General features: G+C 66.9%; 101 protein-coding genes, 2 tRNA genes and 4 pseudogenes (2 of these 107 only partly in view). 66 read left to right on the top strand and 41 right to left on the bottom strand.

The genetic code is table 11. The annotated features are described in order from the left end of the window. The 5 genes in view from AWC03_RS03755 to AWC03_RS03735 are tightly spaced (at most 22 nt apart) and all read left to right on the top strand, a layout consistent with a single transcriptional unit that may run on beyond the window. Positions 1 to 945 carry the 3' portion of an amidohydrolase family protein gene (locus AWC03_RS03755; protein ID WP_085239245.1) on the top strand. 258 nt of this gene lie to the left of the window's left edge, so 945 of the gene's 1203 nt are visible here — the last part of the coding sequence; its start codon lies beyond the left edge, outside the window; the stop codon is at positions 943 to 945. A gap of 11 nt (positions 946 to 956) precedes the next feature. Further along, positions 957 to 2624 carry an acyl-CoA synthetase gene (locus AWC03_RS03750; RefSeq protein WP_085239172.1) on the top strand — a complete coding sequence of 556 codons (1668 nt, stop codon included), beginning with the start codon at positions 957 to 959 and terminating at the stop codon, positions 2622 to 2624. Continuing rightward, complete coding sequence (locus AWC03_RS03745) at positions 2605 to 3435, top strand: amidohydrolase family protein (protein WP_085239171.1); 831 nt, start codon at positions 2605 to 2607, stop codon at positions 3433 to 3435. Before AWC03_RS03750 ends, AWC03_RS03745 begins: the two co-directional genes overlap by 20 nt. A gap of 22 nt (positions 3436 to 3457) precedes the next feature. Further along, a complete protein-coding gene (locus AWC03_RS03740) occupies positions 3458 to 4516 on the top strand; it encodes an acyl-CoA dehydrogenase family protein (protein WP_085239170.1) in 1059 nt (352 codons plus the stop codon). A gap of 14 nt (positions 4517 to 4530) precedes the next feature. Then, entirely contained in the window at positions 4531 to 5730 is a 1200-nt protein-coding gene (locus tag AWC03_RS03735) for an acyl-CoA dehydrogenase family protein (protein WP_085239169.1), read from the top strand. Positions 5731 to 5772: 42 nt separating this feature from the next. On the opposite strand, the gene AWC03_RS27235 is transcribed toward AWC03_RS03735, so the two are convergent. Together AWC03_RS27235 and AWC03_RS03730 are read right to left on the bottom strand one after the other, a co-directional pair. Next, the gene (locus AWC03_RS27235; RefSeq protein WP_158089947.1) at positions 5773 to 5946 is read right to left on the bottom strand and encodes a hypothetical protein; all 174 of its coding nucleotides are present in this window, start codon (positions 5944 to 5946) and stop codon (positions 5773 to 5775) included. Positions 5947 to 5957: 11 nt separating this feature from the next. Then, positions 5958 to 7415, bottom strand: a complete 1458-nt coding sequence (locus AWC03_RS03730) for an NAD(P)/FAD-dependent oxidoreductase (protein ID WP_085239244.1) — start codon at positions 7413 to 7415, stop codon at positions 5958 to 5960. Between the two features lie 204 nt (positions 7416 to 7619). On the opposite strand from AWC03_RS03730, the gene AWC03_RS03725 reads away from it, so the two are divergent. After that, positions 7620 to 8000 carry a carboxymuconolactone decarboxylase family protein gene (locus AWC03_RS03725; protein ID WP_085239168.1) on the top strand — a complete coding sequence of 127 codons (381 nt, stop codon included), beginning with the start codon at positions 7620 to 7622 and terminating at the stop codon, positions 7998 to 8000. A 55-nt stretch (positions 8001 to 8055) separates the two neighbouring features. Next, positions 8056 to 8430 (top strand): thioredoxin, encoded by a 375-nt coding sequence (trxA, locus tag AWC03_RS03720; protein ID WP_085239167.1) that lies wholly within the window; start codon positions 8056 to 8058, stop codon positions 8428 to 8430. A 207-nt stretch (positions 8431 to 8637) separates the two neighbouring features. Here the strand turns inward: trxA and AWC03_RS03715 are convergent, their stop codons facing one another. The 7 genes from AWC03_RS03715 to AWC03_RS03685 all read right to left on the bottom strand — a co-directional run bounded on the left by AWC03_RS03715 (position 8638) and on the right by AWC03_RS03685 (position 16239). Next, positions 8638 to 9783: a thiolase family protein gene (locus AWC03_RS03715; RefSeq protein WP_085239166.1), complete on the bottom strand. Its 1146-nt coding sequence runs from the start codon at positions 9781 to 9783 to the stop codon at positions 8638 to 8640. Continuing rightward, the gene (locus AWC03_RS03710; RefSeq protein WP_085239243.1) at positions 9780 to 10991 is read right to left on the bottom strand and encodes a CaiB/BaiF CoA transferase family protein; all 1212 of its coding nucleotides are present in this window, start codon (positions 10989 to 10991) and stop codon (positions 9780 to 9782) included. The genes AWC03_RS03715 and AWC03_RS03710 overlap by 4 nt, the downstream gene beginning before the upstream one ends. Positions 10992 to 11024: 33 nt before the next feature. Beyond that, positions 11025 to 12233 carry a cytochrome P450 gene (locus AWC03_RS03705; RefSeq protein ID WP_085239165.1) on the bottom strand — a complete coding sequence of 403 codons (1209 nt, stop codon included), beginning with the start codon at positions 12231 to 12233 and terminating at the stop codon, positions 11025 to 11027. A gap of 97 nt (positions 12234 to 12330) precedes the next feature. After that, positions 12331 to 13983, bottom strand: a complete 1653-nt coding sequence (locus AWC03_RS03700; RefSeq protein WP_085239242.1) for an acyl-CoA synthetase — start codon at positions 13981 to 13983, stop codon at positions 12331 to 12333. 8 nt (positions 13984 to 13991) lie between these two features. Further along, a complete protein-coding gene (locus AWC03_RS03695; RefSeq protein WP_085239164.1) occupies positions 13992 to 14612 on the bottom strand; it encodes a PaaI family thioesterase in 621 nt (206 codons plus the stop codon). Then, positions 14609 to 15250: a cysteine hydrolase family protein gene (locus AWC03_RS03690; RefSeq protein ID WP_085239163.1), complete on the bottom strand. Its 642-nt coding sequence runs from the start codon at positions 15248 to 15250 to the stop codon at positions 14609 to 14611. Before AWC03_RS03690 ends, AWC03_RS03695 begins: the two co-directional genes overlap by 4 nt. Beyond that, positions 15247 to 16239, bottom strand: a complete 993-nt coding sequence (locus tag AWC03_RS03685) for a Rieske 2Fe-2S domain-containing protein (protein WP_085239162.1) — start codon at positions 16237 to 16239, stop codon at positions 15247 to 15249. Before AWC03_RS03685 ends, AWC03_RS03690 begins: the two co-directional genes overlap by 4 nt. A 92-nt stretch (positions 16240 to 16331) precedes the next feature. Between AWC03_RS03685 and AWC03_RS27380 the strand changes: the two are divergent. From AWC03_RS27380 to AWC03_RS03670, 4 genes and pseudogenes are all read left to right on the top strand, one after another. Next, positions 16332 to 16505, top strand: a pseudogene (locus tag AWC03_RS27380) (cyclohexanone monooxygenase); the annotation flags it as partial. Positions 16506 to 16517: 12 nt separating this feature from the next. Continuing rightward, a complete protein-coding gene (locus AWC03_RS03680; RefSeq protein ID WP_085239241.1) occupies positions 16518 to 17636 on the top strand; it encodes an alpha/beta hydrolase family protein in 1119 nt (372 codons plus the stop codon). Next, on the top strand, positions 17636 to 18016 hold the full coding sequence (locus AWC03_RS03675) for a nuclear transport factor 2 family protein (protein ID WP_085239161.1): 381 nt from the start codon (positions 17636 to 17638) through the stop codon (positions 18014 to 18016). Before AWC03_RS03680 ends, AWC03_RS03675 begins: the two co-directional genes overlap by 1 nt. Continuing rightward, the gene (locus AWC03_RS03670) at positions 18013 to 19056 is read left to right on the top strand and encodes a TIGR03857 family LLM class F420-dependent oxidoreductase (protein ID WP_085239240.1); all 1044 of its coding nucleotides are present in this window, start codon (positions 18013 to 18015) and stop codon (positions 19054 to 19056) included. The genes AWC03_RS03675 and AWC03_RS03670 overlap by 4 nt, the downstream gene beginning before the upstream one ends. 6 nt (positions 19057 to 19062) lie before the next feature. On the opposite strand, the gene AWC03_RS03665 is transcribed toward AWC03_RS03670, so the two are convergent. After that, a complete protein-coding gene (locus tag AWC03_RS03665) occupies positions 19063 to 20559 on the bottom strand; it encodes an acyl-CoA carboxylase subunit beta (protein WP_085239160.1) in 1497 nt (498 codons plus the stop codon). A gap of 192 nt (positions 20560 to 20751) precedes the next feature. Between AWC03_RS03665 and AWC03_RS03660 the strand changes: the two genes are divergently transcribed. From AWC03_RS03660 to AWC03_RS03625, 8 genes are all read left to right on the top strand, one after another. After that, positions 20752 to 21774 carry an LLM class F420-dependent oxidoreductase gene (locus AWC03_RS03660; RefSeq protein WP_085239159.1) on the top strand — a complete coding sequence of 341 codons (1023 nt, stop codon included), beginning with the start codon at positions 20752 to 20754 and terminating at the stop codon, positions 21772 to 21774. A gap of 11 nt (positions 21775 to 21785) precedes the next feature. Beyond that, positions 21786 to 23006 carry a cytochrome P450 gene (locus AWC03_RS03655; protein WP_085239158.1) on the top strand — a complete coding sequence of 407 codons (1221 nt, stop codon included), beginning with the start codon at positions 21786 to 21788 and terminating at the stop codon, positions 23004 to 23006. Positions 23007 to 23086: 80 nt separating this feature from the next. Continuing rightward, positions 23087 to 23908 carry an SDR family NAD(P)-dependent oxidoreductase gene (locus tag AWC03_RS03650; RefSeq protein ID WP_085239157.1) on the top strand — a complete coding sequence of 274 codons (822 nt, stop codon included), beginning with the start codon at positions 23087 to 23089 and terminating at the stop codon, positions 23906 to 23908. A gap of 81 nt (positions 23909 to 23989) precedes the next feature. Further along, positions 23990 to 24646: a TetR/AcrR family transcriptional regulator gene (locus AWC03_RS03645; RefSeq protein ID WP_085239156.1), complete on the top strand. Its 657-nt coding sequence runs from the start codon at positions 23990 to 23992 to the stop codon at positions 24644 to 24646. After that, positions 24633 to 25310 (top strand): hypothetical protein, encoded by a 678-nt coding sequence (locus tag AWC03_RS03640; protein WP_085239155.1) that lies wholly within the window; start codon positions 24633 to 24635, stop codon positions 25308 to 25310. Before AWC03_RS03645 ends, AWC03_RS03640 begins: the two co-directional genes overlap by 14 nt. A gap of 2 nt (positions 25311 to 25312) precedes the next feature. Next, on the top strand, positions 25313 to 27217 hold the full coding sequence (locus AWC03_RS03635) for a YhgE/Pip domain-containing protein (protein WP_085239154.1): 1905 nt from the start codon (positions 25313 to 25315) through the stop codon (positions 27215 to 27217). A gap of 67 nt (positions 27218 to 27284) precedes the next feature. Next, on the top strand, positions 27285 to 27725 hold the full coding sequence (locus tag AWC03_RS03630) for a VOC family protein (RefSeq protein WP_085239153.1): 441 nt from the start codon (positions 27285 to 27287) through the stop codon (positions 27723 to 27725). Then, positions 27722 to 28459, top strand: a complete 738-nt coding sequence (locus AWC03_RS03625; RefSeq protein ID WP_085239152.1) for an SDR family NAD(P)-dependent oxidoreductase — start codon at positions 27722 to 27724, stop codon at positions 28457 to 28459. Before AWC03_RS03630 ends, AWC03_RS03625 begins: the two co-directional genes overlap by 4 nt. On the opposite strand, the gene AWC03_RS03620 is transcribed toward AWC03_RS03625, so the two are convergent. Further along, on the bottom strand, positions 28452 to 29609 hold the full coding sequence (locus tag AWC03_RS03620; RefSeq protein WP_085239151.1) for a Zn-dependent alcohol dehydrogenase: 1158 nt from the start codon (positions 29607 to 29609) through the stop codon (positions 28452 to 28454). The genes AWC03_RS03625 and AWC03_RS03620 overlap by 8 nt on opposite strands. After that, complete coding sequence (locus tag AWC03_RS03615) at positions 29606 to 30832, bottom strand: cytochrome P450 (RefSeq protein ID WP_085239150.1); 1227 nt, start codon at positions 30830 to 30832, stop codon at positions 29606 to 29608. Before AWC03_RS03615 ends, AWC03_RS03620 begins: the two co-directional genes overlap by 4 nt. Before the next feature lie 151 nt (positions 30833 to 30983). Here AWC03_RS03615 and AWC03_RS03610 point away from each other — a divergent pair, with 151 nt between their 5' ends. The 6 genes from AWC03_RS03610 to AWC03_RS03585 all read left to right on the top strand — a co-directional run bounded on the left by AWC03_RS03610 (position 30984) and on the right by AWC03_RS03585 (position 37131). Beyond that, positions 30984 to 31343 (top strand): Rieske (2Fe-2S) protein, encoded by a 360-nt coding sequence (locus tag AWC03_RS03610; protein WP_085239149.1) that lies wholly within the window; start codon positions 30984 to 30986, stop codon positions 31341 to 31343. Then, entirely contained in the window at positions 31340 to 32386 is a 1047-nt protein-coding gene (locus tag AWC03_RS03605) for an amidohydrolase family protein (protein ID WP_085239148.1), read from the top strand. The genes AWC03_RS03610 and AWC03_RS03605 overlap by 4 nt, the downstream gene beginning before the upstream one ends. Further along, positions 32383 to 33540: an amidohydrolase family protein gene (locus AWC03_RS03600; protein ID WP_085239147.1), complete on the top strand. Its 1158-nt coding sequence runs from the start codon at positions 32383 to 32385 to the stop codon at positions 33538 to 33540. The genes AWC03_RS03605 and AWC03_RS03600 overlap by 4 nt, the downstream gene beginning before the upstream one ends. A gap of 138 nt (positions 33541 to 33678) precedes the next feature. Continuing rightward, entirely contained in the window at positions 33679 to 34650 is a 972-nt protein-coding gene (locus AWC03_RS03595) for an alpha/beta hydrolase (RefSeq protein ID WP_085239146.1), read from the top strand. A 97-nt stretch (positions 34651 to 34747) separates the two neighbouring features. Then, entirely contained in the window at positions 34748 to 35890 is a 1143-nt protein-coding gene (locus AWC03_RS03590; RefSeq protein ID WP_085239145.1) for an acyl-CoA dehydrogenase family protein, read from the top strand. After that, positions 35887 to 37131: an acyl-CoA dehydrogenase family protein gene (locus AWC03_RS03585; RefSeq protein WP_085239144.1), complete on the top strand. Its 1245-nt coding sequence runs from the start codon at positions 35887 to 35889 to the stop codon at positions 37129 to 37131. The genes AWC03_RS03590 and AWC03_RS03585 overlap by 4 nt, the downstream gene beginning before the upstream one ends. Here AWC03_RS03585 and AWC03_RS03580 read toward each other — a convergent pair. Then, positions 37128 to 39095, bottom strand: coding sequence for a SpoIIE family protein phosphatase (locus AWC03_RS03580; RefSeq protein WP_085239143.1), 1968 nt, complete (start codon positions 39093 to 39095; stop codon positions 37128 to 37130). The genes AWC03_RS03585 and AWC03_RS03580 overlap by 4 nt on opposite strands. A gap of 220 nt (positions 39096 to 39315) precedes the next feature. Here AWC03_RS03580 and AWC03_RS03575 point away from each other — a divergent pair, with 220 nt between their 5' ends. Genes AWC03_RS03575 through AWC03_RS03565 form a run of 3 tightly spaced genes read left to right on the top strand, consistent with a single transcriptional unit; the run spans position 39316 to position 41654 of the window. Then, on the top strand, positions 39316 to 39816 hold the full coding sequence (locus AWC03_RS03575; RefSeq protein WP_085239142.1) for an oxidoreductase: 501 nt from the start codon (positions 39316 to 39318) through the stop codon (positions 39814 to 39816). A gap of 13 nt (positions 39817 to 39829) precedes the next feature. Next, positions 39830 to 41320 (top strand): molybdopterin-dependent oxidoreductase, encoded by a 1491-nt coding sequence (locus AWC03_RS03570; RefSeq protein ID WP_085239141.1) that lies wholly within the window; start codon positions 39830 to 39832, stop codon positions 41318 to 41320. 10 nt (positions 41321 to 41330) lie between these two features. Beyond that, the gene (locus AWC03_RS03565; RefSeq protein ID WP_085239239.1) at positions 41331 to 41654 is read left to right on the top strand and encodes a hypothetical protein; all 324 of its coding nucleotides are present in this window, start codon (positions 41331 to 41333) and stop codon (positions 41652 to 41654) included. A 6-nt stretch (positions 41655 to 41660) separates the two neighbouring features. Here AWC03_RS03565 and AWC03_RS03560 read toward each other — a convergent pair whose 3' ends face one another. Then, the gene (locus AWC03_RS03560; protein WP_085239140.1) at positions 41661 to 42047 is read right to left on the bottom strand and encodes a hypothetical protein; all 387 of its coding nucleotides are present in this window, start codon (positions 42045 to 42047) and stop codon (positions 41661 to 41663) included. Positions 42048 to 42319: 272 nt separating this feature from the next. Between AWC03_RS03560 and AWC03_RS03555 the strand changes: the two genes are divergently transcribed. From AWC03_RS03555 to AWC03_RS03545, 3 genes are all read left to right on the top strand, one after another. Further along, on the top strand, positions 42320 to 43528 hold the full coding sequence (locus AWC03_RS03555) for a PPE family protein (RefSeq protein ID WP_085239139.1): 1209 nt from the start codon (positions 42320 to 42322) through the stop codon (positions 43526 to 43528). Between the two features lie 73 nt (positions 43529 to 43601). Further along, positions 43602 to 44981, top strand: coding sequence for a PPE family protein (locus AWC03_RS03550; protein WP_085239138.1), 1380 nt, complete (start codon positions 43602 to 43604; stop codon positions 44979 to 44981). 221 nt (positions 44982 to 45202) lie between these two features. Then, a complete protein-coding gene (locus tag AWC03_RS03545; RefSeq protein ID WP_085239137.1) occupies positions 45203 to 45706 on the top strand; it encodes a DUF421 domain-containing protein in 504 nt (167 codons plus the stop codon). 222 nt (positions 45707 to 45928) lie between these two features. On the opposite strand, the gene AWC03_RS03540 is transcribed toward AWC03_RS03545, so the two are convergent. The 3 genes from AWC03_RS03540 to AWC03_RS03530 form a co-directional block, all read right to left on the bottom strand. After that, a complete protein-coding gene (locus tag AWC03_RS03540; protein ID WP_085239136.1) occupies positions 45929 to 47134 on the bottom strand; it encodes an amidohydrolase family protein in 1206 nt (401 codons plus the stop codon). Between the two features lie 83 nt (positions 47135 to 47217). After that, entirely contained in the window at positions 47218 to 48249 is a 1032-nt protein-coding gene (locus AWC03_RS03535) for a hotdog fold thioesterase (RefSeq protein ID WP_085239135.1), read from the bottom strand. Positions 48250 to 48369: 120 nt separating this feature from the next. Further along, positions 48370 to 49815 carry an aldehyde dehydrogenase gene (locus tag AWC03_RS03530; protein WP_085239134.1) on the bottom strand — a complete coding sequence of 482 codons (1446 nt, stop codon included), beginning with the start codon at positions 49813 to 49815 and terminating at the stop codon, positions 48370 to 48372. A 161-nt stretch (positions 49816 to 49976) separates the two neighbouring features. Between AWC03_RS03530 and AWC03_RS03525 the strand changes: the two genes are divergently transcribed. The 10 genes and pseudogenes from AWC03_RS03525 to AWC03_RS03480 all read left to right on the top strand — a co-directional run bounded on the left by AWC03_RS03525 (position 49977) and on the right by AWC03_RS03480 (position 57405). After that, positions 49977 to 51245 carry an aromatic ring-hydroxylating oxygenase subunit alpha gene (locus AWC03_RS03525; RefSeq protein WP_085239133.1) on the top strand — a complete coding sequence of 423 codons (1269 nt, stop codon included), beginning with the start codon at positions 49977 to 49979 and terminating at the stop codon, positions 51243 to 51245. Between the two features lie 14 nt (positions 51246 to 51259). After that, positions 51260 to 51580 carry a hypothetical protein gene (locus tag AWC03_RS03520; RefSeq protein ID WP_090421598.1) on the top strand — a complete coding sequence of 107 codons (321 nt, stop codon included), beginning with the start codon at positions 51260 to 51262 and terminating at the stop codon, positions 51578 to 51580. After that, complete coding sequence (locus tag AWC03_RS03515) at positions 51577 to 52839, top strand: metal-dependent hydrolase family protein (RefSeq protein ID WP_085239132.1); 1263 nt, start codon at positions 51577 to 51579, stop codon at positions 52837 to 52839. The genes AWC03_RS03520 and AWC03_RS03515 overlap by 4 nt, the downstream gene beginning before the upstream one ends. Further along, positions 52823 to 53275, top strand: a complete 453-nt coding sequence (locus AWC03_RS03510; protein WP_085239131.1) for a MarR family winged helix-turn-helix transcriptional regulator — start codon at positions 52823 to 52825, stop codon at positions 53273 to 53275. Before AWC03_RS03515 ends, AWC03_RS03510 begins: the two co-directional genes overlap by 17 nt. Positions 53276 to 53391: 116 nt before the next feature. Then, positions 53392 to 53658: pseudogene (locus AWC03_RS03505) on the top strand (2Fe-2S iron-sulfur cluster-binding protein); the annotation flags it as partial. Between the two features lie 2 nt (positions 53659 to 53660). Next, positions 53661 to 54437: an SDR family NAD(P)-dependent oxidoreductase gene (locus AWC03_RS03500; protein ID WP_211279204.1), complete on the top strand. Its 777-nt coding sequence runs from the start codon at positions 53661 to 53663 to the stop codon at positions 54435 to 54437. A 19-nt stretch (positions 54438 to 54456) separates the two neighbouring features. Further along, positions 54457 to 55725, top strand: a complete 1269-nt coding sequence (locus AWC03_RS03495) for an aromatic ring-hydroxylating oxygenase subunit alpha (protein ID WP_085239129.1) — start codon at positions 54457 to 54459, stop codon at positions 55723 to 55725. Positions 55726 to 55729: 4 nt separating this feature from the next. Further along, entirely contained in the window at positions 55730 to 56065 is a 336-nt protein-coding gene (locus AWC03_RS03490) for a hypothetical protein (protein ID WP_085239128.1), read from the top strand. Between the two features lie 37 nt (positions 56066 to 56102). Next, positions 56103 to 56948: a TauD/TfdA dioxygenase family protein gene (locus tag AWC03_RS03485; protein WP_085239127.1), complete on the top strand. Its 846-nt coding sequence runs from the start codon at positions 56103 to 56105 to the stop codon at positions 56946 to 56948. Further along, positions 56932 to 57405 carry a hypothetical protein gene (locus AWC03_RS03480; RefSeq protein WP_249025819.1) on the top strand — a complete coding sequence of 158 codons (474 nt, stop codon included), beginning with the start codon at positions 56932 to 56934 and terminating at the stop codon, positions 57403 to 57405. Before AWC03_RS03485 ends, AWC03_RS03480 begins: the two co-directional genes overlap by 17 nt. A gap of 36 nt (positions 57406 to 57441) precedes the next feature. Here the strand turns inward: AWC03_RS03480 and AWC03_RS03475 are convergent, their stop codons facing one another. The 8 genes from AWC03_RS03475 to AWC03_RS03445 all read right to left on the bottom strand — a co-directional run bounded on the left by AWC03_RS03475 (position 57442) and on the right by AWC03_RS03445 (position 65902). Further along, complete coding sequence (locus AWC03_RS03475) at positions 57442 to 58170, bottom strand: DUF4396 domain-containing protein (protein ID WP_244275200.1); 729 nt, start codon at positions 58168 to 58170, stop codon at positions 57442 to 57444. Between the two features lie 92 nt (positions 58171 to 58262). Next, the gene (locus AWC03_RS03470; RefSeq protein ID WP_085239125.1) at positions 58263 to 59378 is read right to left on the bottom strand and encodes an FAD-dependent oxidoreductase; all 1116 of its coding nucleotides are present in this window, start codon (positions 59376 to 59378) and stop codon (positions 58263 to 58265) included. Between the two features lie 182 nt (positions 59379 to 59560). After that, positions 59561 to 59977: a putative copper homeostasis (lipo)protein LpqS gene (gene lpqS / locus AWC03_RS26730; protein ID WP_141659194.1), complete on the bottom strand. Its 417-nt coding sequence runs from the start codon at positions 59975 to 59977 to the stop codon at positions 59561 to 59563. 184 nt (positions 59978 to 60161) lie between these two features. Next, positions 60162 to 61658 (bottom strand): class I adenylate-forming enzyme family protein, encoded by a 1497-nt coding sequence (locus AWC03_RS03465; RefSeq protein WP_085239124.1) that lies wholly within the window; start codon positions 61656 to 61658, stop codon positions 60162 to 60164. Continuing rightward, the gene (locus AWC03_RS03460) at positions 61655 to 62590 is read right to left on the bottom strand and encodes an acyl-CoA dehydrogenase family protein (protein WP_085239123.1); all 936 of its coding nucleotides are present in this window, start codon (positions 62588 to 62590) and stop codon (positions 61655 to 61657) included. The genes AWC03_RS03465 and AWC03_RS03460 overlap by 4 nt, the downstream gene beginning before the upstream one ends. After that, positions 62587 to 63744 carry an acyl-CoA dehydrogenase family protein gene (locus AWC03_RS03455; RefSeq protein ID WP_208859349.1) on the bottom strand — a complete coding sequence of 386 codons (1158 nt, stop codon included), beginning with the start codon at positions 63742 to 63744 and terminating at the stop codon, positions 62587 to 62589. Before AWC03_RS03455 ends, AWC03_RS03460 begins: the two co-directional genes overlap by 4 nt. Beyond that, complete coding sequence (locus AWC03_RS03450) at positions 63741 to 64838, bottom strand: acyl-CoA dehydrogenase family protein (protein ID WP_085239122.1); 1098 nt, start codon at positions 64836 to 64838, stop codon at positions 63741 to 63743. The genes AWC03_RS03455 and AWC03_RS03450 overlap by 4 nt, the downstream gene beginning before the upstream one ends. After that, positions 64835 to 65902: an acyl-CoA dehydrogenase family protein gene (locus AWC03_RS03445; RefSeq protein WP_085239121.1), complete on the bottom strand. Its 1068-nt coding sequence runs from the start codon at positions 65900 to 65902 to the stop codon at positions 64835 to 64837. The genes AWC03_RS03450 and AWC03_RS03445 overlap by 4 nt, the downstream gene beginning before the upstream one ends. Positions 65903 to 65980: 78 nt before the next feature. Here AWC03_RS03445 and AWC03_RS03440 point away from each other — a divergent pair, with 78 nt between their 5' ends. Continuing rightward, positions 65981 to 66853, top strand: a complete 873-nt coding sequence (locus AWC03_RS03440) for an LLM class flavin-dependent oxidoreductase (protein ID WP_085239120.1) — start codon at positions 65981 to 65983, stop codon at positions 66851 to 66853. Here the strand turns inward: AWC03_RS03440 and AWC03_RS03435 are convergent. Both AWC03_RS03435 and AWC03_RS03430 read right to left on the bottom strand, forming a co-directional pair. Continuing rightward, on the bottom strand, positions 66816 to 67535 hold the full coding sequence (locus AWC03_RS03435; protein ID WP_085239119.1) for an SDR family oxidoreductase: 720 nt from the start codon (positions 67533 to 67535) through the stop codon (positions 66816 to 66818). The two genes, AWC03_RS03440 and AWC03_RS03435, sit on opposite strands and share 38 nt — an antisense overlap. Positions 67536 to 67545: 10 nt before the next feature. Beyond that, the gene (locus AWC03_RS03430) at positions 67546 to 68367 is read right to left on the bottom strand and encodes a FadR/GntR family transcriptional regulator (protein ID WP_085239118.1); all 822 of its coding nucleotides are present in this window, start codon (positions 68365 to 68367) and stop codon (positions 67546 to 67548) included. A 99-nt stretch (positions 68368 to 68466) separates the two neighbouring features. Here AWC03_RS03430 and AWC03_RS03425 point away from each other — a divergent pair, with 99 nt between their 5' ends. The 3 genes from AWC03_RS03425 (at position 68467) to AWC03_RS03415 (ending at position 71623) form a co-directional block, all read left to right on the top strand. Next, positions 68467 to 70851 carry a CaiB/BaiF CoA-transferase family protein gene (locus AWC03_RS03425; protein ID WP_211279203.1) on the top strand — a complete coding sequence of 795 codons (2385 nt, stop codon included), beginning with the start codon at positions 68467 to 68469 and terminating at the stop codon, positions 70849 to 70851. Between the two features lie 17 nt (positions 70852 to 70868). Beyond that, positions 70869 to 71060: a ferredoxin gene (locus AWC03_RS03420; RefSeq protein WP_085239116.1), complete on the top strand. Its 192-nt coding sequence runs from the start codon at positions 70869 to 70871 to the stop codon at positions 71058 to 71060. A 122-nt stretch (positions 71061 to 71182) separates the two neighbouring features. Next, the gene (locus AWC03_RS03415) at positions 71183 to 71623 is read left to right on the top strand and encodes a nuclear transport factor 2 family protein (RefSeq protein ID WP_085239115.1); all 441 of its coding nucleotides are present in this window, start codon (positions 71183 to 71185) and stop codon (positions 71621 to 71623) included. Between the two features lies 1 nt (position 71624). Here the strand turns inward: AWC03_RS03415 and AWC03_RS03410 are convergent, their stop codons facing one another. Then, positions 71625 to 72863 (bottom strand): cytochrome P450, encoded by a 1239-nt coding sequence (locus tag AWC03_RS03410; protein ID WP_085239234.1) that lies wholly within the window; start codon positions 72861 to 72863, stop codon positions 71625 to 71627. A gap of 152 nt (positions 72864 to 73015) precedes the next feature. Here AWC03_RS03410 and AWC03_RS03405 point away from each other — a divergent pair, with 152 nt between their 5' ends. The 5 genes from AWC03_RS03405 (at position 73016) to AWC03_RS03385 (ending at position 77265) form a co-directional block, all read left to right on the top strand. After that, complete coding sequence (locus AWC03_RS03405; protein ID WP_090420820.1) at positions 73016 to 74143, top strand: aromatic ring-hydroxylating oxygenase subunit alpha; 1128 nt, start codon at positions 73016 to 73018, stop codon at positions 74141 to 74143. Between the two features lie 20 nt (positions 74144 to 74163). Continuing rightward, on the top strand, positions 74164 to 75750 hold the full coding sequence (locus tag AWC03_RS03400) for an AMP-binding protein (protein WP_085239113.1): 1587 nt from the start codon (positions 74164 to 74166) through the stop codon (positions 75748 to 75750). 95 nt (positions 75751 to 75845) lie between these two features. Then, a complete protein-coding gene (locus AWC03_RS03395; protein ID WP_085239112.1) occupies positions 75846 to 76271 on the top strand; it encodes a nuclear transport factor 2 family protein in 426 nt (141 codons plus the stop codon). A 62-nt stretch (positions 76272 to 76333) separates the two neighbouring features. Next, positions 76334 to 76807 (top strand): MaoC family dehydratase, encoded by a 474-nt coding sequence (locus AWC03_RS03390; protein WP_208859392.1) that lies wholly within the window; start codon positions 76334 to 76336, stop codon positions 76805 to 76807. After that, positions 76804 to 77265 carry a MaoC family dehydratase gene (locus tag AWC03_RS03385; RefSeq protein ID WP_085239111.1) on the top strand — a complete coding sequence of 154 codons (462 nt, stop codon included), beginning with the start codon at positions 76804 to 76806 and terminating at the stop codon, positions 77263 to 77265. Before AWC03_RS03390 ends, AWC03_RS03385 begins: the two co-directional genes overlap by 4 nt. Before the next feature lie 88 nt (positions 77266 to 77353). On the opposite strand, the gene AWC03_RS03380 is transcribed toward AWC03_RS03385, so the two are convergent. After that, the gene (locus AWC03_RS03380; RefSeq protein WP_085239110.1) at positions 77354 to 78820 is read right to left on the bottom strand and encodes an aldehyde dehydrogenase; all 1467 of its coding nucleotides are present in this window, start codon (positions 78818 to 78820) and stop codon (positions 77354 to 77356) included. A gap of 91 nt (positions 78821 to 78911) precedes the next feature. Here AWC03_RS03380 and AWC03_RS03375 point away from each other — a divergent pair, with 91 nt between their 5' ends. Then, entirely contained in the window at positions 78912 to 80273 is a 1362-nt protein-coding gene (locus AWC03_RS03375) for a lipocalin-like domain-containing protein (protein WP_085239109.1), read from the top strand. Here the strand turns inward: AWC03_RS03375 and AWC03_RS03370 are convergent. After that, entirely contained in the window at positions 80256 to 81407 is a 1152-nt protein-coding gene (locus AWC03_RS03370) for an aromatic ring-hydroxylating oxygenase subunit alpha (protein ID WP_085239108.1), read from the bottom strand. The genes AWC03_RS03375 and AWC03_RS03370 overlap by 18 nt on opposite strands. A gap of 40 nt (positions 81408 to 81447) precedes the next feature. Here AWC03_RS03370 and AWC03_RS03365 point away from each other — a divergent pair, with 40 nt between their 5' ends. The 5 genes from AWC03_RS03365 to AWC03_RS03340 all read left to right on the top strand — a co-directional run bounded on the left by AWC03_RS03365 (position 81448) and on the right by AWC03_RS03340 (position 94760). Continuing rightward, positions 81448 to 82362 (top strand): MerR family transcriptional regulator, encoded by a 915-nt coding sequence (locus tag AWC03_RS03365; RefSeq protein ID WP_085239107.1) that lies wholly within the window; start codon positions 81448 to 81450, stop codon positions 82360 to 82362. Positions 82363 to 82422: 60 nt separating this feature from the next. Then, positions 82423 to 83145: a glycoside hydrolase domain-containing protein gene (locus tag AWC03_RS03360; protein WP_085239106.1), complete on the top strand. Its 723-nt coding sequence runs from the start codon at positions 82423 to 82425 to the stop codon at positions 83143 to 83145. A 526-nt stretch (positions 83146 to 83671) separates the two neighbouring features. Then, positions 83672 to 92908, top strand: coding sequence for a type I polyketide synthase (locus tag AWC03_RS03350; RefSeq protein WP_085239105.1), 9237 nt, complete (start codon positions 83672 to 83674; stop codon positions 92906 to 92908). Between the two features lie 31 nt (positions 92909 to 92939). Next, positions 92940 to 93332, top strand: coding sequence for a holo-ACP synthase AcpS (gene acpS, locus AWC03_RS03345; RefSeq protein WP_065444533.1), 393 nt, complete (start codon positions 92940 to 92942; stop codon positions 93330 to 93332). A gap of 99 nt (positions 93333 to 93431) precedes the next feature. After that, positions 93432 to 94760: a dipeptidase gene (locus tag AWC03_RS03340; protein WP_085239104.1), complete on the top strand. Its 1329-nt coding sequence runs from the start codon at positions 93432 to 93434 to the stop codon at positions 94758 to 94760. Between the two features lie 102 nt (positions 94761 to 94862). Here the strand turns inward: AWC03_RS03340 and bcp are convergent, their stop codons facing one another. After that, positions 94863 to 95336: a thioredoxin-dependent thiol peroxidase gene (gene bcp / locus AWC03_RS03335; protein WP_085239103.1), complete on the bottom strand. Its 474-nt coding sequence runs from the start codon at positions 95334 to 95336 to the stop codon at positions 94863 to 94865. 98 nt (positions 95337 to 95434) lie between these two features. Between bcp and AWC03_RS03330 the strand changes: the two genes are divergently transcribed. After that, the gene (locus AWC03_RS03330; RefSeq protein WP_067947172.1) at positions 95435 to 95662 is read left to right on the top strand and encodes a DUF3618 domain-containing protein; all 228 of its coding nucleotides are present in this window, start codon (positions 95435 to 95437) and stop codon (positions 95660 to 95662) included. A gap of 4 nt (positions 95663 to 95666) precedes the next feature. On the opposite strand, the pseudogene AWC03_RS28275 reads toward AWC03_RS03330, so the two are convergent. After that, positions 95667 to 96145, bottom strand: a pseudogene (locus AWC03_RS28275) (DUF3556 domain-containing protein); the annotation flags it as partial. Between the two features lie 439 nt (positions 96146 to 96584). Here AWC03_RS28275 and AWC03_RS26725 point away from each other — a divergent pair. The 4 genes and pseudogenes from AWC03_RS26725 to AWC03_RS28270 all read left to right on the top strand — a co-directional run bounded on the left by AWC03_RS26725 (position 96585) and on the right by AWC03_RS28270 (position 100365). Beyond that, positions 96585 to 97046, top strand: a complete 462-nt coding sequence (locus AWC03_RS26725) for a DUF4190 domain-containing protein (RefSeq protein ID WP_141659193.1) — start codon at positions 96585 to 96587, stop codon at positions 97044 to 97046. A gap of 91 nt (positions 97047 to 97137) precedes the next feature. Continuing rightward, positions 97138 to 97539: pseudogene (locus AWC03_RS03315) on the top strand (integrase core domain-containing protein); the annotation flags it as partial. 245 nt (positions 97540 to 97784) lie between these two features. Beyond that, positions 97785 to 98231, top strand: coding sequence for a hypothetical protein (locus AWC03_RS26720; RefSeq protein ID WP_090420795.1), 447 nt, complete (start codon positions 97785 to 97787; stop codon positions 98229 to 98231). Between the two features lie 1378 nt (positions 98232 to 99609). Further along, a complete protein-coding gene (locus AWC03_RS28270; RefSeq protein WP_142278314.1) occupies positions 99610 to 100365 on the top strand; it encodes a DUF2510 domain-containing protein in 756 nt (251 codons plus the stop codon). Positions 100366 to 100392: 27 nt separating this feature from the next. On the opposite strand, the gene AWC03_RS26710 is transcribed toward AWC03_RS28270, so the two are convergent. From AWC03_RS26710 to AWC03_RS03295, 6 genes are all read right to left on the bottom strand, one after another. Continuing rightward, positions 100393 to 101025 (bottom strand): hypothetical protein, encoded by a 633-nt coding sequence (locus AWC03_RS26710; protein WP_141659189.1) that lies wholly within the window; start codon positions 101023 to 101025, stop codon positions 100393 to 100395. Next, complete coding sequence (locus tag AWC03_RS03310; RefSeq protein WP_085239101.1) at positions 101012 to 101275, bottom strand: hypothetical protein; 264 nt, start codon at positions 101273 to 101275, stop codon at positions 101012 to 101014. The genes AWC03_RS26710 and AWC03_RS03310 overlap by 14 nt, the downstream gene beginning before the upstream one ends. Before the next feature lie 255 nt (positions 101276 to 101530). Continuing rightward, positions 101531 to 102058 carry a hypothetical protein gene (locus AWC03_RS26705; protein ID WP_141659187.1) on the bottom strand — a complete coding sequence of 176 codons (528 nt, stop codon included), beginning with the start codon at positions 102056 to 102058 and terminating at the stop codon, positions 101531 to 101533. Positions 102059 to 102074: 16 nt separating this feature from the next. Then, entirely contained in the window at positions 102075 to 102350 is a 276-nt protein-coding gene (locus AWC03_RS03305) for a hypothetical protein (RefSeq protein ID WP_085239100.1), read from the bottom strand. A gap of 174 nt (positions 102351 to 102524) precedes the next feature. Continuing rightward, positions 102525 to 102600 (bottom strand) — tRNA-Lys (locus tag AWC03_RS03300). Positions 102601 to 102786: 186 nt separating this feature from the next. Next, positions 102787 to 104025 carry a GNAT family N-acetyltransferase gene (locus tag AWC03_RS03295; RefSeq protein WP_085239099.1) on the bottom strand — a complete coding sequence of 413 codons (1239 nt, stop codon included), beginning with the start codon at positions 104023 to 104025 and terminating at the stop codon, positions 102787 to 102789. Between the two features lie 196 nt (positions 104026 to 104221). Between AWC03_RS03295 and AWC03_RS03290 the strand changes: the two genes are divergently transcribed. The 3 genes from AWC03_RS03290 (at position 104222) to AWC03_RS03280 (ending at position 108876) form a co-directional block, all read left to right on the top strand. Beyond that, the gene (locus AWC03_RS03290) at positions 104222 to 106579 is read left to right on the top strand and encodes an MMPL family transporter (protein ID WP_085239098.1); all 2358 of its coding nucleotides are present in this window, start codon (positions 104222 to 104224) and stop codon (positions 106577 to 106579) included. Between the two features lie 66 nt (positions 106580 to 106645). Beyond that, the gene (locus AWC03_RS03285) at positions 106646 to 107548 is read left to right on the top strand and encodes a DMT family transporter (protein WP_085239232.1); all 903 of its coding nucleotides are present in this window, start codon (positions 106646 to 106648) and stop codon (positions 107546 to 107548) included. Between the two features lie 131 nt (positions 107549 to 107679). Next, complete coding sequence (locus tag AWC03_RS03280) at positions 107680 to 108876, top strand: L,D-transpeptidase (protein ID WP_085239097.1); 1197 nt, start codon at positions 107680 to 107682, stop codon at positions 108874 to 108876. Positions 108877 to 108907: 31 nt separating this feature from the next. Here AWC03_RS03280 and AWC03_RS03275 read toward each other — a convergent pair. Next, positions 108908 to 108983, bottom strand: a tRNA-His gene (locus AWC03_RS03275). Positions 108984 to 109029: 46 nt separating this feature from the next. Next, the gene (gene orn, locus AWC03_RS03270; RefSeq protein WP_085239096.1) at positions 109030 to 109677 is read right to left on the bottom strand and encodes an oligoribonuclease; all 648 of its coding nucleotides are present in this window, start codon (positions 109675 to 109677) and stop codon (positions 109030 to 109032) included. Positions 109678 to 109797: 120 nt separating this feature from the next. Here orn and AWC03_RS03265 point away from each other — a divergent pair, with 120 nt between their 5' ends. After that, positions 109798 to 111369 carry a helicase HerA-like domain-containing protein gene (locus tag AWC03_RS03265; RefSeq protein ID WP_085239095.1) on the top strand — a complete coding sequence of 524 codons (1572 nt, stop codon included), beginning with the start codon at positions 109798 to 109800 and terminating at the stop codon, positions 111367 to 111369. A 3-nt stretch (positions 111370 to 111372) separates the two neighbouring features. On the opposite strand, the gene cmrA is transcribed toward AWC03_RS03265, so the two are convergent. After that, positions 111373 to 112179, bottom strand: coding sequence for a mycolate reductase (cmrA, locus tag AWC03_RS03260; RefSeq protein ID WP_085239094.1), 807 nt, complete (start codon positions 112177 to 112179; stop codon positions 111373 to 111375). Positions 112180 to 112309: 130 nt separating this feature from the next. On the opposite strand from cmrA, the gene AWC03_RS03255 reads away from it, so the two are divergent. Continuing rightward, positions 112310 to 113614, top strand: partial view of an MFS transporter gene (locus AWC03_RS03255; protein ID WP_085239093.1) — the 5' portion only. It continues 36 nt past the right edge of the window; only the first 1305 of its 1341 coding nucleotides appear in the window; the start codon lies at positions 112310 to 112312; the stop codon falls past the right edge of the window.

Below are 113614 nucleotides of genomic sequence, written 5' to 3'. Positions count from 1 at the left end.
CTGATGAAGGTCGAGCGGCTGGCCAGCCACCCCGAGTACCAGAACCGTGACGCGCGCGTTGCGGTGATGGACACCCAGGACATCGAAACGGTGTTCATGCTGCCGACTTTCGCGTGCGGCGTCGAGGAGGCGCTCAAGCACGACATCGAGGCCACGATGGCTTCGGTGCACGCGTTCAACCTGTGGCTCGACGACGATTGGGGCTTCGACCGGCCCGATCACCGAATCATCGCCGCGCCCATCATCTCGCTGGCCGACCCGGCCAAGGCGGTAGAAGAGGTTGAGTTCGTGCTGGCGCGAGGCGCCAAGCTGGTGCTGGTGCGGCCCGCGCCGGTGCCCGGTGTGGTGAAGCCGAGATCGCTGGGCGATCCGAGTCACGACCCGGTGTGGGCCCGGCTTGCCGAGGCGGGTGTGCCGGTGGGCTTTCACCTCAGCGACAGCGGGTATCTGCACATCGCGGCGCAGTGGGGCGGCAAGGCGACCTTCGAAGGATTCGGGGACAAGGATCCATTGGATCAGGTTCTCCTCGACGACCGTGCCATCCACGACACGATGGCCTCGATGATCGTGCACGGCGTGTTCACCCGCCACCCCAAGCTCAGGGCGGTCAGCATCGAAAACGGGTCCTACTTCGTGCATCGGCTGATCAAGCGGCTGAAGAAGGTCGCCAACAACTACCCGCGGCATTTCCCCGAGGACCCGGTGGAGCAATTACGCAACAACGTGTGGATCGCTCCCTACTACGAGGACGATCTGCCCGAACTGGCCAACGTCATCGGCATCGACAAGATCCTGTTCGGGTCGGACTGGCCGCACGGCGAAGGCCTCGAGACACCGGTCTCGTTCGTCGCGGAACTCAATGGCTTCAACGAAGCCGACGTCCGAAAAGTGATGCGCGACAATGCGCTCGACCTGCTTGGCGTCCCGATCCCGTCGGCCGCTTAGCAGCCCGCGCCATGAGTGAATGGACTGTGGGCGCGGTTCTGGACGCCATCGCCGACGCCGTGCCCGACAGGCTGATGACCGTGTGCGGCGACCGCAAGAGCACGTTCTCCGATTCCGCGGTCCGCACCAACCGATTGGCGAACTACCTCGAGGAGAAGGGTTTCGGCGTCTACGCGGCCCGCGAGGACTTGCGGCGCTGGGAGTGCGGCCAGGATCGCATCGCGCTGCTCATGTACAACGACCTGTACCCCGACATGGTCATCGGGTGCCTGAAGGCGCGCACCGTCCCGGTGAACGTGAACCACCACTACTCGGCCAGGGAGATCCGCGACCTGCTCGACTACGTCCGCCCCCGGGGCATCATCTACCACCGCTCGCTCGGTGCGCGGTTCGCCGACGTCTTGCCGCCGATCGGGACGGAGTTGTTGATCTCCATCGACGACGGCAGCGCGGTTCCCCAACTGCCGAAAGCGATCTCGCTCGACGACGCCCTGGCGTCCGTCAGCCTCCACCGCGAGGACACCGGGTCTCCCGACGACCTCATCATGATGTGCACCGGCGGGACGACGGGGCGCCCGAAGGGGGTGCTGTGGAGACAGAGCGACATGTACGTGTCGTCGATGGTGGGCGCCGATCATGCCAGCGTCACCGAGATCCACGACAAGGTCGCCGCGGGCGGGCAGCCGTGGTTCGCCGTCTCGCCGCTCATGCATGCCGCCGGCATGTGGACCGCCTTCTCCGCGCTGTGCGCCGGCCTGCCCGTGGTGCTCTACGACGACCGCAACAGGCTGGACGTGCGTTCGGTGTGGGAAACCGCGGAGCGCGAGCAGGTGGGCATGATGACCATGGTGGGCGACGCGTACGCCGGCCCGCTGATCGCCGAGCTGCGCGCGGGTTCCTACGACTTGTCCTCGCTGCACGCGATCGGCACCGGAGGCGCCGCGACGAACGCGAAACACAAACGCGCGCTGATGGAATGTCTGCCGCACATCACCATCATCGAGGGCTACGGGTCGTCGGAAAGCGGCAACATGGCGTTCGGGCACAGCCGCGAGGGAACCGCCAGCGAGACCTTTCAACCCAGGGCCGGGGCCACCGTGGTGTCGGCCGACCGCAGCCGGTTCCTGCAGCCCGGTGAGCGAGAAGTCGGCTGGGCCGCCCGGACCGGCCGCATTCCGCTCGGCTACTTCGGTGACGCCGAGGCGACCCAACGGACCTTCCCCGAGATCGAGGGCCGGCGGGTGGTGATACCCGGCGACCGGGCATCGCTCGAGAAGGACGGCACCATCCGCCTGCTGGGCCGTGATTCGCTGGTCGTCAACACCGGCGGCGAAAAGGTTTTCGTCGAGGAGGTCGAAGAAGTGCTGCGCGCGCAGCCGGGTGTCGTCGACGCCCTGGTCGTGGGGCGGCCAAGCGAGCGATGGGGCCAAGAGGTAGTCGCGCTGGTCGCGACGCAACCCGACGCGCGGCTCACCCAGGACACCCTCTACCGCGCGTGTACGGCACAACTGGCCCATTTCAAGGCGCCCAAGGCCGTCATCTTCGTCGAGCAGATCGAACGCCTCGGCAACGGCAAGCCCAACTACCGTTGGGCCAAAGAGCAAGCCACTCAACACGTTCCGGTGGCCACGCCGGTAGGGTACGAACCCGAAGGAAGTCATGAACACCAAAGCGATTGACTGCCTGGTGAACGTCCACTTCGGGGAGGCCGAATCTCAGCCGACGTGGATGCTCAAAGTCAGGGACGACTACTTCAAGGGCCCCGAGTCGATGTTCGCCCCGGTCGACCTCTCCGAGTTGCTCGCCGAGATGGACGAACAGGGCGTGCAGAAGGCGATCCTGATGGACTCGCTCGCCAACCCGTCCACGACCGCGCGCAAATTCGCCGAAGCCAAACCGGATCGGTTCGCGTTGGCCATGGGAGGGGTCAACCTGCTGCGCCCGGTGCCGTCGCTGCGCCTGCTCGCCGCGATCGTAGGTGACCTGCCCGTCGCGTATACCGTGGTGGGGCCGAGCTTTTGGGGCGACGGCCAATACCCGCCCAGCGACGCCGTGTACTACCCGCTCTACGCCAAATGCGCGGAACTGGACCTTCCGCTCTGTATCAACACCGGGATCCCGGGACCGCCCATACCCGGCGAGGTCCAGCACCCCATGCATCTGGATCGGGTGTGCGTCCGATTCCCCGAACTGCGGCTGTGCATGATCCACGGCGCCGACCCGTGGTGGGACGTCGCGATCCGCTTGCTGCTGAAGTACGCGAATCTGCGCCTCATGACGTCGGCGTGGTCGCCCAAGCGGCTGCCGGAGAGCCTGCTGCATTACATGCGCACGCGCGGTCGCGACAAGGTGATCTACGCGTCCGACTGGCCGGTGCTGCCCATGCGGCGGGTCATCCCCGAGGCCCGTGCCCTTGATCTGCCGGCCGACGTGCTGGATAACTACCTTTACAACAACGCGCAGGACTTTTTCTTCGGCGACCGCGCCTGACCGAGAACGGGAGCACTTGACGATGGACCGCTTCGAACTACGCCGACTGGACTACAGCCTGTCCGACGACCATGTGGCCCTGCAGAATGCCTACGGGCAGTTCTTCAAGGCGCACTGCTCCATCGAAACTGTGCGTGCCGCAGAGCCATCGGGTTTCGACAAGAACCTGTGGGAGAGGTTGTGTGCGATGGGCGCGACCACGATGGCATTGCCGGAGTCCTGCGGCGGTGACGGCGCGACCCTGGTCGACCTCACCCTGGTGGCCGAGGAGATCGGCCGGTCTCTGGCGCCGGTTCCGTGGATCGACCATGTCTGCACCGCGCGGCTGCTGGGGCGACTCGGCGCGCTGGGTGAGGGCGCAGCCGGGGTGGCCGACGGCGAACAGCTTGCCGCGCTGGACCCGCGCATCGACGCCGGGCGCGGCCCGCGGTTGATTCCCTCGGGGTCGATCGCCGACCACATCGTCGTCCGCGAGGGCGACGAAGTCGTGCGCCTCACCTTCGCCACCCGCCCGGCGAAGGTCGACAACATCGGCCGCCTGCCGATGGTCTGGGTCGATCCGGCGGCGGCCGACACCCGTGAGGTCGTCGCCTCAGGCCCCGATGCCCTGGCGAGTTACCGGCTGGCACTGGACGAATGGCGGCTGCTGACCGCGGCGGCGCTGGTCGGGCTGGTGGAGGAGACCATGACCATCGCGGCCGAATTCGCCAAGACGCGATACACGCTGGGCGTGCCGATCTCCACGCTGCAGGCCATCTCGCATCCGCTGGCGAATATGGCCATCACCGTTCAGGGCGGACGCAATCTGGCTCGCCGCGCCGCCTGGTTCCTGGACAACGAACCCGGCGAACGCCCCGAATTGGCGCCCTCCGCCTTCGTTTTCATGGCCGAGGAGGCAGCCAGGGCGGCGACCATGGCGGTCCATATCCAAGGCGGCCTCGGGGTCTCGGCCGAGGCCGCGGCGACGGCGTATCTGGTGCGTGCCCGAGGATGGCCACTGGCCGGAGGCGATCCGGGGGCCACGGCCCAGCGGGTGGCCGAGATCGTGGCCGCCCGCGAGAGCGCGGCGCAGCCGGCGTAGGAAGGGGCAACATCATGGATTTCTCTCGCGTCGAGCTGTCTCAAGCGGACGAGGCATTCCGCAACGAAGCGCGCACCTTTCTGGCCACGCACATGACCGAAGAGGTCAGGCGTCGGGACAGGGAAACCGGCGACAATTTCGACGAGAGCTTGCACCTGAAGCTCGGCGCCGCAGGTTATTTGGCGGCGGAGTGGAAGCCGGAATCAGACGGCGGTTTTCCCCGGGTGCGGCGCCGCATCTGGGAGCTGGAGAAGCGGCGGGCACACGTGCCATGGGTGACCTGGGGGACGACCGCGATGGTGGCCCGTTCGGTGGACAAGTTCGGGTCACCGCAACTGCGCGACGAAGTGCTACCGAAGGTCTTCAGCGGCGAGGTGCGGTTGTGCCTCGGCTACACCGAACCCGAAGGTGGCTCCGATGTCGCCACCTGCAAGACCCGCGCGGTACGGGAGGCGGACGGATCGAGCTGGGTCATCAATGGCTCCAAGATGTTCACCACCGGCGCCCATAACTGCCAATACGTCTTCCTGATCACCAACACCGCCCCGGATGCGCCGAAACACAAAAGCCTCACCATGTTCCTGGTACCGCTGGATTCGCCCGGCATCGAAATCCAGGGCATCCGCACGGTGGATGGCGATCGGACCAATATCGTCTACTACAGCGAGGTCCGTGTGGACGACAAGTATCGGCTGGGGGAGGTGAACGGCGGCTGGACGGTGCTGCGCGAACCGCTCAACGTCGAGCACGGCGCCGTCGCCGCCGCCCCGGACGGTCTGCAGGACACGTCGATCATGATGCATCAGGCCGGCTTTCTGTCCGAGGCGGTGGACAAGGCGGCGGCAGGCATGGCGCGGGCCGACGGCGACGGGCGCCGCCTCATCGACGACGCGTCGGTCGCGTATCGGCTGGGCCGCTGCGTTGCCCGACTGGAGACGGCGTTGGCCACCCCGAGCATCTTCGGCCGGGTCGCCATCGCACAAACGATGCGCGACATCTCCCCGGACCTGATGGACATTCAAGGCGCCGCGTCGGCGCTGCCGTACGGAACCGAGGCGGCCGCAGACGACGGTAGTGCCGAATACGCATACCGGTTCGCCCCACTGGTGGGAATCTACGGCGGCACGCTGGAGGTCTTCCGCAACATGATCGCCCAATACATGCTCGGGCTCGGTAAGCCCGCGTACGCGCCGCCGGTCAAGAAGGTCTCCTGACCCGACGCCGCCGGGTCGCTGCCTGGCGAACCCGGCCGGCCGTCAGCCGTGCCCGTAGATGATCCGCAGCATCTTGAGATTGATCCGGATGAAACGCCCGAACTGCACGAAGAGGTTCTGCCGCATCCGCAGTCTTGCCGGAGTCGGCAGCGGTGCGTCGGCGATGCGCTCGGCCGTCAGTGCGTTCACGTCCGCGTAGGATGTTTCGTCGTCCATCGAAGTGCCTTTCACTCGGGGATCAGCCACCAGAATGGGCGGGCTTTCGCCTTGTAGATGAAGAGATAGTGCAGCAGCAGCTTGATCCAGTGGCCGGCCAGGCCGAGCTCACCGGAGGTGCCGGCAATGTCACGACCCGTTTGCGGGTACTTCACCGGATCGGGTACCACCGGGAACATCGTCATGGCGGCGGCCGAGCCTTCCCGCAGACCGGTGCCCGCCGAGGCGACGCATGCGGCGCCCATGGTCGACATCGAGGCGCGGTGCGCAGCCGCGGTCGTTCCCTTGGTGATTCGATCGCGGATGGTCTCGGCAACTGTCTTGGCCATGATGCCCGACGGCATGCCGGTGCGCGGCGGGCTGGGCGTGATGACGGTCCCGTTGGGACTCGTGCGCGGCCGGGAGATGGGATGCGGGGGTGCAAACGCGATGCCCGGGGCGAAGATGTTCGGATAGGCCGTCGACTCGTAGGTGTGGGGCCAGTCCGCCGCGGACCATTCGTCATACGGTTTGCCCGAGTAGTCCGCGTCCACCTTCATGAAGCCTGACGGCGCGAACAGGACGGAACTGATGTCGTTGCCGTCCTTGTCGTATGCCGTCAGCGCGGCTCCCTTGAACGGCGGTAGGAGCATGGCGAAGTCGAAGTCCAACTCGTGCTCTTTGCCGTCGAGTTGCTCGTAGCGCAGCTTGCCGTCCATCACCTCGTGGACGCCGGCTTGGGTGATGGCTTTGACGCCGCGCTCACGGAACAGCGATTCCGTCCACAACCGGCTGGACTGCACGAAGCCCTGATCGACGAAGCTCATGCCACCGACGCCGAAGTCGCCCAGTTCGTACTCGTTCGTGAGGTAGACGACCTCGGCCAGGTCTCGCACGCCGGCGGCGCGCAACGTGTGCTCGACGTTGAAGGCGTACTCGAAGGCCGCGCCCTCGCAGGTGCAGGTGCCGTGTCCGACGCCGATGACCAGGCGCTGCCTCTCGCCGGCCTTCAGCCTGGCGATGACCCGGTCGAGCGCCTCGGCCGCCTCGACGGCGTGGGCCGCGGTGCACACCGAGTATGAGTGGCCGCCGGGGCCGAGCCCGGGCGTGGCCGCGAAGTTCAGGCGCGGTCCGGTGGCATTGATGAGGTAGTCGTACGTCATGGTGCCGCTCTGACCGTCGTGTTCCTCGTCGGTGTAGGTGAAGTCCACCGATGGCGCCGGCTGCTCTTTGGTGCCTTCCGGATGGATCGCGGTGGCAAACGCTTGATGAAATACGATGCCCTTGCGGCGATAGATGGGTCTGAGCGGGATGAGGACCTTGGCCGGATCCATGCGGCCCACCCCGACCCAGATGTTGGACGGGATCCAGTTCCAGTCGGCATTGGGCGAAATCACGACGACTTCGTGACTGCGGCCCAGCCATCGGCGAAGGTGTAGCGCGGCGGTATGCCCGGCGATGCCGGCGCCGAGGATGACGACTCGTGCCATGATGCTCCTCTGTTCCATACGCCGGCATCGACGCGCGGCGCGATTACCGCGCGTGGGAACGCCGGGCGCTCCGAGGCCAGATTGCGCGCCGCGGGGACGCGTTTCTAGGGCCGATGGACTCTATTGGCCGAGGTATATGCGCACCGAAGGAAAAATCAGCCGGACCGCGGGAATACCCCTACCCGTATAGGTATTGTACATGCCATGACTGAACACAACCACTACCAGCAGGTGCTGGACGACCTCAACCCCCAGCACCGTGCCCTGCGCAAGATGATCCCTGACGTGTACCGGGGTTTCGCCGAGATGAGCAACGGCGCACTGACCTCGGGCGCCTTGGACAAAAAGTTCAAGGAGCTGATCGCGGTGGCGATCGGGGTCGTCGCCGGGTGTGATGGCTGCATCGCATCCCACGCTCAGGGCGCGGCCCGTGCCGGCGCATCGAAGGAAGAGGCCGCCGAGGCGATCGGCGTCACCATCCTCATGCATGGTGGCCCGGCGACGATCTACGGTGCGCGCGCATACAGCGCATTTTGCGAATTCGCCGACAAGATCGCGGAGGACGCCGCTGGGCCTGCTCAATGAGCGGCCACCGCCGTGTCGATCCAATCCTCACCCTCAATTCCCGATAGGAGCAACCATGACCGTCAAGACGCTGACCGCCGAAGATTTCGAATCGACGGTACTCACGAGCCCCATTGTGCTCGTTGACTTCTGGGCCACTTGGTGTGGGCCGTGCCGGGCTTTCGCGCCGGTCTTCGAACGGTCCTCGCAGAGCCACCCGGATATCGTGTACGCCAAGGTGGACACCGACGCCGAGCGCGAACTCGCCGCGGCCGTAGGCATCCGCTCGGTGCCGACGATCATGGCGTTCCGCGACGGCATCCTCGTTTACAGCCAGCCGGGAGCGATGTCACCGGCCGTGCTGGACGACTTGATCGACCAGGTCAAGGGTCTTGACATGGAGCAGGTCCGTGCCAAGATCGCCGAGCGCAAAGCCGCTGTGAAGGCATAGTGGCGCAATCGTTTCGCCCTGGACAGTAGGGAGCAATCATGTGTTACGCCGTGCGCTGCCGGCGCTGCGGAAAGGTCACCTGGGCGGGGTGTGGCGCACACGCCGACAGCGTGATGAAACGCGTGCCCAGCGATCAACGATGCACCTGCGGCCAGAGCGCCGGCAGGTAGGGCCGCGGGCCGCCCCACCGGTGCTGATCGGCTGCGCTCAGGTCGTCAGGATGGTCGCCGCGGCCGTGCCCGGCGCCCCGTAGAGTTGGGCGAACCCGACGCGCGGCTCAGCGGCCACCTGGCGATCGCCGGCCTCACCGCGAAGTTGGCGCACCAGTTCGTGGATCTGCCGCAGACCCGACGCCCCGATCGGCTCGCCGTTCGCGATGAGCCCGCCGTCGGTGTTGATCGGCATGGAACCGCTTATTTCGGTGGCACCGTCGGCGAGCAGCTTTTCCTGCTCGCCGTCGGTGCAGAACCCGCACTCGGCCATGTGGATGATCTCCGCGCCGGCGTCGGTGTCCTGCAGCTGGATGACGTCGACGTCCTGCGGCGTCACACCCGCCTTCTCGAACGCGGCGCGGGAGGCGTACACGGTCGGGGAGAGGTCTTCGTCGACCGGCGCGAACGTCGTGTTGACCTCGTAGGCGCCATACCGGCGGGTGCGCACTTCGACCGCCCGCAAGAAGATCGGCGTGCGGGTGTAGCGGTGTGCGATGTCCGCCCGGCACATCACCACCGCGGCGGCCCCCTCGTCGGGCGCGCAGAACATGTACTGCGTGAGCGGGTAATTCAGCATCGCTGAATTTAGGATGTCGTCTTCGGACATCGGCTTGCGGCGGAAGGCATTGGGATTCATCGCGCCATTGCGAAAGTTCTTGGCGGCCACCCTGGCCAGCGTTCGGTGGGAGATGCCGTGATCGTGTAGGTACCGGTTGGCCTTCATCCCGAAGAACTTGGTCGTCAGGTACTGCCCGTTCTCGGCATACCAGCGCGGCATCCCCACCAGCGCCGGGTCCTCGGTGAAGGCGCCGCGCGGGTGCTTGTCCAGGCCGATGGCGATCCCGAAGTCGTAGTCGCCCAACCGGATACCGTCGGCGCAGGCCTTGGCGGCACTGGCCGCGGTCGCGCAGGCGTTGAACACGTTGGTGAACGGGATGCCGGACAGCCCGACCATCGCGACGATGGCGTCGGGATTGGCCACCGTCCAGCTGCCGCCGGTGGCGGCCTGGATGTCTCGCCATTCGATGCCCGCGTCGGCGATCGCGAGTTGGATGGCGTCCGCGGCCATCGCCATGGCGGACTTGCCCTCGAAACGACCGAACGGGTGCAGGCCGACGCCGATGATCGCCACGTCATTCACGCAATGGCTCCCGAGTCCTTCAGTTCCTCGATGCGGTCCCAATCCATGCCCAGTTCCATCAGCACGATTTCCGTGTGTTCGGAGGCCTGGGGCGCTCGCGTGGTCACCAGGGGCTCGTGGTTGAACTGCACCGGGCCGCGCACGACCCGGAAAGGCTTCCCGCCGCCGGCGAGTTCGACCTCGCTGATCATGTCGTTGGCGAGGGCCTGTTCGTCGTCGATCAGGTCGAGCAGGCTTTGGAACGGCGCCCACTGACCCCTCATCGTCTTCAGGTGTTGCCGCCAATAGTCGAAGGGCTTGGCCGCGAAGGCCTTTGCGATCAATTGGGCAGCCGCGTCGGCATTCTGGATCAACGGGAGCACGTCGGAGAAGCGGGGATCGTCGGCCGCCTCGGGGATGCCGAGGTGCTCGAACGTGTCGCGGATCAAGCCGGTCGGGCTGATGATGCACAGGTTGATGGTGCCGCCGTCGGAGGTTTCGTAGTTGCCCATGAAGGGATTCACCGACGCTGCCGAACCCGGCATGGGCGTGCGCATGACTTCGCCGGTCTCCATGCCCTGGGTCACGCTCGCCCCGGCCGCCCACCAGGCCGTGCTCAACAACGACACGTCGAGCTCGAGGGCTTCGCCGGTGCGCTCGCGATGCAGCAACGCGGCCGAGATCCCACCCGCGATGAACATGCCGCCGATGGAGTCACCGAACGCGGGGATGCCTTGTCCCAGTGCGCCGCCCAGCTCCTCGGGCGTCAGCGCGTACCCGATGCCGCTGCGCGTCCAGAACGCCGTCCCGTCATAGCCGCCCGTGTCGCGCTCGGCGCCCTTGTCGCCGTATGCCGAGCCGCGTGCGTAGACGATGTTCGGGTTCACCGCGCGAATGTGTTCCACGTCGAACTTGTGTTTCTGCCGTTGTGCCGGCATGTAATTGGTGAGGAAGACGTCGGCGGTCTTGGCCAGTTCGTAGATCACTTCCTGGCCGCCCGGGGTGGAGACGTCGACGCCGACGCTGCGCTTGCCCCGGTTGGGATGCTCCATCAGCGGGTGCCGCTCGGGGTCGACCTGGATGCCGCCCATGTTGACGAAGCCGCGCTGGGTGTCGCCGCGCAACGGGTGTTCGACCTTGATGACGTCGGCGCCCCAATCGGCCAGGATGGCACCCGCCGCCGGGACGAAGGTGAATTGCGCAAGTTCCAGGACCCGGAAGCCCGACATAACTTTGGTCATTTCAGGACCATATCCTCACCCCTACTTCGCGTCGAACGTCACGGGAAGCGCCGTCGGTGAGCGAAAGGGCTGGCCGTGGATGTGCGGGTCGTCGTCGGTGAGCAACCGGACATTGGCCACCCGGTCCAGGAGGCATTCGACCGCGACGCGGGTCTCCAGCCGCGCCAGGTGCAGCCCGAGACATGTGTGCTCGCCGGCGGCGAAGGAGATGTGCGGCAGCGGCGTGCGGAAGATGTCGAATTCTTCGGAACGTTCCCAGCGCCGCTCGTCGCGGTTCGCCGACCCGATGCACACACCGACCACCGAACGCGCTGGGATCTCGACACCTTCCAGCTCGGTGTCCTCGGTGGTGAAGCGCTGGACCGTGGTCAGGGGCGTCTCGAAGCGCAACCCCTCCTCGATCGCCTGCGGCAACAGCCCGCGGTCGGCCTGGACCGCGGCGAACTGGTCCGGGTGGGTGAGCAGCAGGTACAGCAGGTTGCCCGATGACCGGTACGTGGTCTCCAAGCCGGCCGGCAGGAGCAGCCGCAGGAAGGAGTAAATCGCTTCCTCGCTTAGCTTTTCGCCGTCGATCTCCGCCGTGACCAGGTCGCCGATGATGTCTTCGGTGGGACGGGATCGGCGCAGTGCGATCTGCTCGAGGAAGTAGTCCTTGAGCGCGGCCGACGCCTCGAAGGCGTACTCGTAGTCGACGTGGTAGCTGATCAGCTGCACCGCGCGCTTCCGGAACGTCGACAGGTCGGCGGCGGGCAGCCCCAGCAGGCGGGCGATGACGCGGGTGGGGAATTCGAACGTGAATTGCCGGACCAGGTCGGCTTCGCCGGCGCGCGCGAACTCGTCGATCAGGGCGTTGCAGATAGGCCGCACAATGGTGTTCTCCCAACGGGCCAACGCCTTGGACTTGAACGCCGCGGACACCAGGTTGCGGTGGTCGCGGTGCTTCTTTCCCTCCATCGCCAGGATGGTGGGCCCCATGAACAGGCCGATGGTCTTGTCGTACGGCGCGGAGCTGAACACCCGGCCGTCCCGGAATACCTTGTTCACCGCATCGAAGGACACCGCGGAGAATTCGCGCTTGGGGATCAGCGACTCGGGCGTTTTGGAATAGTTCATGACCGTCCCGCGGAACACCCCGGACGCGCGGCGTTTCCGGGCGAAGAACGGATAGGGGTCACGCAGGCTGACGGTCTGGCCATCGGCACCGGCTGCCGCGGGCAGGTTGGTCGTCACCCTAGATCTCCAGCATCGTCAGCGGGAACGGCAAGGCGCCGTGCGTAAGATCATACTGTAATACCTACAGTAGACAATATGGGCGCCCGGCGCGGTGTCAGCCGTTGGCCGCCTGTTCGCGCGCCCACCGGTAGTCGGCCTTGCCGGACGGGCTGCGCTCGATTGCCGCGCGGAACACGATCGCCTTGGGGAGCTTGTAGCGGGCCAGCGATTGCGAGGCGTGCGTGACCAGTTCCTCGGCGTCGGCGTGGGCGCCGTTGGCCAGCGCGACGACGGCCACCACCTCCTGGCCCCAGCGTTCGCTAGGCCGTCCGGCGACCACCACGTCGGCGACCGCCGGGTGCGACGCGATGGCGGTTTCGACCTCCTCGACGAAGATCTTCTCGCCGCCCGAGTTGATCGTCACCGAATCGCGCCCCAGCAATTCGACGCTGCCATCGGCGTGGTGGCGGGCCCGGTCACCGGGAATCGCGTATCGCACACCGTCGATGACGGGAAACGTCTTGGCCGTCTTGGCCGCGTCGCCGTTGTAGCCCAGCGGAACGTAACCGCGCTGCGCGAGCCAGCCCATGCCGTCGTGACCGGGTTCCAGGATGGCGGACAGGTCCTCGGCCGCCACGAACGTGTCCGGCCCAGCATTGAAGGTGCCGGTCGACACCGCGCCGGACGTCGACATGTGGTGCATCTGTGCGCCCGTTTCCGAGGAGCCGACGCCGTCGACGACGACGGCGTTGGGGAGCGCTTCGATCAATCGCTGCTTGACGTAGGGGGTGAGCAACGCGCCCCCGTTGGCGACGACCGCCAGCGACGACACGTCCGCGGTTCCCTTCTCGATGGCGGCGACCAACGGGCGGGCCATCGCGTCACCGACCACCGTCACGACCGTCACCCGTTCGCGTTCGATGGTGCGGACGACGTCGTCGGCGTCCATCCGGTCCACGATCGAAGGGAAGACGACGGATTGCCCGGTCGTGATCGCGGTCATCACGCTCCACTGGGCCGCGCCGTGCATCAGCGGCGGCAGGACCATCAACTTGGTGCCGGGGCCGGCGGACACCCCGGCCGTGATCGCCTCGACGGATCCAAAGGGCTCGCCGGTCATCAGGTTGCGCCCGCCGAAGGACGTCATGAAGATGTCGTGTTGGCGCCACAGGACGCCTTTCGGCATTCCCGTCGTGCCGCCCGTGTACAGGACGTAGAGGTCGTCGGGTGAGTGTTGAACCGGGGGTGGCGTCGGCGCGCACGAGGCCAGGGCGCTCTCGTAATCCACTGCGCCGTAGATCAACTCGTTGCCGGAGTCGTCGGCGATCTGAATCAGCACGCGCAGCTGGGGCAGATCCGGCAGGATTTCGGCCACCCGCGGCGCGAACGCGGCGTGGTAGATCAGCGCGGTCGCCCCCGAATCCGCCAGCAGATACTGCAGCTCGCTCTTGACGTAGCGGAAATTGACGTTGAACGGCGCGACGCGGGCCCCGAACGCGCCGAGCAGCCCCTCGACGAACTCGTTGCCGTTGTAGGCGTAGATGCCGAGAAGGTCCTGGCCGACCTCGTGACCGTCGAGCGTGGAGCGTTCGGTGTGGCAACCCAACCCGCGCGAGTGCAGGTATGCGGCCAGACGGGTGGAGCGTTCGATCACCTGCTCATAGGTATAGCGCCGGTCCCCTTGGACGATGAGCTCTCGATCGGGGATTGCCGCGGCCACGGCCCTCGCGACGGCCGGTACCGTGAATGTCGTTGGGGTGTCTGACATCATGCCTTTCACGGCTGGTGGGGTAGCAGGCGAACCATCAAGCCGTTGGCTTCGCTGAGCAAGGTTCCATCGGTAGCTGTCATAGTAGCGTCAATGAAAACTTTCCTGCCGTCGATGCCGGAGATTCGTCCCTGGGCGGTCAACGGCTCGTCGATCGGGGTGATCTTGCGGTAATCGACGTGCAGGTAGGCCGTGCGGGTGGGCCGGATGCCCGCGGTGGACACCACCATGCCGAGCAGCCAGTCGTAGAACAGCGGGATCATTCCACCGTGCACGGCCCGGTTTCCGCCGATGTGCGCGGTGGTGAAATGGCCGGCCATCGTCACGCCGTCGGGACCTGACTCGGTCACCATCCAGGGCGGCATCAGGGGATGGGCCAACCCCGGCAGGCTCAGCACCCGGCCGGCTACCGACTCGGTCTCCGGGACCTGGTGGTCGTTCAACAGCGCGCAGGCGTTCTCCAGGTGCGCGGTCGCGGCGGCCCAGAGCGCGGGGTCAGGCTTGGTGGACACGGTCAGGTCCTGCAGGCGGCGCAGAGCGGCGACGAACGGCCCCAGTTCCTCGGGAGCGTCCTCGACGGGCTTGACGTCGGGAAATCCGCCCCGAACCTCCGGCGCTGTTTCCGTCATCGCGCTGCTTCGCTCGGCTGCCACGCTTGAAGCAGTTCGTCCGTGGTGGTGATGGTCGCGAGCAGCGACAGGGTGTTGGTGATGATGGCTTCTCCATACTCGGTGGGGATGCCGGCGACGGCATCCCGGGGAACGACGACGCGGTAGGCGGCGTTGACGGCGTCCATGACGACGTTGGGAATGGCGATGTTCAGCGATACCCCCACGACGACGATGGTGGAGACGCCAAGGTTCCGCAGTATGGCGTCCAGGTCGGTGCCCCCCATCGGCCCGACGCCGTGCCAGCGGCTGAGTACCAGATCGCTTGGCTCCGGCCCTAATTCGGGAAGGACAGCCGCCCCGGCGCTCCCCGGGGCAATGTCGAGTCCGCCTTTTCCGGGGCCCCGGCCCCGACTGAAGATCTTGGCGTTGTGGTTGGAACCGAGCCCGTCCGGCCGTCGCTGCACTACGCAGTGCACGACGCGTACCCCGGCCGCCCGGGCGGCCGGCAGCAGCCGCACGATGTTGGGTAGCGCGACCCGACGGGCTTCCGTTGCCAGCATCGCCAGCCCGGCGTCCGGGCCGATGACGGCCCCCTGGCATTCCTGCGTGACGATCGCGGTGTGCTCGGGCGACGCGAGGTCGTTGAGTGGCGTCATGCCGGCACGTCGTAGAACTGGGTCGCCCATTTTCGCAGTGCCATATAGCCTTTCGCGTCGACCTTGGAGAGCGCCGGATGCTCCACGTACTTCTGGTAGCGCCAGATTCGCAGATCGTCGAAGACCGTGGACAGGAACTGTTTTTCGATGACGTCGCGCAGCTTGCCGTGCGGTACCTCGGAGGTGTCTCCGGGGACCCGCGGCCACCAGATCGAGTAGAACAGGTCCGAACACTCGTCGTCGACCGGCGTGCAGGTGAAGATCAGCCGGTGGTTCTGCGCCCCCTCGAAGACGCTGATGGCCCCGCCGAGGCCGAACAGGTGGCTGTGGAACCGCAACGCGAGATCCTCGGGGTTGTCGCTGCGCGCGTCCGGCCATCCCGCGACGAACTGCCACTCGTGGTCGACGATCTTCCAGTCCAGCACCGGTGGCGTCACCGTGGCGTGGTGCACGTACTCGAAATGGGCGCTGTCGGGTGCGTTCTCCGCCACGATCTGCGGGTGAACCGGCTCGCGCTCCGCGCGCCGGGAGAACTCCGGATACGCGCGGTAATAGGCCGCCGGGTCGGTCTCGAATTGGGGGAACTTCCCGAAGATGTCCGGCATCTCCCAGTGCGGGTCCTTGCCGTCTGGCTGGTGCCAGATGAACACGCAGTCGTACTGCTCGTGCACCGGGTACACCCGCAGCCGCAGCGCGCGGTTGGGGCGGTCCGGTTGGTAGGGGATGTAGCGGTTCGTGCCATCCGGTCCCCAGCGCCAGCCGTGGAACGGGCACTCGACACAGTCGCCGAGCACCTTGCCGCCGTGGCCGATGTGTGCGCCCAGGTGCTTGCAGTGCGCCTCGAGGACGTGCAATACGCCGAACTCGTCGCGGTAGGCCATCAGGTCCTCGCCGAAGTAGTGCAGCGGCCGCGCCTCGCCCACCGGGAACTCTGGCGACCACCCCACCATGAACCACCCGGTGACCTTCCAGGTGAACGGCACTTTCACGCCGGCGCCTCCGATTGCCTGATACTAAGCCCGTTACAGTATAGATTTCAGCAGTCCGGCCCGTGCACGGCAAGGAGCGAAATGACACAGCCACCGCGCTCGTGGCGCCGACGGTGCTGTTCCATCCGTCGTGCAACCCGTGGTACAACGGCGGCAATGCACCCGGCCATGAGCGGATGTACATGGGCTACGCCTGCGGAATGCCCGAATACCGGCGTCACTGCGAGGGAGTCGCGGCCGCCGGCTGCACCTGTTTCAAGCCGGCCCAGGTGGACGGCATGTCGAACGTGACGCGCGGTCTGGGGTTGGCCCGGGAGGCGACCCGCGAGCTCGGCATGTTGCTGCCCCGCACGGTGTCCGGCCTGAACGAATCGACGGGGTGGGCTCCGGTGTCACCGCGCGGCCTGCGACAGTTCGGTGAGGTCATGCTGGACGAACTTGTGCTGAGCGGCTTTTCGCTGCTCGGGGGGAGCCCGGCGGCGACGCGTTCCCTGGATGGCTGCACGGCGGCGGCAGAGGAGTTGTCCGCTTTGGGTCTCGACCGCGCGCACCGGGACCCGCCGCCGCTGCGCGCAACCTCGTTGCGGCGGCGTCGGATCGGCAATCTCGCATACGAGCGGATGGCGTTCGAGCACGATCCGGCGTTGCCGAAGACGCTGGAAGCCGAGGGCCTGGGTGGCCCGGCGAGGGCCGTGGTGCACCTGTGCCGGCACCGCGACGGCCCGAGGCCGTGGCTGATCTGGGTGCATGGCGCCGGTCAGGGCGGTACCGAGGACCTGTTGCTGAGCCGGATCGGCCGGATACATCACCAGCTGGGATTCAACGTCGCGATGCCGGTGCAGCCCGGTCACGGCTGCCGGCGCCGCGAATGGCCCGCCTACCCCGACATAGACCCGCTGGGCAACGTCGCCGGAATGATGCGGGCGGTGTCCGAGATCCGCGCGGTGGTGCGATGGGCGAAGCCGCAGGCCACTGCGGTTGCGGTAGCCGGGATTTCGATGGGAAGCCCGGTCGCGGCGCTGGTTTCCCACCTGGAGAGGCAGATCGATGCCGTCGCGCTGTATACGCCGATCCTGGGGCTCAACGCGATGATCGCGCGGCACCTGGGGCGTCGGGGATCGTCCCGCGCCGAATTCCGGGACTTGTTGGCGTCCCCGGAGGTGGCGCAGCTGACCTCGGTGATCGATCCCCTGCGGGTGGATCCGGCGCCGCCGCCGGACCGCCGGCTGATCGTCGGCGCGTGGCACGACCGGATGGCGATGCGCGAGCCCGCGGAAGCGTTGCAGGAGCGCTGGGGAGGCCAGCTGTACTGGTACGACGGCAGCCACGTCGGACACGTCTTCTCCCGGCGGGTCCAGAAGGTGACCGACCGATTCCTGCGCGGCGTGGCGGGCTGATGGCGGCGACGCGTACCGCCCGTGAGGTGGTCGAGCTCTACAACCTGGTCGTCTGGAACGAGCAGAACCTGACCCTGGCGGGGGAGTTGTTCGCCGACATCGTGATCCGGCACGAGGTGGGGGAGTCGCACACGCTCACCCGCGAACAGGCCGTCAATCGCGTCAAGGACGTCTGGGCGATGTTCGACACGTTGCGCTTCGATCTGAAGATCGTCGCCGCAGGCGACGACGGCCAGCACGTCGCGATCGTCTACGACTCGTCGATGACCACCAAGGACGGCACCGAAGCCAACGTCGGCAGCATCGAGGTGTTCCGGGTCGTCGACGGAAAGATCACCGAGGTCTGGAACTGTGGCTACCGGCAAGGAGTGTGGAGTTGACCGATCGCACGCTTGATGAATTGGGCTACTACCTGCTGGCCGGTGCCGGCGGCGAGGGCCCGGCAACACTGATCGACGAGGCGCGCCGCGGCGAGGAGCTGGGCATGGGCACCGCGTTCATCTCCGAGCGCTGGAACGTCAAGGAGGCGTCGTCTCTCACCGGGGCCGCCTGCGCCGTGACCACCAGGATGCAGATCGCCACCGCCGCAACCAATCACAACACCCGCCACCCGCTGATCACCGGATCGTGGGCGACCACCATGCACCGGCTCTCCGGTGGGCGCTTCACGCTGGGCATCGGCCGCGGCATCGCGGCGATCTACGGGGCGTTCGGCATACCGGCGGTCACCACCGCGCAGATGGAGGACTGGGCCCGGGTCATGCGCCGCCTGTGGCACGGGGAACTGATCGTCAACCACGACGGCCCGATGGGCAAATACCCCATCCTGTTCCTCGACCCGGACTTCGACGAGGACATCCGGTTGGCGCTGGTGGCGTTCGGGCCCAAGACACTCGAGTTGGGCGGGCGCGTGTTCGACGACGTCATCCTGCACACCTACTTCACTCCGGAGACGCTGCAGCGCTGCGTCAAAACCGTCAAGTCCGCGGCCGAAGAGGCCGGCCGCGACCCCGACGGCGTGCGGGTGTGGTCCTGCTTCGCGACGGTGGGTGACCACCTTCCCGAGGAGCTCCGGCTGAAGAAGACGGTCGCACGCCTGGCCACCTACCTGCAGGGCTATGGCGACCTGATGGTGCGGACCAACAACTGGGATCCGGCCGTGCTGCAACGCTTTCGGGAGGACTCGGTGGTGACGTCGATCGCGGGTGGCATCGACCACAAGGCCACGGCCGGCCAGATCGAGCACATCGCGACGTTGATCCCCGACGAGTGGCTGGAGCCATCGGCCACCGGATCGGCCCGGCAATGCGCGGACCGGGTCCGCAAGGAGTTCGACTACGGGGCCGACGCGGTGATCATGCACGGGGCGACACCGGACGAACTGGAGCCCGTGATCGCGGCGTATCGGGCAGGGCGGTAGCGCCCGTCAGGGCATGATCACGGTCCGGCTGACCGGTTCGGCGGCAGCCTGCCTGCTGGACAGGCCGCGTCGCAAGGCGGCGAGTAGCGCGTCGCGCGTCTCTCGGGGATCGATGAGCTCGTCGAAACCCATGTGTTCGGCCGAGCGGTAGGACGCTTGCAGTTCGGCGTCGCGCAGCTTCGCCGTCAGGTCCTCGCCCGCGTGGGACGCGCGACTCAGCGCCGCCGCGCTCATCGCGCCCATCGTCGCCCCCGGGTACGCGAACGTCGCAACCTGGTGGTCGAAGCCCAACAGCGACATGACCATTGAGCCGAAACCGTACGCTTTGCGCAGCGTGACGTGCAGCTTCAAGGTGGTGGCCGCGGTCTGGGCGGCGAACATCCGCCCGCCGGCGCGCAGCACCCCGCTGCGCTCCGAGCGGCTGCCGGGCAGCATCCCGGGGTTGTCGGCGAGGAAGACGATCGGCAAGTGAAACGAGTCGGCCACCATGATGAAGTGCGCCGCCTTGTCCGCCGCGTCCGCGTCGATCGAGCCGGCAATCACCTTGGGCTGGTTGGCCACCACCGCGACCGGATGCCCCCCGAGATGGGCCAGCGCGCAGATGATCGCCTTGCCGAATTGCGGCTGCACCTCGAACCAGTCCGGGCGGTCGAAGATCACGTCGAGCACGGCGCGCATGTCGTACACGCGGCGGTTGTCCCGGGACACGATGTCGAGCAGTTCCGGTGTGTGCCGCGGCTCGCCGGCCCGGTCGGCGGGCAGCGGCGACGGGTACGACCAGGCGCTGGGCGGGAAGTAGGACAGGTAGCGGCGGATGTCGTCGAGCACGTCTTCGTCGTCCTCGGCGACGTTGTGAATCACCCCGCTGGGCAGCGCGACATCGGGGCCCCCGAGGTCCTCTTTCGAAATATCTTCGCCCGTGGACTCTTTGACGACCGGCGGGCCGGCGGTGAAGATGGCGCCCTGCCTGCTCATGATGCGAAAGTCGCACACCGGCGCGACGAGCGCGCCATGCCCGGCCGAGGGGCCGAGCACGGCGGCCACGGTTGGAACGCGCCCCGAGCACTGCGCCTGGGCGAGCAGGTCGGTGGGGGTGCGCCCGTAGTGACCGCCGGTTGGCCGAAACCCGGCGCCCTCGAGCAGCATCACCAACGGAATCTTGTCGCGCAGTGCGAGTTCTGCGATGCGGTAGCGCTTCGAGTTGCCGCCGGGTCCGATGCTGCCGGCCATGGTGGTGAAGTCCTCGGCGCCGAGCATGACCGGCGAGCCGTTGATCAACCCGGAGCCGACCACGATCCCGTCGGCGGCGACCTGGCCCCCGACCAGGGTGCCGATCTCGCGGAACGACCCCGGGTCGAGCAGGCGGTCGATGCGCGCGCGGGCGTCGAGCTTGCCCTTGCCGCGGTGCTTGTCGAGCCGCTCCGACCCACCCATCTCCCGCGCGTGCTGACGGCGCCGCCCGAGATCGTCGAGCGTTTCTCCCCAGTCCTGGGTGTTCGGCATGCCTATGTCCTACCTCATGGGGTTTCGTCGCGCGACTGGTTCGATGGTGGCGACCCGCCGCGCCCGGCTGCGCCGCGCTTGCGATCTCCACCTGGTTCGATGGTGGCGACCCGCCGCGCCCGGCTGCGCCGCGCTTGCGATCACCACACCCGCAGGGTCACATACTGGATTGCTTACTGTAAAGTTACCCGCATGGCCGATGCCGCCCGCCTCAAGGTCGACGGGGGCATCCCCAATGAACTGGCACGGGCGACCGATGCCGCGGTCGCCCTGGAGCGCGGGGGATATGACGGCGGCTGGACGGCGGAGACCAGTCATGACCCGTTTCTGCCGCTGCTGCTGGCGGCCGAACACACGTCGCGGCTCGAACTAGGCACGAACATCGCGGTGGCGTTCGCCCGCAATCCGATGATCATCGCCAACATCGGTTGGGACCTACAGGCGTACTCGCAGGGCCGGTTCATCCTCGGCCTGGGCACCCAGATTCAGCCCCACATCGAGAAACGCTTCAGCATGCCGTGGAGCCATCCCGCCCGCCGGATGCGCGAATTCGTCTCCGCCCTGCACGCCATCTGGTCCGCGTGGAAAGACGGCGGCACGTTGCGCTTCGAGGGCGATTTCTACACGCACAAGATCATGACCCCGATGTTCACGCCGGAACCCCAGCCCTATCCGGCGCCCAAGGTGTTCCTCGCCGCGGTGGGCGAAGCGATGACCGAGATGTGCGGTGAGGTGGCCGACGGGCACCTCGGTCACCCGATGGTGTCCAGGCGCTACCTCGACGAGGTGACGATGCCGGCGCTGCAGCGGGGCATGCAGCGCGGCGGCCGCGACCGTGCCGACTTCCAGGTGTCGTCCGAGGTGATGGTGGCGACCGGCGAGAACGAAGCAGAGCTGGCGGCGGCGATGGCGGCTACCCGAAAACAGATCGCCTTCTACGGATCCACGCCTGCCTACCGGAAAGTGCTTGGGCTGCATGGCTGGGGCGACCTGCACACCGAGTTGAACCTGCTGTCCAAGCAAGGTCAATGGGACGCGATGGGATCGCTGATCGACGACGAAATGCTCGCGACCTTCGCGGTCGTGGGCCCCGTCGACGCAATCGGCGCCGCGCTGAAACGCCGTTGTGCGGGCGCGGTGGACCGCGTGCTGCCGATCTTTTACGACGCCTCTCCGGCCTGTATCGCCGCCGCAATGAAGGAGTTTCGCCAGTGAGCACAACGACGATGGATGACGCCGGACGGTTATTGGCTGATCCGCTGGCGTACACCGACGAGCGTCGACTGCACGCGGCGCTGACCCATCTGCGCGCCACCGCCCCGGTGTCGTGGGTCGAGGTGCCGGAATACCGGCCGTTCTGGGCGATCACCAAGCACGCCGACATCATGGACATCGAACGCGAGAACATGCTGTTCACCAACTGGCCCCGTCCCGTCCTGACGACGGCCGCGGGCGACGAGATGCAGGCGGCCGCGGGTGTGCGCACGCTGATCCACCTCGACGATCCGCAGCATCGGGTGGTGCGTGCGATCGGCTCCGATTGGTTCCGCCCAAAGGCGATGCGGGCGTTGAAGGTCCGCGTCGACGAGCTCGCCAAGATCTACGTCGACAAGATGATGGCCGCAGGTCCCGAGTGTGACTTCGTCCAGGAAGTCGCGGTCAACTACCCGCTTTACGTGATCATGTCGCTGCTGGGCCTGCCCGAAGCCGACTTTCCGCGCATGCTCAAGCTGACCCAGGAATTGTTCGGCAGCGACGATTCGGAATTCAAACGCGGCACCACCAACGAGGATCAGCTCCCCGCGCTGTTCGACATGTTCGGTTACTTCAACGGGGTGACGGCGTCGCGCCGGGAGCACCCGACCGAGGACCTGGCGTCGGCGATCGCCAACGCCCGCGTCGACGGCGAACCGCTGTCGGACATCGACACCGTGTCGTACTACCTCATCGTCGCCACCGCCGGCCACGACACCACCAGCGCAACCATCTCGGGCGGCCTGCACGCGCTCATCGAAAACCCGGACCAGCATGCGCGACTGCGCGACAACCTCGACTTGATGCCGCTGGCCACCGAGGAGATGATCCGCTGGGTGACCCCGGTCAAGGAGTTCATGCGCACCGCCACCGAGGACACCACCGTCCGCGGGGTGCCCATCGCGGCGGGGGACTCGGTGCTGCTGTCCTACGTGTCGGCCAACCGTGACGAGGATGTCTTCGCCGACCCGTTCCGCTTCGACGTCGGGCGCGACCCCAACAAGCACCTCGCCTTCGGCTACGGGGTGCACTTCTGCATGGGCGCGGCACTGGCCCGCATGGAGGTCAACAGCTTCTTCACCGAGCTGCTGCCCAGGCTCAAATCCATTGAGCTGACCGGGGAGCCCGAACTGGTGGCCACCACCTTCGTGGGCGGTCTCAAACACCTGCCGGCCCGCTACACGCCCGCGTGAGCACCACCCGGGGTGAGCGACCCGCTTAGGCGGCGTGTGCGACGATCGCGGTCGTTAGGCTCCCCGCGGAGGACGAGGCAATGACCCGTAAGACGATCGTCATCACCGGTGCCAGCGACGGCATCGGCGCCGCGGCGGCACGCCGGTTGCGCCGCGCGGGGGCGAATCTCGCTGTGGTCGGACGGACCGAAAGCAAGGCCGCCGCCATCGCCGCCGAACTGGACGCGGCCTATTTCGTGGCCGACTTCGCCGATTTGAACCACGTGCGGGCCCTGGCGGACAAGATCCGCTCGGAGTGCCCGCGCATCGACGTGCTGGGCAACAACGCCGGTGGGGTTTTCAGCAGGCTGCACCGGACGGCGGACGGACATGAGATCACCTTTCAGGTGAACTACCTGGCGCCGTTTTTGCTCACCACACTGTTGCTCGACGTGCTCGTGGTCTCGCGCGCCACCATCATCAACACGTCGAGCTCGTCGCAGCGGCTGCTGCGCAACGTCACCCTCACCGATTTCGACACGACGGGCCGGCGCCGTCCGAGCACCGCCTACGCCCTGGCAAAACTCGCAAATGTCTTGTTCACCAAGGAATTGCATCGGCGCTACCACGCCGACGGGCTCTCGGTCGCGGTGGTGCATCCGGGTTTTGTCAACACCAACATCGGTCATTCGTCGGGATCCCGGTTCCTGACCACGATGCAACGCACCCCGGTGAGCCGGCTCATCAAGACCCCGGATCGAGGTGCCGACCAACTGGTGTGGCTGGCCTCGAGCACGCCCGGCATCGACTGGTCCTCCGGCGAGTACTACTCGAACGGCAAGATCGCGCGTGCCAATCGCGCGGGCGACGATCCCGTGCTCGCGCGCGAGCTGTGGGATCGGACCTTGGCCAAACTCGCGTAGGCGACCACCGGAGCCAGCAAGAGGGCGGCCCGCCCCGCGCACAATTCGATACCCATTGGTATCCACTCGATACTGAGGAGTATGCTACGGGCTATGTCGCCAGTCAAGCCGCGCCGAACCCGCCCCACCCGCGACGAGGTTCGCGACCGGATCCTGGACGCGGCGTCGAAGGTGTTCGCCGCCGAAGGGTTCGCCGGTGCCACCATCGACGCGATCGGGCAGGCCGCGGGCTTCACCAAGGGCGCGGTCTATTCGAATTTCGAATCCAAGGACGAACTGTTCCTGGCTCTCGTCGACCGCCAGTTCGAGCTTCGCGGCGAGCAGATTGCGACCGCGCTGGACCGCAGCGGCGGCGACACCGGCGCAGCCGCACGCGAATTGAGCAGATCGGTGCTCGACACAGTTCGCGACCATTCCGACTATTACGTGTTGTTCGTCGAATACTGGTTGCGCGCCCAGCGCGACCCCCAGCTGCGCGAGCGCCTCATCCGGCGTCGCCGCGCCGCTGCCGCCGACCAAGCGCTGCACATCGTCGGATCGACCACCTCCGTGGCGTCCGATCGGGAGCTCGCCGACCTCGCCCAGCTCGTCGTCACGATCAACCTCGGCATCGCGATGGAAGAGGTCCTGCGTCCGGGGGCCATGAACCCCGACCTGCTCACGCAGCTGATCACCGCAGCGCTGGAATCGGTCCTGGTTTCCACCGATCAGGGAGAGCCTCACGATGGATACAAATGACATGCAGGACGCTGCGGCGCCGGTGATCATCGCCCGCGGTTTAGGCGTCGACGGCGAGCACGGCCCCCTGTTCTCGGATATCGATCTCGCGCTCACACCGGGTTTTCACGCGATTCAGATGCCCGGCGGACCTGGCCAGACCACGTTGCTGCTGACGCTCGCGGGACGTTTCAAGCCGAGCCACGGCACGCTGAACGTCCTCGGTGAAACAACCGCGCGCGCGATCCGCCGACACTGCTCGATCGCGGCCTTCGAAGACATCGACGACCTGGAGGAATCGGTGACCGTGGAGACCGTGCTCGCCGAGCAATCCCGTTGGCTGGCGCCGTGGTACTCATCGGTGCCGGTGCAATCGGGTCCGGCCGAGCTGGCCGAGGTCTTCGGCGAGATACCCCCGCCGTCTCACCACACCTACATCGTCGAATTGTCAGACCTGGAACTGTTCTTGCTGCGAATCACGCTGGCGTTGCTGTCGAATCGTCCGATCCTGGTGGTCGGCGACCTCGAACAGGTTCGTGACAATTCTCGGCGAGCGATCGCGGCCGACCGACTCGGCGTGATCGCGAAGCGGCGCACCGTCGTTGTCGGGGTGACCAACCCGCTCGGCACGGATGCGCCCGACCATGAACTACACGATCACCGCATCCTGACCGGAGAGGACTGAAGATGCTGGCTGGACTCGCCTTCGGCTCGGAGATCAAACGTTTCGGCCGCAGCCGATTGACGCGCGTGGCCATCGTCGTGCTGATGCTGTTGCCCCTGGTTTATGGGGCGCTGTACCTGTGGGCATTCTGGGATCCCTTCGGCCACACCAACAAGATGCCGGTCGCGCTGGTCAACTCCGACCGCGGCGCCGTCGTGTCCGGGCAGCAGTTCAACGCCGGCGCGGAGATCGCCAAGAGCCTCACCGCGGACGGCGGTTTGGACTGGCACGTCGTGGACTCGCCCGAGGCACGCAACGGAGTCGACCACGGCAAGTACTACTTCATGGTCGAGTTGCCGCCGGACTTCAGCGCGGCGATCGCATCACCGGTGACCGGACAACCCAAGAAGGCCAACCTGATCGCCGTCTACAACGATGCCAACAACTACATCTCGACGAGCATCGGTCGCACCGCCATCAGCCAGGTACTCAACGCCGTGTCCAGCCGCATCTCGGGACAAGCCGTCAATCAGGTTCTGTCGATAGTGGTTTCGTCGGGATCGGGCATCAAGCAGGCCGCCGACGGGGCGGCTCGACTCGATGACGGCGCCGGCCAGCTGGTGGCCGGTCTGGATACCGCCCGTTCCGGCTCGGCAACGCTTGCCGCTGGGGCCAAGCAACTGTCAGACGGAATCAACCAGGCCACCGATCCCCTGCTCGCGGTGACCAAGGCGTTGTCGCAAATCGGCGGCAGCACTGAGCAACTGCAACAAGGCGCAACCGCGCTTCAGCAGGCCAACGACCAGATCGGTGCCATCGCCACGGCGCAGGATGCCGCCGCAAACTCGCTTTCGCCGGTGATCGATCAGCTCTCCGCACGACAGGATCCGCTGGCAAACAACCTGCGCGCCATTCAAGATCAGCTTCGGGGTCACCAGTTCACGCCCCAGATCCGCCAGCAGCTCACCGATGCGCAGAACGCGGCGATTTCCTTGACGTCGGGGTTGCGCACCCCGGGCAGTCCGCTCGCGTCGACTCTCGACCAGGTCGGCAGCAAGGGACAGGACCTGACGAACAAGCTCACCCAGCTGCGCGACGGAGCTCAGCAGGTTGCCACCGGCAACGCCGAATTGGCCGGCGGCATCGTCAAACTCGACGACGGCGCACGACAACTCAAGACCGGATCGGCCGAGCTGGCGACCAAACTCGCCGACGGCGCCAAGCAGGTGCCCAACTGGACCACCCAGCAAAAGGATGCGGTCGCCGACACCATCGGTGGTCCGGTACAACTGAAGGCTTCACATGAGAACGCCGCGCCCAACTTCGGCACCGGGATGGCTCCGTTCTTCCTCACGCTGGCCTTGTTCTTCGGTGCCTTGGTGTTGTGGATGGTACTGCGGCCGTTGCAGAGCCGCGCGATCGCCGCGGAGGTGCTCGCGATCCGTGTGGTGCTCGCCAGCTTCCTGCCTGCCGCCGCGATCGCGGTATGCCAAGCCATCATTCTCTACTGCGTGGTCCGGTTCGCCCTCGGGGTGCACGCGGTGCACCCGGCGGCGATGCTGTGGTTCATGATGTTGATTTCCGGCGCATTCGTGGCCGCGACGCAGGCGATCAACGCGCTTGTCGGTCCGGCGGTGGGCCGGGTGCTGATCATGGCCCTGCTCATGTTGCAGCTCGTCAGCGCGGGCGGCATGTATCCCGTGGAAACCACGTCACGGCCTTTCCAGGTCTTGCACCGCTTCGACCCGATGACCTATGGCGTCAACGGACTCCGGCAGCTCATCCTCGGCGGCATCGACGCCCGCCTATGGCAGGCGATCATCGTGCTGGCTGGGATAACGGCTGTCGCACTGGCGATCTCCTGCCTGTGCGCGCGAAGAGACCGCGTCTGGAATCTCAGCAGGCTGATCCCCGCGATCAAGATGTAGGCGAACGCCCGCGTCAACGATCGACGTTGCATGATGGTGGACAGGCTGCGCAATCGAGAGGAAGCCGATGTTGGGTGTTCACCATGCCGCGATCTGTACCGCTGACGTAGAGCGCTCGAAGCAGTTCTGGCGCGACGGCCTCGGAATCGCCGAACTGTTCGACCACACTTTCACCGGGGATTGGCCAGAACTGTTCGGCGCCAAGACCGACCGGTTGCAGTCGATATTCCTGGGCGATCCCCAGGCACCCGAAGCCGGCATCGTCGAACTGGTCGTCCTCGCCGGCGCCGACGAGGCGTTGGTGCCGCCCCAGCGTCCGCGGCACGGCTTCTTTCTGCTCTCCCTGCAGCGTGACGTCGACGAAACGCTCGCCACGCTCGCCGAATTGGGATTCGCCGACGGTGTTCATCGAATCACCATGCCGGCGCCCGGCGGAAAGACGGTGCCGATGGCCGTCGTCACGGCGCCCGATGGCGTACTGGTTGAGCTGATCGGACCTGCGCAATGACGGCCCTGGTGACCGGAGGCGCGTCCGGGATCGGGCGCGAAGTCGCCGCGCGACTGCGCGAAGCGGGGCATGACGTGGTGGTGTGGGACCTCGCCGGTGCCGACATCGCCTGCGACGTCAGCGATCCCGAGGCGGTGTCGGCCGCCATGGCGCAAACCGTGCGTGACCACGGCGCGCCCACCCGGATCGTCACCTGCGCCGGCGTCGGTGCCTCGGGCCTGCTGCTCGAGCAGGCGCCCGCGGAATGGAACCGCGTGTTGGCGGTCAACCTCACGGGCACCTGGCTGACGATCCGCGCCGCGGCGCAGGCCATGATCGACGCCGGGGTGGGCGGTTCGATCGTCGCCGTCTCCAGCATCAGCGGCACCCTCGCCGACCGCGATATGGGCGCCTACTGCGTGTCCAAGGCCGGGGTGGACATGTTGGTGAAGGTGGCCGCGGCGGAGTGGGGCGAGCGCGGCATCCGGGTGAACGCCGTCGGCCCGGGTGTCACACGCACGCCGATGCTGGCAAAACCCGAGCAACTGCCCGGCTGGGTGGAGGCCCTGTCCGAACGGACCGCGCTCGGCGGCCTCGGGAACGCCGTCGACGTCGCCGGCGCGATCGTGGGCGTCCTCGAATTGCCCTGGGTGACCGGCCAAGTCGTGCATGCCGACGGCGGTCTGGCGCTGCACAGCCCCATCGATGCATACGGCCAATTGCAGCGGGTGATGGGCCGAAAGGGACTCAGCTGATCCCGAAATCGATGATGCCGCGGACGATCTTGCCGTTGCGAAGGTCGTCGTAGGCGTCGTTGATCTCCTCGAGCTGATAACGCCGGGTGATCATCTCGTCGAGCTGGAGCTGCCCGGTTTGATAGAGTCTGGCCAGCCGCGAGATGTCCGCCCTCGGGTTGCACGAGCCGAATATCGTTCCCGCCAGCGTCTTGTTCATCAGGATGAAGTCCTGCAGATCGACCTTTACCGACCGGGTCAGTTGTGAGGTCATCCCGGTGAGCACGCACGTCCCGCCCTTGCGGGTCAACTTCAGCGCATCACGCACATCCTCGGCGGTGATCAGCGAAGGCGAGACCACCACGGCGTCCGCCATGACGCCGTATGTCAACTCCCGCACCTTGTCTTGCGCCTCGGCTGCCGTGGCGGCGGTGTGGGTCGCGCCGAACCGCAACGCCGATTTCTGCTTGAATTCCACGGGGTCCACCGCGACGATCTGCGCGGCGCCGCTGATCCGCGCGCCCTGGATCGCGCCGGTGCCGATCCCGCCCGCGCCGATGACGACGACGGTGTCACCGCCCCGCACCCCGGCGCGATTGGCGGCCGAACCGTAACCGGTCGGAATGGCGCACGACAGCAGCGCGCATGGCGCCAACGGCAGCTGCGGCTCGATCTTCACGAGTGAATTCGTCGACACCACAGTGTGTTCGGCGAACGCACCGACCTTGGACAGGTGCCCCAGCGGCCGGCCGTCGGCGGTGTGGTGACGGAACGTGCCGTCGGTGGGCATGCCCGGCGTCAGGGTGAAAGCGCCGACGTCACAGATGTACTCCATGCCCGTCGCGCACCAGCGGCACTGGCCGCACACCGCGACGAACGACATCACCACGTGGTCACCGGGGGCGAAATCGCGCACGCCATCGCCGACTTGGCGCACGATGCCCGAGCCCTCATGTCCGCCGATCGTCGGGAACATGGCCGGCAGGCCGAGGGATCGCATCACCTCGTTGGGTGCCGACATGTCGCCGTTGAGGATGTGGTCGTCGGAGTGGCACAGACCGGCCGCCGCCATCTCGACCAGGACTTCGCCGGCGCGGGGCGGATCGAGCTCGAATTCCTCGACGGACCAGGGCCCGCCGACGTCGTGCAGGACGGCCGCGCGGCTTCTCATGCGGCCGGGGAGAACGTGACCGGAAGCTTGTTGGGGGAGCGGAACGTCAGCCCGACGATCCTGGGCTCCTGGCCGGTGCCGTCGTCGGCCACGAAGGCGAGGTCCTTGACGCGGTCGAACAGGCTGTTCAGCATGACCCGCGTCTCGAGCCGGGCCAAGTGCATGCCGAGACACATGTGGATGCCGCCGGCGAACGCGATGTGTGCTTGTCGCGGCCGGCGGATGTCGAAGGTGTTCGGGTCGGTCCAGCGGGTGTCGTCCCGGTTGGCCGAGCCCATGCACATGTCGATCTGCGCGTCGGGCGGGATTGTCTTGCCGCCGATTTCGACCTCTTCGGTCGTGGTCCGCATGACCATCGTCAGAGGGGTCTCGAAGCGCAGGCCCTCTTCGATCGCCATCGGTATCAGCGACCGGTCCTGGTAGACGAGCGCCAGCTGCTCGGGGTGGGTCAGCAACAGGTACAACAGGTTGCCCGACGACCGATAGGTGGTCTCCAGCCCGGCGGGCAGCAACAGCCGCAGAAAGGCGATGATCGCCTCGTCACTGAGCTTTTCGCCGTCGATCTCGGACGTGACCAGGTCGCCGATGATGTCGTTCGTGGGTTTGCGGCGCCGCTGCTCGACCTGCTCGAGGAAGTAGCCGTGCAACTCCGCCGCCGCGTTGAGGCCGGCGACGATGTCGGTCGGGATCGAGATGAGGTCGAGGGACAACCGCCGGAAGAGGTCGAGATCTTCGGGGGGCAAACCGAGCAGGGTGGAGATGATCCGGGTGGGGAATTCGAACGTCACCGCCTTGACCAGGTCGGCGTGGCCGTCGTTTTTGATCTCGTCCACCAATTGATCGCACACCGGTCCGATGACCGACGGCTCCCAGCGTTCCAGCGCCGTGGCGCGGAAGGCCTTGGCCACGAGGTTGCGGTGGTCGTGGTGTTCCCTGCCGCCCATCGCCAGGATGGTGTGTCCCATCACCAAACCGATGGTCTCGTCGTACTTGTGGGAGCTGAAGATGCGGTCGTCGCGGAACGCCTGGAACACCGGGTCGTAGCCGAACAGCACCCACTCGTCGTTGGGCCGCAGCTCTTCGGGCATCTGCGAGTGGTCCGCCAGTGCGCCGTGCCAAACCGGGTCCGTGCTCCTCATGTATTCGAAGAACGGGTACGGGCTGGTTTCGCCGGTGAGGTCGAGCGCGACGGGCTGGTTGGCGGGGTCGGTGCTGAGCGTCATCAGCGCTCCTCCTGAACAGCCGGTAAGCGGATTGGATACGCGGGGAATATCGCTATCATAGTATAAATAGCAACTAAGCCCAACGGCTTGTCGTGGTTACCGTAACGGGCACAGTATTGATGCTGCGTGGCGTCGTGAGGCGGTGGTGTAAGTGCCCGAGCGGCGATTTGTGTGTTCGCTGGACGACCTGCCGCCCGGCGGGATGAAACTGGTCGACGTCGGGAAGTTCGGCGTGGGCGTGTACAACGTGCGCGGCGAGTTGTATGCGATCGTGAACTACTGCTCGCACGAGGGCGCTCCGCTGTGCCTCGGCCTGCTCGGTGGCACCACCGAATTCGCCCCCGACGAACCCGGCGGCTTGCGGCGCGTCCGCGACGGGCAGATCGTTCGATGCCCTTGGCACAACTGGGAATTCGACATCACCACCGGGCAGAGCGTCGCCGATCCGACCCGGCGTATCCGCACCTATCCGGTCGACATCACCGACGGGGAGGTGTACCTGACCGCATGAGCCCGTCGATCATCGATGCCAACGTGCAGCCGCATTTCCGCTCCAACGCCGAAATCCGGCGCTACCTGCCGGCCGCCCACAAACTGCGATCGATCCCCGACGTCGAACAGCAGTGGTATCAGGCACCCGGCGGCGATTACCGGCAAGACCTCTACGGGGAGCACTACCCGGGATCGGACCCGGACACCGTCCGCCGGCACCTGTTCACACGGGGCGTCGAATACGCCATCCTCAACCCGCTGACCCGCGGAAACATCGCCGACTACCTTCTCAACAGCAGGATCTGCGCGGCGGTCAACGACTGGCTGCTCGACCGCTGGCTGGACCCCGATTCCACGGACAGATTCCGGGGCACCATCCGCGTCAATCCCGAAGACCCGAAAGGAGCCGTCGCCGAGATCGAGCGCCTGGCCGGCCACCCGAAACTGGTACAGGTCGGCGTCCCGATGCAGTCCCGCGAGCCCTACGGCAAACCGATGTTCGAGCCGATCTGGGAGGCCGCCGCCGCCCACGGACTGCCGGTGGCGGTGCACATCAACGGCGGCAACGGCGTCGACTATCCACCCACCTTCGCCGGGCACGCCCACACCTATCCGGGATACGCGGCGTTCATGCCGCTGAACTACTTCGTGCACCTGGCCACCCTCATCGTCGAGGGGACGTTCGCCAGGCACCCCGGCCTGAAGTTCGTCTTCGCCGACGGCGGCTACGACATCCTCACCCCGTTGATCTGGCGGCTGGACACCTTCTGGGTGTCGATGCGCGATCAGACGCCGTGGGTCGACCGCTACCCGAGCGAATACCTGCCCGGCCACGTCAGGTTCTGCTCCTCGGCGTTCGACGGGCCGACCGACGCCGGCGACGCGCAGCGCTGGATGGAGTTCACCAACAAGTCCGACCTGCTGATGTACGGCTCGGCTTATCCGCATTGGTCGACCTCGGCGCCGGGGAGCGTCGCCGAGGGCCTCGATGCCGCGCAACGCGAAAAAGTGCTGTGGCGAAACGCCAGTGAGCTATACGGGCTGAAGGAGCGTGTCCGATGACCACGATCGAACGGGTCGGAGCGGCTGACCCGTCTAAGAGCCACGGCGACGAAATCGCCGTCACCATCGTCGACACCGATGTGCACCCGTTGCCCGTCTCGACCGACGTGCTGAAGTCGTACGCGGCGCCCGAATGGGTGGACAGGATATGGCCGACCGGCAACGCGGTCGCGCCGGTGCCGCATTTCTACGACACACCTGATTCGTACAAGACCATGTCGTTGCGGATGGACGCCGCCCCGCCGGGTGGCGGGTTCGCGGGCAGCGACCCCGAGTTCGCCGCCAAGCAACTGCTGCTCGATGCCGGCGTCAGCATCGCAACGCTGGAGCCGATGTGCGACGCCCAACTGCCACAGGCCGAACACGTTCTGAAATCCGCCTATAACGACTGGCTCGCCGATGTCTGGCTCGACAAGAACAACGGGCACGGCCGCTGGCGCGGATCCATCAGCGTCAGCGCCCAGACCCCCGAGCAGGCGGCCCGCGAGGTGGAACGATGGGCGGGACATCCGTACATGGCCCAGGTGCTGATGACACCGCAGACCCGTGGGATTCCCTTCGGCAACCCACATTTCGACCCGCTCTACGAGGCCGCGGCGCGCAACGGATTCCCGGTGGCTACCCACCTGATGGGGCAGACGCCGTTCGAGCTGATCCCGCTGTATCCGGTCGGCAATCCCGCGCACTGGCACGACTTCTTCGCCTCCTGGCCCCTGCTGTACGTCTCGCACCTGATGAGCCTGGTGTTCGACGGCGCGTTCGACCGCCACCCCGAGCTGCGGGTCGTGTTCGTCGAAGGCGGATTCACCTGGGCGATGCCCGTGATGTCGCGGATGGATCGCATCTGGGAAGCCCGCCGCGGCGACCTGCCCCACGTGCGGCGCCGCCCGTCGGAGTATGTGCGAGAACACGTTCGGTTCACCACCCAGCCGCTGGAAGACGCTGACACCGTGCAATTCCGCGAGTACCTGGAAATGATGGATCTGGGCGACAACCTGATGTTCTCGACGGACTACCCGCATTGGAGCTACGACTCGCCGACCTACGCGATCAACCGGTTCCCGCCCGACCAACGGGAGCGGATCATGCGCGGCAATGCGACCGCTCTGTATGGGCTACCGGCGACGGTCAAGGCGCTCCCCGGAGAACGGTGAATCCGGGCAGCGCTCAAGGGTGAAACACCGCGTCTTTTGCCGCACGGAATCGCGGGTCTACCTTGAAGAGGGTTTCCGGCGCCCCTCGCGCCGGGACCGGACGAAACCGCAATCCATGAGCCCGGAAGACGAGAAGGCATGACACAGACGAATCTGTCGCGGCCGCAGGGCCTTACCCGCATCGACCCGGTGCTCCGGGAGGCCGCCACCGCGCTCGGCGTCGTCGAATTCCGTGCCGAAACGCTGCCCGCCGAACGCGAACACGCCAACCGGCGCGCCGCCGAGCGCGCCGCGGCGGCCGACACCGAGGGTGTGGCCATCGAAACGCGCACCATCACCGGCCCGGGCGGCCACCAGCTGAACCTTCGTCTCTACCGCGGTCCCGACCTGGATCGAGGGGGATCGGGTTCCCCCCTCGTCCTGTACGCCCACGGAGGCGGCTTCGTGACCGGCAACCTCGACACCGACCACGCGCAATGCGCAGAGCTCGCCAGGGAGGGCGGCTGCCTGCTGATATCCGTCGACTACCGGCTCGCGCCCGAGCATCCCTGCCCGGCGGCATTGGACGACGTCGAGGCGGGCTTCTATTACGCCATCCGCAATTGCGCAGCGCTGAACGTGGACGTCAACCGCATCGCGGTGATGGGCCGCGACGCGGGTGCGGCTCTGGTCGCGGGCCTGGGTCAGCGCATGTTCGACGACGAAGGCCCGCAGATCCTGGTGCAGATCCTGCACCAGCCGATGCTCGACTCCGACGCCACCCAGTCGCGGCGCGAGTTCCAGCGCACGCCCGGGCTCAACGGGCCGGCGGTGAGCCGGGCGTGGGGTCATTACCTCGGGCACGCGGGCGCCACCGGTCAACACGTCCCCGCGCACCGGGCGAACCTCGAGGGCTTGCCGCCCACGTTCATCAGCTGCGCGGAGATCGATCCGTGCCGCGACGAAGCCATCGACTATGCGAACAGGCTGTTGCACGCCTACGTGCACACCGAATTGCACGTCATCGCAGCGGCATTCAACGGATTCGACTCGCTGGTTCCCGATTGGGTTGTTTCTCGGGAGAACCGGGCCTTGCACGCGCGCACGCTGCGGCGCGTGTTCGCCATATAGCGGCGAACGGCGCTATCGACGGAACTCCGGTATCTCTTACCGTAGCGCCCATTGCTACGATCGGAGACGCCGGCGAATTCTCTCCACGAGAGGCAGCATGACGACACTCGACTCTCCCGAAAGGACGCTGTTCACCTCGACGACCCAAGCCTTTCTGGAAAAGGAAGCGCCGCTGAGCCGTGTGCGGGAGTTGCACGCCGCGGGGGTGTCTTTTGATCCTGCCTGGTGGCGGCGCGCCGCGGAGCTGGGCTGGACGGGGCTGTTGGTGCCCGAGGAACTGGGCGGCGGCAGCATCTCGGACAGCGGTCTTGCGGACCTGGCCATGGTTGCCGAACAGCTCGGAAAGACGGTGGCGCCCGGGCCCTTGTATCCGGTCAGCGTCGTGCTGGCCGCACTCGTCGAGTGCGGGGACCGGCAACCGCACGCCGGCACCATCGAGGCGCTGATGTCCGGTGAAACCGTGGCGTCGTGGGCCGTTTCGGAACCGGGCCGGGGCTGGGCGCCGCTGAGCCCGTCGGTGACGGCCACCGCCGTCGATTCGGGTTTCCGGATCGACGGCACCAAGGACCGGGTCGAGGCCGCCGCGCAGAGCGAGATGCTGCTGGTGGTGGCGCGCTGCGGTGACGGTCTCCGCCAGATTCTGGTCCCCGCGGACGCGCCGGGAGTCACCATCGAGCCCCAGCAGTCGGTCGATCTGGTCAAGCACTACGCCCGGGTGCGTTTCGACGGTGTCGTGGTGGGGCCCTCGGCGGCCGTCGGCGCGCCCGCCGAGACCGCTGCGCTGGTCGACCGTCTGGGCCACATCGCCCTGACCCTGCAGTGCGCCGAGGTGGTCGGCATCCTGCAGACGGTGTTCGACCTGACCGTCCGGTGGGCCCTGGACCGGCACACCTTCGGACGGCCGCTCGCGTCCTACCAGGCCCTCAAGCACAGATTCGCCGACATGAAACTGTGGCTCGAGGCCTGCCGCGCGACCACGGCCGCGGCGGTCGCCGACGTCGCCGCCAACTCACCCGCGGCGGGACTGTCGGCCAGTGTCGCCAAGTCCTACGTGGGTGAGATGGCCGGCCGGATCGTGCAGGACTGCGTGCAGATGCACGGGGGAATCGGGGTCACCTGGGAGCACGACCTGCACCTGTACCTGCGCCGAATCACGTTGTACCGCTCCATGTTCGGGACGCCCGAGGAACACAACCTGCGCGTGTACGAATACGAGAAGGCGGGACGTTCGAACAGATGACGTCCACCGAATCCGTCGCCGAGTTCGCGGCCCGCGCCAGGTCGTGGCTCGCGGACAACATGCCCCCCATCGACCCCGAGTCGCCGCCGCCCGCGCCGCGTGACGACGAACGATCCTGGCGGCGGGCCCGAGAACTGCAAAAGCGGCTCTACGAAGGCGGATTCGCCGGGATCTGCTTCCCGCGCGAGTACGGCGGCCTCGGCCTGGACTACGAGTACCAGAAGGCATTCGACGCCGAATCCCTGGCCTACGAGATGCCGCTGATCCTCAACACCCCCACCTTCACCATCTGCTGCGCCACCCTGCTCGACACCGGCAGCGAGGAGCAGAAGAGGCGGCATATCGGCGCGGCGCTGCGCGGCGACGAGGTGCTGGTGCAGTTGTTGTCGGAGCCCAGCGGGGGATCCGATTTGGCCGGTGTCATCACGCGGGCCGAGCGGCGCGGCGATCGCTGGGTGCTCAACGGCGCCAAGACGTGGAGCACCAGCGCCTTCGCCGCCGACTACGGGCTGTGTCTGGCCCGCACCGACTGGGATGTGCCCAAGCATGAGGGCCTGACCATGTTCCTGGTGCCCATCGCCCACCCCGGAATCACCTTGCGGCGCATCACCATGTTGAGCGGTTCCACGGAGTTCTGCGAGGAGTTTCTGGACGGGGTGGACGTCGGCGACGACGCCGTCGTGGGTGAGGTGAACGACGGCTGGGCGGTGGCGTCTCGACAGCTCTACCACGAGCGGCGGGCGGTGGGGCAGGGGTCCGAGTTCGCCAGCGGGAGCGGTAGCGAGGGCGGCAACGCCAACCCCGTCGACTATGTAAGCCTGATCGAGAAGACGGGCCAGGCGGGTAATGAACGCCTGCAGGAAATGGCGGGCCGCGTCCTGGTACAGCGCGCGGTGGCCGAGCAACTGATCGGTCACGTGTACCGCAGCGTCCGGGACGGCGCGCTGCCCCCGGCCGCCGGCACGCTGATCCGGTTGTTCCACGCCGAGACCGTGACCCTCGATGTCGACACCGCCATGGCGGTCGCCGGAAGCGCGGGCGTGGTCGGGGAACCCGGCGACGGGCTGGAAACGGGGCTGCGCTACCTGTCCCGCCAGACCGTCGCGATGGGCGGCGGCACAACGGAGATGGCGCGCAACGTCATCGGTGAGCGGGTGCTGGGCTTCCCGCGGGAATACGCGGCCGACCGCGGCGTGCCGTTCAAGCAGGTGCGGCACGGCCAGCGGTCCGACCGTCCCTAGCCCTCCGCGACCAGATTCTCGGTGAGACCGCCCACGACCGGGAGCTGCACCAGCGTCAGAACGTGGTGCGCCGGACTTCCGGGCGGGGCCAACAGCACGTACTCGCTGCCCTGACGGTGGGCTCGGTCCCGGCCGGCGGCCAGCGCGCTGACGCCGGCCGAGCCGAGCTGGGTGACGGCGCTGAGGTCGATCGTCAACGGCGCCACACCGGAACGGCTTTCGACGGCGATCTGCCGATCCAGCGTGGATGCGCTGATGGAGTCGACGTCGCCGCTGACGACGATGCGGCCGGGTTCGGCGACCACCGAGACGAATTCGGAATTGACCGAGCGGTGCTGATCCGATCGGTTGACAAGCGTGTCGGTGACGAAATTGGCCGGCCGAGACAGGCAATGCGTCAGGGTGGCGGTCGTCCCGTCGGGCCCATGTGTGACGTGCGCGCTGGACACCAGGGCCTCGGCCATGGCAAGGCCGCGGCCGCGACCCTGCTCGCCCTCGCGGTGATCCTTCCACTGGCCGTGATCGATGACCGAAGCGTAAAGTTTGCCGTCGCCGGCCAGTGCCGCCTCGACGACGATGCCGTCGGAAACCTCTGTGCCGTAACCGTGTTCGACGGCGTTCTCGACGAATTCCGAGATCGCGTGCACGATGTCGGAAATGTCGTCGGAGTCGGCGCCGACGTCGGAGAGCCATTGCCGCAGGCGGCCGCGCACGGCGCGCGCGGCCTGAATGGTTGCATCCACTGTCATGTGAAGCGGTGGCGGCGGGGTGCGCCGCTGCGCCGCCAGGAGCGTGATGTCGTCGTTGTAACCGGTCGGCCGCAGCAGCAATTCCAGGGTCTCCGCGCAGATGCGGTCGATCGGACGCGCCGAGGACTCGATGACGAAGCCGCCCTGGCCGCCGGCGATGGTCGCGGCCAGGTCGGCGAATTCGGCGGTGCTGGCGGCCAGCGGCCGGCCCGGACGTTCGATGAGGCCGTCGGTGTACAGCATGACCGCGTCACCCACGTCCAGTAATTCGGTGCGCACCGGAAAACCCGTGCCGCTGCCCAAGGGGCCGGCGCCGGACGGCACGAGGTACCGCGCGTCGGCGTCCGCCCCGACGAGCAGTGGCGGTGGGTGTCCTGCGGTGCAGTACTGGAATTCGCCCGTGGTGAAGTCGAGCGAGCCCACGCACACGGTGGCCGACCTCGACCCCGGCACATGTTCGTGGAAGCGGTCGAGGGCGGCGAGCGCCTCGGCGAGCGGGTAGCCCGCCAGGATCTGCATCCGCAGCGCGGTGCGCAGTTGCGACATCACCGCGGCGGCCTCGACGCCATGGCCGACGACGTCACCGACGATGAGAACCAGTCTGTCCCCGAGGGGGATCGCATCGAACCAGTCGCCGCCCGCGGCCGTGTCCTCGGCGGCGACGAGGTATTCGGCCGCGACATCGGCGCCGGGAACGACCGGTACCGACGGCGCCAGCAATGCCTGCTGCATGACGGTGGCCGAATCGCGGACGTTGCGGTACCGCTCGGACAACTCCTGCATCCGGGACTCGGCGGCCACCCGTGCCCGCACCCGGTCGGTCACATCGATGAAGGCGAGTTGCACACCCTCGATCGAGCCGTCGTCGTCGCGCCGCGCCGTGACGATGAAATCGAAAAAGTGTTCTTGCGCCGTTCCCGAGCCCTCGAAGTCGGCCTGCACCCGCCACTCGGTCCCCGACTGTGGCTCGCCCGTCTCGTACACGCGGTCGAACATTTGTATGATCCGCTGGCTCTCCAGCTCGGGATAGACCTCGCGCACGAGCAGGCCGATGGTGTCGATCGGCGGGCTGAGTGTGCGGTAAGCGGCGTTGGCCGCGATGAAGCGGTGGTCGGGCCCCTCGAGGCCAACCAACAGGGCGGGAATGTGATCGAATACGCGGCGGACGTCGTCGCCCGCACCCACGGTCTTGTCCCAGTTTCTCTCGCCCGCCATTTTGGCCGTTCCTCCTACGGACCCTTTCTCGGACGGAGTCCCGCAAGCTGGTCATAAAGCGCCGGACACGCGCCACGCGCAGGCATTAAGAGTATCAATGGCGCCCGGTTGCTCACTGCAGCAGTTTCCTCGCGTGGCGCGCGCAAAAGCAGCTCGCAGATTCCGTCCGGTGATTAAACCAGTGCGGTTTGTAGTTACTCGGCGCGGGTATCACGCGCTCATGGTCGATGTCGTCCCGCGGCGGTTGATCTCGGCGTGGCGAAGCGTCATGTCTGCACCGGTTTTCACCCTGAACGGCTGGGTCGCCTTCAACCTGCCGCGAACGGTGACCGCATTGGGCGCGTCGCTGTTGGCTGGTCTGGTGGCAGTCCATGCCTATGTCTTCCTCACGGAACCGGGTGTGCCCGGGTACTTCGTGGCCTACGCGGCTGTGCTGGCCATCTGTTGCCTGGCGGCCGGGGCGGCGATGATGTTCGCCCTCAAACCGCACGTTCCCGAGGCGGGCTGGTACTTCGGCAGCATGGTCTGCCTCGCCTTCGTCGCGGTCTACCTGGCCAGCCGGTGGGTCACCCTCCCCGGCCTGGAAGCGCTGACCGGCCGATGGGACGTGGCACCGGGAACGTTCGCTTTCGTGTTCGCCGCGGGCTTCATCGCGGTGCATACGACGGTGCTGTCCGGCATCAATGTGGCCTATCCCCAACGGCAGCACTGGTACGACTGACTGGAGTCCCGCCATGACGACGCTTGACTACCCGGTGTGGCTGCGGGTGGACCACTGGCTCAATGTCCTGTTTCTGACGCTGCTCCTTCGCAGTGGCATGGAAATCCTCGCCACCCATCCGAAGCTGTATGGGCACGACGACAGCAAACCCGGCACTGAATGGGCGCGCTTCACCCGCAAAGTCATGCCACGTGATCGGCTATACGACACCCTCGACGAAGAAGAGGACTATCACCCGGTCATCGCGCTGCCCGGCCATGCCCAACTGGGCATCGGGCGGCACTGGCACTTCATCTCCGTCATCGGCTGGATCCTGCTGGGGCTGTCGTACTACATCCTGCTTTTCGCGACCGGCCAATGGCACCGGTATTGGCCGTATTCCTGGTCCATCTTCTCCGAGGCATGGAACGACATCGTCACCTATATGTCATTCAACCTGCCGCCGCTGCTGCCCGGTGAGCCCCTGGACGCCATTCAAAAGCTGACCTACGCCGGCGTCGTTTTCATTCTCGCGCCATTCCAGATCCTGACGGGGGCGGCACAGTCACCGGCGATCGAGGCGCGGTTTCCGTGGTACGTGCAAATGTGGGGTGGGCGCCAGAAAGCGCGCAGTCTGCATTTCCTCGGGCTGGTCGCTTTCATCGTCTTCATCGCAATCCATCTGTCGATGATCTTCTTCTGGGGCTGGGGCCGGCTCACCGCCTTGATGATCTTCGGTTCCGTGCGCAACGCCTATTGGGCGACGGCGCTGTCGTTCGGGATCATCGGTGCCATCATCGCCATCCACTGGGCCGCCACCAGCTGGAGTCATCACAGTCCGCGGTCGGTGCAGCGCGTACTCGGGGCAGTGACCACCGGTGCCCGGCTGCTGCTGCTGCGCCCGCTGAACTCCCGGCAGAATTACCCGCAGAGCAAAATCTCCGAACAACACCGAGTCAACGGCAAGCCACCGACGAGCATCGGCTTCAAAGTGATGGCCGCGCACAACTTCGTCGACTGGCGACTGCGGGTGGGTGGGCTCGTCGAGAACCCGGTGACTTTGGATCTGGCCGCGCTGCGGTCCCTGGCCGAGCCCGAGACGCAGTGCGTCATGCACAACTGCGTGCAGGGCTGGACCAGCATCGCCGAATGGAAGGGCCTGCACCTGGGCCGACTCGTGGAGTTGGTGCGGCCCCTGCCCCAGGCAAAGTACATCTGCTTCCTCAGCATGCAAGACAACAGCACCGACGAACCGGCCTCGCACGGGGGCGGCCAGTTCTACGAAGTCATCGATCTGGAGTTCGCGCGCAAGCCGCAGACACTACTGGCATACGAAATGAACGGGGTGCCGTTACCGATCAAGCATGGCGCGCCGTTGCGGCTACGGGTCGAGACACAGGTGGGCTTCAAGATGACCAAATGGATCAACCAGATCGAGTTCGTCGAGGACTTCGCCGGCATTGGCTTTGGCACCGGAGGCTGGCGCGAGGATCGCGTCTTCTACGACAAGGACGTGGAGATCTGAGATGACCGACATGACCGAGGCGGCTGGAAAGCAGGCTCAGTCGCGGCCCGAGTTGATCGGTTTGGACCCCGCGGCGCGTCAGCGGGTGCTGGAACTCATCGCCGTCAAAGGGGGGCATTGTGAGGCCTGCGGCGCCACCGACTTCACCGTCGGCGATGCGATGATCATGGGCTTTCTGTTTTTGGACGAGGACGCCGACGCCTACCTGGTGGCACTGACCTGCCGCAACCCCGAGTGCCCTAAGCCCAGGACCGCGATCCGCTTGTCCGGCAAGGATTTTCTGTCCGAGGAGCAGCAGGCTTGCGCGATGTCACTGAGGTCCTCGATCGCCTGACAGAAGCTATGCGCGACCGAGACGCCGCCATCTCGTCGCGCGCCGCTGCCGACCATCGGGGCGGCCGTTCTCCCAAACCGTGAGATTGGGACGCGCCAGCTTGAATCTTTCGATCAGGGGCGAGGCCGCTCGCAACTCGTCACACAGCGATTGGAATCGGCGTTCGTCGGCGTCGTCCAGCAGGCCACTGGACATGTAGTGCGCCATGCGTGGCAACCGCCCGGCGAGCGCGGTTCCCCACCGGACGCTCAGGTCGTAGATGTCTTCGTCTCCGAAGACGTCGTCCGCTAGCTTCTGGTCGCCGAGTTCCCTGAGCCTGCGGAGTTGCTCCGTGAGGAACTCGAGGTCGTCGTCGATGCTCACCCGCAGAGGACTTTCCGGTGCCGCGCTCATGGGGCCCTCCTTTTTCCGCCGTACCACGTCTGGGACCGCTCTCGCCGGTGAATACCCTGCGCCGGCTTCCCTACAACATGCGGCGCGGCGGCGAAAGATGCATCATGCAACAGTTGCATACGCTGATTGTTTACAGGGTATCTACAGGAGTCGATACGTGCATTCCCAGCGTATGAGGTGCGAACCCGGGAACCCCTGAGTGACGAGTAGCATGCACCGCTTCTCGGTGGGCTGCGATCGGTTCCGGGCCAGGTGGGAGGTGTTGCATGGCAATGGATTTCGGCATGCTCCCACCGGAGATCAATTCGACTCGGATGTATACCGGCCCGGGCTCGGGGCCGATGTTGGCGGCGGCCGCCGCCTGGGACGACCTAGCGGCTCAACTGAACGCCACGGCGGCGAGCCAATCCTCGGTCGTCTCGGGATTGACGGCGGAGTGGCGCGGTTCCACCTCGGAGACCATGGTGGCCGCTACGGCGCCTTACACGGCGTGGATGAGCGGCGCGGCAAGCCGGGCCGAGCTGACGGCCGGCCAGGCCAGAGCCGCGGCCGCCGCGTACGAGGCCGCATTTGCGGCAACGGTGCCGCCGGCGTCGGTTGCGGCGAACCGTGCTCGGCTGCTGGCGCTGATCGCGACGAACTTCTTCGGTCAGAACACCCCGGCGATCATGGCCACCCAGGCCGAGTACCTGGAGATGTGGGCGCAGGATGCTGCCGCCATGTACGGGTATGCGGGGTCCTCGGCGGCCGCCGCGCTGGTTACCTCATTCGATCCGCCGCCCCAGACAACCAACCAGGCCGGTGCCGCGGGCCAGGCCGCGGCGGTCAGTCAGGCCACGAGCGCGGCGGCCGGCGCGCAGGCGACGCACCTGCCGCAGCTGATAGCGGCGACGCCGCAGGCCCTGCAAACCCTCGCCGCACCCATGCAGTCCGCGGCGCCGGCAGCGGCAGCCGATCCGCCATCACTGTTTTCGGCGCTCGACGGGTTCATCACGGGCCCGTTGTCCCCGGCGTCGCTGTTCACGATTCCCGGCGTTCCTTACCTTCTGGGCATACAGAGTTATCTGACGCCCCAGGCCGCCGCGAACTTGACCAGCGCGTCAGAGAATTACTCCAAAGCCCTGGCCAAGGCGGGTACCGCGGGAGTTCGCGTGGTCAGCGCGCCGGTATCGGCGGGAGTCGGCCGCGCGGGCTTGATCGGCGGATTGTCCGTGCCGCAGGGGTGGGCCTCGGCCGCGCCCGAGATCCGGACGATTGCCGCGACATTGCCCCAGAGCAGCCTCAGCACCGCTCCAGCGGCTCTCGCGTCCGACGGCCAGGGCAGCCTGGTCGGCAACATGGCCTTGTCCGGGTTGGCCGGCCGCGCAATTGGTGGAACCGGCGGGGCCGCGGCCCGTTCCGCTGGCATGGGCGGCGCCACACCCGCCCCCGCGGAGGCCACCACAGCCAACATTTTCGTGATCCACGAGGCGGCCGAATGATGACGACCTGTGCGACGTCACTGTCGGCGGCCGATGCCGCCAAGTCCCTCCAAGCGAATTGAGGAGGCCAGCAATGGATTACGGGGTGTTACCACCGGAGATCAATTCCGAGCGCATGTACGCGGGCCCCGGATCGGGATCGATGTTGACCGCCGCTGCGGCGTGGGATGAGCTTGCCGCGGAACTGCGTTCGATCGCGGCCTCCTATTCCTCAGTGATCTCGGGATTGACCACTGCGTGGCTGGGTCCTTCGTCGGCGAGGATGGCCGCCGCTGCCGCGCCGTACGCGGCATGGTTGAACGCGACGGCAGCGCAAGCCGAACAGAGCGGAATCCACGCCAGGGCGGCGGCGGGGGCCTACGAGGCCGCCTTCGCGGCCACCGTACCGCCACCCGTGATCGAAACGAACCGCGCTGAGCTCGAGTCGCTAATCGCCACAAACACTTTCGGTCAGAACACCGCGGCGATCGCGGCGAACGAAGCCCGATACGCCCGCATGTGGGCCCAGGATGCGGCAGCGATGTACGGCTATGCGGGTCAATCGGCAGCGGCCGCCGCACTGACGCCGTTCGATCCGCCCGCGCAAAATACCAACCCGGCCGGCACCGCGGGGCAGACCGCCGCCGTGAGCCAGGTTGCCGGCACCTCGGCCGGAACGAATAGCCAGGCCGTTTTGTCCCAGCTGACGTCCGCCACACCGAGCGCGCTGCGAAGTCTTGCGGCCCCCGCCGCGGTGAATCCGCCGTCGGCGTCCTCCCTGGCAAGTTTGCTCAGCAGCCTGGATTCCTCTCCGTTGGCGAAACTGGCTGGCAACGTCGAGCTGATACCGAAGGCAGTCCTGCCGGCCAACGACGTGCTGATCAGTACCATCATGGGATTAGTGATCGGCGCGCGGCATCTGGGCGATCTGACGGTCGCGGTGAAGGCCGCCACACCAGGTCTAGCGGCCGGACTGGGCTCAGCCGCACCGGCATTGGGATCGACGGTGTCGGCCACCGTCGGCCAAGCCGGCTTGGTGGGCGGATTGGCCGTTCCGCCGAGTTGGGCCGTCGCAACCCCGGCGATCAGGACAGTCGCCGCAGTGTTGTCGGGTACGTCCGAGGGCGCCGTCGCGGCGGCCACCGTGAGCGAGGGAAGCTTTTTCAGCGGTCTGGCGGTGGCGGGCATGGCCGGGGGTGCGCTCGGTGCCGCCCTTCCCCGCGCCCTACCTGGCGTCGGCGTCAAAGGGCGCAATCAGCCTGTCCAGGACGGGGCGAGCCTCAAAGACAGTGACTCGCCGGAGAACCTGCAACGGGTCGTGGCCGACATGGCCGAAAATCCGGGCAGTGTCCAGCACTGGCATACCGATCCCGACCACCTCGACGGCTTGCTGGACGAACTGCGAAAGAAACCGGGCACGCACGCGGTACACGTGAAGAACGGCAAGCCCCGAATTGCGCTACCCCACCAGTAAACGGCGCCATCCCGCAATTACCGCGCGGATGCGACGGCACTTCTTCTTCCCCGTCGATCAGTGGGTTCGTCATCGGACAACCAGTTGCCGACCGAGGCGCAGGCAATCATTCGGCGGTAGGAGTTGGGGAGGTATGGGCTGGTCCGCGATAAAGTTCGGCGCGCCTGGGGTATTCGGATCAAGCAGGAATGTGTGGGCCACTAGCGAAACCGGGTGATGCGATGAGCGACCTCTTACAACAGCTATACGACGGGTGGCACCCAGCGCTCTACGCGGCCATCAAGGCGCTGGCGCTGTTCCTCACCGCTGCAGCGGCTTTCCGACTGACGCTGCGGCGCACCATCGCTGAATTCACGCCGTTCGATTGGGTCACGGCTGTCGCAGTGGGCGCCATCGTGGGACGAACCGCGACGTCAGCCGGGACCGCATGGCTGACTGGGGCCGCCGCACTGCTGACTTTGATCGCCGCACATGACACTGTCGCGCGTCTGCGGTTCATTCCGTGGGTGCGCAGACTTGTTGATCCACCGATACGGGTGCTCATCCGCGACGGACAACTCGATGAGCGGAACCTGTTCCGTTGCAGACTAACTCGCGAGGACATGGATGCCATCTTGCGCCAGCACGGGCATCGAACGCCCGCCGACGTCCACCTCGCGCTGTTCGAGACCAAGGGAGTGGTCTCGGTCTTCGAACATCCCGGCACATCACAACCGTCGGCGTAGTGTCGGTATCTTGCGATCGCCCCGATGCGCGGGTTGAGCTTCGGAAGGGCATGGTGGCAGCGGCAAAGGCAGACGTCTTGTCCCTCACCGCATTCGAAGTCGGTCTGTTCGGCTGGATGGCCGACGGACTGGCCGGCGAATGTCTGGCTGATCCGGCGAGGCATCAAGGAGGCGATGTAGCCGGCTTCCGGCCAGCGGCCGTCGCCGATACCCGATGGCGGGTCAGGCCGAGACGGGCTTCTTCGCAGGCGCGGAAACCTTCATCAGCTTCATCAGGTTGCCGCCCATGATCTTGGCGATGTCCGCCTCGTCGAAGTCGGTGAGCTCGTCGACGAAGGAGATCGGGTCCTTCAGGCCCTCGGGGTGCGGCCAGTCGGAACCGAAGAGCACCCGGTCGGTGCCGACCATCTTGACGATCTCGGTGAACCGGTCCTCCCAGAACGGGGTGATGTAGACACAGCGCTTGAACGCCTCGACCGGGTCTTCGCTGAAGGACTGGGGCATCTTCTTGTAGACGCCCTTGAGGCCCTTGAACAGGTCGGGCACCCAGTCCGCGCCGTTCTCGATCGACAGGATCCGCAGCTCGGGGTTGCGGGACAACGCGCCATGGCACACCAGCGCGCCCATCGCGTCCAGGATCGGGCGGTGGCCCATCGCGAAGCTGCGGAACGCGGTCGGCTTGAACGGCAGGAACTCGTCGCCGGGTTCCCACACGTTCGCGAATTCGGAGTAGCCGCTGTCCGAGGCGTGCATCGAGACCGGGATCTCGGCCTTGATGCAGGCCTGCCAGAACGGATCGAACTCCTCGAGTCCGAACGACCGGCTGCCCTTGAAGCCCGGCACGGGCGCGGGGCGGACCAGCACGGTGCGGGCGCCGCGCTCCAGGCACCATTCGAGTTCCTCGAGCGCGCGCTCGACGATGGGAAGCGTGATGACCGGGGTGGCGAAGATGCGGTCCTGGTAGTTGAACGACCACTGCTCGTGCATCCATTGGTTGAGCGCGTGGATGACGTCGTGGGTCATCTCAGGGTCGTCCTTCATGCGCTCCTCGACCAGGCTGGCCAGGGTCGGGAACATCAGGGCGTAGTCGATGCCGAGCTCGTCCATCACCTCCAGCCGCGCGCCCGGTTCGCGGAAGGCGGGGATGGCCTTCATCGGCTCGCCGAGGATTTCGCGGTAGGTCTTGCCCTGCGCGCCGTTGCGGAAGTAGTCCTCCTGGGCGCCGGGGCGCGCTACCACCTCGAACGTCGGGTTGGGGATGTACTCGCTGATGTGGCCCCGCACCACGATCTTGGTGCGACCGCGGACCTGCACGTAGTCGATGACGTGCTTGCGGTTGTCCGGCAGGAACTTGGTCAGCGCCTCCTGCGGTTCGTACATGTGGTTGTCCGCGTCGAACACGGGGAAGGAAAGTTCGCGAGACGGCATGGCGATCTCCTCGGGAGAAGTCTTGGATTCTCTGCACGTGGTAATGACGTTACCACTTTCGCCTACCAAGGTGTACCGGCGTCTCAGGGGGTCGCGCGCAGGCCGGCCGTCGGCGTCCCTCCGTTGATGACGGCGAAATTGACGGTCGCCGTCGCGACGAGTTCGTCGTCGCCGTCGCCGTAGATGTCCACCTGCATCACCATCGCCCGCCGTCCGGACCGCAGCATTCGGGGCACCGCATACGCGCAGCCCTGCCGGATGGGGCGCAGGTAACGGATGAACAGGTCGGCGGTCGTCATCGTGGTGCCCGGCTGCAAGTGCTCCAGACCGAACTGCCCTCCCGCCACGTCGACGAGCGTCGCGATCAAGCCGCCCTGCAGCGCGCCGGACGTGTTGACGACGGCCGGACTGACGGGCATCGTCATCGCGAACTCGCCAGCGCGGGTGCCCGGCCGCATGCCGATCTGGGCGAACAGCTCGGTCAGCGAGGGAGTGGGCGATTCCTCATCGGTGTCGCGGATGCCGAGGGCGCGGCTGCAGAAGTCGTACAGTTGGCCCGCGTCGACAGGCGCTCCGTTCAATTCCGTTCCCAGCCAATGCAATCGCTGTGCGCCCATCACCGTCTGCATGACGATCGCGGCCGCCGCGCCGACGTCGACCCCCGGGTTGAAGACCCCCTCGGTGATGCCCTGCCCGACGATGTCGCGGATGAGCTGATGCAACGGGGAGAGCACGCGGGCGTAGTCGCGGGGGCGGGTCTCGGCCAGGTGCTGGTTGTAGAGCGTCAATGCGCGATTGAGGCTGTCCTGGGTGCTCGATTCCGGCTGCTGGCTGATGCGGTCGATGACGAGTTTCAACGCCGCGGTGCTGTCCAGCCCCTGGGTTTCGGCACGCCAGGCCTCCACCGAGTGGGCGATGGTCCGGTCGAACAGCGCCAGCAGCAATTCGTCCTTGCTGCTGAAATGCTGGTAGAAGGCGCGCAGCGACGTCTTCGAGCGGGCGACGACCTCCTGCACCGTGAAATCGGTGCGCCCGGTTTCGCCCAGGATCTCGACGGCTGTCTTGATGAACCGGTCGCCGCGCGTCACTTCGGCGTCGTCGCCAAGGTCGGTCATGAGCGCGTGGTCCTTCCTCGGCGCGGTATGCGGTTGAGAACGAGGTTACCGCGCGGTGCTGAAGGCGTTCATGCCTCGGGGCAGAAGATGCCGAGTATCTGTCGGGTGTCTCCGCGACGATTACGGCGAGACCGCGATGGACTTGGTTTCCAGGTAGCTGTCGATGCCCTCGGGCCCCAACTCGCGACCGTAGCCGCTGCCCTTGACGCCGCCGAAGGGAGCGAACGGGTCCATGGTGTAGCCCTGGTTGATTCCGAGGGTTCCGCTGCGCACCCGCGCTGCGATCGACAGAGCCCGGTCGGTGTCCGCTGTCCAGACGGAACCGGCAAGGCCGTAGTCGGAGTCGTTGGCGATGGCCACCGCGTAGTCCTCGTCGCGGTAAGGGATGACGGTGATCACCGGGCCGAAGATCTCTTCGCGCGCGATGCGCATGCTGTTGGCGGTGGAGGCGAACAGGGTGGGCGCGACATACCAGCCGCGGTCGAGCCCGTCCGGCATTGCGGTCCCGCCGGTGACGAGTTGTGCGCCTTCGTCCCGGCCGATCTGGATGTAGTCGCGCACGCGCTGCTGTTGGCGGCGGGACACCAGCGGGCCCAGCTGGGTGTCCGGATCGCTGGGATCGCCCACCCGCAGGGTGGTCATCTCCGCGGCCAGAGCTTCGACATACTCGTCGTGGCGGTGATGGGGGACCAGTACGCGGGTCAACGCGTTGCAGATTTGGCCACTGTTGGACAGGCTCGCCGAGCGCACGCCGGCCGCGACCGCCTCGGGTGCGGCGTCATCGAGGACGATGGCGGCCGATTTCCCGCCGAGCTCGAGACTGACCTTGGTGAGGTTCGCCGCGCACGCGGCCGCGACGGCCCGCCCGGCAGCGGTCGATCCGGTGAACGACACCTTGTCCACGCCGGGGTGGGACACCAGGAGTTCACCGACTGCACCATCACCGGGTAGGACGCTGACCACGCCCCGGGGCAGGTCGGCCTGGTCGAGCATCTCGGCCAAAAGTAATGCGTTCAAAGGGGATTCGGGAGCGGGCTTGAGCACGACGGAGCAGCCGGCGAGCAGCGCGGGCACCAATTTGGTGGTGATGAGGAACTGGGGCATGTTCCACGGCACGATCGCGGCGACCACGCCGACCGGTTCCTTGTGCACGTGGACGTCGGCGCCGAAGAAGCCGCGGCGGGTCTCCCGCCAGGAGTGCCGCTCGGCGAGGTCGCAAAATGCGCGCATCATCATCGCCGGCAAGCCGACTTGGGCGCGCTGGGCGAAGGTGATCGGGGCGCCGATCTCGGCCGAGATGACGCCGGCCATCTCCGCACGCCGACCGTCGTAGACGTCGACGAGTCGACGAATCGCCGCGATCCGTTCGGTGGGATCGGTTCGGCCCCAGGGCCCCGCATCCAGCGCTGCGTGTGCGGCCCCGACCGCAGCTTCGACGTCGGCCGGACCGGCGGCGGCCACTTCGGCGATGGGTTCCTCGGTGTGCGGGGAGATGACCTCGAATGTTTCTGCGTGCGCCAGCACGGAAGGGCTCGACGCAATTCGCGACCCATGGTCCTGCTCCATCGAAGACTCCCGTCGGCAATATCAACTACTTGTGATTATGCGGTCGAGCATATACCGTCGGCCTCGACGCAGTACCACGGAATCGCTGAAACACCGCCGCCGCGTGGCCATTCGGAGGAACCGACCGTCGGACGGCCCGGTGACATCGGACAGGAGCGCTCATGGCTCGATTCCCCAAGCCGCCGGAGGGCAGCTGGACGCAGCACTACCCCGAGTTGGGAACCGGGCCGGTCTCGTACGAAGATTCCATCAGCCCTCAGATCCACGAGCTGGAGCGCGAGGCCATCTTCAAGCGCGCCTGGCTCAATGTTGGGCGCGTCGACCAACTCTCGCGTACGGGCAGCTACTTCACCAAGGAGCTCAAGGCCGTCAACACCTCGATCATCCTGGTGCGCACGAAATCCGGGGAGGTCAAGGCGTACCACAACGTGTGCCGCCACCGGGGCAACAAGCTGGTATGGAACGACATGCCGCTCGAGGAGACCAGCGGTGTGTGCCGCCAGTTCACCTGCAAGTACCACGCGTGGCGGTACGACCTGGACGGCAACTTGACGTTCGTACAGCAGGAGGAGGAATTCTTCGACCTCGACAAGAGTCGCTACGGATTGGTACCGGTGCATTGCGACATCTGGGAAGGCTTCATCTTCGTCAACTTCGCCAGGGAACCCGAACAGCCGCTGCGGGAATTCCTCGGACCGATGGTCACCGCGCTGGAGGGATATCCGTTCGACAAGATGACGTCGCGCTGGTGTTACCGCTCGGAGGTGAAGGCGAACTGGAAGCTCTACATGGACGCGTTCCAGGAGTTCTATCACGCGCCGGTGCTGCACGCGAACCAGTCGCCGACCGCGTACTCAAAGGCGGCCGCCGAGGCCGGATTTGAGGCCCCGCACTACCGATTGGAAGGCCCGCACCGGTTGGTGAGCACCTCCGGGGTGCGGGCGTGGGAGATGTCGGCGGAGATGCGCAAGCCGATCGAGGACATCTGCCAGAGCGGCCTCTTCGGTCCCTGGGACAAACCGGACCTGGGGGAGATGCCCGCCGGGCTGAACCCGGCGAAATGCGATCCATGGGGGCTGGACTCCTTCCAGCTGTTCCCCAACTTCGTGATGCTGTTCTGGGGTCAGGGCTGGTATCTGACCTATCACTACTGGCCGACCTCCTTCAACTCCCACATTTTCGAGGGAACGTTGTATTTCCCCGAGCCGCGCACTCCGCGCGAGCGTGTCGCCCAGGAACTCGCGGCCGTCTCGTTCAAGGAGTACGGCCTGCAAGACGCCAACACGCTGGAGGCGACGCAGAGCATGATCGAGTCGCGGGTGGTCGATCGATTCCTACTCAACGACCAGGAAGTCCTGCTGCGGCACTTGCATAAGGAGACCGCGGCGTGGATCGATCAATACCGTCGGACCTCGACGGCGGGGGTGTGACCGCGGTGTCCTCCATGCTGCCCACCGAATTCGCCGACCTCGAGCAGTTCACGGACTGGTGCCTGCCTTCCGAGCCGGAGCGCTATGCCAAGAGGCTGGCGAGCACCATGACCGAGATGAAGGCGTTTTACGACGCGATCACGCCCCGGGCGGAAGAGGCCTTGAGTTACTGCGACAAGTTCTCCCTCGACGACCTGCCCGATGATGTCCTGAATCTGATGCACCTGCTGTATTCGATGATCATGGTGTCCTTTCCGGTGGAGTGCTGGAAGCAGCCCCGGGTGCCCGACTCCGGTGCGTCCACGCTGGATTGCGTGTCCGAGCCCGTTCCATGACCACCGTCCTGCGGGCGGCGCGGTGGGCCGACGTGGTCGGCGGCCAGGTTCGCTCACCGGCCCTGGTAGTGGTCGAGGGTGAGCGTATCGCCGCCGTCAATCCCGGAGGCGGCATGCCGGATTCGGCCACCGTCATCGACCTGGGAGACGTGACGCTGCTGCCGGGCCTGATGGACATGGAACTCAACCTGCTGATCGGCGGGCCCGGCGGACCCGAGGGTCTGCCGTCACCGATGCACGGTGTCCAAGACGACCCCGCCTATCGCACCTTGCGCGGCGCGGTCAATGCGCGCACCACCCTGGAGGCGGGTTTCACCACCGTGCGCAACCTGGGTTTGATGGTCAAGACGGGCGGCTACCTGCTCGACGTTGCGCTGCAGCGGGCCATCGACCAGGGCTGGTACGCCGGCCCGCGGATCTACCCCGCCGGTCACGCCGTCACTCCGTACGGCGGGCACCTGGACCCGACGGTGTTCCAGCGACTCGCCCCGGGAATCATGCCGCTGTCGATAGCGGAGGGCATCGCCAACGGCGTCCCGGACGTGATCGCCTGCGTTCGCTACCAGATTCGCCACGGGGCCAAGCTGATCAAGGTCTCGGCGTCGGGCGGGGTGATGTCCCACAGCACGGCCCCGGGCGCCCAGCAATACTCCGACGCGGAATTCGCCGCGATCGCCGACGAAGCCCACCGCGCTGGGGTGCGGGTGGCCGCGCACGCCGTCGGCGACACCGCGATCCAAGCCTGCATCCGCGCCGGGATCGACTGCATCGAACACGGATTTCTGGCCAGTGACGAGACGATCCAGATGATGGTCGATCACGGCACCTTCCTGGTCTCCACCACGTACCTGACCGAGGCGATGGCGGTCGACCGGATCGCACCGGAGCTACGCAGGAAGGCCGAAGAGGTGTTTCCGCGCGCCAAGGCCATGCTGCCCAAGGCCATCGCCGCCGGAGTGCGGATCGCCTGCGGCACCGACGCGCCCGCGATCCCGCACGGCCAGAACGCCAAGGAGCTCGGCGCGCTGGTAAAGCGTGGCATGAGTCCCATGCAGGCGATCCGGTCGGCGACCTTGGTGGCGGCCGAGCTCATCGAAGCCGACGGCGAGCTCGGCCGGCTCGCCCCCGGCTACCTCGCCGACATCATCGCCGTGCCCGGCGATCCCGCTCAGGACATCGACACCACACTGGAGGTGTCATTCGTCATGAAGGGCGGCCAGATCTACAAGCAGGGAGCCGAGCATGGAACTCACCGATAACCTCCTGTGGCTGCTCAAGCAGGCGTTCTACTATTCGCTGACCACGATCAACGACGCGATGCGGGTGCACGGTGTCAGCACCGCCCAGATCGGTGTGTTGCGCCAACTCGCCAACGAACCGGGCCTGTCCGGCGCCGAACTCGCGCGCCGCCTGCTGATCAGCCCGCAGGGGGTGCAGCTCGCCCTGACCTCCCTGGAACGCCGCGGCCTGGTGGAGAGAAAACGAGACCCCCAGCACGGCCGCATCCTGCAGGCCTACCTCACCGGCGAGGGGCGCAACGTCGCCGCGACGGTCGTCACCGACGCGATCGCCGCGCACGAGAAGGTGTTCGGCGTCCTCAGCGTTCAGGAGCAACAAACCCTGCGTGAGCTGCTCGGCCGCGTCGTCGAAAAGGGCACCGGCCATGAGCTTTTCAATGACCACGTCGAGAACTAGGGCTAGTCTCTAGTACTTGATATCAATGGCAAGTACTTGATACTGTTCGGGGGATGTCAGAACCCACAGCGGCCACCGGGGCGGGGCCGCGCGATACCGACGGGGTCGTGACCGAGGAAGTGACCATAGAGCTGGACCGGCGCGCCACCACGGTGGCCTACAGTGCGGGCGACACCCTGCTGCAGACGGCCCGCATGGCCGGCTTGGCGGCGCCATCGTCGTGCGAAACCGGTTCCTGCGCAACGTGCATGGCGCGTCTGACGCACGGGAGCGCGCGGATGCTCAACAATGACGCACTCGACGACGAGGAGGTCGACGACGGCTGGGTGCTGACCTGCCAGGCCCTGCCGACGAGCAGGACCGTGCGGGTGGTCTACGAGTGAACATGCAGGAGAGCAATCGCGATGGAACGTCGTCTGTGAGCCGGGTAGCCGTGGTGACGGGCGGCGCCTCGGGTATGGGCGAAGCCACCTGTCACGAACTGGGCCGGCGCGGACACAGGGTCGCCGTCCTCGACGTCAACGAGCAAGCGGCGCAACGTGTCACCGAAGATCTGCGTGCCGAGGGCGTCGCCGCGATCGGCGTAGGAGCCGATGTCACCGACCGGCCCGCGCTGGAGCAGGCTTTCGCGAAGACCCGCGGCGCGTTGGGTCCGATCACGGTGTTGGTGACCAGCGCCGGGCTTTTCGGATTCTCGGCCTTCACCGACATCACCGCCGAGTCGTGGGCGCGGATCATCGACGTCAACCTGACCGGCACGTTCCATTGCTGCCAACTCGCGCTCCCGGACATGGTCGACGCCAAATGGGGCAGGATCGTGATGATCTCGTCGTCGAGCGCTCAACGCGGCTCACCGTTCGCCGCTCATTACGCGGCGGCCAAAGGCGGGGTGATCACGTTGACCAAGTCGCTGGCCCGCGAATACGCTCCGCACGGAATCACGATCAACAACATCCCGCCGTCGGGCATCGAAACGCCGATGCAGCACCAGGGCCAGGCCGCCGGCTATCTGCCGCCCAACGAGCAGATCGCCGCCAACATCCCGTTGGGTTACCTGGGCACGGGGGCCGACGTCGCCGCGGCGGTCGGGTTCCTGTGCTCGGAGGAAGCCAGGTTCATCACGGGCCAGGTCTTGGGCGTCAACGGCGGCGCCGTGTTGTGACGTCGATCAGGAGGTTTCGATGACCCGATCAGGCAGGCCCCCGGAGGGGTCCTGGACCGAACACTATCCCGAGCTGGGCACCGGCCCAGTGTCGTTCGGCGACTCCACGTCGCCGGAGTTCTACGAACTCGAACGCGAAGCGATCTTCAAACGCGCCTGGCTGAACGTCGCCCGGGTGGAGGAGCTGCCTCGCGCCGGCAGCTACCTGACCAAAGAGATCGAGGTGGCCCGCACTTCGGTCATCGTGGTGAAGGGGCGAGACGAGCGCATCCGGGCCTTCTACAACGTCTGCCGCCACCGGGGAAACAAGCTGGTGTGGAACGACTTTCCCGCCCAGGAGACGCGGGGCACCTGCCGCCAGTTCACCTGCAAGTACCACGGGTGGCGCTACGACCTCGAGGGTGCCCTGACATTCGTGCAGCAGGAATCCGAATTCTTCGACCTCGACCCGTCCGAGTATGGACTGCGACCCGTGCACTGTGACGTCTGGAACGGGTTCATCTTCATCAACCTCGACGCCGAACCGCGGCAGAGCTTGCGCGAATTCCTGGGGCCCATGGTCACCGGGCTCGACGGTTACCCGTTCGGCAAGTTGACCGAACGTTACGAGTGGGTGGCACATAACAACAGCAACTGGAAGATCTTCGCCGACGCGTTTCAGGAGTACTACCACGTACCCTCGCTGCATCCCCAACAAGTGCCCCCCGACGTGCGCGACCCCAACGCTGGATTCACCTGTGGGCACTTCCAACTCGACGGTCCGCACCGACTCGTGTCGACCGCCGGCCGGCGACGGTGGCTGCTGCCGCCGGAGTACATGTATCCGATCGAGCGCGCCACCCAGAGCGGGCTGGCCGGGCCGTGGCGCACGCCGGATATCGGAGACCTACCTCCCGGCCTCAACCCGGGCGGCATCGAGCCCTGGGGCATCAGCAATTTCCAGATCTTCCCCAACATCGAGATATTGATCTACGGCGGCTGGTACCTGCTCTACCGCTATTGGCCCACCTCGCACAATACCCATCGCTTCGAGGCCTACACCTACTTTCACCCCGCCCGCAGCGTGCGGGAACGCATCGAACACGAAGTGGCGTCGGTAGTGCTCAAGGAATTCGCGCTGCAGGACGCGGGGATGCTCGGTGGTACACAGGCCGCGCTGGAGTACGGGATCGTCGACGACTTCCCCCTCAACGACCAAGAGATCCTGGTGCGCCATCTGCACAAGGTCGTCGCCGACTGGGTCGATGCCTACCGCAGCGAACACGCTCCGGCGCCGGCGGGGGTTTGATCGCATGCCAGATGCCATGCTGTCCAGCGCATTCAGCGAACTCGAGAAGTTCGCCCCACGGTGGTGCCTGGCTACCGAAACCGAACGCTGGAACGCCAGGATCACCAGCACGATGCCCGAGATGCACGAGTTCTACGACGCGTTCTTCCCGCGCCTCGAAGAGGCCATCGAATACTGCGACAAGTTCCCACTGGACAACGTGCCCGACGACGCGCTGAACCTGCTGCGCATGATCTATTCGTTGATCATGGTGGCAATGGCCGTGGAGATCATGCATCAACCCGCGCCCGTCAGCGCCGCCGACGCGGTCATGATCCGCACCGTCGAGCCGGTGCCCTGACGGCGGCCTCCAACATCATGGCCAGAAAGGACAGACCATGGGTCTGCTCACCATCAACAAGCTCACCGCGTCCGTCGGCGCGGAAGTCACCGGCCTCGATCCGGCCCGGCTGGCCTCCGGCGACCCGGTCGGTCAGGCGATCCTGGATGCGTTGGAGGACAACGGAGTTCTGGTCCTCCGCGGTCTGCACCTCGACCCAGACATCCAGGTCGATTTCTGTCGTCTACTGGGTGAGGTCGACCATTCCGCCGACGGCCATCACCCGGTCGCCGGCATTTATCCCATCTCGCTGAACCCGGCCAAGAACTCCTCGGCGGAGATCTTGAAGGCCACGTTCGACTGGCACATCGATGGCTGCACGCCGCTCGGCGACGAGTGCCCGCAGAAGGCCACCGTCCTGTCGGCCGTGCAGGTCGCCGAATGGGGCGGCGAAACGGAATTCGCCAACTCCTATGCCGCCTACGACGAACTGACCGCCGAGGAGAAGGACCGCTTCGGGGCGCTCCGCGTCGTGCACTCCCTGGAAGCCTCGCAGCGGCGCGTCCACCCAGACCCCACGCCAGAACAGCTGGCCCGCTGGCGATCCCGGCGCACGCACGAGCACCCGTTGGTGTGGACGCACCGCAGCGGCCGCAAGTCGCTGGTGCTGGGCGCTTCGGCCGACTACGTGGTGGGCATGGATCTCGAGGAGGGCCGAACGCTGCTCGAGGCGTTACTCGCGCGGGCCACCGGAGCGGACAAGGTGTACAGCCACCACTGGGCGGTGGGGGACACCGTCATCTGGGACAACCGCGGGGTGCTCCACCGCGCGGCCCCATACGATCCCACCTCACAGCGGGAGATGCTGCGCACGACCGTGCTCGGCGATGAACCGATCCGATAGCACCAAACCGGTCCGTCGTGCGCGCCGGCTATGGCACGGTTGGCAGGTGCTGAGATACGCGCTGACCGTCGCGGCAACCGTCCTGGGCGGCGCCGCGGCCATCCCGTTCGCCCCGCCGGCCGCCGCGGACCAGGACAACTACGTGGCCTTCCTGTCCCCGTCACGCAACATCAGCTGCGAGATCAACTATCAGCGTCGCGGCATCCCCGACGAGACATTCTGCTTCACCCTGGCGCCGCCGGCTTCGGTAAGCATGGACACCGCTGGAACCCTCTCCCGCTGCACGGGCGAAAGCTGCCTGGCCAATCCGGCGGAGGGGACCCCGATCCTCGGTTATGGCCAGACGCGGGGAGCCGGCCCGTTCACGTGCCGGTCGGAGAGCGGTGGGGTGACGTGCACGGTGGCCTCGGGGAGCGGCTTCACCGTCTCGAGTTCGGGAATCGCTCCGGTCGGGTGACGGCTGCGCGCGCAGCCCCGGGCCTGGCCTCACCGCCTACTGTTGTGCCGCCTTCGCCCGTGGACGTTGGGCGATCGGCGCGCTTTCCGCCGACCCGGTGCCCTCTTTGGGTAGCAACCACCACACCATCGGGTATGCGGTGGCAAAGCCGAGCCACATCCCGGCCCACATGACAAGCCAGAACGCCATGGAGGCGGGGGAGTAACCCAACACGAATGCGACGAGCAGCATGGAGGCTCCCATGCCCACGTCGAACGCGACGATCGCGAGAACCGAGATGCGCGAGGCCGCCCACAAGCGCTGCCCCGCCGACCGGCTCCGGTCGGTCACCGACAGCGAGTGATACTCGAATGCGATCAGCAGCGGCAGCGCAAAAGCCGCGATCAGCAACATCATCGGCCACACGCCCTGACCGGCGATCGTCATACCGGTCCACATCACCAACGGCATGGCGATCATGTGGCCGACGAATGAGACGGCCCCGCCCGGAATGGTCTGCACGGCCGCCGTGGCCGGCAGCCCGAGCGAGGGCGGGCAACCGTGTTGTTGCTGCCAGTGTCGGGTGGCCGGCCGGGCCCAGCGGTAGTAGGCCCACCACGCCAGCGGACCGGCGTAGATGGCGGTGATCGGCCAGACTGCCTCCATGGCACGCAGCGGCTGCCGATAACCACCCACGTAGATATCCGCGAGCATGGCAGCGGCCAGGAGCGCGCCGAGGCCCGTCACGATCCAGGCTAGAAGCGTCACCCACTCGGGTGCGGGCATAGACATCATGATGTTGGTCCTTCCTGTGTCGGTGGGAGTCTGAATCCCGTTGGAATGCGGGTGAACTCGATCTGCGTCGTGGTCATGCCGGTTCAGGCGACGCCCTGCTGGGCGAGCAGGGTCTCTGCGAGCCGGGCGATCTCGTCCGCGCAGCCCCACGACAGGGTGACGCCCGCGCCGCCGTGTCCGTAGTTGTGCACGATCCGGGTGCCGGGTTCGATCTGCAGCCGCACGCCGCCTTCGCGGAAGGGCCGCAGCCCCACCCGCACCGGGTCGGCGGCGTCCAGTCGGGCTTCGCGCAGAATCGGTAGGAATTCCCTGCAGCGTTCGAGCATCTGCTGCAGCGGCGCATAACTATCCAGCCGAAGGTCGGTGTTGTACTCACCGGGTTCGACCAGGCCGCCGAGCAATAGCCGGTTGGCCCCGCGGGGAACGATGAAGACCATGTCTTGGTCGTCGGTCCTCGTATCGTTGGCCACTGCGTGGGCGGCGGTCACGCGGGCCATGCGGCTGCCGTCGTTGATCACCCGCAGCAGCGCGCCACGGTGGGAAACCATGCTGGTGTCGCCGGCCAGTTCGCGCGCTCCCAGCCCCGAGCAGTTGACGATCAGCTCGGCACCGTACTCGGCCAGCAGTTCGTCTTCCCGCTCGGCGAGCCGCCCCCGAATGGCGCGCCGACCGACGGTGACGCCCGCGGCCTCGGCCTGGCCGGCCAGCCAGGCCATATACCAGTCGGTATCGATGGTGGGTGCCAGGTACGAATAGGCGTCCACCACCCCGGCGCGCGGGCTGACGCCGTAGGCGGCAATCAATTCGGGGTCGTGCACGAACCCGGGAACGAAGCGTCCGACCTCGGTCATCTTCGTCAGCTCAGCCGGGTCCTCGTCGACCGGACGAGAGAAGTAGAAGACCGCCGGGCGCAGGCTGACGCCGGTGCGCGGGTCCGCGGCGAGCCGGGCGAAGCGAATGTAGGAGTACCTCGCCCACTCGGCGGAACGGCCCAACACGGCCTCATCGTGATGGCGGCCGCACACCGATGGCGGCCATTCCCACAAGGCTCCGGCCACCGTCGACACCGTGTCGACGCCGAACCGGTCGGCGATGACGACGACGCGCCAGCCTCGTCGGGCCAACACCAGCGCGGTGGTCCACCCGCTCACCCCGGCCCCGATCACCAGCGCGCCCGGCTGGTCCGCGCGCGCCGTCATGAGCGCGCCTCCCGCCGGTTGTCGGCATGGGCGTAGCGAAACTGCTTCGGGCATTTGGACAGAACAGAATTCATGGATCTCTCGTTTCTGGATCGGAGCGCCCCGCGAATCTGCGCGCGGCGAGAGTAAGGACGGCGGCGACCGGCCGACGGGGGAACCCACGACGGCTCGGCGCTGACCGATCAGATACGAGCGATGCAGAAGCGGGTCAAGATATTTCGACCCGAGCGGTGAAAGACGGAGCCGTCAGGTCGAGGCGGCCCCCGCGGCGCCGGGACCACCGGTGAAGCCAGTGAACCGGCCAAGACCAATGCCGAGACGACCAGGGCCAGTGCCACCAAATGGATTGTCGAGCACGCCTGTGCCACATGTTTGCAGGTCTGGTCCAGCGGCGAGCATGAGCCGCCCATCGGCGCCGGGTGCGCAAGCGTGGGCGCTCGCGGCCCGGCGGCGGCCGCCGGGAGGGACCGCGTCCCGGTAGCCGTCGCGCTCGCGGCCGGCAGGTGGCATCCCGCCGCGACACCCAGCGCCCAGAACAGGGCCACGACTGCGGTGGTGTAGCGCAGCCACTGGTTGGTGCGGGAGGTCTGCGTACGCATAACAGTGGCGATGCTATCACCCCCCGGGGGTATATGTCAGTGACTGCGCCCAGCCGAGGAGTATGCACCTGAGCTCTCGGCAATTTAGCTTGGTACAACACGCTTTTTCGAATCGCAGGAAACTGCTTGCCCGCTATTGTGCTCGCTCCCGGTACCCTAACGGGGTATCTTCAGCGGAAGGGGGTCATCCGCCCCGGGCTTCGATCATCGCCGAGCGATTGACCTTTGTTGCCGCGGTGCGGGGAATGGCATCGACGAACTCGACGGTCTTGGGGGCCTTATAGTGGGCGAGCCGGGTCTTGGCGTAGTCGATCACCTGCTCTTCGGTGAGCGCCGCGCCGTCGGCGAGCTGCACCACGGCGTGCACCCGGCGTCCCCATTGCGGGTCGGCGAGGCCGATGACGACGACGTCGGCGATGCCGGGATGGCCGGCCAACGCCGACTCCACCTCGGCCGGGAACACATTCGCGCCGCCGGTGACGATCATGTCGACGCGCCGGTCGACGATGTAGAGGTAGCCGTCCTCGTCCAGGTAGCCGATGTCGCCGGCGGAGCGGAAGCCGTCTTCGGTCGACGGCAGCGGCGGCGCACCCCCGACATAGCGTGAGCCCGCGCTCATCGGTGCGCGCAGATAGATCTCGCCGTGCTCACCGGGGCCCAGCTGGTGTGTTCCGGCGTCGAGGATCCGGATCTCGGTGTCGCGGAAACCGCGGCCGACGCTGCCCGGATGAGCCAGCCACTCATCGCCCCGCAAGGCGGTGAGGCCCAGGTTCTCCGTCATCCCGTATGCCGACACGATCTGCTCCGGGCTCAGCAGCTCGAACCAGGTGTGCATGAGCGACGGGGGCATCACGGCGGCGCCCTGCAGGATGAACACGATGCTGGACAGGTCCCGCTGTCGGACGTCCGGCCGGGCCGCAATACGCGCCAGCATCGTGGGCGTGGCGGTGAAGTTCGTGATCCGAAAGCGCTCGACCACATCCAAAACCAATGCTGCGTCGAATTTTTGGAGTATGACCAGATGGTCACCGGCCAGCAGGAAGAAGAAGGTGGCGAAGCCGTTGGTGTGGTACATCGGCGCGGGCACCATGATGGTCTGCGGCTGGGCCACCGGCGTCCAGTTCGACAGGAACGGCTCGCCGTGCTGGGGGGTCCAGAGCGACGGCGCCAGGCTGAGGATCACCTTCGGCACGCCGGTCGAACCGCTGCTGCAGATGCCGTTGACATTGGGGGAGACGGCCGCGGGCAGGGCGTCGGCGGGCTCGGCCGCCGCCTGCGACTCCAGGCGCCAGCGACTCGCCTCGTCGACGACCACCGCGGGGTTGATCACCTCGCGCACCCTGTCGCGCTCCCATTCGGGCAGGTCCCAGTGCATGGGCACGGGTACGGCACCGATCTTCCAGCAGCCCAGCGTGGCCAGCACGAGGTGCTCGGAGTTGGGGATCGCCAGTGCGACAAGGGAACCCGTCGCGGCGCCGTGGGCGGCCAGCGCCCGGCCCCACTGGTTGGCGAGGGCGTCGAGTTCACCGAAGGTCAGCGACTGTGTGGTGCCGTCGAGCGCGACGACGGTGACCCCGAGGTCATCCGGGCGCCGCTCGGCGAGTTCTTGCAGTTTGACGCCGAACGGGATTCCGTCGGCTAACGGGTTGGCCGTCACCTCGTCCGCGGCGGGTTTGGTCACGCCGATACCGGCCCGCTGAACAGCGTTTCCAGCGAGCCGTCCCGCACGTCGGGGATCAAGCGCAACGCGAGCGCCTCGGCGCCCAACGGCAGGCGGATCAAGGGCTGGGTATGCCGATCGAGCACGCTGATGTCGGACTCATCGCAGAAACCCAGGGCGCCGAGCAGTTGGTGGGCGGTGCGTAGCACCTGCCGCGCCGTCTCGGATGCCTTGAGCCGAAGAACGAGTGCGTCCGCCGAATGGACCTGTATGGGCAGCGATTCCGGCCGGCACACGGTGAACTTCGCCAATTCGTACAGTCCGCGCACGGCGACGGCGGCCTCCGCGACGGCGAACCTGACGGCCTGAAAATCCGCCAGCGGTTTACCGAACTGAATGCGGGCGCGCACGTGATCGGTGACGATGTGCAGCGCCTGCTGCACCGATCCCAGAATCCGCCATGATCCCAGCACGAGATGAAGGTTAACGTCACTCGCCGGAATGGTGCCATGGGGTTCCCCGAGGGAAGCGGGCACCAGGAAGGGGCCGAGTTTGGCGGCGGTCCGCTTCGCCGGCGTCGGGCGGTAGCGGGTGCCGTTCAGGTCGGCGGCGATCCATTCACCGGGCAGGTCGCCGTGGTCGATCCGCGGCGCCTCGGGGTTGACCAGGACAAGACGAGCCCCGTCGACTGCCAACAACTCTTCGACAAGGGGGTAAGGCAACGCGGTCGCGCCGGCGGCCCGGCACAGCACGGCTGCGGCCAGCAGGTCGTCGGGCACCGAGCGGACATCGAGGTCGAACGCGCCGACCTCGCTCAGGGCCGTCCGGGCGGCGTCCCGGACGCCGTCGTCGGTCTCGGCGCGCAACGCCGCCTGTGGGCCGCCCAGACGGGCGAATCGCTTGGCCGCGACCGCGGCGAAGTCGTTGATGTCTTGTGGTAGATCGGTTTTCATCGGTGTTCTCCCAACACGTCCCGGGCCACCAACATCTTCTGTACTTCGATGGTGCCCGACGCCACGGTGGCCGCTTGGGCATAGCGCCAATGGTCCTCGATCGCCCCGTGCAGCGCCGCGCCGGAGCCGCTGTCCAGTGCGATCGGACCCAGCACGTCGAAAAGCAGTTCGGCGACCTGCTGGTCGCACGTGGTGGTGGCGATGCGGGCCGCGCTGGCCGCCGCGCCCGCCGCCGGATCATCCTGCAGAGACACCGCGCGATAGGCCAGCAGCCGGGCCACCCGTAGGTCGACGAGCGCCCGCACCCACCGCGATCGCAGCGACTCGGGCAGCGTGTCCCAGTCGTCGCCGAGTTGGGCGCGCATCCGCTCGAGCAGCGACTCGCACCGCGCGTAACGGGCGATGCCGACGCGCTCGAACGCCAGCGCTTCGCGCATCACCCGCCAGCCGTCGCCGACCTCGCCGAGGACGTCGCCGGGAAACGCCGGTACGCCGTCCAAGAACATCTCGTTGAGGTGGTGCGGCCCCAGCATCGATCCGATGGGCCGGACGGTGAAGCCGGGCCGGTCCATCGGGATCAGGAACAGGGTGAGCCGCTTGGGCTTTGGCGCCCCGGGATCGGTGCACGCCGCCAGCACACACCACGACGCCATCAGCGCGTACGACGTCCACACCTTCTGGCCGGTGATGCGCCAGCCGTCCCCGTCCCGGACGGCGCGGGTGCGTAACGAGGCGAGGTCGGTGCCGGCCTCCGGCTCGGAGAAGCCCTGACACCAGATCACGTCACCGGCGGCGATGGCCGCCAGGTGCTTGGCCTTCTGTTCGGCTGTTCCGTAACGCATCAGTGCCGGGCCCACCCAGTTGATGCCCATGTATTGCGGGCCGCGGGGCTCGTGCTGCGCCCACATCTCCTCGCGCAGCACGGTCTGCTGCCACACCGAACCGCCGCCGCCCCCATGCTCTTTCGGCCACGCCAGCGCCAGTAGACCCTCCGCGGCGAGCAGCTTGCAGAACGTTTCGGTGGTGGCGAGATCCCGCGGGTTCTCGGTGCAGGCCCCGAGGAAGTCGGCGGGAATGTGGTTGGCCACCAACTCTCGCAGGTGTTTGCGCAACTCCGCGGCATCGTCCCCGAGGTCGTAATCCATCGTCGTCATCCCTTCGGCAGCCCGAGCACCCGCTCGGCGATGATGTTGCGCTGGACCTCCGATGTTCCGCCGTAGATGGTCGCGGCCAGCGCGTCCTGGCGTTCGAAGAGCAGGTCTGGGTCGCTGAGCGATTGCATTCCCGCGGTGGCGGCGGCCAGCTCCCAAACGCGCTGCAAGGTAACCGATCCGAGCAGCTTCATGGTGTCGGCTTCGGGGCTCGGTCGCCCCGCGAGTTCGTTGCCCAGGGCGCGGTATCCGGTGGCCCGCAACGCTTCCGCGTCGGCGAGCAGGGAACCGAGCTCGGTGCAGGTATCCGCCGTCGGCTGCGCTCGGCGTACCGCGTCGAGGCCGCGCTTGATCTCGACCCAGTTCATGATCCAGATCATCTGGCGTTCGTGGTGCAGCGAGGACAGCGCGACGTTCCACCCGCCGTGCAGCGGCCCCAGGAGGTTGTCGGCGGGCACCTCGACATCGTCGAGGAAGACCTCGCAAAACGTCTCGTCGGAGATTGACGCCATCCGGATGGGCTCGATGCGCACCCCGGGGGAGTGCAGGTCGAGGATGAGGCAGGAAATGCCGCGGTGTTTCGGCGCCTCCGGATCGGTGCGCGCATACAGGGTGCACCACCGCGACTCGTGGGCTTGGGTGGTCCAGATCTTGTGTCCGGTCACCCGGAAGACGTCCCCGTCCCGCTCGGCCCGCGTGCGCAGCCCGGCGAAATCCGATCCCGCTTCCGGCTCGGACATGCCGAGGGCCCACCATTCGTCACCGCGCAGCAGCGGTACCAGCAGGCGGTCGACCTGGGCGGGCGTGCCGAATTGCCGGATCCCGGGTGCGGCGACGTTGGGGCCGGCGATGTTGGGCAGCTTGGGCGCCGACCGCAGCGCCGCCTCGATCCTGACTTCCATCGCGTCCCGCAACCCCAGGGACCGGCCGCCGTGCTCCCGCGGCCAGGTCGGCTGGATCCATCCGGCCTCGAACGCGGCGCGCTGGTAGTCCCGCCGCAGTTTCAGGTCCCAGCGGTATTGCCGATAGTTGGCGTAATAGTCCTTCGGCAGGAAATCGGTCAGCCAGGCGCCGAATTCCTCGGTGGGCGAGATCATTTCGCGCTTCCCGCGAAGCGGCGACCTACCTCGTGGTAGAGCGCCCGGCTGTCTCCCAGCATCGCGCCGGCCTGCCATGCGTGCCGGACGTAGAGGTGGGCGTCGTGCTCCCAGGTCTGCCCGAGCGCACCGTGCACCTGGACCGCGGTTCTGGCGCAGTTGACGGCCGCATCGCCCGCCGCCGCCTTGGCGAGTGCCGCGCTGGTCCAGGCGGCGGCCGGGGACGTGGTCGGATCGGCCAGCCGGGCGGCCGCGGCGTAGGTGAGGCTGCGCGCGCGCTCCAAGCCGACGTAGTTGTCGGCGAGCGCGTGTTTGATTCCCTGGAACGCGCCGATCGGCGCGCCGAACTGGCGGCGCGTCTTCGCGTGTTCGACGGCGCGGTGCAGGGCGGCGCCGGCCACGCCGACCAAATCAGCGGCCACTGCCACCAACGGCCGCGTCAACGCAGTTTCGCTATCGACGGGCGCGATGGCCACCGGCTCGGCGTCGACCTCCACGTCCGCAAGCGGTTGCGCGGGGTCGGTCGACTCGCCCGCGATCACGGTCACCCCGTCGCCGCAGCGAACGGCCGCCACCACCGTGCCGTCGGGGGCGGTGTCCGTCCGCGCCAGCGTGACGAGCAGATCGGCCCGGGACAGGTTGGGGACCGCGACCGCCCGACCCCGCAGCCGTCCGCCGTGCAGCGCCATCGGCGCACCGGCCAGCCGGGATCCCCTGGCATGCACCGCCAACGTGGCGACGGCTCCGCCCGCGATCTCGGCGAGGACCGCGTCCAGGCCGGCAGGCCGCAATGCGCCGGCGGCCAGACCGACACTGCTCAGCAGCGGAATCGGTGCCAGTGCGGCGCCGCATTCCTCGAGCACCACCGCGAGCTCGACCGGCCCGTAGTCGCCGGCCTCGGCGAGTTCCGTCCAACCGAGGTCGACAACCGTCTTCCACAGCGCGCGCCAGCGTTCCGGATCCGTGAACGCTTGCCGGGCTGCATCGGCCGGGCACTCCGTGCGCAGGATGTCGCGCACAGTGTCGCGCAGCGACAGCTGGTCCGCGTTCAGTCCGACATCCATAAGACCCCTAACATAATAAAAATAGTAAACTAGCGGCCCGGTTGGCAATCGCACGGCAACATACGCATAGGTGGGTGCATGGTCGAGTGGTATTTGTTCCTGCCGCAGGTGCGGCTGTCGACGGCCGACATCGTGGAGCGGGCGCGCCGCGCCGAGGCCAGTGGCTTCGACGGCATCGCGTTCATCGACCACCTCGAGGCGCCCGGTCTGCCCGATGAAAGCATCTGGGAGGCAATGGGCATCGCGGGCTGGGTGGCGGCCAAAACCGAGCGGCTGCGGATCGGACACCTGGTGCTGTGCGACGCATTCCGCCACCCCGCTGTGCTGGCCAAGCAAGCCGTCACCCTGTCGGACGTATCGCAGGGCAGATTCGAGCTGGGTCTGGGCGCGGGGTCCTGGCCCGCGGAATTCGCCAGATTCGAGGTGGGCCAGCAGGATCCGGTGGCCAGGGTGGAGCAACTCGGGCACCACCTCGACTTGATCAGACGGTACTGGGGCGACGATCCGCAGGGCGGTCCCGTTCCGCAAGCCCCCCGGCGGTCGCATCCGATACCGCTGGTCCTGGGCGGCACCGGGTCCAGGATGATGGAACTCGTTCGCAGGCACGCGGATTGGTGGAACGTGCCGGCCAACCACCTCGACAAGTTGCCCAAGCTGGCGCCCGCCGCGGGGACGGCCCGGGTGTCGGTCCAGCAGATGGTCGGGTTTGTCCGGGCGGGCGGCGACCCGGACAAGGTGCGCGAGGTCAGCGCGCGGCGATTCGGCAACCTCGGGTCGGGGCTGGTGTGCGGCGACGCCGGCGAGCTGATCGCACACTTCACCGGCCTGGCCGCCCAGCGGGTCGAGCGGTTCTACGTGTGGTTCGCCGACTTCGCCGTCCCCGATTCCCTGCAGGAATTCGGCGAGACGGTGATCAAGACGTTCCCCGCCGCCGGCGACGGGCCTCCGTAGGCACCACCGGTGGCCGGGCGTACGGCCCGCGCTGCACCGCGCTCAGCCGGATCTCCGGCAGATCCACCGACGGGTCGACGGTGTCCAGCCAGGCGACCGCGTCCGCCACTTCCGAGACCCGAATCGCGTACATCTCGAAAGGAACGTCCTGCAGCATCTCGGTTTCCACCGGGCCGGGTGTGACGATGTGGACGCTGATGCCGTCGCGGTCGACTTCGGCCGCCAGGGCCCGTGCGAATGCGTTCATGCCGGCCTTCGATGCGGAGTAGGCGGTCCGCGCCATCATCGGTTCGTGTGCCGCCGACGAGGAGATGAACACGAACCGCGAACCCGGGCGCATCCGTGGCAGCGCGGCGGCGGTCACCACGAAGCACGAATCCAGGTTGGCCGAGATGATGGTTCGCCATTGTTCGAACGTCTGCTTGCGCGCGTAGGTTCCGCCCAGCGTGCCCGCGGCGTGGACGACGAGGTCGATCGTCTCCAATGCGCTTGTCGCAGCTGCGAACGCCTCCGGGTCCGACGCGTCGGCCACGACGTGGCGGGCACCGATCTCCTCGGCGGCCGCACGCAACGGCGGCTCGCGCCGCGCCGCCAGCACTACGTCGTAACCCAGCTCGACCAGCTTGCGGCCGCACCCCTTGCCGATCCCGCCGCTGCCGCCGGTGACCAATGCGGTTCTCAACGGCCGCCGCTTACGGTTGCCGGAAATCCCGCGTCCGCGACAAGGCTTGCGGCGACAACGCGTGGATCCGTTGATCGGAACGATCGGAGAGCACGTAGGTCTGGGTGTCCGCGAGGTGGCGACCGGCGATGCGGCGCGCCCGGTCGACGTCACCCTCCGCGATGGTCTCGGTCAGCTTGACGTGCGTGCTGAGCACCGCGCGGCGTTGGGCCAACGAGGGGTAAGTACCGCGCGCCGCGCTCTCGTCCGCCCACTGCTGTTCGTGGCTGGTCCACAGCGTCTCCAAGCTGCCGACCACCGCGATGATGGTGTGATTGCCGCAGCCACGCACCACCAGATCGTGGAATTCCCGGCCGATTTCGGTGAACAGCCCACCGTCCTCGATGTTTTCGGCCATGGACTCGTTGAGCCGGTTGAGCTCCGGCACCAAGGTGTCCGCCCGGTCCGGCCGCCGCGCGGCCAGGGCGGCGCACGCGGGCTCGAGTTCCTGCAACGCCATGCCGAGGTCGGCGACCGCCACGGACTCGCTCTGCAACAACAACCCCAGCATGTACGCGGCGCTGGTCTTCGCCGGGGCGTGCACGACGGCCCCGCCGCGGTTACCCCGCCGGACCGAAACCAGGCCCTCGGTTTCCAGGATCCGCAGCGCTTCGCGCAGCGAAACCAGGCTCACGTTGAACTGGTCGACGAGCACCTCTTGGCGCGGCAACAGATCGCCGTCGGCGAGCTCGCCGTTGATGATCTGGCGGCGCAACTCGTCGGCTACGATTTCTGCGATCCGCGGCGCCGACAATCGGCGACGGGCGTCCTGCCCAATTCCCAAGGCGGTCATCCGATCCTCGATGCAAAGCAACTCGCTGGCTTAGCTATTTTAGCAGTAATGGTATAAATAGCTTCTTCGATCGCGCGTCGGTCGGGAGGGCGGGTACAAGTGAGCGAGCGGTCCGAAAGCCGGCCCACACCGCTGCGTGACGTGCGTGTCGTAGAGATCAGCGACCGGATAGCCGGCGACTACTGTGGGAAGCTGCTGGCCGATGCCGGGGCGGAAGTATGCAAAGTCGAACCGCGGCAAGGGGATTGGCTCCGGCGGTACTCCGCCACCGGGTCGGTGATCGGCGACGGGGCGAGTTCGCCGTTTTTCGCCTACCTCAACTCCGGTAAGCGCAGCACCACGCACCCCGCAGCCTCTGAGCGTCTTTCCGGCTTGCTGGCCGCCGCGGACGTCGTGCTGGTCACGGCCGGTCGGGCCCGGGCGGCGGCCCTGGGTGTCGACCCGCAGCGGCTGCTGGCAGCCTCCCCGGGCGCCGTCATCGTCACGATCTCCGACTTCGGGTGGACCGGACCGTACGCCGACCGGGCCGCCAGCGAGTTCACGCTGCAGGCGTGGGCGGGCTCGCCGGGCTTCCGGGGCGATCCCGCCGGACCTCCGATCTCCATCGGCGGCGACCTGGGGGAGTACATGGGCGGCGTGTACGCCGCGTTCGGGGCGCTGGCCGTGCGCCGCCGCGTCGAGCGCGGCGGCCCCGGTGAGCACCTGGATCTGTCCATGCTGGAGGCGATCACCGCCATGCAGAGCAGCGAATGGCTGCACTCCCAGCTGCTGCGGGTGCCGCCGATCCGCCGCACCCTCGAAGTGCCCTCGATCGAGCCCGCCAAAGACGGCTACGTCGGGATCACCATGGTCACCGGCCAGCAATGGCTGGACTTCGTCGCGATGGTCGAATGTCCACAGCTCGAGGAGATCGAGCAGCTGCGGTTCCAGATCGGCCGGTGGGCCTACCGCGACCTGATCCGCGAACAGATCCGCCCCTGGCTGGCCGAACGGACGGTCGAGGAGATCGTCGAACTCGGCCAACTGTTCCGGCTGCCCATCGCGGCGCTGGGTAACGGCTCCACGATCCGGGATATGGAGTACGTGACCCGGCGCGGGGCCTTCGTTCGCAACCCCGCCGGCTTTCACCAGCCCCGGCCGCCGTGGCTGATGTCGGCGTGCGCGCCAGCGCCGACCGGGGCAACCCCCGCTCTCGGCGGGGCCAACGATGAGACCCCTTGGCCGCCAAGGACGCCCGGGGACGGCCCGGCTCCGCGCACGTTACCCCTGGCCGGCGTGCGCATCGTCGACCTGACCGCGTTCTGGGCCGGTCCCGCGGCAACCCATCTGCTGGCCGCGTTCGGCGCCGACGTCGTCAAGGTGGAATCCATCCAGCGACCCGATGGGATCCGCTATTCGGGTGGCATGCGCACGGATGTCGACGATTGGTGGGAGTACGGCTGGGTGTTCCACGCCATGAACACCAACAAGCGTTCGGTCACGCTCGATTTGGGCTCCGAAGACGGGCGCCGCCTGTTCACCGGGCTGGCCGCCGGCGCCGACGTGGTCATCGAAAACTTCTCCCCACGGGTGATGGACCATTTCGGCCTGACCGCCGACATGCTGCTGAACGTCAACCCCGAACTCGTGGTTGCCCGCATGCCCGCGTTCGGGCTCGACGGGCCGTGGCGGGACCGGGTCGGATTCGCCCCCACCATGGAGCAGATCGCCGGACTGGCCTGGGTGACCGGGCTGCCCGACGCGCCGCCGGTGACCCCGCGGGGGGCCTGCGACCCGCTGGCCGGCGTGCACGCCGCGTTCGCCGTGCTGGCTGCGCTGAACTTCGCCGACCGGACCGGATCGGGGCAGCTCGTCGAGTTGCCGATGCTCGAAACGGTGCTGAACGCCACCGCGATCCAGGCGATCGAATCCGAGGTCTTCGGCGTGACGCTGACCCGACGGGGCAACCGCGGGCACGGCGACGCGATCCAGAACATCTACCGGTGCGCCGGCGAGGACAACTGGATCGCGGTCACCGTGCGCGACGATCGGCAGTGGCGCGCGCTGGTCGAGCTGATGGGTCGACCGGCCTGGTGCGACGAGGAGCTCTCCACCGTCGCGGCACGGCGGCACAGGGCCGACGACGTCGATCGCCGGCTGGCGGAGTGGTTCGCCGACCTGCCCCTCGACGCGACGGTGGAGCAATTGGCCGGCGCAGGCATTCCCGCCGCGCCGGTGGTTTCGCCGTCATTGGTCGCCGATAACCCCCAGCTGCGGCACCGCGGATTCTTGGAGACCCTGCACCACCCCAGCACCGGTGCGGGCCTTTATCCCTGCCCTCCGTTCGCCCGGCTGGCCGGCCAGGACAACTGGCTGCTGCGGCCACCGCCGCGATTGGGCGAGCACAATGAAGACGTACTGCGCGATCGGTGCGGGCTGACCGACGACGAACTGACGCGCCTCGCAACCAGTGGGGTGATCGGGACCCGACCCAAGGGCCTGTGAGAAGTGGAGGGCATCTGATGCGCGTGATAATCGACGAAAACCTTTGTGAGGCCAACGGTTTCTGCGAATCGCTGGCGCCGGACGTCTTCGAACTCGGGGACGAGGACGTGGTGCAGATCGCGGACGGCCCCGTGCCACCGCGGCTCGAGATCGACGTGCGCGCCGCGGTGGATCAGTGTCCCAAGGCCGCGCTGCGGCTGATCGAGTGACTCGCCCCGAAGGCGAGCGCCGGGGCGGCGCAAGTATTGGGGCACCTCCCGCTTGCGGGGAAGGTCGGGCAATCAGATCGAGCCGCCCTGCACACGTCGGCGGTGCGCCTTAGAGTGTGTGTATGTCGTTGCGAGACATGGCTCGGTACGCCGCGATGCGGCCATACTTCGACGTTGTCGCCGAGGGCTTGAAGGGTCTGGTCGACGGTGCCGACTTTTTCGACATGCATGCCGAGGACGTGATGGTTGAATTCGTCATCACCGTCCCGGACTACCCGCGCACGGTCGTGGGGCGAGAGGCGCTGGCCGAGCTCTACGCTGACTACGGCGATTCGATCGTTCAGAGTCACAGCAGTGACGTGTACCGCTACTACGACCCCGAGAAGTCGGTGGTCATTCTGGAGTACACCATGCACGGCACCGTGGTGAAGACTGACGCGCCCTACGTCAACCGGTTCGTTTCGGTGATCAAGGTCAAGGATCGGAAGATCGCGCACTGGCGCGACTACCTGGACCCCTTGGCGGTTCTCGCGGCTTTCGGGGATTCGCCGGCACCCTACTGATTTATCGCCTCTCGGTCACCGAGATCGGCATCGCGTCGTAGATCGACATGTTGGTGGTCAAATTCGGGTAAGCCACCCGTGCCGGGCCGATTTCGATGTCGTCGCAGCGCAACAGCAACTCGTCGAAGACCGCGCGGAGCTCCGCGCGGGCCAGCATGGCGCCCAGGCAATGATGCGGCCCGCCGCCCCCGAAGGCGACGTGCGGGTTGGGTTGACGGCCGATGTCGAACGTGAACGGTGAGGAGAAGACCTCCTCGTCGCGGTTCGCCGATCGCAGCATCGACACCACCCGTTCCCCCTGCGCGATGTGCTGGCCGTCCATCTCCACATCGATCTTCGCGGTGCGCGTCCAGTACGCGACCGGTGAGGCCCAGCGCAGCACCTCCTCGATGGCACTGGGCCGCAGCGCTTCCTGCTCGCGATAGCGCTCCATCTGGTCCGGATTCGCCATGAACGCCTGCAGCCCGATCGCCAGCGCGTTCTTGGTGGTGTCGCTGCCGGCGAACGCCAGCACGAAGAAGAAGAACTCGAGTTCGTTGGCGGGCAGGCTGAACTGCTCGCCGTCTGCGCCGGTGATCACCGCGGTCGCCAGCGTGCTCCAAATGTCATCGGTGGGGTTGCGCCGCTTCTCTGCGGTCAGCTCCATCGCGTAACTGAACACCGATGCGAAGAGGTCGAGCTCTGCCCGCCCGCTCGGGCCCGCCTCCGGCGCAAGCACCTTCAGGATGCGGTCGAAGATGTCGAATATCCGCGGCCGGTCCTCGTCCGGGATTCCGAGGATGTCGCCGATCACCGTCATCGGTAGTGCGTCGGCGACGTCCTCGATCCAGTCCCCGCCGCCCTTGGCGAGCAGCGCATCGATCATTCGCGCCGCACGCGCCCGGATGCCGTCCTCCAACTTGGCGATCGCCCGCGGATTGAACGCGTTGGAGATGAGTTTGCGGCGCTTGTTCAGGTCCGGCGGGTCCATCGTGATGATCGTCGGGGACGCCGAGAACATGGCTACCGGCTGGATGAGCGGGCCATCGGCCGCGGTGAACGACTCGGTGTCGCGGTGCAGGCGGACCGCGTGCCGGTGTTTGGTCGCCACCCAGAAATCACGGTGCACGGTCTGGGCCACGCCCGGGGTCAGGCCGTGGCGGAAGATCGGCCGGCTGCTCCGTAACTCCGCGAACAGTTCGTCGGGAAAGCCGTTGCGCCACAGGGCGAAGTCGGAAAGGTCCACTGCCGCAGCCGTCATGCGATACCCCACTTCTGCCAGGGCGCGTTAGCGCCGCGTTGACGTTCAATGCTTAAAATAGTAAAAATAGACCTTGTCGTCGAACCTTGGTGAGTGAAGGGCGGCCCGGTTGCGCTCGGCTCGCCTTGGTCTGGGCGGGATATGGAGAGCTGGTGACGCATACAATTTCGGACCCGGCGTCGGATTCGGCCGGAGACCCCTCGGAACGCGAGTTCGGTTCGGCCGGCATCGCGCTGTCGAGCTACCGGTTCCCGACGGGCTGGTTCATCGTGGCCTTCGGCTCCGAGGTGGCCGCCGGCGCCGTCAAGCGGGCGCACTACTTCGGTGAAGAGCTGGTCATCTTCCGCACCGAGACCGGCCGGGTGCACGTGATGGACGCCTATTGCCAGCACCTGGGCGCCAACCTCGGCGTCGGCGGGACCGTGGAGGGCGAGAACATCGTCTGCCCCTGGCACGGCTGGCAATGGCGCGGCGACGGCAGCAACGCGGTGATCCCCTACAGCAAGATCGGCTGCAAGAACAACGTCCGCATCCGCACCTACCCCAGCATGGAGTGGTACGGCTTCATCCTCGCGTGGCACGAGCGGCACGGCCGCGCGCCGTACTGGCAGCCGCCGGTGCTGCCCGAGCTGGAGACCAACGAGTACTACCCGTTGCACCCGCACACCCAGATGCTCAACCGGGTGAAGGTGCACCCGCAGATGATCATCGAGAACGCCGCCGACCCGTACCACGTGCAATACGTGCACAAGGCCGCCAATCCGGCGACCACCGCGTCCTTCGAGGTGTCCGGGTACCACTTGCACGCCACCGTCAACGCGCATTTCGGCGGTGGCCGCGCGTCGACCTGGCTGACCCCCAACGGGCCAGTCGACGCCAAGATCATCTACGACAACTACTCGCTGGGACTGGGGGTCGTCCGCTTCCCCAGCGAATTGGTGGCCACGGTCCAGGTCACGGGGCAGACGCCGGTCGACGAGGACTACACCGATTACTTCTACACCCAGGCTTCCGTCCGCGAGCCCGGCGACACGGGCGACGTGCCGACCGGTCGCGCAGCGAAATTCCTGGCGCTGCAACAGGAAGTCATCAAACAAGACTTCTTCACGTGGGAGAACATGAAGTACCTGGAGAAGCCGAACCTGGCTCCCGAAGAGGCCCACGACTATGCCGCCCTGCGCCGGTGGGCGCACCGCTTCTACCCGGGCGCGCAGCCGTCGCCGTCCGACTTCGGCTACACCGCCGACGGTCAGCCGGACCCGGCGGCCGCGAAAGCCTGAGCGGAAGCCCCGGAGGCCTCATGTGTCCCGACCGGAGCGGACCTCCCGGGCCCGCCGATTTCGGTGTCGAGGGCTTCACCGTGCCGGCCGTGCTCGATCGGCGTTCAGAACAGCATCCCGACCGCGTGATGATGTCGATCGCGGGCGTCGACGTGACCTTCGAGCAGATGCGGCAGCGGTCGTGCGCCGCGGCGAACATGCTGACGGACTTGGGGGTTCGGCCCGGGGATGGCGTGGCCCTGTTCACCGGCACTTGCCCGGAATGGGTCTACTTCTGGCTGGGCGCGGCGCGCCTCGGCGCCGTGAGCGCCGCCGTCAACGCCGCGAACAAGGGGGACTTCCTGCTGAACGCCCTGCGGCTCTCGCAGGCGAAGGTCGTCCTCACCGATGCCGAGCGCCGGCCCCGGCTCGACGAGGTGGCCGGCGCGTTGGACGCCGCGCCGAGCGTGGTGGCCCGGGGGGACTCACTCGAATCGGCGTTGAGCCGAGACGCCGGCGCACCGCTCGCCGTCACTGCCGCCGCGGCGACCGACGTGGGATGCCTCTTCTACACCTCCGGTACCACCGGGCCGTCGAAAGCGGTTGCCACGACGTGGCATTACCTGTTCACGGTGGCCGCGACGGTCGCGTCGGCCTGGGAACTGGGTGCGGGGGAGGTGCTGTGGACGGCGATGCCGCTGTTTCACCTCAGCGCGGCGCCCAGCGTCCTGGCCCCGATGCTGCTCGGCGCGACGACCGTGCTGGCCGAGGCGTTTCATCCCGCCAAGGTGTGGGACGAGGTACGCGCCCGCGGTGCCGTCGGCTTCGCCGGTGCGGGCGCCATGGTGTCGATGCTGCGCAGTCTGCCCGCGGATCCGCGCGATGCCCAGCTTCCGTTGCGATTCATCTCCGCGGCTCCGATCGGCGCCAAGGACTACCGCGACATCGAAAAGCGATACGGCTGCCGCATTGTCACGATGTACGGGATGACCGAGGCGTTTCCGATCGCCGTCAAGGCCCTGGCCGACGACGGCGTGCCCGGAACGTCGGGCCGGCCGAATCCGCATTTCGACGTGCGCATCGTCGACGAGAGCGGCGAGCCGGTGCCCGTCGGCGCGGTGGGGGAGATCGCCTGCCGGCCCCGGCACCCGCACGTGATGAGCGACGGCTATGTCGGCCCGGGCTTGCAGGTGATTCCCCACCCGGAATGGTTTCGCACGGGCGATCTCGGCCGGTTCGACAGCGAGGACAACCTGACGTACGTCGACCGCAGGAAGGATTCGCTGCGCCGGCGCGGTGAAAACGTTTCCTCGGTGGAAGTGGAAACCGTTGTCATGCAACATCCCGCCGTGGCCGAAGCCGCCGCCGTCGGGGTGCCCAGCCCGTTGGGTGAAGACGACATCCTGGTGGCCGTCACGTTGCGGCCGGGGGCCACATTGGACTACCCGGAGCTGCTCGACTTCTGCGCGGCCCGGATGCCGTACTTCTGCGTGCCGCGATTCGTGGAGATCGTCAGCGAACTTCCCAAGAACGTCATCGGGCGGGTACGCAAAGACCTGTTGCGTGTGCGGGGGGTGACTCGAGAGGCGTGGGATCGTGAAGCTCAGGGCTATATCGTTAGCCGGTAAGTTACGTTAATGTTACGTAGTCGTCGGCAAGTTACTTTAGCGTTACATCCGTCCGCTCGTTGGCAGTCGTTTTCCGGGAGAGGCTGGAGACCAAAATGACGATGTCCTATCAGGAACAGCAAATGCTCCTGGCCGCCGCCGCCCGCGCTGCCATCCTGGATTTGAACGCCCGGCACAACCGGGCATATTCCAAGGGCGACCGGGACCGCTGGATCGCCACCTTCCGTCACTCCGGGGCCACCTACACCCGCGACGGCGATACCTTCGACGATCTGCGCGCCGCCTTCGACGGCGGCGACGGTCAGCGGTTGGTGACGGTCGATCACGAGATCCGCATCGACGGAGTCAACGCCGTAGGGCGTTGCGTTGTCTTGCTATTCGCCAGCATGTACGGCGACACCACCCTGCGCGCGACCGGGGTGTTCAAGGATGCCCTGGTCTACGAGCGCGGCGGCTGGTACTTCACTTCGCGCCAGCTGCAATGGGATTCGGTGCCCAGTCGGCATCCGCTCGTTATGTGAGCGGCGTGGACCCGGATCTCAGTTACCAGCTGGCCTTCGGCACCTACGAAGATGCGCTGCGAATGGTCGGCGCGACGAGCGAGCCGCGCGTCGCGGCCACGGCGGTCAGCGGCGCGCGCATCCAGTTGTTCGCCGCCATGGTCCACGACCGCAATCGCTCTTACTGGGACGCCGAGTTCGCCCGCCGGAAATGGGGAGGGCTGCTAGCGCCCCCGGCCCTGCTGATGGGCTGGTTGATCCCTCCGCCCTGGGAGCCACAGGGCAGGCCGCCGGCGGCGTCCCTGGTGCTGCGGGTGCCGCTGCCTGGCACCACGTTCATCAACGCGGCCAACGATGTCGAGTTTCTGCACCCCATCGTCGAAGGCGATCTGCTCGCCGTCGTCGAGGAGCTGGTGTCGGTGTCACCGGAGAAGCGGACCCGGCTGGGTGTCGGCCATTTCGTCGAGACGCTGGAGACCTACCGGCGCCAGGACGGGACGGTGGTCGCCACGTGCCGGAACACCCTGTTTCGTTTCACACCTGGGGCGTCCCCGTGACCGGCGACGATCTCGACTTCGACGAGATCACCGTGCCGGTCGAGCTGCCGGAGCTGGTCGACCACATCAGCTACCAGCGAGTGGTGGAGAACGCGGGTGCGACCTGGGACTACTTTCCGGGGCACTTCGATCCTGAATACGCGCGGCGCCAAGGTAATCCGACCATCTACGTCAACACGATGCATCTCGCCGGCTTCGCGGACCGCGTCGCGACCGACTGGGCGGGGCCGAGCAGCCGCGTGGTGCGCCGATCCTTGAGGCTGATGGGCTCGATCTATGCCGGCGACACCATGATCGGCCGGGGCCGCGCGGTGGCCAAACGGCGCGACACGTCGGTGCACCCACCGCGCTGCCTCGTCGACATCGAGATCCAAGTGACCAATCAGCATGGCGCGCTGTGCTGCCCGGTCGAGCTCACTCTGCAGGTGCCCGAAGTCGGCGCAGCGGCGACGGATTGACGTAGGGGAACTGCCGGCCGATATCGCCGGTGCTATCGCAACGGGGAATCGCCGCATGCCCCCTGATGACATGCGTCACCGACAGCGTTTATAGCGGCGGCAGTTGCCCTTTGCATACCAGCGTCTGGAGTTCGACGTACTCGTGCAGGCCCTCGGGGCCGAATTCGCGCCCGATGCCCGACTGCTTGAAGCCGCCGAACGGGGCGCCGATGTCGAGGGTGTACATGTTGATGCCGTACGTCCCGGTGCGCACCCCCGCCGCGATTTCCAAGCCGTGCGCGATGTCGGAGGTCCACACCGAACCGGCCAGACCGTAGTCGCTCTCGTTGGCGATCCGGATCGCGTCGTCCTCGTCGCGGTAGCGCAGCACGGTCAAGACCGGACCGAAGATCTCCTCCCGCGCGATGCGCATGTCGTTGGTGGCGTCGGCGAACAACGTTGGCTGCACGTACCAGCCGCGCGGCGCCGGGCTGTCCTGGCCGCCGAGGACGACGCGGGCCCCTTCGGCCTGGCCGGACTTGATGTAGTCCTGGACGCGGCGCTGTTGGCGTTGTGCGACAAGGGGTCCGATGTCGGTGGCGTCGTCGGCCGGATCGCCGACGTTGAGGGCCGACATCATGTCGGCCAGCGCGTCGATGACCTCGTCGTGCCGGCGGTCGCTGACCAGGATCCGGGTCTGCGCGACGCACGCCTGACCGTTGTTCATCAGGCCGGCGGTTTTCAATCCGGCCACCGTCTTGCCGATGTCGGCGTCGTCGAGGATGATCGCCGCGGACTTGCCACCCAATTCCAGGCTCACCCGCTTGAGTTGTTCGCCGCACAGGGCGGCGATGCGGCGCCCGACGGCGCTGGATCCGGTGAACGCGATCTTGTCCACGCTCGGATGCCGCACCAGCGCCTCGCCGATATCGGGTCCGCCGGGCAGCACCGAGACGACCCCGTCGGGCAGGTCGATCTGCTCGATCATTTCCGCCAACCACAAAGCGTCCAAAGGGGTTTCAGGCGCGGGCTTGATGATGACGGTGCACCCCGCGATCAATGCCGGGATCAGTTTGGGCATGATCAGGAACTGCGGGACGTTCCATGGCACGATCGCGCCGACCACCCCCACCGGGGCCCTGCGCAGGTGCACTTCGCCGAGCACGCCCTGGCGCCTTTCCTGCCACGGAAAGTCGCGCGCGGCGGCCAGCGCCAGATGCATCAACGACGCCGCGGCCGCCGACTGGCCCAGCCGGCTGAAACTACGCGGTGAGCCCATTTCGTCGGTGATCAGGTCGGCCATGTCCTCGATGTGGCCGGCGTAGATGGTGGCGAGCTGTTCGATCTTGCCCATCCGCTCGGCGTGGGTCATCCGCGGCCATGGGCCGTGGTCGAACGCGTGTCGCGCGGCGGCGACGGCGGCGTCGACGTCCTCGGGCCCGGCCACCTGGACGTGGCCGACCGGTTCTTCGGAGTGTGGGGAGATCACCGCGAGCTGCTGGGGGTTGGCGGGCTTGCGCCAGTGCCCCCCGATGAAGAGTTCGTTGTAGGACCGGTGGCCGGCGTTTTCTGTCATCCGGCACCTCCTCGAGGGTCGGGCGCAATGCGACAGGGACCGGGATTTCGCTATTGACGCTAACATAGCGAAAAAAGGCAGCGAGGCCCATATGACCAGCGATTGGCGCAGTTACCCCTTCCAGTTGGTGCCCGGCGACAGCCAGCTGGACTTCCCCGCCGCCGAAGGCGACCACCCGGACCAGGAGTCGGACACCTGGTTCATCGCCGGGCAGCTGGATGCCGCCGAGGCCGACCGGTCTTTCGCCTTCCTGACCATCTTCAACAAGAACCGGCCCGGCGGCGCCGTGGTCGCCGACTTCTACACGATGGCGCTGTTCGATCTGGATTCCGGCGATTACGGCACCTACACCGATTACGACATGCCGCCGGCCAATCTGGAGCCCGGAGCGCGGCGCAAGCTGACCCTGGCGACGGGGCATCTCGACATCCACTACGCCAGCGGGGCGGGCACCGCGTCCTGGACCACCTGCCGCGACAACGAAGGTGGATTGCTGCCCTACACCTATCGCGTCAGCCTGGTCGGCGAGGACCAGTCGGGGCGGCCCATGCGGCTCGACCTGGCCGTAACCCCAACGCGCGCACCGACGCCGGTGGGTGCGTCGACGTACAACGGAAAGATCTGCTGCTTCGGCCAGACGGAGACCTATTCGTATTTCCAGACGGGGATGGCGATGACGGGCACCCTGCGCTGGGGCGGTGTGGTCCACCAGGTTTCCGGCAACAGCGGCCATATCGACCGGCAGTGGTTCCCGAAGTACGCCGGCGGCGGTGGGACCGGGGGAGACCCGCGGGCCCGATCCCACGAATGGCGCACCATCAACTTCGACAACGGCGTGGACGTGAGCATCTGGCGGCAGTTCGACCGCACCAACCGCAATGCGCTGCAGCCGTTTACGGGGGTGACGATGAGTCATCCCGATCCGGCCGTGCCGCCGGAATGCGCCGAGGACGTCGAGGTGGAGATCAGCAGCTACGTGCGGTGGCCGGACGCGGTGCAACCGCTGGTGCGGCCGCACGCCGCGGCCCGCTACATGCCGGACCGCCATCGGATCACCAGCCGCACCATGCAGCTCGACATCGTCGGAGAGCCGCTGGTGCCCGCTCCCGCGCACGGGCTGCCCATCGAATACATGGAGGGCCCATACCGCTACCGCGGAACCCTCTGGGGTAAGCCCGTGACCGGCTTCGCCTTCAACGAACGCTCCCTGGCCCTGTACCGCGACTGGGAGCTGGTCGAGGTGCTCGCCACCACCGTCGCGAACATGGAGCCCGCCGACCGGGACATGCAGATGGCCGCGGCTCTGCTGGTGCAGCTGCTGGCCCGCGGCCGTCGCAGCGAAGCGGTCGGGCTGTTGACCACGGTGCGCCCCGCTCAAAGTGACGCGCTGGCAACGCTGTTGGACGACCTCGTGGCGGTGCTGTCCGCCGAGGGGTCACGCCAGGACGGCTGACCCGGCTAGCGCCCGCGCCCAGGAGTTGTGGCGATGCTGCAGCCCGGGTTCGTTGCGGCCGAACAGCAGGTGGTCCCTGGCGCCGGACTCGAGGTTGGCCTGCAGGCTTTCGACCAGCCGGTAATCCTCGTCGCGCACCGTGGCGTGCGCGTAGTCGAACACCGCTTGCGCGCCCGCGGCCACCGATTCGTCGGAAAGGTCCAGCGGGGTGGAATTCTGGTGCACGGTGATCGATCTTCCCGGCCGGTCGCCGGGGTAGATCCGGAACAGTTCGCCGTTGGCGATGGTCACCGACAGCACGATGTTGGGAAACAGCGCGTAGATCACGACCATGTTCTGGAACGGATTCCACTGCTCTTCGGGGACTCCGTCGAGCTCCAGGATCGCGTTGAGCGGGAAGATCAACCGGTGGTGCGGTCCGAACGCGTCGAAAACCGTGCAATTGCTGCGGGCGATGGTGGCGAAGGTCTGCCGGTGCACGGTGGCGAAATGGTAGTTCTCCGAGAAGGTGTCGACCGCGAGCTTCCAATTGATCGGACAGTCGAGCACCTTCTCGCCCAGCGGCGACCACCGCCCGATGCCCCACGAATCGAGCTCGTCGGCCAGGGGGCCGAGGTGCGCGGCGATGTCCAGCGCTGCGCCGGGTTGCAGTGCGACCCAGAGGAATCCGGCGAACTCGGCGGCCGGAAGTTCGGTCAGGCTGGCGGCCCTCACGGTCACGTCCGCAAAACCCTCACGGCCCGGCAGGCCGACCAGCCGCCCGTCGTTGTCGTACGTCCACGCGTGATACGGGCACGTGAACCGCTTGGCGGTGCCGCAACCCGTCGCCACCTGCGACTGCCGGTGCAGGCAGACGTTGTCGAACGCTTTGACCGATCCATCGGCCGTGCGGGTCAACAGGATCGACCGCCCCATCACCGTCTTCGTGCAGTAAGCGCCCGGGCCGGGCAGCTCCGAGACGTAGCCGACCAATTGCGGGCCGGCCATCACCATCGCCCGCTCCCGCTCGTGGCGCTCGGCCGACGTGTAGGCCTGTGCCTCGACCCGGTGTACGTCTGGGGCGAGATCGGTGGTCTTGTCGCGCGCCAGCTTCAGGGCGCGGCGCGTGAGGTCGATGAGTTGGTCGCGTTCCATCTGCCCAGTACAGACCTTGCGACAGTTGTAAGGTCAAGGAGTGCCTGACCGGTTGCTGATCGGCGACGTCACGGCCCTGACCGGGATCGCTTCCGGTCGCATCCGCCACTACGAAAAGGTCGGGTTGCTGCATGCCGAGCACCTGTCCAACGGCTACCGGGTCTTCGGCGTGGAGCAGGTGCTCGACCTGCTGCGCATCGACCTGATGCGAAGTCTCGGCGTCAGCATCAACGACATCCAGCGCTTGGTCGCCGGTGGGCGTGCCTCGCTCGCGGGCGTGCTCGACGAGCACCGGACCCTGCTGCTGCGTCAGCGCGACCGGCTGGATCAGTTGATCGCGGCCATCGACCGATCCCGCGTCGCATCCCGCGCCGCCACGGACTGCCCGGACGCCGACGTCAACGAGGACATCCTGCGCACGCTGGCGACGACGCACCGCGACAGCATCGGCGTCATCGGGCGGCTCAGCGCGCCGCTGTCGGCGCCCGTCGCCGCCATGTACGCCGACCTGTTCGACGAGTGGGACCTGCCCGTTCCGGCGCTGTTCGGGCAGATGGTCCTGCCGCCGGCGGCCAGCACCCTGCTGGCACAACTGGCCGAGACGCCGGGACGCCGGGTGCTGTTCGACCGGTTGCGCAACCTGGCCGGCGACGTGATCGGGTTGGGTGACGATCGGGTGGCCGCGACGGAGCTTGCCCGCAGCTGGGTCGATCGGCAGCTCACCGATCCCCTGCCCGACGACGTCGTCGGCGTGCTTCGCGCGGTGCGGCCGTCGCTGGAACGTGACCCGGTGATCGTGCAGGGATTCCGGGCCTGGGCGGGATCCATCAACCCGGCGGCCGCGCACTTCCTCGACGAGATCGCCCGTCAGACCGCTCATCGGAGCCTGGAGGCCGTGAGTGTCATCGTGCTGCCCGCGGCGAGGCCGAGCCAAACCGGCGATGCGGCACTGTGATGCAGATGTGACCAGTGTGGTCAACGAGTCGGATGGGGTTCCTGTCGTACTCTGGCGCTTGTGTCATCGGTTTCGCGACGCGACCTACTCAAATGGGCTGCCGCGGGCCCTGCCTTGGTGGGCCTGGGTGTCGCGGGTGCGGCGCTGCACCCGGCGCCCGCGTCGGCGTCGCTGGGCACCCTGCTCGACTACGCGGCCGGCGTCATCCCCGCCAGCCAGATCCGGGCCGCCGGCGCCGTGGGCTCGATCAGGTATGTCTCCGACCGGCGTCCCGGGGGCAACTGGATGCTGGGCAAGCCGATCCAGGTCGCCGAGGCGCGTGACCTCAACAGCAATGGGCTGAAAATCGTCTCCTGCTACCAGTACGGCAAGGGCAACACCGCCGACTGGCTGGGCGGGGCCAATGCCGGAATCCAGCACGCGCAGCGCGGCATGCAACTGCACGCCGCCGCGGGCGGGCCCGCCAGCGCGCCGATTTACGCCTCGATCGACGACGACCCGTCCTATGACCAGTACAAACAGCTGATCGTGCCCTACCTGCGGTCCTGGGAGTCGGTGATCGGTCATCAGCGCACAGGTGTGTACGCCAATTCGAAGACCATCGACTGGGCGCTGCACGACGGTTTGGGGTCTTACTTCTGGCAGCACAACTGGGGCTCGCCCAAGGGGTTCACCCACCCGGCCGCCCATCTGCATCAGGTCGAGATCGACAAACGCAGCGTCGGCGGGGTCGGGGTGGACATCAACGAGATCCTCAAGCCGCAATTCGGGCAATGGGCGTAGCCCGGCGGCTTGTTCACCGCGCGCCGCTCGCCCGCGTCTCTTAGAGATCCCAGCAAACACTCGTTCGCTCATTCTCCGCGGCGGCGGGCGCGATCGCCCCCGCGACGACGCGGCGCGGGCGGGTCGGACGCGGCTTCGCGGCTCGAAATTTTTACATAACGATTACATAACAAAACTGCTTTGATCAGCGCAGTTATAGCTACTCGACCGTAACCACCTGCATGCAGCAGGTTTGTTCGCCGCGCCCGCGCCGCCAATTCAACCCGGTGTTACCCACGACACGGTTACCCGTGCGTAGAACTCATCAGTAACCGATCACCACGAAAAACGGGGGTCGGTCCTTATGACACTCTTAGTGCAGCCGATGCAGTCCGCCGCGCCGCTCGACCCACACGGGCGGTCCGCGACAACACACCGGTCAGCCGTTTCCCGGCTCTGATTCGACGCGGAATCGCCGAACCCGCCCGCCGGTGATGACCGGCCGAACGAACCGATACGTAAAGACGCATACAGGGAGACATAGAAGGTGACGATCCATGAGCACGACCGGGTGTCCGCTGATCGCGATGGAAATGGCCCCCACGCGGCAGCCGGGGAAGCCCACGCTCTGGTCGACCGTCTGACGGCCGGCGAGCCGTACGCCGTTGCGTTCGGCGGCCAGGGCAGCGCCTGGCTGGAAACCCTCGAAGAACTCGTCTCGTCGGCCGGGATCGAATCGGACCTGGCAACGCTGGTCGGTGAGGTCGAGCTGCTGCTCGAGCCGGTGGCCAAGGAATTGGTGGTGGTGCGCCCGATCGGTTTCGAGCCGCTCACGTGGGTGCGTGCGCTGGCGGCCGAGGACCCGGTGCCGTCGGACAAGCACCTGACGTCGGCCGCGGTGTCGATCCCCGGCGTACTGCTCACTCAGATCGCGGCCGTCCGCGCTTTGGCGCGCCAGGGCATGGACCTCGAGGCGACCCCGCCGGTCGCGATCGCCGGGCACTCCCAAGGCGTGCTCGCCGTCGAGGCGCTCAAGGCGGCGGGTGCCCGCGACGCCGAGCTGCTGGCGATGGCCCAGCTCATCGGCGCGGCCGGGACGCTGGTGGCCCGCCGGCGCGGAATCTCCGTGCTCGGCGATCGCCCCCCGATGGTGTCGGTGACCAACGCCGACCCCGAGCGCATCAGCCGGCTGCTCGACGAGTTCTCTCAGGATGTCCGCACCGTGCTGCCGCCCGTGCTGTCCATCCGCAACGGCCGGCGTTCGGTCGTGATCACCGGGACGCCCGAACAACTGTCCCGCTTCGAGCTGTATTGCCAGCAGATCGCGGAGAAGGAAGAGGCCGATCGCAAGAACAAGTTGCGCGGTGGGGACGTGTTCTCGCCGGTCTTCGATCCGGTGCAGGTGGAGGTCGGCTTCCACACGCCGCGGCTGGCCGACGGCATCGACATCGTCGGCGGCTGGGCCGAGAAGGTGGGCCTGGACGTCGCCCTGGCCCGCGAGCTGACCGAAGCGATCCTGGTGCGACGCGTCGACTGGGTCGAGGAGATCAGCCGTGTGCACGAGGCCGGTGCGCGCTGGATCCTGGACCTGGGTCCCGGCGACATCCTGACCCGGCTGACGGCGCCCGTCATCCGCGGACTGGGTGTCGGCATCGTGCCCGCCGCGACCCGCGGCGGTCAGCGCAACCTCTTCACCGTCGGGGCCGTCCCCGAGGTGGCGCGGGCATGGTCGACCTACGCCCCGACCGTCGTTCGTCTGCCCGACGGCAGGGTCAAGCTCTCGACGAAGTTCACCCGGCTGACGGGCCGCTCGCCGATCCTGCTGGCGGGCATGACCCCGACCACTGTGGACGCCAAGATCGTCGCCGCCGCGGCCAACGCCGGGCACTGGGCGGAACTGGCCGGCGGCGGGCAGGTCACCGAGGAGATCTTCGCGGGCCGCGTCGAGGAACTGGCCACCCTGCTCGAGCCGGGCCGGACCTATCAATTCAACGCGCTGTTCCTCGACCCCTACCTGTGGAAGCTGCAGGTCGGCGGAAAGCGGTTGGTGCAGAAGGCGCGTCAGTCGGGTGCGGCGATCGACGGCCTGGTGATCAGTGCCGGTATCCCCGACCTCGAGGACGCCGTCGACCTGATCGAGGAGCTGAACGACGCCGGCATCAGCCACGTCGTGTTCAAGCCCGGCACGGTCGAGCAGATCCGCTCGGTCATCCGCATCGCCACCGAGGTGCCCACCAAGCCGGTCATCATGCACATCGAGGGTGGACGCGCCGGTGGCCACCACTCATGGGAAGACCTCGACGATCTGCTGCTGGCAACGTATTCCGAGCTGCGGTCGCGTCCCAACATCACCGTCTGCGTCGGCGGCGGCATCGGCACCCCAGAGCGGGCGGCCGAGTACCTGTCCGGGCGGTGGGCGCAGGCGTACGGCTTCCCGCTGATGCCGATCGACGGGATCCTGGTCGGCACCGCGGCGATGGCGACCGAGGAGGCCACCACCTCGCCGTCGGTCAAGCGGATGCTGGTCGAGACCCAAGGCACCGACCAGTGGGTGGGCGCCGGAAAAGCCGTGGGCGGCATGGCTTCCAGCCGTAGCCAGCTCGGTGCCGACATCCACGAGATCGACAACAGCGCGTCGCGGTGCGGCCGGCTCCTCGACGAGGTCGCCGGTGACGTGGATGCCGTCGCCGAGCGTCGCGACGAGATCATCGCCGCGATGGCGAACACCGCCAAGCCGTACTTCGGCGACGTCGCCGACATGACCTACCTGCAGTGGCTGCAACGCTACGTGGAGCTGGCCATCGGTGCGGGCGACTCCACCGCCGACACCGCCGCGCCGGGCAGCCCCTGGCTGGCCGACACCTGGCGCGACCGCTTCCAGCAGATGTTGCAGCGGGCCGAAGCCCGTTTGCACGCAAACGATTCCGGTCCGATCGCCACGCTGTTCGCCGACCCTGCGCTGCTGGAAAGCCCCGAGCAGGCCATCGCCACGCTCGTCGGCGAATACCCCGATGCCGAGACCGTACAGCTGCACCCGGCCGACGTCCCCTTCTTCGTCACGCTCTGCAAGACGCCGGGGAAGCCGGTCAACTTCGTGCCGGTCATCGACAAGGACGTGCGGCGCTGGTGGCGAAGCGACTCGCTGTGGCAGGCCCACGACGCCCGCTACGACGCCGACCAGGTGTGCATCATCCCGGGCACCGCGGCCGTGGCCGGCATCACCCGGATGGACGAACCCGTCGGTGAATTGCTGGACCGCTTCGAGCAAGCTGCCATCGACGAGGTGCTGTCGTCCAACGGGCAGCCCCGCACCGTCGCGTCGCGCCGGATGGGCCGCCCCGACGTGACCGGACCGCTGGCCGTCGTGCTCGACGCCCCCGACGTGCAGTGGGCCGGCCGCACCGCGATCAACCCGGTCCACCGGATCGCCGACCCCGCCGACTGGCTCGTACACGAGGGCTCTGAAGGGCCCGAGAGTCGCCGCGCCACACACTCGTCCACCGGGGCGCGGCTCGAGGTCGACGGCGACCGGGTGGTGCTGAGCGTTCCGGTGTCGGGGACCTGGATCGACATCCCGTTCACCTTGCCCCCCAACACCATTGACGGCGGAACTCCGGTGGTGTCGACCGAGGACGCCGCGACCGCCATGCGTGCGGTGCTGGCGATCGCCGCCGGTGTCGACGGGCCGGAGCTCTTGCCGGCGGTCGTCGACGGGACGGCCAGCGTGACGGTGGGCTGGGATCCGGAGCGGGTCGCCGACCACACCGGGGTCACGGCCACCTTCGGGGAGCCGCTGGCGCCCGGCCTCACGACCGTGCCCGACGCGCTCGTCGGCCTCTGCTGGCCCGCCGTCTTCGCGGCGATCGGCTCGGCGGTCACCGACACCGGCGTCCCGGTCGTCGAAGGCCTGCTCAGTCTGGTGCACCTCGACCATGCGGCCCACGTGGTCGGCGCGCTACCGAAGATGCCGGCCGAGTTATCAATCGCCGCAACGGCTTCGGCGGCCATTGACACCGACATGGGCCGTGTCGTCCGGGTCGCGGTCATGATCGCCGACGCCGGCGGCGCGCCGATCGCCACTCTCGATGAGCGGTTCGCGATCCTGGGCCGCACCGGTGCCGCCGAGCTCACCGAGCCGGTGCGGGCCGGCGGCGCGGTGTCGGAGAACGCGACCGACACCCCGCGTCGTCGCCGCCGCGACGTCCGGTTGACCGCCCCCGTCGACATGCGGCCGTTCGCCGTGGTGTCCGGTGACCACAACCCGATCCACACCGACCGGGCGGCCGCACTGCTGGCCGGCCTGGAATCGCCCATCGTGCACGGCATGTGGCTCTCGGCGGCCGCGCAGCACGCGGTGACGGCCACCGACGGCCAGGCGCGCCCCCCGGCGCGCCTGGTCGGCTGGACCGCCCGCTTCCTGGGCATGGTGCGCCCCGGCGACGAGGTCGACTTCCGCGTCGAGCGCGTCGGAATCGACCAGGGCGCTGAGGTTTTGGACGTCGCCGCCCGCATCGGATCCGATCTGGTGATGTCGGCGACGGCGCGCCTGGCCGCCCCGCGCACGGTGTACGCCTTCCCCGGTCAAGGGATTCAGCACAAGGGCATGGGCATGGACGTCCGCGCCCGGTCCAAGGCCGCCCGCAAGGTGTGGGACAAAGCGGACAAGTTCACCCGCGACACGCTCGGCTTCTCGGTGCTGCACGTGGTGCGCGACAACCCGACCAGCATCATCGCCAGCGGTGTGCACTACAACCACCCCGAGGGCGTGCTGTACCTGACGCAGTTCACCCAGGTCGCGATGGCGACCGTGGCGGCGGCGCAGGTCGCCGAGATGCGTGAGCAGGGCGCCTTCGTCGAGGGCGCCATCGCCTGCGGCCACTCCGTGGGCGAGTACACGGCGCTGGCCTGCGTGACCGGCATCTATGAGCTGGAAGCGTTGCTGGAGACGGTGTTTCACCGCGGCTCCAAGATGCACGACATCGTTCCTCGCGACGAGCTGGGCCGCTCCAACTACCGGCTGGCGGCGATCCGGCCGTCGCAGATCGACCTGCCGGACGACGAGGTGCCCGGCTTCGTGGCCGCGATCGCCGACCGCACCGGGGAATTCCTGGAGATCGTGAACTTCAACCTGCGCGGCTCGCAGTACGCGATCGCCGGCACGGTCCGCGGGCTGGAGGAACTCGAAGCCGAGGTGGAGCGGCGTCGCGAGCTGACCGGCGGCAAGCGCTCGTTCATTCTCGTGCCGGGCATCGACGTGCCGTTCCACTCGCGGGTGCTGCGCGTCGGGGTCGCGGAGTTCCGCCGCTCCCTGGAACGGGTCATGCCGCGCGACAAGGATCCCGACGTCATCATCGGGCGCTACATCCCCAACCTGGTGCCCCGTCCGTTCACCCTGGACCGCGACTTCATCCAGGAGATCCGGGACCTGGTGCCCGCCGAGCCGCTCGATCAGATCCTCGCCGACTACGACACCTGGCTGAGCGAGCGCCGCAACGAGATGGCGCGCATCGTCTTGATCGAGCTGCTGGCGTGGCAGTTCGCCAGCCCGGTGCGCTGGATCGAAACCCAGGACCTGCTGTTCACCGAAGAGGCCGCGGGCGGTCTGGGCGTGGAGCGGTTCGTCGAGATCGGGGTGAAGTCGGCGCCGACCGTCGCCGGACTGGCCACCAACACCCTCAAGCTGCCCGAATATGCCCACAGCACAGTCGAAGTGCTCAACGCCGAGCGCGACGCCGCCGTGTTGTTCGCCACCGACACCGACCCGGAGCCGGAGCCGGAGGAAGAGCCGGCGATCGCGTCGGACGCCGGGGCAACCCCCGTGGAGGCCGCACCGGCGCCGGTGTCGGCACCGTCCGGAGGCCCTCGTCCCGATGACATCGGCTTCGACGCCGCAGACGCCACCCTGGCGTTGATCGCGCTGTCGGCCAAGATGCGCATCGACCAGATCGAGGAGCTGGACTCCATCGAGTCCATCACCGACGGGGCCTCATCGCGGCGCAACCAGTTGCTGGTCGACCTGGGTTCGGAGCTGAACCTGGGCGCCATCGACGGCGCCGCCGAGGCCGACCTGGCCGGTCTGCGGTCGCAGGTGACCAAGCTGGCGCGCACGTACAAGCCTTTCGGCCCAGTGCTCTCCGACGCGATCAACGACCAGCTGCGCACGGTGCTGGGACCCTCGGGCAAGCGGCCGGCCGCCATCGCCGAGCGCGTCAAGAAGACGTGGGAGCTCGGCGACGGTTGGGCCAAGCACGTCACGGTCGAAGTGGCGTTGGGAACCCGCGAGGGCACCAGCGTGCGGGGCGGCGCCATGGGTCACCTGCACGAGGGCGCCCTGGCCGATGCGGCCTCGGTCGACAAGGTCATCGACGCCGCGGTGGCCGCGCTCGCCGCGCGCCGCGGCATCGCGGTGGCGCTGCCGTCGTCGGGTGGCGGTGGCGGTGCGACCGTCGACGCGGCCGCGTTGAGCGAGTTCACCGACCAGATCACCGGCCGTGACGGCGTGCTCGCCTCGGCGGCCCGGCTGATCCTCAACCAGTTGGGCCACGACGATCCCGTCAGCGCCATGCCGACGGCCACGGACGCCGAACTCATCGACCTGGTCACCACCGAACTCGGCGCGGACTGGCCACGTCTGGTCGCGCCGGCGTTCGACGCCAAGAAGGCCGTCGTGTTCGACGACCGGTGGGCGAGCGCGCGGGAGGACCTGGTCAAGCTCTGGCTGACCGACGAGGGCGAAATCGACGCCCGGTGGCAAAGCCTGTCCGAAAGGTTCGAGGGCGCAGGCCACGTCGTGGCCACCCAGGCCACCTGGTGGCAGGGCAAGTCGCTGGCAGCCGGCCGCCAGATTCACGCATCGCTGTACGGCCGCATCGCCGCCGGCGCGGAGAACCCCGACCCCGGCCCCTACCGCAACGAGGTTGCCGTGGTGACGGGCGCCTCGAAGGGTTCGATCGCGGCGTCGGTGGTCGCGCGGCTGCTCGACGGTGGAGCCACCGTCATCGCCACCACGTCGAAGCTCGACGACGAGCGGCTGGCGTTCTACCGCGGGCTGTATCGGGACCACGCCCGGTACGGCGCGGCCCTGTGGGTCGTCGCCGCCAACATGGCGTCCTACTCCGATATCGACGCACTGGTCGAATGGATCGGGACCGAGCAGACCGAAAGCCTTGGGCCGCAATCCATCCACATCAAGGACGCGCAGACCCCCACGCTGCTGTTCCCGTTCGCGGCGCCCCGCGTGGCCGGCGACCTCTCGGAGGCCGGTTCGCGCTCCGAGATGGAGATGAAGGTGTTGCTGTGGGCGGTGCAGCGCTTGATCGGCGGGCTGTCCAAGATCGGCGCCGAGCGCGACATCGCGTCGCGCCTGCACGTCGTGTTGCCCGGCTCGCCCAACCGCGGAATGTTCGGCGGTGACGGCGCATACGGCGAAGCCAAGTCCGCGCTGGACGCGCTGGTGAGTCGTTGGCATGCCGAGTCCTCCTGGGCGTCCCGGGTCAGCCTGGCGCACGCGCTCATCGGCTGGACCCGCGGCACCGGGCTGATGGGCCACAACGACGCCGTCGTCGACGCTGTCGAGGAGGCCGGTGTCACCACCTACTCCACCGACGAGATGGCGGCGATGCTGCTGGACCTGTGCGACGTCGAGTCCAAGGTCGCGGCGGCCGGCGCGCCGATCAACGCGGACCTGACCGGCGGCCTCGGCGAGGCCAACCTGGACATGGCCGAGCTGTCCGCCAAGGCCCGCGAGCAGGCCACATCAGGCGAGCAGGCGACGGAAGACGTTGCGGCCGAGGGCACCATCGCCGCGCTGCCGTCCCCGCCGCGCGGCTTCAGCCCGGCGCCCCCGCCGGAATGGGCCGACCTCGACGTCGACCCGGCCGACCTGGTGGTCATCGTCGGTGGCGCCGAGATCGGGCCGTACGGTTCGTCGCGCACCCGGTTCGAGATGGAGGTCGACAACGAATTGTCGGCGGCGGGTGTCCTGGAGCTGGCCTGGACCACGGGCCTGATCCGCTGGGAGGACGACCCCCAACCCGGTTGGTACGACACGCAATCCGGCGATCTGGTCGACGAAGCCGAGCTCGTGGAGCGCTACCACGACATCGTGGTGGAGCGGGTGGGCATCCGCGAGTTCGTCGACGACGGCGCGATCGACCCCGATCACGCTTCGCCCTTGCTGGTCTCGGTGTTCCTGGACAAGGACTTCACCTTCGTCGTCTCCTCGGAGGCCGACGCTCGCGGATTCGTCGAGTTCGATCCGGAGCACACGGTCATCCGCCCGGTTCCCGATTCGAGCGACTGGCAGGTCACGCGCAAGGCCGGCACCGAGATCCGGGTGCCGCGCAAGACCAAGCTGTCGCGGGTCGTCGGCGCGCAGATCCCCACCGGGTTCGATCCGACCGTCTACGGCATCAGCCAGGACATGGCCAGCTCCACCGACCGGGTGGCGCTGTGGAACATCGTCGCGACCGTCGATGCGTTCCTGTCCTCGGGATTCACCCCGACCGAACTGATGCGGTGGGTGCACCCGGGCCTGGTGGCCAGCACCCAGGGCACCGGCATGGGCGGCATGACGTCGATGCAGACCATGTATCACGGCAACCTGCTCGGCCGGAACAAGCCGAACGACATCCTGCAGGAAGTGCTGCCGAATGTTGTTGCCGCACACGTCATCCAGAGCTACGTGGGCAGCTACGGTGCGATGATCCACCCGGTCGGTGCGTGCGCGACCGCTGCGGTGTCGGTCGAGGAGGGCGTCGACAAGATCCGCCTCGGCAAGGCCGAACTGGTGGTGGCCGGCGGCTTCGACGACCTGACGCTGGAGGCGATCATCGGCTTCGGTGACATGGCGGCCACGGCCGACACGTCCATGATGCGGGGCCGGGGCATTCACGACTCGAAGTTCTCCCGGCCCAACGACCGGCGGCGGCTCGGATTCGTCGAGGCGCAGGGCGGGGGCACCATCCTGCTCGCCCGCGGCGACCTGGCGCTCAAGATGGGTCTGCCGGTGCTGGCCGTGGTGGCCTACGCGCAGTCGTTCGCCGACGGCGTGCACACCTCGATCCCGGCCCCCGGTCTGGGCGCGCTGGGCGCCGGCCGCGGCGGCAAGGAATCGGCGTTGGCGCGCTCGCTGGCCAAGCTCGGCGTCGGCGCCGACGACATCGCGGTGATCTCCAAGCACGACACCTCCACGCTGGCCAACGATCCCAACGAGACCGAACTGCACGAGCGGCTGGCCGATTCGCTGGGCCGATCGGAGGGCGCCCCGCTGTTCGTGGTGTCGCAGAAGAGCCTCACCGGGCACGCCAAGGGCGGGGCGGCGGTCTTCCAGATGATGGGCCTGTGCCAGATGCTGCGCGACGGGGTGATCCCGCCCAACCGCAGCCTCGACTGCGTCGACGACGAGCTGGCCGGCTCGGCCCACTTCGTCTGGGTGCGTGACACCCTGCGGCTCGGCGAGAAGTTCCCCCTCAAGGCCGGCATGGTGACCAGCCTCGGGTTCGGCCACGTGTCCGGACTGGTGGCGCTGGTGCACCCGCAGGCCTTCATCGCCGCCCTGAACCCCGAGCAGCGCGCGGACTACCAGCAGCGCGCGGAGGCGCGGCTGCTGGCCGGTCAGCGCCGGTTGGCCTCGGCGATCGCCGGCGGCGCGCCGATGTACGAGCGCCCGGCGGACCGTCGCTTCGACCATGACGCACCGGAGAAGCGGCAGGAGGCGGCGATGCTGCTGAACCCGGCATCTCGGCTGGGCGAGGACGATGCCTACGAGGTCTCGGCCGGATGACGTCTCCGACCGTCCGTTAGCCTGGCCACCCATGGGAATTGTCGGTGTGGGGATCGACGTCGTCTCGATCCCTGATTTCGCCGAGCAGGTCGACCAGCCGGGAACCGTCTTCTCCGAGACGTTCACACCCGGTGAGCGTCGCGACGCGTCGGACAAGAGCTCGTCGGCGGCGCGCCACCTCGCCGCCCGCTGGGCGGCCAAGGAGGCGGTGATCAAGGCCTGGTCGGGGTCGCGGTTCGCGCAACGGCCCGTGCTGCCCGAGGATATCCACCGCGACATCGAGGTGGTCACCGACATGTGGGGGCGGCCGCGGGTGCGGCTCAGCGGCGATATCGCCAAACACCTGGCCGACGTGACGATTCACGTGTCGCTGACGCACGAGGGGGACACCGCCGCCGCGGTGGCGATCCTGGAGACGACCTAGTGCCTACCGCGAGCAGACGCAAAGTCGCATCTCGACCTCGGCATTGATGCGATTCTGCGTCTGCTCGCGCCGAAAAGGTGGGGGACTAGCCTCGACGGCATGAGTGATCTTGTGGACCGTGTCCGCGCCGTATTGCCGTCGGTGCGCCGTGACCTCGAGGACCTGGTGCGCATCGAATCGGTGTGGGCCGACCCCGGCCGGCGCGACGAGGTGCACCGCAGCGCGCGGGCGGTGGCGGACCTGTTGTCACAGGCCGGATTTGGCGATGTGCAGATCGTCAGCGAGGGCGGCGCCCCGGCGGTCATCGCGCGTCATCCCGCGCCCCCTGGTGCGCCGACCGTGCTGCTCTACGCCCACCACGACGTGCAGCCCGAGGGCGATGTCGGCCAGTGGGCGTCGCCGCCCTTCGAGCCCACCGAACGCGGCGGGCGGCTCTACGGCCGCGGCAGCGCCGACGACAAGGCCGGTATCGCAACGCATTTGGCCGCCTTCAGGGCGCACTGCGGCCAACCGCCGGTGGGGGTGACGGTCTTCGTCGAAGGGGAGGAAGAATCCGGCTCGCCGTCACTGGGGCGGCTGCTGGCCGTCCACCGCGACGCGCTGGCCGCCGACGTGATTGTCATCGCCGACTCGGACAATTGGAGCACCGACGTTCCGGCGCTGACGGTTTCGCTGCGTGGCCTGGTCGACTGCGTGGTCGAGGTCGCCACCCTCGACCACGGGCTGCACTCGGGCCTGTGGGGCGGTGTGGTCCCCGACGCGCTGAGCGTGCTGGTGCGGCTGCTGGCGAGCCTGCACGACGACGACGGCAACGTCGCGGTCGCGGGCCTACACGAAAGTACCGCCGCCACTGTGGATTACCCGCCCGAGCGGGTGCGCGCCGATTCGGGGCTGCTGGACGGGGTGTCCGAGATCGGCTCGGGCTCGGTCCCGCAGCGGCTATGGGCCAAACCCGCGGTCACCGTGATCGGCATCGACACCACGCCCATCGACAAAGCGTCGAACACCCTGATCCCGCGTGCCCGCGCCAAGATCAGCATGCGGGTCGCGCCCGGTGGTGACGCCGACGCGCACCTGGACGCGTTGACCGCTCATCTTCAAAAGCATGTCCCGTGGGGCGCCCAGCTCAGCGTCAGCCGCGGCGACGTCGGCGAGCCCTACGCCATCGACGCCAGCGGCCCGGTCTACGACGCCGCGCGGGCGGCATTCCGGCAGGCCTGGGGGACGAAGCCCATCGACATGGGCATGGGCGGCTCCATCCCGTTCATCGCCGAGTTCGCCGACGCGTTCCCGCAGGCCAAGATCCTGGTCACCGGCGTCGAGGACCCCGGTACCCAGGCGCACAGCATCAACGAGAGCCTGCACCTGGGCGTGCTGGAACGCGCCGCCATCGCCGAGGCGCTGCTGCTGGCGAATCTGGCCGAGTAAGGCGTCGAGATCGACGCTGGCGCGGAAAAGGCCGAGTGAGCTTTTCGCCGGCGTCGATTTGGGCGCCGGCAGATGCTGAATCGCCAGCGGGAGAGCGTTGAGTCAGACGGAGAGGTCGCGGCGCAGCTTGGCGACGTGCCCGGTGGCCTTCACGTTGTACTGCGCAAGCGCGATCTTGCCTTTTTCGTCGACCACGAAGGTCGAGCGGATCACGCCCTGCACGGTCTTGCCGTACATCTGCTTTTCGCCGTAGGCGCCCCAGGCCGTCAGCACCTTGCGCTCGGGATCCGACAGCAGCGGGAAGGTCAGCTTCTCGGCGTCGCGGAACTTGGCCAGCTTCTCCGGCTTGTCGGGGGAGATGCCGATTACGTCGAGGCCGGCGTCGCCGAGTTCGTGGAGGTTGTCACGGAAGTCGCAGGCCTGTTTGGTGCAGCCCGGCGTGGAGGCCGCCGGGTAGAAGTACACGATGACGCGGCGCCCCGTGTAGTCGGCCAGCGACACCTGGTTGCCGTCGGCGTCGGGCAGGCTGAAGGAGGGCGCTTTGTCGCCCGGCGCAAGCCGCGTGGTCTCGGCCATCTTCTGGGCCCCTTTCTGTTCACCGGAGCGTTGGGGTTATCGCCAGCTGATCTAGGGTAGTGCCTCAGGTGCATCAGGCCGACTGGGAGGACAGACACGTGGCGGACCGGGACCCCGAGGCCATCAAGCGGGACATCGACGTCGCCCGCGACCAGCTGGCGGCCACCGTCGACACCCTTGCCGTGCGGGCCAACCCCCGCCGCCTCGCCGACGACCTGAAGGCGAAGGCGATCGAGTTCGTCAAGAAACCAGCGGTGACGGTGACCCTGGCCGGCGTCGGTGTCCTGGTGGTCGTCGTGGTGGTGCACCGGGTGCGCAACCGCTGACCGGTCAGGTCGTGCCGGCGCCCGTACCGCTCTGAACGGGCACCGGGATGTCGTCGTCCCGCGGCTGCACCGCGACCATGCCCTCGAGGTCGACGTAGCCGCGCTCGAATTGGCCGGTCGCCGCGTCGACAAGCCATTACTCCTGCCGCTGGACGTGGATGGGTTGTGCGTCCAGAATGACCGCCCGCATGCCACCGGGCTTGAAATCGCAGCGCTGCTGTAGGGCCTCGATGAGACATTCGTTGTGCATGTGCCCGTCGCCGAAGTTCGATCCCAACACCCGAGCACAGAATCTCGCCCTCGCACAGGTTGTAGTCGTCCTCGTCGTAGCAGGCCAGCGCGCGGTGCACCAGGGTGAACAGCGCGTGGCCGTGAGTGTTCATACCGCGGAACGCATGGCGAGGTGAAGCGGTACCAGCTTGCCTCCTTGGAGCCGTATAGGCGCTCGAGCTGCAGGTGTCGCATCGGCCCCAACGTTGTGGCCGTGGGCCAGCCGCGTGGGAGCGGAGCAACGCCAACGGCACCAGACCTCCCACGGCGGTGGAGAAGTGCGCGATGAACCGGGCGCCGGGGCGCAGGTCGTCTAGATAGCGCTTGCAGATCGACCGTTGAGCGGGCCCGACGAGCTTACGGCAGCCAGCATGGGGAAAGAGCTGGGCTTCTGACCTGTCACCAAAATCGGATGGTCCTGGATGTGGTATCGGTGTGCCGCTACGACTATCCAAAGCGCCTGACGCGCTGAACCAATCCCGACCACCTTGTTGCTAGCGCGCCGTCTCCGCCGAATGTGCTGCAATGCGGCCCGTCCGTGTTGGCATACACTTCGCTGACCATTATGAGTCTCCACCGATCCGCCTCGACATGGCGGCTAGTGAGCCTAAACTACAGTCGTACATGACCCGGCCCGATCTAAGGCGAAATAATGAAAGACTCCCCGGAATCCTTGGACAAGTCGGAGGCCACCACCGGGGTGCCTGGTTACCCGCCCCCCCGACCCCTCGGCCCGAGGAAGAACCGGCTGGGCATCGCATCCCTGGTGATCGCGATCGTCGCGCTGCTCTCAGCGATACTGATTTTCATCTTGCGCAAAGTGCCCTTGTGGGAGTCAGGCCAGTGCCCGCCGGTCTCACCGGGAAGCAGCTGCGAAACAGTCTTCGTTTCAGTCATCTTCGTGTTCGGTGCAGTCATTCTCGGAATCATCGCCGTGGTCATCGGGATTGCCGCCCGTGGCCGCATCAAACGCGGTGAGGCTGACAACGGCAAAGTCGCGACTGCCGCTATCGTGCTTGGATTCATCACTGCCGTTGCGGTATTGGCACTATTCCTGTTTGCGTTTGGTCCGATGAATGTTTCCGAAGTCCCGGTCCGGCAGCCAACGCCGTAAGACGCATCAGCGCGGGCGTAATGTCGCCCTGCCGGACTCGAGACAAGGAAGTGGTCCGGGCCCTTACAGCGCCGGCCACGCAACGTGCGCCAGCACCACGGTCCTCGACGCGTTTGAGATGGCCCGCCGGTCACGCGGAAAGGCGTTGCTCGGCTTGACATGTCACTTCCACGCAGGACCGCAGTTCACCTTCATCCGCTACGGTGAATGCCTCGCCGAGATCGGTGCAGTCCCTCGATCGGCACCATCGGCGACAGCTTCGACAATGCGCTGGCCGAGACCGTCAACGGCCACTACAAAGCGGAGCTAATCTATGCTCGCATCGAGCCCTGGAAGACCGTCGAAGATGTCGAACTGGCCATCCTGGGCTGGGTGTACTGGCACAACACCGCCCGCCCTGCACAGCTACCTCGGGGACATCCCACCCGCAGAATTCGAAGCCAGCTTCTACGATGATCTACGGACCCACCAACGCCTGGCCGGAATCCAATAGCCCGAGCCTCCGGCAAAACCAGGATGTTTCACGCCAATTAATCGCGACAGAGTGTTCCTACGAGAGAAGCCTCGGTTCTCGCTTCTTAACACCAGTTGACCAGCTCGTCGAGGTCGGTCCTGCACGCCCCCCACCGAAAAGACACTCCTTGAGGTGACTAAAGGCCCTCCTCAGGCTGTCGTGCCGCGGTGGATGATCACCTCGTCGGCGTGTGATCAAATCGCTTGGTAGGGGGGTTGTACGGGATGAAGAAGGTCTATTCACTCACAATGCTCTTCTTTCTGGTTCCATTGGCTTTAGGCGTCTGGAGTCCATGGGCAAGTGCGGACAACTCCGATGCCCAACAATACGTCGAGTTTTATGTCGACAACGCCGGTGACAGCCAAATGAAGGCAACTTCGAATGGCATCGCACTGAGGTCAGAGTCCTTGTATGACAATAACAAGTGGAAATACGGGGTGAAACTGTACCTCGACAATAACAGGGGCAAAGACGTTTACGCCAAGGTCCGGGTCGCACAGAGCACTAACGTTACGGGCCATATATTAGAAGATAACTTTTTGCTGCCTAACGGTCGTAGCCAGTCTCTGGGCTCGTTCAAGGCGAAGGTTTACGGCAAAGCTTGGTCTGTTGACGTTGACGCCCTAGCGTGCGACGTCGATGCGCCGCCTGAGGCCTGCCCGGATTTCTAAGACAGCTAACTGGCGTGCCGGGCGCGGTAGGCGTTCTGCCAAAGCGCTTGATGTCCTTTGCGGAAGGGAATTCGGATATGATGCGATTCAGAGCTGCGGTGGCGATCGCGCTCCTAGGAGCCTCAGTCGTAGCTTGCAGCAGAAGCGACACCACCACGAAGAATGGGTGCGTCCAACTCTGTGCGGACAAGAACCGTGCGGCGGTGAAATTGTGCAATTACCCCCAAACCGACGTCGAGACGACGAAGAAGTGCCTGGCCACCGCAAGGAACAACTACGACAGTTGCAAGCAGGCATGTGGGAAATCCAGCGGCTCGCAGCCCAACGCTGATCGACGCTCGACTCGCCTCATCTCGGTCTATGTCGCCACGTGCGGGCACTAAAGGGACGTCGAACGCCGGAAGTGTCGGGCAGTCGATGACCCTTTGCATGTGATGCGCCTGCATGTTGACGACGCCCTGGCCTTGCCCACCTCGATACCCATTTGGTATTCGTCAACCTCACCCGCGGTGAATTTGAGTCGAGTACCTGGTACAGCGGTAACGGTGACAACTACTTTATCGGCCTCTCAAATGGCTATTCTTCATAGAGGCTATGGCTAAGTTCCTCTGATTCCAGGACTTTCGGCCCTCCCCGCGACGGTGATCGAAAGTTAGCGTCGAGTGGTTGGCGTCGGAATGTCTGGAGGGACGGGGTGGTTTGATGTACACATCCTTCTCCGGACCAGCATTCGCAGCAGCATTAGCAACAGCCGCATTGGCGTTCGCGACACCAGCGGCAGCTGATGAGCCATGCGGCGGCGACGACTTAGACGGCATCGAATATGCGCTTGACATCGTACGCGGTGAGATGCCAGCGGATGCGCCAGGGAACTGCCCGCCTGGGTGGTTTTATTGTCCCGGGGAGGGATGTGAACACAACGAGTGTGAATGCAGGGTGATAAAACTGTGCAGGCCGGTATTCGAACAAAATATGGACGTTGGCAAGGAGTGCATAAGAGATTACTTGTGGGACTGGTGTAGAGAACATTTCTGATCGCGATGATTAAACCCGATTTGTGCTGGCCTGATCGATGCGCCTTGAGGAATGGTCAAATGCCATCTTTCCGACGGGGTCGTGCACTTCGTCGGAGATTGCCATAGACTCAACGGGATCACGACTTAACTCCAGTCCTCCAAGGCACGAATACTAGCCCGCCATACCGACCACGAGCATTCGGGACAGCATGCCGAAAGACTTCAATGCACTTGCAATCGTTGCGGCGCCTACTTTTGGGGATGGTGAACTGGACATCACTCACAGGCGGGCACACGAACAGAATCGGGTTAACGCACCGTGGCTAAACCAGTGACGCGATACTCACTAGACGCACCACTTTATGCCACGGCTAGCAAGGAAGGGCAGTGGTGAACAAAACGCAATCACGCGACCGGTATCAAAAACCGGAAAAATCGCTTGTGAAGATGCCGCGTTGCGCTGGGCTCTTGTGCATCGGGGAAAGATCGTGACGACGCCGGCTCCATGGCCGGGTTGGTACCCGGATCCCGAAGATGCCGATCGGCATCGTTGCTGGGACGGCACGGCGTGGGCGCAGCGTCAGTATGGATCAATCTCGACCGGTCAATTTCAGGCTCAGGGCCAGACGGCGATAGACGTCGGTCCCCCCCATAGGAATAGGAAAAATTCAGCCCTTGCCATTGCCAGGGGGATCTCTTTCATCGTGCTGGCGCTCTCATTCGGATCCATTCTGTATCCATCCGCAACTCGTTGGCCCACCACAGTAGTGGATGCCTACTTCCTCGCAGCGTTTACGCTCTGTGTCGTGATATTCGTTCTTGGTGTTCTTTCTTTGGTAAGACCCGCAGCTCACCCGGTGTACAGCGTCATCGCAGGTGCTACGGTTATCGTGATCGGAGTTATCGGGTGCATACTTAGTGTTCTTCATAGTCATGAAACCGATGTTTCGCTGATGATCATCTTATTATTTTTCGGCGTTTCCTTTGCAATTGGCGGGGCAATAGCTACGTTGTTGTCCGGGATTATCCTCGCCCTCCAACGTCATTCTCGTGCTCGACCACCAGCCAGGCCGCGGCCGTTGGGCGCCCAGTCTGGTACTTTGGGCTCGAGCGATTGATCGACGGCTTCCTTGAAGGTGCCTCAACTAGTGATGCCTCGGTCCTGCCTTTGCTACGAAGGCAGTGGGAGTAGTTCCTGTTTGGCCCAAGCTGTGCCGGATAGGTGTCGTACGCCGTTTTGATTGCGTCAGCAGTTGCCTTGAGTGCGCGCGTGATCGGGTCTGGTTGGTTTTCCTCTTTGACGGATTCGTTCCATACTTCGACGCCCCGGCCACGACTTTGAAAGCTAGCCGTTCCACTTCGATGTACGCGTTGCGGAGAGTCTCCGTAGGCAGGGTTGGCGCAATGACGCGCAATTTTTCCGCCGCAAGGATCGCTGGCTCGACGAGCGGGCGCGCCGCTTGCCATTCTTCAGTCGTAATCGGTATGCCCGATTTGGCCCGATTCTCGGCATACCAGACAAACGACTGAACCGCAGTTGCAGCCGTTAGGAGCGCCTCCTGCGATTCACGTAGCTGAGCAATTTCAACGTCGTGGCGACGCTGGGCGGCTTGTAATGCGGCATCTTGGCGGTTGACTTCGGCTTGCAGCTCCGCAGAATAACGTGTCGCGTTTCGCCCGACCCGAGCGCCGACCAGGCCGAGGATTCCGGCGAAGATCGCATTGCCTATAGGAATACCTATCGCAGTTGTGACGATAAACCATTCAGCCATTTCCATGGGATCCGTCCTCGAAATCGTTTTCTTCTGAATCCTGGGACTTTGGGTACGCTTGACGGCCGAACAAATTATCCTCGAATTCGCGCCGCTCTGCCGCTTCGGCTTCGGCGACTGCGCGTCGATACTCGTGTTCGTCGTCATCGCCACTGCCGTAAATCCAGATTCCTTCGTGCTCCGTGCCGAATTCGGCTAGTCGTTGGTGAATCGCGTCGAGACCCTTGCTCTGCTCTTCGAGGTGCTTACCGAGCATCTTGGTGAGATCGTGAATCGACTTTAAGTCGACCCAAGTCGTCCCCTTATATTGGTCCGAATCGAGTATCGCCTCTGTTTGGTAATTCTTACCGTGGCTGTCTTTATAAACGACGGTCGCTTTGTAGCGCGACGGTAAGAATCTCTCTTCAAGAACGTGATCCGGTGGCGTTTCACCACCCAGGGCTAGCCGGCGCTGTTTTTCAAGCTTTTCGTGGTCCGTTAGTTCCGTCTCGCTGGTCCGGGCAAGACGATTCTATTTATCTTGATATTGTTTTCTAGATGGAGAAAAATCCCAACCAGTTCGCCATTCTTGTCCGGGTGCCAGAATGAGAAATTCTGGTATTAGCACGTCAAACAGTTTGTCTCGTGAGATCAAATTTGGTGTTGCTTTGAGTGGGGGTTCCACTGTGACTAGCACGTCGTAGGCGGGCGTCGTGCCGAAGTTTTTCACAACAATTTCGATGTATTGTTTCGCGGACGGATTCAACTCGCTGTATATCACGACTGTGGGTTGCGCTTGTTCTTCACGTGCACGACGCGCTTCGTTAACTTGGTCTTGGGCTTTTTCCACCTGTTGTTTCGCGTAACGACCCGCGACCACGACGGTCACGACTCCGACTGCGACCGCAAACCAAGCGGCCAGGGCCGACCAGACCCCCGGCTGCATATAGCGCACCATCCACCGGTAGACCGGGCCTAGCGATCCTGTTGCCCACAGCACTACGAGTCCGGCAACGACCCCGCTGAGAACCTGCAACGCGACGTTGCGTAGCTTCGCCATTCCCGCACGGTCAGAACTAGTCACTGGCTTTGCCGATGACGCGGTGGGTCAAGGTGCCAACTGGGGCTTCAACGGTCGCCACCGGGCCGACACCGTGGGTATCGGTTTCGCGGGCGGCCTGCAACCCGAGCTTGGACGTGCCCGCGGCCCTGTCGGTTTCGTTGCGTTTTATCTCGACCACAAAGGTGTACGAGGATCCGTCCAGCAGGTGGGTCAGCACGGTCTCTCCCGGCTCGATCTGCTCAATCGGCACCTGGCCGACCATGTAGCCGCCGATCTGAACGATGGTCATGGTGCAAACGATAGGTGCGTCCACTGACAGATTCGATGCCGCGATCGGGTCGCGGTTACACATACTTCCCCGCGGCGTGGAGATGTTGTGGGGCCCTTTGTGACAGCTGTAACTGATGTGACAGGCCCGCCTACCGCCTCAAAACGCAAAGGCCGCTCGGCCAGGATTTTAGGGTGGTGCGCCGTCAGGGTTTCGAACCCCGGACCCGCTGATTAAGAGTCAGCTGCTCTACCAACTGAGCTAACGGCGCTTTCGACGGCCGAGACCGCGTACGCGACAATAACAGGCGTCCTGCCGCGGCGCGAAATCCTCCGATCCCCTCCAGGATAGACAACGCCGCCACGTGGGGTGGGATGTTTGCCGAGAGCCCGGCGGTTCCCGCGCTGTTGGTCGATGAAAGAGCCTGGTGCGCAGCACGATCAGCGCGTTGAACGCCTCAGAAGAGCGTCCCGCAGTACGGGGCCCGGTCGGTGGCGAAGGCGACGCCCAGCTGGCGGAGCGTACCCGGCCGCAGCTCGGTGATCCGGCCCGCGCGGCTGAGTCCGGAGGCGCTGTGGGCGCCCATGTAGATCGTGGCCAGGTCGGCCAGGCCGATCTTCACGTCGGCGGGGCCGTCGTGCGGCGTGCACTTGGCCACGCCGTCACGGGCCTGCAGCAGGAATTGCCCGCCCGCCAGGCCGAGCGGGTCGTCGACCTCCAGGGTGACCTCGATGTCGGCGGCATAGGCGCGGGCGCCGAGCACCTCGGGGACGTCGTTGATCCGGACCCACAGGAAATCGTCCACGCCGGTGGTTTCCGCGGCCCGCAGGTCGGTGAGCTTGAGCGGCAGCGGATCGTCGGCCGGCACGTCGATCTCGACGCTGTCGAACATCTCTAGGGCCAACAACGTGTGCAGCAACTCGGTGTGTGCCTCGTCGGTGACAGGGCAGAAATCTTGGACGACCACGTTGCCCAGCGGGGGCCGGTACCCGTGGTTCGACTGGCCGACGACGCGGTACGTCAAGAAGCCGTCCGGATGGATCGTGTAGTTCAGCGCGGTCCCGTTGGCCCGCTCGGTCGGCCTGTCCGCCAAGTAGTCCGCCCACCAGGCGTCGTTGCGGGTCACCGCGCCAGGCGTTGTGGCGCACCATCTTTCGTAGATTTCCGGCAGCAGGTGGCGCGCCTCGGCGGTGTGCACCTCGCGAGCCCGGATCTGGCTCGGCCGGTTTCGCAGCTTTGCGAACCGGCGGTCGATGCGGTAGCTGCGGAGGTAGCTCGCCACGCCGGCGCCGAAACCGTCGTACATCGCGGTCTGGGTCGGCACCCCGAAGACGATCGGATAACCGCGGTCGATGAGTATGCCCAGCCCCTTGGCGCTGAGCTGTCCCCAGACCCCCTTGCCCTGATGCGTTGACGCGACCGCGATCATCGTCAGCCACGCGGCCCGCAGGCTGGCGCCGCCCGGCACCGTCAGCTGCGTGGGATAGATGATCGACGTCCCCACCAGCAACGGCCGATGCGGATCGGAGACGTCCTCGGCCACCAGGATGTCGTTGACGTCGACGCGCCGTTTCCACGCTTCCACGGCATGCTCGTCGACCGGATCCCCGAACGTGCGAGCCTGATTCTCGTAGACGGCCTGCAGGTCGTCCACGGTCGGATGTCTCATGCTGATGGCGTTTTCGGTCGAGTTCATCGCTCATCCAATCCGCTTCTAGCCCAGCCAAACCGGCGCTCCGCCCTGCGAACGACGTAGTGAGGGCGCCCCTTCCGTTCGTTACCCGAGTGCCGAATTGCCAAACGTGGCCGGGCCGCCTCCGACGAAGGTGGGTCAGGCGGCCTCGTTCGGGTATAGGGATACGCCGGGGGAGTTAGCACTGAAAGGACCAACGATGCTGCAAGCACTCACCCGCCTGGCCATCGCCGCGCCGCGCCGCATCATCGCGGTCGCCGTCTTGGTGCTGGTCGGGGCGGCGGTGTTCGGACTCCCGGTGATCAACAGCCTGTCGGGCGGCGGATTTCAGGACCCGACCTCGGAGTCGGCCCGGGCGACCAACGTGCTGCGCGACAAGTTCAACCAGACCGATCAGCAAATGCTGATCGTGGTGACCGCCCCGGCCGGCGTCCAGAGCCGTCAGGCACGCGACGTCGGAACCGACATCGCGAACCGCCTGAAGACGTCGCCGGACGTCTTGAATGTCTCCTCGGTGTGGACCTCACCGCCCCAGGCCGCCGCCCAGCTGGTCAGCAAAGACCAGAAATCCGGGATGATCGTGGCCGGCTTGAAAGGCGGGGAGAACGACGCCCAGAAATACGCCAGCACCCTCACCGACGAACTGGTGCACGACCGCGACGGCGTCACGGTGCGCGCCGGGGGCATGGCGGTGGCCTACGCCCAGATCAACGACCAGAACGAGCGCGACCTGCTGTTGATGGAGTCCATCGCGATCCCGCTGAGCTTCGCGGTGCTGGTCTGGGTGTTGGGAGGCGTGGTCGCGGCGGCGCTGCCGATCGTGCTGGGCACCCTGGCAATCGTGTGCACGATGTCGGTGTTGCGGCTGATCAGCTTCGCGACCGACGTGTCGACGTACGCGCTGGACCTGAGCATCGCGATGGGGCTTGCCCTGGCGATCGACTACAACCTGCTGATCATCAGCCGCTACCGCGAGGAGCTGGCCCGCAGCGACGACCGGGAGCGGGCGCTGATGCGGACCATGGCCACCGCCGGTCGGACGGTGCTGTTCTCCGCGACCACGGTCGGATTGTCGATGGCCGTGATGGCCGTGTTCCCGATGTACTTTTTGAGATCCTCGGCCTACACCATCGTGGCCACCGCGCTCCTCGTCGCGGTGTCGGCCGTCGTGGTCACCCCGGCCGCGATCGCGCTGCTGGGGCCCCGGCTGGACGCGCTCGACGCGCGTCCGCTGTTGCATCGCATCTTGCACGGGCAGCGGTCGTTCCGGGATCACGCGCACAAGCCGCTCGAGGAGCAGTTCTGGTACCGCTCGACGCGGTACGTGCTGCGCCACTCCCTGCCGGCCGGACTGGGCGTCGTCGCGTTACTGCTGTTGCTGGGGGCGCCGTTCCTGGGCGTGAAGTGGGGCTTTCCCGACGAGCGCGTGCTGCCCCCGTCGGCGTCGGCGCGCCAGGTCGCCGACATGCTGGACAACAATTTCGCCAACGGATTCGGGACGGGGGTCACCGCGGTCGTTCCCGACGCCCGGGGCATCGGGCCCGCTGACCTGGACCGCTACGCCGCCGCCCTGTCGCGGGTGACCGACGTGTCCGCGGTCACCGCCCCGACCGGCACGTTCGTCGCGGGTCACCTGGTGGGACCGCCCGCCGCGGCCACCGGTGCGGCCAACGGCAGCGCCTTCCTGACGGTGACCAGCAGCGCACCGCTCTATTCGCCGGCCTCGAACACCCAGCTGGACCAACTGCACAAGGTCCCCGGACCGGCGGGCCGGTCGGTGGAGATGACCGGGCTGGCCCAGATCAACCGCGACAGCGTCGGCGCGATCACCAAGCGGTTGCCGCTCGTGTTCGGGTTGATCGCCGTGATCACGTTCGCGCTGCTGTTTCTGCTGACCGGCAGCGCGGTGCTGCCGCTGCAGGCGCTGGTGTGCAACCTGCTGTCGCTGACGGCCGCGTTCGGGGCCATGGCGTGGATCTTCCAGGACGGCAACCTGGGTGCGCTGGGGACCACCCCCAACGGGACGTTGAACGCGAACATCCCCGTGCTGTTGTTCTGCATCGCCTTCGGGCTGGCCATGGACTATGAGGTGTTCCTGGTGTCGCGGATCCACGAATACTGGCTGGCCTCGCAGGCGATCCAGGACACGCCGCCGACCGCCGCGGAGGCGCGCGCCGCCACGGACGAGAGCACGGCATTGGGCATCGCCGGCATCGGCCGGGTGGTCACCACCGCGGCGCTGGTGATGTCGATCTCGTTCGCCGCCCTGATACCGGCGCACGTGTCGTTCATGCGGATGCTGGGCGTCGGCCTGACCCTTGCCGTGCTGGCCGACGCCACCCTGGTGCGGATGGTCCTGGTTCCGGCGTTCATCCACCTGCTCGGCCGGTGGACGTGGTGGGCGCCCAAACCGCTGGAGTGGCTGCGGGAGCGGTCCGAGACCGGTGAAGATGCGGCCGCCGCGGTGGGGCGGCGGCGCTGGGCGGCTGACGCCCCCGAGTCGCAGCGCCCCTCGATCCGGAGGTGGCCCACCAAAGCCGCGACAAGCCGTGGTTGATCCAGCGGAATTCGCTGCGCCGCAAAGGTATTCGGGGCCCCATCCGATATCGACGGAGAAGCCATGATGACCAAGACCGATATCGCCGTGCTGCTGGCGCTGGCTTCGGCGCTGTGCGTCGCGATGGGCGACGTGCTGCAGCAACGCGCGGCGCACTGCCTCGAGGACCGCTCGGTCGGCCACGTCGCGCTGTTCGCCAGCCTGCTGCGCAACCGGCGGTGGTGGTGGGGCGCGCTGCTGCTCGCCGGGAGCGTCGCGTTGCAGGCGGCCGCTTTGGGTCAGGGTTCGGTGCTGTTGGTTCAGGCGCTGCTGATGTTCTCGCTGCTGTTCGCGCTGCCGATCAACGCCCGGTTGTTCCATCGCAGGGTGACCGGGGCCGAGCGGATGTGGGCCGGCTTGCTCACCGCCGCGGTGACCGTGATCGTCGTCGTCGGAAATCCGCAGGCCGGTCACGCGTCCGCGCCGCTTGGCACCTGGGCCGCGGTAGCCGTCACCCTCGGCCCGCTGTTGGTCGCCTGCGTCGTCGCGGGCCGCATCTTCGGTGGCGCCGCGGCCGCGGTGCTGTTCGCCCTGGTGTCCGGTTCGCTGTGGGGGGTCTTCGCGGTGCTGGCCAAGCAGGTCGTCGCCCGGCTCGGTGATGGCGGATGGGCGGTGATCCGAACCCCGGAGCTCTACGCGGCGATCCTGGTCGTCGTGGGCGGGGTGCTGTGGAGCCAGGCGGCGTTTCGGGCCGGGCCGTTGACCGCGTCGATGCCCACGCTGGAGGTGTCGCAGCCGGTTGTGGGGGCCGGACTGGGGGTTGTCGTGCTCGACGAGACGTTGAACGCCGGTCGCACCGGGATGGTCGCCTTGGCGGTGGCCGTCCTGGTGGTCGCGGTGGCCATCGTCCAGCTCGCGCGCGTCGAGGCCGTCGTCACGCGCGATCGGGTCGAGGCCGAACTGCACGACAGGGTGGGCCAACCGGCCTGATCACGGGTCCGCAACACCGCGTGCGGGACCGGCCGAGGTCGGCATGCGCGCCGGCAAAAACCCATTACAATGCATCCACTGTTTCTGGTCAGCGGTGACCAACTACATCGGTTTTCCTGGAAGGTCACTCGATGACGCCTTTGCACCGACGACGATCGTGGCTGGCTGTCGCGATCGCTTCGCTTGCTGTGTTCGGCGTCGCCTGCGGCGGCGGCCACACCGCGGCGCCGGCGAAGGTCATCTTCGACAAGGGCACTCCATTTGCCGATCTGCTGGTCCCCAAGCTCACCGCCTCGGTGACCGACGGCGCCGTCGGCGTCACCGTGGATGCACCGGTGACGGTCAGCGTCGCCGACGGCGTTCTCGCGTCGGTCACCATGGTCAACGAGAACGGCAAGTCGATCAGCGGTCAGCTGAGCCCCGACGGCCTGCGCTGGTCGACCACCGAGCAACTGGGCTACAACAGGCGCTACACCTTGAGCGCCAAAGCGCTGGGCATGGGGGGCGCCGCGAATCGGCAGATGACCTTCCAGACCAGTTCGCCCGCTCACCTGACCATGCCCTACGCCTATCCCGGCGACGGTGACGTCGTCGGGATCGGCGAGCCGGTGGCGATCCGCTTCGACGAGAACATCGCCGATCGGGTCGCGGCGCAAAAGGCGATCAAGATCACCACCAACCCGCCCGTCGAGGGCGCGTTCTATTGGCTCAACAACCGCGAAGTGCGTTGGCGCCCGGAACATTTCTGGAAATCGGGGACGACCATCGACGTGGCGGTCAACACCTACGGCGTCGACCTGGGTGACGGCATGTTCGGTGAGGACAACGTCAAGACGCACTTCACCATCGGCGACGAGGTGATCTCGACCGCCGACGACACCACCAAGACGGTGACCGTGCGCGTCAACGGCGAAGTGGTCAGGACGATGCCGACGTCGATGGGCAAGGACAGCACGCCGACCGACAACGGGTTCTACATCATCGGCGGCCGGTTCAAGCACATCATCATGGATTCGTCGACCTACGGCGTTCCGGTCAACTCGCCCAACGGATATCGCACCGAAGTCGACTGGGCCACCCAGATGTCCTACAGCGGGGTCTTCGTGCACTCCGCGCCCTGGTCCGTCGGTGCGCAGGGCCACACCAATACCAGCCACGGGTGCCTGAACGTGAGTCCCAGCAACGCCGAGTGGTTCTACGACCACAGCAAGAGCGGCGACATCGTCGAGGTGATCAACACCGTGGGGCCGACGTTGCCGGGCACCGAGGGGCTGGGCGACTGGAACATCCCGTGGGCGCAGTGGAAAGCGGGCAACGCCAACACCTGACGTGCGGTTAGGAAGCGGCCTTCCGGCCGATTGGGGTGGCTGACGGGACTCGAACCCGCGACACCCAGGATCACAACCTGGTGCTCTACCAGCTGAACTACAGCCACCATTGCCGCCACCTGGCCGTGAGGCCAACGAGCGGCGACGTCGATACTAGCCGGTCGGTGGCTCGGGGGCCGAATCGATCGGTCCCGGTGTGCCCGCTCCGCGGTCCAGATCGGCGACCACGGCCTCGATCTCGCTGGTAGACGGCCCCGGCGGGGCGACGAACGCGGTCCGGCGGTAATACCGCAGCTCGCGGATGGATTCATGAATGTCGGCCAGCGCTCGGTGGGCCAGCCCCTTGACCGGCTGGCCGAAGTAGATGCGCGGATACCAACGCCGGCAGAGCTCCTTGATGGAGCTCACGTCGATCATCCGGTAATGCAGGAACGCGTCCAGCGCGGGCATGTCGCGGGCGATGAACGCGCGGTCGGTGGCGATGGAATTGCCCGCCAGCGGCGCCGTCTTGGGTTGCTTGACGTGCTTGCCGACGTAATCGAGCACCATGGCCTCGGCCGTCGCCAGGTCGACGGTGGACGCCCTCACCTCGTCGATCAACCCTGAACGCGTGTGCATTTCGGTGACGACGTCGATCATCGACGACAGGGCGGACTCGTCGGCTTGGATCACCACGTCGACGCCGTCGCCCAGGACGTTCAAATCGGCGTCGGTGACCAGGGCCGCGATCTCGATCAGCTTGTCCGATCCGAGATCCAGCCCGGTCATCTCGCAGTCGATCCACACCAACTCGTCTCGCACAGCGCTCACATTAGGCCCACGCGGCGCTTATGTTGCCCGTCGCCCCCAACTCCGCCGGAGAAGTAGGGTGAGCGTTGCCGTACCGCATGCCGAACCAGTGGAGAACGGGGGCGCAGCACGATGAGCACCGAATCGGCGGAGACGCCCGCCCGCAGGATCGCGAACGGTTACGCCGTGGACGGGCAGGCGCTCGAACTGGGCACGGTCGTCGTCGAGGGGGCGGCCGACCCGACGGCCCGGATACGCATTCCGCTGTCGACGATCAACAGGCACGGCCTGGTGGCCGGCGCCACGGGAACCGGCAAGACCAAGACGCTGCAGCTGATCGCCGAGCAACTCAGCGCCGCGGGCGTCGCGGTGATGATGGCCGACGTCAAGGGCGACCTGTCGGGCCTGGCCCGGCCGGGGGAGGCCAACGAGAAGACCGCGGCGCGCGCCAAAGACACCGGCGATGACTGGGCGGCCACCGGATTCCCGGTCGAGTTCTTGTCGCTGGGCACCGGCGGAGTGGGTGTCCCGGTCCGCGCGACCGTTGCCAGCTTCGGCCCGGTTCTGTTGTCGAAAGTGCTGGGGCTCAACCCCACTCAGGAGTCGACTCTGGGCCTGATCTTCCACTGGGCCAAAGCCGCGAACCGTCCGCTGGTCACCTTGGATGATCTGCGCGCCGCCATCGGCCACCTGACCAGCGATGAGGGTAAGGCGGACCTGAAATCGCTGGGCGGCGTCTCGCCGACGACGGCGGGCGTCATCCTGCGCGCGCTGGTGAATCTCGCTGCCGAGGGCGGTGACACGTTCTTCGGCGAGCCGAAGCTCGATCCCCAGGATCTGTCGCGCGTCGACGATCAGGGACGCGGGATCATTTCGCTGCTCGAGTTCAGCGGCCAGTCGCTGCGTCCGGTCATCTTCTCCACGTTCCTGATGTGGGTGCTCGCCGATTTGTTCACGGTGCTGCCCGAGGTCGGTGACGTCGACAAACCCAAGCTGGTCTTCTTCTTCGACGAGGCGCACCTGTTGTTCGCCGACGCGTCCAAGGCATTCCTCGAGCAGGTCGAGCAGACCGTCAAGCTGATCCGCTCGAAGGGCGTCGGGGTGTTCTTCTGCACGCAGTTGCCGACGGACCTGCCCAATGACGTGCTCTCCCAACTGGGTGCCCGAATCCAGCACGCGCTGCGGGCATTCACCCCCGACGACCAACAGGCGTTGGCCAAGACGGTGCGGACCTATCCGAAAACCGATGTGTACGAACTGGAATCGGCGTTGACGTCGCTGGGTATCGGAGAGGCCGTCGTCACCGTGCTGTCCGAGAAGGGCGCGCCCACACCCGTCGCGTGGACGCGGATGCGGGTGCCACGCTCGTTGATGGCGTCGATCGGTGACGACGCGATCGCGCAGGCGGCGAAAGACAGTCCGCTGCAGGCGAAATACGGCCAAACGGTTCAACGGCCGGCGCAGCCGCCGGCCGCCGCCGGGGACGGACACGCCGGTTCGCCGCAGCCACCGCAGGCGCAGTCGGACTACCCGCCGGTCCCGCCGAACGAGCCGCCCCCACCGATGCCGCAGCCCGCGGAGCCCAAAGGGCCGGCGATGTGGGAGGAAGTGCTGAACAACCCCACCGTGAAAAGCGGCATCAACACGGCAATACGCGAGATTACGAAGAACCTGTTCGGCAACGGAGGACGCCGGCGCCGCTGACCCCTACCCGCCGCCGAGCTTCTTGTAGAAGCTGCCCACGATAGGCGCGACGATAGCGCGGGGGGCGTACCCGCTGGCCACCGACATCGCCTTGGACGTCAGGCCCGGTACCACCCGCATCTTGTTGCGCTCCAACGCATCCAGCGACAGCTTGGCGGTGTGCTCGGTCGAGATCCACAGGAAGTCCGGCACCAGCCGTTCGACCAGCGACCGTTCGGCGTCATCGGGCAGATCGGTGCGCACCGGTCCCGGCGCCAGCAGCGTGACGTGCACGCCCGAGTTGCGCAGCTCGCCGCGCAGCGACTCGCTGAAGGTGTTCGCGAACGCCTTACTAGCCGCATAGGTCGCGTTGTAGGGGATCGGCGAATTGCCCGCCGCCGAGCCCGAAATCAGGATGCCGCCGGCCCTGCGCTCGACCATGCCGGGCAGCACCGCCAGCGTGAGGTCGTGCACGCCCAGCACATTGAGCTGCAGCTGGGCCTTCTCGACGGCCGGGTCCAGCGTCGCCACGGGACCGAAGGTCGCGGTACCGGCGTTGGCGCACAGGATCGAGATGGGCCGGGCGGCCAGTTCGTCGCAGAGTTTCGCCCGTTCGCCGGGGTCGGCCAGGTCGGCGGGACGCACGTCGACCGCGACGCGATACTTGTCGCTCAGGCGGGCAGCCAGCGCGTTGAGCAGGTCTTCGCGCCGGGCGGTGACGATCAGGCTGTGGCCGCGCGCGGCCAGTTCAGTGGCCAGGGCTTCACCGATGTTCTGCGAAGCGCCGGTGACGACGGCGCGCGCGTCCGGGCTGGGAGCGGGGATCGGCATGAGGCAATCGTAGACAGCCGCCGCGGCGTAGCCGGGCGCGGCGGGTCGCTGCGGGAACCAATTGCAGCGATCGCGAGCGCGGCGTAGCCGGGCGCGGCGGGTCGCTGCGGGAACCAATAGGCTGCCGGGCATGGGCCAGCCGTCGTCGCGTTCCCTCACGCCCGCGCCATCCCGGGTGGTGGCCTGGGCGCTGTGGGACTGCGGCTCCACCGGCCTGAACGCGATCGTGGCGACCTTCGTCTTCGCCGTGTACCTGACCAGCAGCGTGGGGGTAGGCATCTCCGGCGGCACCACGCCGGCGAGCTGGCTGGGGCGCGCCGCGGCGATCGCCGGGTTGACCGTCGCGCTGCTGGCGCCGGCCGTCGGCGTCTGGGTGGAATCCCCGCACCGCAGGCGGGTTGCCCTGAGCGTGCTGACCGCGCTGGCCGTCGCGCTCACCTGTGGGATGTTCTTCGTCCACGACCGCCCCGGCTACCTGTGGGCGGGGCTGGTGCTGATGGGTGCCACGGCGGCCTGCGGTGACCTGGCCAGCGTCCCGTATAACGCGATGCTGCGCCAACTTTCGACGCCACAGACCGCCGGCCGGATCTCCGGGCTGGGCTGGGCGGCGGGCTACGTCGGCAGCGTCCTGCTGCTGGTGGTGGTCTACAGCGGATTCATCTCCGGTTCGGGCTCGGGTCCGCACGCGACGCGGGGGCTGCTGCGGGTGCCGCTGCACGACGGCCTCTACGTCCGGGAGGCGATGCTGGTCGCGGCGGCGTGGCTGGCGATCTTTGCCCTGCCGTTGCTGTTCGTCGCACACCGGCTTCCCGACTCGGCCGAGGTGCACGAGCCGACGAGCATGCTCGGCGGCTACCGCAAGCTGTTCACCGAGGTGTCCGCCGAATGGCGGCGCGACCGCAACCTGGTCTACTTCCTGTTTGCGAGCGCGCTTTTCCGGGATGGGCTGGCGGCGATCTTCGCCTTCGGCGCCGTGCTCGGCGTCAACGTCTACGGCATCTCACAGGGCGACGTGCTCATCTTCGGTGTGGTGGCCAGCGTGGTGGCGGCGGTGGGCGCCGTGCTGGGCGGGTTCGTCGATCACCGGATCGGGTCGAAGCCCGTCATCGTGGGATCGCTGGTCGCGATCGTTGTCCTGGGCCTGACCCTGATGCTGCTGTCGGGTGCAGTGGCCTTCTGGGTATGCGGCCTGCTGCTGTGCATGTTCATCGGTCCGTCGCAGTCGTCCTCCCGCGCCCTGCTGCTGCAAATGGCCAAGCATGGCCGGGAGGGCGTCGCCTTCGGCCTGTACACGATGACCGGCCGGGCGGTGGCGTTCGTCGCGCCGTGGTTGTTCTCCGTGTTCGTGGACATATTCGGCGCCGTGCGCGCCGGCCTGGGCGGCATCTCGCTGGTGCTGATCGCCGGACTGCTCGCCATGCTGGCGGTTCGGGTG

Origin of the sequence: Mycobacterium europaeum (assembly GCF_002102155.1) — a bacterium.
GTDB lineage: Bacteria > Actinomycetota > Actinomycetes > Mycobacteriales > Mycobacteriaceae > Mycobacterium > Mycobacterium europaeum.
This window is presented reverse-complemented; position numbering and strand designations above follow the sequence as displayed.

Bases quoted from the DNA above. Each gene is read 5' to 3' on its own strand.
- AWC03_RS26710 (WP_141659189.1), bottom strand. From the start codon at position 101,025: ATGGAAATGGCTGAATGGTTTATCGTCACAACTGCGATAGGTATTCCT.
- AWC03_RS03485 (WP_085239127.1), top strand. From the start codon at position 56,103: ATGGGTCTGCTCACCATCAACAAGCTCACCGCGTCCGTCGGCGCGGAA.
- AWC03_RS03740 (WP_085239170.1), top strand. From the start codon at position 3,458: ATGGACCGCTTCGAACTACGCCGACTGGACTACAGCCTGTCCGACGAC.
- AWC03_RS03695 (WP_085239164.1), bottom strand. From the start codon at position 14,612: ATGACGGAAACAGCGCCGGAGGTTCGGGGCGGATTTCCCGACGTCAAG.
- AWC03_RS03515 (WP_085239132.1), top strand. From the start codon at position 51,577: ATGACCACCGTCCTGCGGGCGGCGCGGTGGGCCGACGTGGTCGGCGGC.
- AWC03_RS03675 (WP_085239161.1), top strand. From the start codon at position 17,636: ATGGCGGCGACGCGTACCGCCCGTGAGGTGGTCGAGCTCTACAACCTG.
- AWC03_RS03635 (WP_085239154.1), top strand. From the start codon at position 25,313: ATGCTGGCTGGACTCGCCTTCGGCTCGGAGATCAAACGTTTCGGCCGC.
- AWC03_RS03750 (WP_085239172.1), top strand. From the start codon at position 957: ATGAGTGAATGGACTGTGGGCGCGGTTCTGGACGCCATCGCCGACGCC.
- AWC03_RS03680 (WP_085239241.1), top strand. From the start codon at position 16,518: ATGTCGAACGTGACGCGCGGTCTGGGGTTGGCCCGGGAGGCGACCCGC.
- AWC03_RS03470 (WP_085239125.1), bottom strand. From the start codon at position 59,378: ATGACGGCGCGCGCGGACCAGCCGGGCGCGCTGGTGATCGGGGCCGGG.
- AWC03_RS03645 (WP_085239156.1), top strand. From the start codon at position 23,990: ATGCTACGGGCTATGTCGCCAGTCAAGCCGCGCCGAACCCGCCCCACC.
- AWC03_RS03455 (WP_208859349.1), bottom strand. From the start codon at position 63,744: ATGACGACGATGGATTACGACCTCGGGGACGATGCCGCGGAGTTGCGC.
- AWC03_RS03370 (WP_085239108.1), bottom strand. From the start codon at position 81,407: ATGGAACGCGACCAACTCATCGACCTCACGCGCCGCGCCCTGAAGCTG.
- AWC03_RS03660 (WP_085239159.1), top strand. From the start codon at position 20,752: ATGGCCGATGCCGCCCGCCTCAAGGTCGACGGGGGCATCCCCAATGAA.
- AWC03_RS03585 (WP_085239144.1), top strand. From the start codon at position 35,887: ATGACGTCCACCGAATCCGTCGCCGAGTTCGCGGCCCGCGCCAGGTCG.
- AWC03_RS03580 (WP_085239143.1), bottom strand. From the start codon at position 39,095: ATGGCGGGCGAGAGAAACTGGGACAAGACCGTGGGTGCGGGCGACGAC.
- AWC03_RS03530 (WP_085239134.1), bottom strand. From the start codon at position 49,815: ATGGAGCAGGACCATGGGTCGCGAATTGCGTCGAGCCCTTCCGTGCTG.
- AWC03_RS03535 (WP_085239135.1), bottom strand. From the start codon at position 48,249: ATGACCGACCTTGGCGACGACGCCGAAGTGACGCGCGGCGACCGGTTC.
- AWC03_RS03380 (WP_085239110.1), bottom strand. From the start codon at position 78,820: ATGACAGAAAACGCCGGCCACCGGTCCTACAACGAACTCTTCATCGGG.
- AWC03_RS27235 (WP_158089947.1), bottom strand. From the start codon at position 5,946: ATGGACGACGAAACATCCTACGCGGACGTGAACGCACTGACGGCCGAG.
- AWC03_RS03480 (WP_249025819.1), top strand. From the start codon at position 56,932: ATGAACCGATCCGATAGCACCAAACCGGTCCGTCGTGCGCGCCGGCTA.
- AWC03_RS03725 (WP_085239168.1), top strand. From the start codon at position 7,620: ATGACTGAACACAACCACTACCAGCAGGTGCTGGACGACCTCAACCCC.
- AWC03_RS26705 (WP_141659187.1), bottom strand. From the start codon at position 102,058: ATGGCGAAGCTACGCAACGTCGCGTTGCAGGTTCTCAGCGGGGTCGTT.
- AWC03_RS03595 (WP_085239146.1), top strand. From the start codon at position 33,679: ATGACACAGACGAATCTGTCGCGGCCGCAGGGCCTTACCCGCATCGAC.
- AWC03_RS03640 (WP_085239155.1), top strand. From the start codon at position 24,633: ATGGATACAAATGACATGCAGGACGCTGCGGCGCCGGTGATCATCGCC.
- AWC03_RS03495 (WP_085239129.1), top strand. From the start codon at position 54,457: ATGACCCGATCAGGCAGGCCCCCGGAGGGGTCCTGGACCGAACACTAT.
- AWC03_RS03510 (WP_085239131.1), top strand. From the start codon at position 52,823: ATGGAACTCACCGATAACCTCCTGTGGCTGCTCAAGCAGGCGTTCTAC.
- AWC03_RS03410 (WP_085239234.1), bottom strand. From the start codon at position 72,863: ATGACGGCTGCGGCAGTGGACCTTTCCGACTTCGCCCTGTGGCGCAAC.
- AWC03_RS03550 (WP_085239138.1), top strand. From the start codon at position 43,602: ATGGATTACGGGGTGTTACCACCGGAGATCAATTCCGAGCGCATGTAC.
- lpqS (WP_141659194.1), bottom strand. From the start codon at position 59,977: ATGCGTACGCAGACCTCCCGCACCAACCAGTGGCTGCGCTACACCACC.
- AWC03_RS03745 (WP_085239171.1), top strand. From the start codon at position 2,605: ATGAACACCAAAGCGATTGACTGCCTGGTGAACGTCCACTTCGGGGAG.
- AWC03_RS03575 (WP_085239142.1), top strand. From the start codon at position 39,316: ATGGTCGATGTCGTCCCGCGGCGGTTGATCTCGGCGTGGCGAAGCGTC.
- AWC03_RS03420 (WP_085239116.1), top strand. From the start codon at position 70,869: ATGCGCGTGATAATCGACGAAAACCTTTGTGAGGCCAACGGTTTCTGC.
- AWC03_RS03545 (WP_085239137.1), top strand. From the start codon at position 45,203: ATGAGCGACCTCTTACAACAGCTATACGACGGGTGGCACCCAGCGCTC.
- AWC03_RS03650 (WP_085239157.1), top strand. From the start codon at position 23,087: ATGACCCGTAAGACGATCGTCATCACCGGTGCCAGCGACGGCATCGGC.
- AWC03_RS03280 (WP_085239097.1), top strand. From the start codon at position 107,680: ATGACGCCTTTGCACCGACGACGATCGTGGCTGGCTGTCGCGATCGCT.
- AWC03_RS03520 (WP_090421598.1), top strand. From the start codon at position 51,260: ATGCTGCCCACCGAATTCGCCGACCTCGAGCAGTTCACGGACTGGTGC.
- AWC03_RS03555 (WP_085239139.1), top strand. From the start codon at position 42,320: ATGGATTTCGGCATGCTCCCACCGGAGATCAATTCGACTCGGATGTAT.
- AWC03_RS03310 (WP_085239101.1), bottom strand. From the start codon at position 101,275: ATGCTCGGTAAGCACCTCGAAGAGCAGAGCAAGGGTCTCGACGCGATT.
- AWC03_RS03500 (WP_211279204.1), top strand. From the start codon at position 53,661: ATGCAGGAGAGCAATCGCGATGGAACGTCGTCTGTGAGCCGGGTAGCC.
- AWC03_RS03390 (WP_208859392.1), top strand. From the start codon at position 76,334: ATGGTCGGCGCGACGAGCGAGCCGCGCGTCGCGGCCACGGCGGTCAGC.
- AWC03_RS03605 (WP_085239148.1), top strand. From the start codon at position 31,340: ATGAGCCCGTCGATCATCGATGCCAACGTGCAGCCGCATTTCCGCTCC.
- AWC03_RS28270 (WP_142278314.1), top strand. From the start codon at position 99,610: ATGCCACGGCTAGCAAGGAAGGGCAGTGGTGAACAAAACGCAATCACG.
- AWC03_RS03375 (WP_085239109.1), top strand. From the start codon at position 78,912: ATGACCAGCGATTGGCGCAGTTACCCCTTCCAGTTGGTGCCCGGCGAC.
- AWC03_RS03565 (WP_085239239.1), top strand. From the start codon at position 41,331: ATGACCGAGGCGGCTGGAAAGCAGGCTCAGTCGCGGCCCGAGTTGATC.
- AWC03_RS03560 (WP_085239140.1), bottom strand. From the start codon at position 42,047: ATGAGCGCGGCACCGGAAAGTCCTCTGCGGGTGAGCATCGACGACGAC.
- AWC03_RS03525 (WP_085239133.1), top strand. From the start codon at position 49,977: ATGGCTCGATTCCCCAAGCCGCCGGAGGGCAGCTGGACGCAGCACTAC.
- AWC03_RS03690 (WP_085239163.1), bottom strand. From the start codon at position 15,250: ATGACGCCACTCAACGACCTCGCGTCGCCCGAGCACACCGCGATCGTC.
- AWC03_RS03700 (WP_085239242.1), bottom strand. From the start codon at position 13,983: ATGTCAGACACCCCAACGACATTCACGGTACCGGCCGTCGCGAGGGCC.
- AWC03_RS26725 (WP_141659193.1), top strand. From the start codon at position 96,585: ATGAAAGACTCCCCGGAATCCTTGGACAAGTCGGAGGCCACCACCGGG.
- AWC03_RS03615 (WP_085239150.1), bottom strand. From the start codon at position 30,832: ATGACGCTCAGCACCGACCCCGCCAACCAGCCCGTCGCGCTCGACCTC.
- AWC03_RS03625 (WP_085239152.1), top strand. From the start codon at position 27,722: ATGACGGCCCTGGTGACCGGAGGCGCGTCCGGGATCGGGCGCGAAGTC.
- AWC03_RS03340 (WP_085239104.1), top strand. From the start codon at position 93,432: ATGAGTGATCTTGTGGACCGTGTCCGCGCCGTATTGCCGTCGGTGCGC.
- AWC03_RS03395 (WP_085239112.1), top strand. From the start codon at position 75,846: ATGACGATGTCCTATCAGGAACAGCAAATGCTCCTGGCCGCCGCCGCC.
- AWC03_RS03590 (WP_085239145.1), top strand. From the start codon at position 34,748: ATGACGACACTCGACTCTCCCGAAAGGACGCTGTTCACCTCGACGACC.
- AWC03_RS03620 (WP_085239151.1), bottom strand. From the start codon at position 29,609: ATGAGAAGCCGCGCGGCCGTCCTGCACGACGTCGGCGGGCCCTGGTCC.
- AWC03_RS03735 (WP_085239169.1), top strand. From the start codon at position 4,531: ATGGATTTCTCTCGCGTCGAGCTGTCTCAAGCGGACGAGGCATTCCGC.
- AWC03_RS03440 (WP_085239120.1), top strand. From the start codon at position 65,981: ATGGTCGAGTGGTATTTGTTCCTGCCGCAGGTGCGGCTGTCGACGGCC.
- AWC03_RS03600 (WP_085239147.1), top strand. From the start codon at position 32,383: ATGACCACGATCGAACGGGTCGGAGCGGCTGACCCGTCTAAGAGCCAC.
- AWC03_RS03730 (WP_085239244.1), bottom strand. From the start codon at position 7,415: ATGGCACGAGTCGTCATCCTCGGCGCCGGCATCGCCGGGCATACCGCC.
- trxA (WP_085239167.1), top strand. From the start codon at position 8,056: ATGACCGTCAAGACGCTGACCGCCGAAGATTTCGAATCGACGGTACTC.
- AWC03_RS03665 (WP_085239160.1), bottom strand. From the start codon at position 20,559: ATGCCGAACACCCAGGACTGGGGAGAAACGCTCGACGATCTCGGGCGG.
- AWC03_RS03475 (WP_244275200.1), bottom strand. From the start codon at position 58,170: ATGCCCGCACCCGAGTGGGTGACGCTTCTAGCCTGGATCGTGACGGGC.
- AWC03_RS03540 (WP_085239136.1), bottom strand. From the start codon at position 47,134: ATGCCGTCTCGCGAACTTTCCTTCCCCGTGTTCGACGCGGACAACCAC.
- AWC03_RS03265 (WP_085239095.1), top strand. From the start codon at position 109,798: ATGAGCACCGAATCGGCGGAGACGCCCGCCCGCAGGATCGCGAACGGT.
- AWC03_RS26720 (WP_090420795.1), top strand. From the start codon at position 97,785: ATGAAGAAGGTCTATTCACTCACAATGCTCTTCTTTCTGGTTCCATTG.
- AWC03_RS03290 (WP_085239098.1), top strand. From the start codon at position 104,222: ATGCTGCAAGCACTCACCCGCCTGGCCATCGCCGCGCCGCGCCGCATC.
- AWC03_RS03445 (WP_085239121.1), bottom strand. From the start codon at position 65,902: ATGGATGTCGGACTGAACGCGGACCAGCTGTCGCTGCGCGACACTGTG.
- AWC03_RS03450 (WP_085239122.1), bottom strand. From the start codon at position 64,838: ATGATCTCGCCCACCGAGGAATTCGGCGCCTGGCTGACCGATTTCCTG.
- AWC03_RS03415 (WP_085239115.1), top strand. From the start codon at position 71,183: ATGTCGTTGCGAGACATGGCTCGGTACGCCGCGATGCGGCCATACTTC.
- bcp (WP_085239103.1), bottom strand. From the start codon at position 95,336: ATGGCCGAGACCACGCGGCTTGCGCCGGGCGACAAAGCGCCCTCCTTC.
- AWC03_RS03400 (WP_085239113.1), top strand. From the start codon at position 74,164: ATGTGTCCCGACCGGAGCGGACCTCCCGGGCCCGCCGATTTCGGTGTC.
- acpS (WP_065444533.1), top strand. From the start codon at position 92,940: ATGGGAATTGTCGGTGTGGGGATCGACGTCGTCTCGATCCCTGATTTC.
- AWC03_RS03655 (WP_085239158.1), top strand. From the start codon at position 21,786: ATGGATGACGCCGGACGGTTATTGGCTGATCCGCTGGCGTACACCGAC.
- AWC03_RS03630 (WP_085239153.1), top strand. From the start codon at position 27,285: ATGTTGGGTGTTCACCATGCCGCGATCTGTACCGCTGACGTAGAGCGC.
- AWC03_RS03430 (WP_085239118.1), bottom strand. From the start codon at position 68,367: ATGACCGCCTTGGGAATTGGGCAGGACGCCCGTCGCCGATTGTCGGCG.
- AWC03_RS03305 (WP_085239100.1), bottom strand. From the start codon at position 102,350: ATGACCATCGTTCAGATCGGCGGCTACATGGTCGGCCAGGTGCCGATT.
- AWC03_RS03285 (WP_085239232.1), top strand. From the start codon at position 106,646: ATGACCAAGACCGATATCGCCGTGCTGCTGGCGCTGGCTTCGGCGCTG.
- AWC03_RS03295 (WP_085239099.1), bottom strand. From the start codon at position 104,025: ATGAACTCGACCGAAAACGCCATCAGCATGAGACATCCGACCGTGGAC.
- AWC03_RS03570 (WP_085239141.1), top strand. From the start codon at position 39,830: ATGACGACGCTTGACTACCCGGTGTGGCTGCGGGTGGACCACTGGCTC.
- cmrA (WP_085239094.1), bottom strand. From the start codon at position 112,179: ATGCCGATCCCCGCTCCCAGCCCGGACGCGCGCGCCGTCGTCACCGGC.
- AWC03_RS03490 (WP_085239128.1), top strand. From the start codon at position 55,730: ATGCCAGATGCCATGCTGTCCAGCGCATTCAGCGAACTCGAGAAGTTC.
- AWC03_RS03460 (WP_085239123.1), bottom strand. From the start codon at position 62,590: ATGAAAACCGATCTACCACAAGACATCAACGACTTCGCCGCGGTCGCG.
- AWC03_RS03710 (WP_085239243.1), bottom strand. From the start codon at position 10,991: ATGTCGGGCTTCCGGGTCCTGGAACTTGCGCAATTCACCTTCGTCCCG.